The sequence below is a fragment of the Akkermansia sp. AE01SA01 genome (genome assembly GCF_036417395.1).
Taxonomy (GTDB): domain Bacteria; phylum Verrucomicrobiota; class Verrucomicrobiia; order Verrucomicrobiales; family Akkermansiaceae; genus Akkermansia.
Window position 1 is genome coordinate 2,937,441 of the sequence record NZ_CP143890.1, and the last position, 115,343, is coordinate 3,052,783.

General features: G+C 55.2%; 90 protein-coding genes (2 of these 90 cut by a window edge). 54 read left to right on the forward strand and 36 right to left on the reverse strand.

Going from position 1 to position 115,343, the window contains the following annotated elements; all coding sequences use genetic code 11:
• From V3C19_RS11955 to V3C19_RS11965, 3 genes are all read left to right on the forward strand, one after another.
• A protein-coding gene (locus V3C19_RS11955; RefSeq protein WP_295932254.1) for a prenyltransferase/squalene oxidase repeat-containing protein crosses the window boundary here: on the forward strand, positions 1-346 show its final stretch. It extends 911 nt beyond the left edge of the window; only the last 346 of its 1,257 coding nucleotides appear in the window; the start codon falls outside the window, past its left edge; the stop codon is at positions 344-346.
• Positions 339-1,484 (forward strand): glycoside hydrolase family 43 protein, encoded by a 1,146-nt coding sequence (locus V3C19_RS11960; RefSeq protein WP_130084267.1) that lies wholly within the window; start codon positions 339-341, stop codon positions 1,482-1,484. Before V3C19_RS11955 ends, V3C19_RS11960 begins: the two co-directional genes overlap by 8 nt.
• A gap of 81 nt (positions 1,485-1,565) precedes the next feature.
• A complete protein-coding gene (locus V3C19_RS11965) occupies positions 1,566-2,630 on the forward strand; it encodes a glycoside hydrolase family 43 protein (RefSeq protein WP_162851890.1) in 1,065 nt (354 codons plus the stop codon).
• Positions 2,631-2,829: 199 nt separating this feature from the next.
• On the opposite strand, the gene V3C19_RS11970 is transcribed toward V3C19_RS11965, so the two are convergent.
• Positions 2,830-3,249, reverse strand: a complete 420-nt coding sequence (locus V3C19_RS11970; protein ID WP_215434308.1) for a hypothetical protein — start codon at positions 3,247-3,249, stop codon at positions 2,830-2,832.
• Positions 3,250-3,493: 244 nt separating this feature from the next.
• Entirely contained in the window at positions 3,494-5,044 is a 1,551-nt protein-coding gene (locus V3C19_RS11975) for an ankyrin repeat domain-containing protein (RefSeq protein WP_130084265.1), read from the reverse strand.
• 151 nt (positions 5,045-5,195) lie between these two features.
• Here V3C19_RS11975 and V3C19_RS11980 point away from each other — a divergent pair, with 151 nt between their 5' ends.
• The 7 genes from V3C19_RS11980 (at position 5,196) to V3C19_RS12010 (ending at position 13,475) form a co-directional block, all read left to right on the forward strand.
• Positions 5,196-6,098 (forward strand): LysR substrate-binding domain-containing protein, encoded by a 903-nt coding sequence (locus V3C19_RS11980; protein ID WP_130084264.1) that lies wholly within the window; start codon positions 5,196-5,198, stop codon positions 6,096-6,098.
• 120 nt (positions 6,099-6,218) lie between these two features.
• The gene (locus V3C19_RS11985) at positions 6,219-7,250 is read left to right on the forward strand and encodes a YeiH family protein (protein WP_130084263.1); all 1,032 of its coding nucleotides are present in this window, start codon (positions 6,219-6,221) and stop codon (positions 7,248-7,250) included.
• A gap of 120 nt (positions 7,251-7,370) precedes the next feature.
• Complete coding sequence (locus V3C19_RS11990; RefSeq protein WP_295931935.1) at positions 7,371-8,441, forward strand: alanine--glyoxylate aminotransferase family protein; 1,071 nt, start codon at positions 7,371-7,373, stop codon at positions 8,439-8,441.
• Positions 8,442-8,677: 236 nt separating this feature from the next.
• Positions 8,678-9,931: a DUF1015 family protein gene (locus V3C19_RS11995; RefSeq protein ID WP_295931938.1), complete on the forward strand. Its 1,254-nt coding sequence runs from the start codon at positions 8,678-8,680 to the stop codon at positions 9,929-9,931.
• Between the two features lie 21 nt (positions 9,932-9,952).
• Positions 9,953-11,524, forward strand: a complete 1,572-nt coding sequence (locus tag V3C19_RS12000; RefSeq protein ID WP_130084260.1) for a 3-phosphoglycerate dehydrogenase family protein — start codon at positions 9,953-9,955, stop codon at positions 11,522-11,524.
• Positions 11,525-11,674: 150 nt separating this feature from the next.
• Complete coding sequence (locus V3C19_RS12005; protein ID WP_295931940.1) at positions 11,675-12,730, forward strand: hypothetical protein; 1,056 nt, start codon at positions 11,675-11,677, stop codon at positions 12,728-12,730.
• 58 nt (positions 12,731-12,788) lie between these two features.
• Positions 12,789-13,475 (forward strand): 7-carboxy-7-deazaguanine synthase QueE, encoded by a 687-nt coding sequence (locus V3C19_RS12010; RefSeq protein ID WP_205074105.1) that lies wholly within the window; start codon positions 12,789-12,791, stop codon positions 13,473-13,475.
• Positions 13,476-13,534: 59 nt separating this feature from the next.
• Here the strand turns inward: V3C19_RS12010 and rho are convergent, their stop codons facing one another.
• From rho to V3C19_RS12025, 3 genes are all read right to left on the reverse strand, one after another.
• On the reverse strand, positions 13,535-15,529 hold the full coding sequence (rho, locus tag V3C19_RS12015) for a transcription termination factor Rho (protein ID WP_295931943.1): 1,995 nt from the start codon (positions 15,527-15,529) through the stop codon (positions 13,535-13,537).
• 48 nt (positions 15,530-15,577) lie between these two features.
• A complete protein-coding gene (locus V3C19_RS12020; RefSeq protein WP_130084258.1) occupies positions 15,578-16,333 on the reverse strand; it encodes a YebC/PmpR family DNA-binding transcriptional regulator in 756 nt (251 codons plus the stop codon).
• A 424-nt stretch (positions 16,334-16,757) separates the two neighbouring features.
• A complete protein-coding gene (locus V3C19_RS12025; RefSeq protein WP_295931946.1) occupies positions 16,758-18,047 on the reverse strand; it encodes a hypothetical protein in 1,290 nt (429 codons plus the stop codon).
• A 309-nt stretch (positions 18,048-18,356) separates the two neighbouring features.
• Here V3C19_RS12025 and V3C19_RS12030 point away from each other — a divergent pair, with 309 nt between their 5' ends.
• Entirely contained in the window at positions 18,357-19,781 is a 1,425-nt protein-coding gene (locus tag V3C19_RS12030) for a cation diffusion facilitator family transporter (protein ID WP_295931949.1), read from the forward strand.
• A gap of 39 nt (positions 19,782-19,820) precedes the next feature.
• Positions 19,821-20,555 (forward strand): class I SAM-dependent methyltransferase, encoded by a 735-nt coding sequence (locus tag V3C19_RS12035; protein WP_295931950.1) that lies wholly within the window; start codon positions 19,821-19,823, stop codon positions 20,553-20,555.
• A gap of 6 nt (positions 20,556-20,561) precedes the next feature.
• Here the strand turns inward: V3C19_RS12035 and V3C19_RS12040 are convergent, their stop codons facing one another.
• Positions 20,562-22,313, reverse strand: a complete 1,752-nt coding sequence (locus V3C19_RS12040) for a cation:proton antiporter (protein WP_295931953.1) — start codon at positions 22,311-22,313, stop codon at positions 20,562-20,564.
• A 425-nt stretch (positions 22,314-22,738) separates the two neighbouring features.
• On the opposite strand from V3C19_RS12040, the gene V3C19_RS12045 reads away from it, so the two are divergent.
• Complete coding sequence (locus V3C19_RS12045) at positions 22,739-23,347, forward strand: hypothetical protein (RefSeq protein ID WP_295931955.1); 609 nt, start codon at positions 22,739-22,741, stop codon at positions 23,345-23,347.
• 3 nt (positions 23,348-23,350) lie between these two features.
• Here the strand turns inward: V3C19_RS12045 and queA are convergent, their stop codons facing one another.
• Positions 23,351-24,328 carry a tRNA preQ1(34) S-adenosylmethionine ribosyltransferase-isomerase QueA gene (gene queA, locus V3C19_RS12050; protein WP_343203836.1) on the reverse strand — a complete coding sequence of 326 codons (978 nt, stop codon included), beginning with the start codon at positions 24,326-24,328 and terminating at the stop codon, positions 23,351-23,353.
• A gap of 130 nt (positions 24,329-24,458) precedes the next feature.
• Here queA and floA point away from each other — a divergent pair, with 130 nt between their 5' ends.
• The 3 genes from floA to V3C19_RS12065 all read left to right on the forward strand — a co-directional run bounded on the left by floA (position 24,459) and on the right by V3C19_RS12065 (position 27,103).
• Positions 24,459-25,484, forward strand: coding sequence for a flotillin-like protein FloA (gene floA, locus V3C19_RS12055; RefSeq protein ID WP_130084252.1), 1,026 nt, complete (start codon positions 24,459-24,461; stop codon positions 25,482-25,484).
• Between the two features lie 55 nt (positions 25,485-25,539).
• Positions 25,540-26,193: a hypothetical protein gene (locus V3C19_RS12060; protein ID WP_295931968.1), complete on the forward strand. Its 654-nt coding sequence runs from the start codon at positions 25,540-25,542 to the stop codon at positions 26,191-26,193.
• Positions 26,194-26,317: 124 nt separating this feature from the next.
• Positions 26,318-27,103 carry a thiazole synthase gene (locus V3C19_RS12065; RefSeq protein WP_154301982.1) on the forward strand — a complete coding sequence of 262 codons (786 nt, stop codon included), beginning with the start codon at positions 26,318-26,320 and terminating at the stop codon, positions 27,101-27,103.
• 724 nt (positions 27,104-27,827) lie between these two features.
• Here V3C19_RS12065 and V3C19_RS12070 read toward each other — a convergent pair.
• From V3C19_RS12070 to V3C19_RS12080, 3 genes are all read right to left on the reverse strand, one after another.
• Positions 27,828-28,871: a formylglycine-generating enzyme family protein gene (locus tag V3C19_RS12070; protein ID WP_295931969.1), complete on the reverse strand. Its 1,044-nt coding sequence runs from the start codon at positions 28,869-28,871 to the stop codon at positions 27,828-27,830.
• Positions 28,864-35,094 carry an RHS repeat-associated core domain-containing protein gene (locus V3C19_RS12075; protein WP_330937109.1) on the reverse strand — a complete coding sequence of 2,077 codons (6,231 nt, stop codon included), beginning with the start codon at positions 35,092-35,094 and terminating at the stop codon, positions 28,864-28,866. The genes V3C19_RS12070 and V3C19_RS12075 overlap by 8 nt, the downstream gene beginning before the upstream one ends.
• A gap of 694 nt (positions 35,095-35,788) precedes the next feature.
• Positions 35,789-37,084 carry an APC family permease gene (locus V3C19_RS12080; RefSeq protein WP_295931403.1) on the reverse strand — a complete coding sequence of 432 codons (1,296 nt, stop codon included), beginning with the start codon at positions 37,082-37,084 and terminating at the stop codon, positions 35,789-35,791.
• A 151-nt stretch (positions 37,085-37,235) separates the two neighbouring features.
• Here V3C19_RS12080 and V3C19_RS12085 point away from each other — a divergent pair, with 151 nt between their 5' ends.
• The 7 genes from V3C19_RS12085 (at position 37,236) to V3C19_RS12115 (ending at position 45,833) form a co-directional block, all read left to right on the forward strand.
• On the forward strand, positions 37,236-37,916 hold the full coding sequence (locus V3C19_RS12085) for an HAD family hydrolase (protein ID WP_295931400.1): 681 nt from the start codon (positions 37,236-37,238) through the stop codon (positions 37,914-37,916).
• Between the two features lie 60 nt (positions 37,917-37,976).
• A complete protein-coding gene (locus V3C19_RS12090; protein ID WP_130084244.1) occupies positions 37,977-39,089 on the forward strand; it encodes an AI-2E family transporter in 1,113 nt (370 codons plus the stop codon).
• Positions 39,090-39,093: 4 nt separating this feature from the next.
• Positions 39,094-40,383 carry a diaminopimelate decarboxylase gene (gene lysA, locus V3C19_RS12095; protein WP_130084243.1) on the forward strand — a complete coding sequence of 430 codons (1,290 nt, stop codon included), beginning with the start codon at positions 39,094-39,096 and terminating at the stop codon, positions 40,381-40,383.
• Between the two features lie 218 nt (positions 40,384-40,601).
• Complete coding sequence (locus V3C19_RS12100) at positions 40,602-42,254, forward strand: beta-N-acetylhexosaminidase (RefSeq protein ID WP_295931396.1); 1,653 nt, start codon at positions 40,602-40,604, stop codon at positions 42,252-42,254.
• Between the two features lie 96 nt (positions 42,255-42,350).
• Positions 42,351-43,382, forward strand: a complete 1,032-nt coding sequence (gene fbaA / locus V3C19_RS12105) for a class II fructose-bisphosphate aldolase (protein ID WP_295931394.1) — start codon at positions 42,351-42,353, stop codon at positions 43,380-43,382.
• Positions 43,383-43,575: 193 nt separating this feature from the next.
• The gene (locus V3C19_RS12110; protein WP_161981376.1) at positions 43,576-44,598 is read left to right on the forward strand and encodes a polysaccharide pyruvyl transferase family protein; all 1,023 of its coding nucleotides are present in this window, start codon (positions 43,576-43,578) and stop codon (positions 44,596-44,598) included.
• On the forward strand, positions 44,595-45,833 hold the full coding sequence (locus V3C19_RS12115; RefSeq protein WP_295931391.1) for a Coenzyme F420 hydrogenase/dehydrogenase, beta subunit C-terminal domain: 1,239 nt from the start codon (positions 44,595-44,597) through the stop codon (positions 45,831-45,833). Before V3C19_RS12110 ends, V3C19_RS12115 begins: the two co-directional genes overlap by 4 nt.
• Before the next feature lie 178 nt (positions 45,834-46,011).
• Here V3C19_RS12115 and typA read toward each other — a convergent pair whose 3' ends face one another.
• On the reverse strand, positions 46,012-47,847 hold the full coding sequence (typA, locus tag V3C19_RS12120; protein ID WP_295875081.1) for a translational GTPase TypA: 1,836 nt from the start codon (positions 47,845-47,847) through the stop codon (positions 46,012-46,014).
• A 201-nt stretch (positions 47,848-48,048) separates the two neighbouring features.
• Here typA and ilvE point away from each other — a divergent pair, with 201 nt between their 5' ends.
• Positions 48,049-48,915 carry a branched-chain-amino-acid transaminase gene (ilvE, locus tag V3C19_RS12125; protein WP_067572851.1) on the forward strand — a complete coding sequence of 289 codons (867 nt, stop codon included), beginning with the start codon at positions 48,049-48,051 and terminating at the stop codon, positions 48,913-48,915.
• Positions 48,916-49,059: 144 nt separating this feature from the next.
• Here the strand turns inward: ilvE and V3C19_RS12130 are convergent, their stop codons facing one another.
• Positions 49,060-49,983, reverse strand: a complete 924-nt coding sequence (locus V3C19_RS12130) for a glycoside hydrolase family 16 protein (RefSeq protein WP_130084237.1) — start codon at positions 49,981-49,983, stop codon at positions 49,060-49,062.
• 179 nt (positions 49,984-50,162) lie between these two features.
• Between V3C19_RS12130 and V3C19_RS12135 the strand changes: the two genes are divergently transcribed.
• Positions 50,163-50,678 (forward strand): methylated-DNA--[protein]-cysteine S-methyltransferase, encoded by a 516-nt coding sequence (locus V3C19_RS12135; RefSeq protein ID WP_275668324.1) that lies wholly within the window; start codon positions 50,163-50,165, stop codon positions 50,676-50,678.
• Between the two features lie 22 nt (positions 50,679-50,700).
• Here the strand turns inward: V3C19_RS12135 and V3C19_RS12140 are convergent, their stop codons facing one another.
• Complete coding sequence (locus tag V3C19_RS12140) at positions 50,701-51,312, reverse strand: FHA domain-containing protein (RefSeq protein WP_130084235.1); 612 nt, start codon at positions 51,310-51,312, stop codon at positions 50,701-50,703.
• A 130-nt stretch (positions 51,313-51,442) separates the two neighbouring features.
• Between V3C19_RS12140 and V3C19_RS12145 the strand changes: the two genes are divergently transcribed.
• From V3C19_RS12145 to V3C19_RS12180, 8 genes are all read left to right on the forward strand, one after another.
• On the forward strand, positions 51,443-51,946 hold the full coding sequence (locus V3C19_RS12145; RefSeq protein WP_130084234.1) for a DUF805 domain-containing protein: 504 nt from the start codon (positions 51,443-51,445) through the stop codon (positions 51,944-51,946).
• An 84-nt stretch (positions 51,947-52,030) separates the two neighbouring features.
• A complete protein-coding gene (obgE, locus tag V3C19_RS12150) occupies positions 52,031-53,083 on the forward strand; it encodes a GTPase ObgE (protein WP_130084233.1) in 1,053 nt (350 codons plus the stop codon).
• A gap of 37 nt (positions 53,084-53,120) precedes the next feature.
• Positions 53,121-54,278 (forward strand): aminoglycoside phosphotransferase family protein, encoded by a 1,158-nt coding sequence (locus V3C19_RS12155; RefSeq protein WP_130084232.1) that lies wholly within the window; start codon positions 53,121-53,123, stop codon positions 54,276-54,278.
• A gap of 133 nt (positions 54,279-54,411) precedes the next feature.
• On the forward strand, positions 54,412-55,437 hold the full coding sequence (locus tag V3C19_RS12160; protein ID WP_295875084.1) for a hypothetical protein: 1,026 nt from the start codon (positions 54,412-54,414) through the stop codon (positions 55,435-55,437).
• A 273-nt stretch (positions 55,438-55,710) separates the two neighbouring features.
• Complete coding sequence (locus V3C19_RS12165; RefSeq protein WP_330937110.1) at positions 55,711-62,076, forward strand: RHS repeat-associated core domain-containing protein; 6,366 nt, start codon at positions 55,711-55,713, stop codon at positions 62,074-62,076.
• Positions 62,077-62,099: 23 nt separating this feature from the next.
• Positions 62,100-62,573, forward strand: a complete 474-nt coding sequence (locus tag V3C19_RS12170) for a hypothetical protein (RefSeq protein WP_295933585.1) — start codon at positions 62,100-62,102, stop codon at positions 62,571-62,573.
• 303 nt (positions 62,574-62,876) lie between these two features.
• Entirely contained in the window at positions 62,877-64,322 is a 1,446-nt protein-coding gene (locus tag V3C19_RS12175; RefSeq protein ID WP_130084218.1) for an SEL1-like repeat protein, read from the forward strand.
• 564 nt (positions 64,323-64,886) lie between these two features.
• Positions 64,887-65,387, forward strand: coding sequence for a hypothetical protein (locus V3C19_RS12180; protein WP_295876356.1), 501 nt, complete (start codon positions 64,887-64,889; stop codon positions 65,385-65,387).
• Between the two features lie 501 nt (positions 65,388-65,888).
• On the opposite strand, the gene V3C19_RS12185 is transcribed toward V3C19_RS12180, so the two are convergent.
• Positions 65,889-66,452 (reverse strand): cob(I)yrinic acid a,c-diamide adenosyltransferase, encoded by a 564-nt coding sequence (locus tag V3C19_RS12185; RefSeq protein WP_161981375.1) that lies wholly within the window; start codon positions 66,450-66,452, stop codon positions 65,889-65,891.
• Positions 66,453-66,623: 171 nt separating this feature from the next.
• Between V3C19_RS12185 and V3C19_RS12190 the strand changes: the two genes are divergently transcribed.
• Positions 66,624-67,355: a hypothetical protein gene (locus V3C19_RS12190; RefSeq protein WP_154301971.1), complete on the forward strand. Its 732-nt coding sequence runs from the start codon at positions 66,624-66,626 to the stop codon at positions 67,353-67,355.
• A gap of 80 nt (positions 67,356-67,435) precedes the next feature.
• Positions 67,436-68,668: an MFS transporter gene (locus V3C19_RS12195; protein WP_295933581.1), complete on the forward strand. Its 1,233-nt coding sequence runs from the start codon at positions 67,436-67,438 to the stop codon at positions 68,666-68,668.
• 19 nt (positions 68,669-68,687) lie between these two features.
• Here V3C19_RS12195 and V3C19_RS12200 read toward each other — a convergent pair whose 3' ends face one another.
• A complete protein-coding gene (locus tag V3C19_RS12200) occupies positions 68,688-69,605 on the reverse strand; it encodes a LysR family transcriptional regulator (RefSeq protein ID WP_295933577.1) in 918 nt (305 codons plus the stop codon).
• Between the two features lie 138 nt (positions 69,606-69,743).
• Between V3C19_RS12200 and V3C19_RS12205 the strand changes: the two genes are divergently transcribed.
• Positions 69,744-70,862, forward strand: a complete 1,119-nt coding sequence (locus V3C19_RS12205; RefSeq protein WP_295933574.1) for an RtcB family protein — start codon at positions 69,744-69,746, stop codon at positions 70,860-70,862.
• 69 nt (positions 70,863-70,931) lie between these two features.
• Here V3C19_RS12205 and V3C19_RS12210 read toward each other — a convergent pair whose 3' ends face one another.
• Positions 70,932-73,190 (reverse strand): M60 family metallopeptidase, encoded by a 2,259-nt coding sequence (locus V3C19_RS12210; protein ID WP_295933571.1) that lies wholly within the window; start codon positions 73,188-73,190, stop codon positions 70,932-70,934.
• Between the two features lie 114 nt (positions 73,191-73,304).
• On the opposite strand from V3C19_RS12210, the gene V3C19_RS12215 reads away from it, so the two are divergent.
• Complete coding sequence (locus V3C19_RS12215) at positions 73,305-73,880, forward strand: hypothetical protein (RefSeq protein ID WP_295933570.1); 576 nt, start codon at positions 73,305-73,307, stop codon at positions 73,878-73,880.
• A gap of 61 nt (positions 73,881-73,941) precedes the next feature.
• Entirely contained in the window at positions 73,942-75,054 is a 1,113-nt protein-coding gene (msrB, locus tag V3C19_RS12220) for a peptide-methionine (R)-S-oxide reductase MsrB (RefSeq protein WP_130084209.1), read from the forward strand.
• A gap of 899 nt (positions 75,055-75,953) precedes the next feature.
• Here the strand turns inward: msrB and V3C19_RS12225 are convergent.
• From V3C19_RS12225 to V3C19_RS12235, 3 genes are all read right to left on the reverse strand, one after another.
• A complete protein-coding gene (locus V3C19_RS12225; RefSeq protein ID WP_202975671.1) occupies positions 75,954-76,514 on the reverse strand; it encodes a L,D-transpeptidase in 561 nt (186 codons plus the stop codon).
• Positions 76,515-76,560: 46 nt separating this feature from the next.
• Positions 76,561-77,091, reverse strand: coding sequence for a L,D-transpeptidase (locus tag V3C19_RS12230; RefSeq protein ID WP_202975670.1), 531 nt, complete (start codon positions 77,089-77,091; stop codon positions 76,561-76,563).
• Positions 77,092-77,233: 142 nt separating this feature from the next.
• On the reverse strand, positions 77,234-77,572 hold the full coding sequence (locus tag V3C19_RS12235) for a DUF2752 domain-containing protein (RefSeq protein ID WP_130084208.1): 339 nt from the start codon (positions 77,570-77,572) through the stop codon (positions 77,234-77,236).
• A 579-nt stretch (positions 77,573-78,151) separates the two neighbouring features.
• Here V3C19_RS12235 and acnA point away from each other — a divergent pair.
• From acnA to V3C19_RS12250, 3 genes are all read left to right on the forward strand, one after another.
• The gene (acnA, locus tag V3C19_RS12240; RefSeq protein WP_130084207.1) at positions 78,152-80,905 is read left to right on the forward strand and encodes an aconitate hydratase AcnA; all 2,754 of its coding nucleotides are present in this window, start codon (positions 78,152-78,154) and stop codon (positions 80,903-80,905) included.
• A gap of 190 nt (positions 80,906-81,095) precedes the next feature.
• On the forward strand, positions 81,096-81,761 hold the full coding sequence (locus V3C19_RS12245) for an N-acetylmuramoyl-L-alanine amidase (RefSeq protein ID WP_130084206.1): 666 nt from the start codon (positions 81,096-81,098) through the stop codon (positions 81,759-81,761).
• A gap of 94 nt (positions 81,762-81,855) precedes the next feature.
• Positions 81,856-82,719, forward strand: coding sequence for an aldo/keto reductase (locus V3C19_RS12250; RefSeq protein ID WP_130084205.1), 864 nt, complete (start codon positions 81,856-81,858; stop codon positions 82,717-82,719).
• Between the two features lie 21 nt (positions 82,720-82,740).
• Here V3C19_RS12250 and V3C19_RS12255 read toward each other — a convergent pair whose 3' ends face one another.
• Together V3C19_RS12255 and V3C19_RS12260 are read right to left on the reverse strand one after the other, a co-directional pair.
• The gene (locus tag V3C19_RS12255) at positions 82,741-83,895 is read right to left on the reverse strand and encodes a hypothetical protein (RefSeq protein WP_130084204.1); all 1,155 of its coding nucleotides are present in this window, start codon (positions 83,893-83,895) and stop codon (positions 82,741-82,743) included.
• Positions 83,896-84,174: 279 nt separating this feature from the next.
• Positions 84,175-86,739, reverse strand: a complete 2,565-nt coding sequence (locus V3C19_RS12260; protein WP_295933558.1) for a DNA topoisomerase — start codon at positions 86,737-86,739, stop codon at positions 84,175-84,177.
• Positions 86,740-86,982: 243 nt separating this feature from the next.
• On the opposite strand from V3C19_RS12260, the gene V3C19_RS12265 reads away from it, so the two are divergent.
• Positions 86,983-87,420: a hypothetical protein gene (locus V3C19_RS12265; RefSeq protein ID WP_130084203.1), complete on the forward strand. Its 438-nt coding sequence runs from the start codon at positions 86,983-86,985 to the stop codon at positions 87,418-87,420.
• Between the two features lie 64 nt (positions 87,421-87,484).
• On the opposite strand, the gene cobA is transcribed toward V3C19_RS12265, so the two are convergent.
• Positions 87,485-89,056 carry a uroporphyrinogen-III C-methyltransferase gene (cobA, locus tag V3C19_RS12270; RefSeq protein WP_238623831.1) on the reverse strand — a complete coding sequence of 524 codons (1,572 nt, stop codon included), beginning with the start codon at positions 89,054-89,056 and terminating at the stop codon, positions 87,485-87,487.
• A gap of 177 nt (positions 89,057-89,233) precedes the next feature.
• On the opposite strand from cobA, the gene V3C19_RS12275 reads away from it, so the two are divergent.
• From V3C19_RS12275 to V3C19_RS12305, 7 genes are all read left to right on the forward strand, one after another.
• Positions 89,234-89,692: a PepSY-like domain-containing protein gene (locus tag V3C19_RS12275; RefSeq protein WP_161981373.1), complete on the forward strand. Its 459-nt coding sequence runs from the start codon at positions 89,234-89,236 to the stop codon at positions 89,690-89,692.
• Between the two features lie 206 nt (positions 89,693-89,898).
• Positions 89,899-90,552 (forward strand): zinc metallopeptidase, encoded by a 654-nt coding sequence (locus V3C19_RS12280; RefSeq protein WP_345786453.1) that lies wholly within the window; start codon positions 89,899-89,901, stop codon positions 90,550-90,552.
• Positions 90,553-90,659: 107 nt separating this feature from the next.
• Positions 90,660-91,661, forward strand: coding sequence for a thiamine pyrophosphate-dependent dehydrogenase E1 component subunit alpha (locus V3C19_RS12285; RefSeq protein WP_238623830.1), 1,002 nt, complete (start codon positions 90,660-90,662; stop codon positions 91,659-91,661).
• A 21-nt stretch (positions 91,662-91,682) separates the two neighbouring features.
• On the forward strand, positions 91,683-92,657 hold the full coding sequence (locus tag V3C19_RS12290; protein WP_130084201.1) for a transketolase C-terminal domain-containing protein: 975 nt from the start codon (positions 91,683-91,685) through the stop codon (positions 92,655-92,657).
• A 19-nt stretch (positions 92,658-92,676) separates the two neighbouring features.
• On the forward strand, positions 92,677-93,951 hold the full coding sequence (locus V3C19_RS12295) for a 2-oxo acid dehydrogenase subunit E2 (protein ID WP_130084200.1): 1,275 nt from the start codon (positions 92,677-92,679) through the stop codon (positions 93,949-93,951).
• Between the two features lie 32 nt (positions 93,952-93,983).
• On the forward strand, positions 93,984-94,802 hold the full coding sequence (gene lpxI, locus V3C19_RS12300) for a UDP-2,3-diacylglucosamine diphosphatase LpxI (RefSeq protein WP_295933548.1): 819 nt from the start codon (positions 93,984-93,986) through the stop codon (positions 94,800-94,802).
• A 42-nt stretch (positions 94,803-94,844) separates the two neighbouring features.
• A complete protein-coding gene (locus V3C19_RS12305; RefSeq protein ID WP_295933546.1) occupies positions 94,845-96,365 on the forward strand; it encodes an oligosaccharide flippase family protein in 1,521 nt (506 codons plus the stop codon).
• Between the two features lie 18 nt (positions 96,366-96,383).
• Here V3C19_RS12305 and V3C19_RS12310 read toward each other — a convergent pair whose 3' ends face one another.
• Positions 96,384-97,502 carry a Coenzyme F420 hydrogenase/dehydrogenase, beta subunit C-terminal domain gene (locus V3C19_RS12310; RefSeq protein WP_330937192.1) on the reverse strand — a complete coding sequence of 373 codons (1,119 nt, stop codon included), beginning with the start codon at positions 97,500-97,502 and terminating at the stop codon, positions 96,384-96,386.
• Between the two features lie 527 nt (positions 97,503-98,029).
• Between V3C19_RS12310 and V3C19_RS12315 the strand changes: the two genes are divergently transcribed.
• Positions 98,030-99,238, forward strand: a complete 1,209-nt coding sequence (locus tag V3C19_RS12315) for a Coenzyme F420 hydrogenase/dehydrogenase, beta subunit C-terminal domain (protein ID WP_295933538.1) — start codon at positions 98,030-98,032, stop codon at positions 99,236-99,238.
• A gap of 183 nt (positions 99,239-99,421) precedes the next feature.
• Here V3C19_RS12315 and V3C19_RS12320 read toward each other — a convergent pair whose 3' ends face one another.
• The 5 genes from V3C19_RS12320 to V3C19_RS12340 form a co-directional block, all read right to left on the reverse strand.
• Positions 99,422-99,757, reverse strand: coding sequence for a hypothetical protein (locus V3C19_RS12320; RefSeq protein WP_295933535.1), 336 nt, complete (start codon positions 99,755-99,757; stop codon positions 99,422-99,424).
• A gap of 78 nt (positions 99,758-99,835) precedes the next feature.
• Positions 99,836-100,162, reverse strand: coding sequence for a hypothetical protein (locus V3C19_RS12325; protein ID WP_295933531.1), 327 nt, complete (start codon positions 100,160-100,162; stop codon positions 99,836-99,838).
• Between the two features lie 45 nt (positions 100,163-100,207).
• The gene (locus V3C19_RS12330) at positions 100,208-100,741 is read right to left on the reverse strand and encodes a WecB/TagA/CpsF family glycosyltransferase (protein ID WP_330937111.1); all 534 of its coding nucleotides are present in this window, start codon (positions 100,739-100,741) and stop codon (positions 100,208-100,210) included.
• On the reverse strand, positions 100,693-100,998 hold the full coding sequence (locus tag V3C19_RS12335) for a hypothetical protein (RefSeq protein WP_161984341.1): 306 nt from the start codon (positions 100,996-100,998) through the stop codon (positions 100,693-100,695). The genes V3C19_RS12330 and V3C19_RS12335 overlap by 49 nt, the downstream gene beginning before the upstream one ends.
• Positions 100,999-101,018: 20 nt before the next feature.
• Positions 101,019-101,792 (reverse strand): MBL fold metallo-hydrolase, encoded by a 774-nt coding sequence (locus V3C19_RS12340; protein ID WP_161981372.1) that lies wholly within the window; start codon positions 101,790-101,792, stop codon positions 101,019-101,021.
• Between the two features lie 64 nt (positions 101,793-101,856).
• Between V3C19_RS12340 and recN the strand changes: the two genes are divergently transcribed.
• Positions 101,857-103,515 carry a DNA repair protein RecN gene (gene recN, locus V3C19_RS12345; RefSeq protein ID WP_130084193.1) on the forward strand — a complete coding sequence of 553 codons (1,659 nt, stop codon included), beginning with the start codon at positions 101,857-101,859 and terminating at the stop codon, positions 103,513-103,515.
• A 61-nt stretch (positions 103,516-103,576) separates the two neighbouring features.
• Here the strand turns inward: recN and V3C19_RS12350 are convergent, their stop codons facing one another.
• On the reverse strand, positions 103,577-105,814 hold the full coding sequence (locus V3C19_RS12350; RefSeq protein ID WP_295934656.1) for a heavy metal translocating P-type ATPase: 2,238 nt from the start codon (positions 105,812-105,814) through the stop codon (positions 103,577-103,579).
• A 179-nt stretch (positions 105,815-105,993) separates the two neighbouring features.
• On the opposite strand from V3C19_RS12350, the gene V3C19_RS12355 reads away from it, so the two are divergent.
• On the forward strand, positions 105,994-106,956 hold the full coding sequence (locus tag V3C19_RS12355; RefSeq protein ID WP_130084191.1) for a glycoside hydrolase family 16 protein: 963 nt from the start codon (positions 105,994-105,996) through the stop codon (positions 106,954-106,956).
• A gap of 98 nt (positions 106,957-107,054) precedes the next feature.
• Here V3C19_RS12355 and V3C19_RS12360 read toward each other — a convergent pair whose 3' ends face one another.
• The 4 genes from V3C19_RS12360 to V3C19_RS12375 all read right to left on the reverse strand — a co-directional run bounded on the left by V3C19_RS12360 (position 107,055) and on the right by V3C19_RS12375 (position 110,303).
• The gene (locus V3C19_RS12360) at positions 107,055-107,708 is read right to left on the reverse strand and encodes a GDSL-type esterase/lipase family protein (protein ID WP_161981371.1); all 654 of its coding nucleotides are present in this window, start codon (positions 107,706-107,708) and stop codon (positions 107,055-107,057) included.
• 160 nt (positions 107,709-107,868) lie between these two features.
• Positions 107,869-108,435, reverse strand: a complete 567-nt coding sequence (efp, locus tag V3C19_RS12365; RefSeq protein ID WP_067569176.1) for an elongation factor P — start codon at positions 108,433-108,435, stop codon at positions 107,869-107,871.
• 123 nt (positions 108,436-108,558) lie between these two features.
• A complete protein-coding gene (locus tag V3C19_RS12370; RefSeq protein ID WP_067569173.1) occupies positions 108,559-109,017 on the reverse strand; it encodes a hypothetical protein in 459 nt (152 codons plus the stop codon).
• A 29-nt stretch (positions 109,018-109,046) separates the two neighbouring features.
• On the reverse strand, positions 109,047-110,303 hold the full coding sequence (locus V3C19_RS12375; protein WP_130084189.1) for an acetylornithine transaminase: 1,257 nt from the start codon (positions 110,301-110,303) through the stop codon (positions 109,047-109,049).
• 195 nt (positions 110,304-110,498) lie between these two features.
• Here V3C19_RS12375 and mscL point away from each other — a divergent pair, with 195 nt between their 5' ends.
• Together mscL and V3C19_RS12385 are read left to right on the forward strand one after the other, a co-directional pair.
• On the forward strand, positions 110,499-110,912 hold the full coding sequence (mscL, locus tag V3C19_RS12380; protein WP_130084188.1) for a large conductance mechanosensitive channel protein MscL: 414 nt from the start codon (positions 110,499-110,501) through the stop codon (positions 110,910-110,912).
• Between the two features lie 85 nt (positions 110,913-110,997).
• The gene (locus tag V3C19_RS12385) at positions 110,998-112,158 is read left to right on the forward strand and encodes an alkaline phosphatase (RefSeq protein WP_295876321.1); all 1,161 of its coding nucleotides are present in this window, start codon (positions 110,998-111,000) and stop codon (positions 112,156-112,158) included.
• 26 nt (positions 112,159-112,184) lie between these two features.
• On the opposite strand, the gene V3C19_RS12390 is transcribed toward V3C19_RS12385, so the two are convergent.
• The 3 genes from V3C19_RS12390 to V3C19_RS12400 all read right to left on the reverse strand — a co-directional run.
• Positions 112,185-113,387 carry an MFS transporter gene (locus tag V3C19_RS12390; RefSeq protein WP_295934659.1) on the reverse strand — a complete coding sequence of 401 codons (1,203 nt, stop codon included), beginning with the start codon at positions 113,385-113,387 and terminating at the stop codon, positions 112,185-112,187.
• 119 nt (positions 113,388-113,506) lie between these two features.
• Positions 113,507-114,103 (reverse strand): hypothetical protein, encoded by a 597-nt coding sequence (locus V3C19_RS12395; protein WP_130084185.1) that lies wholly within the window; start codon positions 114,101-114,103, stop codon positions 113,507-113,509.
• 139 nt (positions 114,104-114,242) lie between these two features.
• On the reverse strand, positions 114,243-115,343 hold the 3' portion of the coding sequence (locus V3C19_RS12400; RefSeq protein WP_295934662.1) for a hypothetical protein. It continues 480 nt past the right edge of the window; 1,101 of the gene's 1,581 nt are visible here — the last part of the coding sequence; its start codon lies beyond the right edge, outside the window; the stop codon is at positions 114,243-114,245.

Genomic DNA, 115,343 nt, shown 5'->3' on the forward strand with positions numbered 1-115,343 from the left:
GTGGAGCCGCAGGGGCTGGCTGACCATGGCCCTCCACAAGCCGGTTCCGCATGAAAGCTTCGCACAGAATTCCGGGTACTTTTTCTATTATGGATATTATTATTCAGGAATGTGTCTGGACATGCTGGCCCCCAATCAGGTAAAACGTCATGCGTCTCTGCTGGCCGGCGACATCCTTGCGCGCCAGGGAAGAGACGGTTCCTGGTGGGACTATCCATTGTACAATTATCACAAATTCTATGGTACCGGTTATGCCCTGTACGCCCTTTCCAGGGCATGGGACAAACTGTACGGCCATCCCGACCATTCACTGACCACTTCCGCATCCTCACACAGTCATGACTAATATCATCAGTCCCCTGCTTTCCATCCTCCTGTTTTGCGGCGCCGCCGTCCTTTCCCCGGCGGACGTCCCCGTCAGGCACACTTCCTTCAAGCCCGGAGAAATCTGGACGGACAACAACGGCGTCCACATCAACGCCCACGGCGGCGGCATCCTCTACGACAAGGGAACCTATTACTGGTACGGGGAACACAAGGTGGAGGGCGACGCGGGCAATTACGCCCAGGTGGGCGTGCACTGCTATTCCTCCAAGGACCTGTACAACTGGAAGGACGAGGGAATCGCCCTGAAGGTGGTGGAAGGGGACAATTCCCACCCCATCGCCAAGGGCTGCATCCTGGAACGCCCCAAAGTGGTTTACAACAAGAAGACCAAAAAGTACGTGATGTGGTTCCATCTGGAGCTCAAGGGGAAAGGCTACGGGGCCGCCTATGCGGGAGTGGCAACGGCCACCAAGCCGACCGGACCGTTCACGTTCCTGAGGGCCGGGCGCGTCAATCCGGGCAAATGGCCCCTGAACATGGACAAGAAGGACCAGACCATGGAAACCTTCAAGGGGGTGCCAGGCCTTACTTCCAGCGCCCTTCCGGAAGGCGTCCGCTCCGAGGACATGTTCAAGAAAGATTTTAAAAAAGGCCAGATGAGCCGGGACATGACCATTTTTGTGGACGACGACGGCAAGGCCTACCACATTTATTCCTCCGAGGAAAACAGCACCACGCACATTGCGGAGCTCACCCCGGACTACACCGGGCACACGGGTAAATTCGTACGCGTTTTTCCGGGCCGTTTCATGGAAGCCCCCGCCATCTTCAAGCACAAGGGCAAATACTACTTCATCGCTTCCGGATGCACGGGCTGGGCTCCCAACGCCGCCCGCAGCGCCGTGGCCGACCGGATTGCCGGACCGTGGAAGGAACTCAAAAACCCCTGCGTGGGCCCGAAGGCGGGCATCACCTTCGGCGGCCAAAGCACCTACGTTCTGCCCGTGCAGGGCAAGCCCGGCAAATTCATCTTCATGGCGGACATCTGGCGGCCCAAGAATGCCATCGACGGACGCTACCTGTGGCTGCCCATCCAGTTTGACGGCGATCAGATCAAGCTGGAATGGAAAGACGAATGGAAATTGGAAGACCTGTAAGAATACGAACACGCAACCTGTTTCAAGAATATGAAAAAAACATTTTCAACCGCCTTTTTCTCCCTCTGCCTGTTCTGCGGCATGACCGCCCTTTCTCCGGCGGACGTCCCCGTCAGGCACACTTCCTTCAAGCCCGGAGAAATCTGGACGGACAACAACGGCGTCCACATCAACGCCCACGGCGGCGGCATCCTCTACGACAAGGGAACCTATTACTGGTACGGGGAACACAAGGTTGAAGGGGACGCCGGGAACCGCGCCCAGGTGGGCGTGCACTGCTATTCCTCCAAGGACCTGTACAACTGGAAGGACGAGGGAATCGCCCTGAAGGTGGTGGAAGGGGACAATTCCCACCCCATCGCCAAGGGCTGCATCCTGGAACGTCCCAAAGTGGTTTACAACAAGAAGACCAAAAAGTACGTGATGTGGTTCCATCTGGAGCTCAAGGGGAAAGGCTATGGTTCCGCGTATGCGGGAGTGGCGACGGCCACCAAGCCGACCGGGCCGTTCACGTTCCTGAGGGCCGGGCGCGTCAATCCGGGCAAATGGCCCCTGAACCTGGACAAAAAGGACCAGACCACGGAGTTCACCAAGGAAATGCCCGACTACGTCCGCATCATCAGGCGTGACTATCCCGGCGGCCAGATGAGCCGGGACATGACCATTTTTGTGGACGACAACGGCAAGGCCTACCATATCTATTCCTCGGAAGGCAACATCACGCTCCACATAGCGGAACTCACGCCGGACTACACCGGGCATAACGGAAAATACGTCCGGGCTTTCGTCAACCGCTACATGGAGGCTCCCGCCATCTGCAAGCACAAGGGCAAATACTACATGATCGCTTCCGGCTGTTCCGGCTGGGCTCCCAACGCCGCCCGCAGCGCCGTGGCCGACCGGATTGCCGGACCGTGGAAGGAACTCAAAAACCCCTGCGTGGGCCCGAAGGCGGGCATCACCTTCGGCGGCCAAAGCACGTACATTCTGCCCGTGCAGGGCAAGCCCGGCAAATTCATCTTCATGGCGGACATCTGGCGGCCCAAGAATGCCATCGACGGACGCTACCTGTGGCTGCCCATGAAATGGGAAGGCGACCAGATCAAGCTGGAATGGAAGGATGAATGGACGCTGGAAGACCTGTGATTGAAGGTCCGCATCCGCGGATGCCGGCTCCTGCTCCCTGCTGAAGGCCGCCTGCCGGGAAACAGCACGGAGAGTTGTTTCCTCCCGCATTTCCGGACGCAGGGGGAAACTGCCGCAGACTCTTTTAAAGAATCCGGCCTGTTCGCTTTTTCAAGGAACAGGCCGGATTCTTATTTTTCAAGGGCAGTAAAAACTGCTATTAACGGGATTTTCTGCTCGCAATGATGTAATTCCTCATGCGCTGGTCAGCCGGAGTGGTGGGACGCACGCTGGTAACCCACTTGCCGTCCTTGTCCTTCTTCTTCACTTCCGTCCTGTCGCGGTAAAGCTTCGCGGAAAAATTGTCGGAATCCAGAATTACCGGACCAGGGCCCCTGGTGACGAGGGGAGCGGGCGGCACTTCCGCAACAACGGTCAGGGGTTCACGCAGGGATTCGTACCAGTACACCAATTCCTGCTGCCCCTGAGGATTGGCGGGATACGGAACGTATGCGCCGTTATTGGCGGAAACCTTCACATAAGCCGGTTCCGGAAACGTAGTCTGATAAGAAGAAGGGGAACAGGCCCCCAACAGCATAAGTCCGGCGGCGCCGGTAATGATCATGGAATGCAGTTTCATATAAGCATTGGAGTCCCCGCCGGGCATCACCGTTCAGACGATGAGCGGCAACAGAATGTCACCCATGACGGAACAGACGGCTGAAAATGAACAGGGACAAGCCTGAATCGCCGGCATTTCCTCATCAGCCCCACGCCGTTTTTCAGTCCGGGCTTCGTACGGAATTCACCGGGGAAATGTTCCGGAAACCATGGAAGCATGCCGTCAAGCCGGCTCCCGGCAGGCGCCTTGTCCGAAAAAGTCTCTATTTGCGGGCAGCCTCCTTCTCTTCTTTCCTTCTTTTCTCCGCTCCGGTCATTCCACCATTCTCCCGGATCAGGGATGCAGCTTCCCCATGACCATGTTCCAGGGCGATGTCCAGTGCGGTCCGCCCTCGCCAGTCTTCCGCATTGATCATTCCCCAGCATGTCCCCAAAATCCGGACCATCCCGGAGGAACCCGCCTCGGCGGCCTCCATGAGCGGCGTAACCGCGCCCTTGAGAAGAGCGTGCTGTTCATGCAGCCGGATACGGGATGTCAACAGCCGGAGCGCGTCCTCATCCTTCAGCCTGACGGCTAAAAAAACGGCCCGCCACGGAGATGCGGCATCATCCAAATCCGTGCGCAGTTTTTCCAGATTCTCCGCCAATTCCGCGTATTCCGCCGCCAAAGGCCCTCCGGCAGAGGCCTTGCGCTCCATCGCAAGACGCGCCTCCCCGAATCCGGCAAAGGAACGGGAAGGACATTCAAAACCTTCCGCCCTTCTTTCCGGCGCCAGTCCGGCCAGCGTCATCAAATCCCGGCATCGCTGCCGGTACAGCCATGTCCAGTGTGCCGTCATGTAAATGTCAATACCGGAACTCCAGAAATAGATTCCGGGTTGTATCTCGTATTCCACGGACATGATCACATAATACCTCCAGGCACGATTCGCCATTTTCAGTTTTTTCTCCCATCCGGTTTCCATACCGGGCCTGTAGCCGTCCTCTCTCAGCAGAGCCGTCCTGATGCCGTCCAGACGGGCTTTCCAGTAATTCCGGTACTCCATCATCATGGATTTGATGAAAGGATAGTCGGACGAACATACGGCCTGCTCCACCCTGTGCAGAACGGGATCATCCTCCTGCCATCCGGGGTGGACGGGAACGGCATCCACCAGGGGATAGGCATGCGTCGCGCACGCCGTATCGGCAATGGCCATGATCCTTTCCATTTTTTTTAAAGCTCGGCGCACCAGCACCTGCGCCTCTTCCATGTCCCCCAGCTTCTCCCGGAACGGAGTTTCCCCCAAGTCCGGATATTCCCGGCGCTTCCGTTCGGCCAGAATCCATGCCCTGTAAAATTCTTCATCCGCCTGAAGGAATTTCTCCCAGGCGGCCTGCGTCGCCGCCCAGGCAAGCATGACGAGTTCGTCCTGCAATTCCTGCATGGGCATTTCGTACGCTCTGCCATATTTGTACGGAATCAGTTCCGCCTTCACAAACCACCGTGAAGACAGCCATGCAGCCACGGGAGCATACAGGGCATCCAGCTTTGACTGCCAATAGGCATCCAGCCTGGCAGCGGCTTCCGCCAGGGCGCGGGCATCCTTCGCTTTCCTGGCGGCATCCACTGCCTGTTCCAGCCGAGCCGCCTCCCGTGCATCCGGTCCGGGAAACGCCCGCTTTCCATAGGCGGGCATGTATTCCGCAAACGCTTTCAACGTACCGGAAGGCAGCAGCCATTCCTCCATCTTTTTATTCCGCCCTTCCCCAGAAGCCCATCCGGATAAAAACAATGCGGCCGCCGCCATCGTCCATAATCTGACTCTCATCATGACCCGTTCTCTTCCTTCCTGTTAAGCCGGACGAGCCGTCATTATGTCATAACAAATTATTTATTTCCATCAGCTTCCTCAGGGAAAAACGAAGGAAGGAAAGAGGCTTGCCGGAATCAGGGCGGCATGGTTGAATGGCATCATTCCTCCCATGATCACGGATTTCCGGCTGAAGGTATTTGAAACGGTCGCGCGGCGCCTCAATTTTACCCGCGCGGCGGAGGAATTGTTCATCACCCAGCCTGCCGTCACCCGCCATGTGAAGGAACTGGAACGCCTGCTTGACGCGCGGCTGTTCAAACGGGAAGGCCGGGGCATTGTCCTGACGGGGGAAGGAAGCCGCCTGCTGATCCATTCCCGCAGGATTCTGAAGGAATACGAGGCATTGAACGAAGACATGGCGTCCGCCGGGAATGTGCCCGTGTCTGGAGAGCTGAACCTGGGCGCCAGCTCCACGATGGCCCAATACGTGCTCCCTCCCCTCCTGGCCCTGTTCAGCCGCCTTTACCCGGACATCCGCATACGGCTGAAAAGCGGCAATACGGAAGAAATAGAACAGGCCGTGCAGGATGAAACCGTACAGCTCGGCATTGTGGAAGGCACGGCAACCAGAAAGGACCTCCATTACCTCCCCTTTCTGGCTGATGAAATTATTCTGGCGGGAGGAACACAGGCCGCGCCGGCGCCCCGGGACGGCCTCACTGCCGCCCAGCTTTCCGGCATCCCTCTGATCATGCGGGAACCCGGATCCGGCACGCGGAGGATCGTGGAGGAAGCGCTGAAAGCCCAGGGGGTCTCCCCGTCCAAACTGCATGTCCTGATGACACTGGGCAATACGGAGAGCATCAAGCTTTACCTGGAACATTCTTCGGCGTGCTCCTTCCTTTCCTCCCTGGCCGTCAGGGAAGAGCTCAAGAAGGGAAACCTGAAAAGAATCCCCCTGCGCCACATGGAAATCCGCCGCTCCTTCCATTTCGCAACCGGGCATGGAGACCACAGCAGGATCAACGAGTTGTTCATCAGGTTCTGCAAGAGCTATTATAACAAAATCTAATCAACCATAAACGTTTTTGATTAGATTTAATCATGAAATAGAAGTATACATCCCGCTCAGCCGTCCGACTCGTGGCCATCGGAAGGCCGCAAACGTTCCGAACCATCATTCTCCAAAACCATGTCTCCCAAACGACTCGCCAATCCCCTGCACGGCATTCTGCTGATCGTTCTCTTCTCCTTTTCCGCCTGTTACATTGCGGATTTCGAATGGGTGAAGCACCTTTCCTTCAGCCCGCTGATCGTCGGCATCGTGCTGGGGATGATTTACGCCAACAGCCTGCGCAACCATCTGCCGAAAACGTGGGTCCCCGGCATTCAGTTCTGCACCAAGCAGGTTTTGAGAACGGGCATTGTGCTGTACGGATTCAAGCTGACGTTCCAGAGCGTGATCGACATCGGAGGCGCCGCCCTGCTTATTGACGCGGTCGTCGTGGCCTTCACCATTCTGCTGGGCGCGGGACTGGGCCGCCTGCTGAAGATGGACCGGGATACGGCCCTGCTGACCTCCATCGGCAGTTCCATTTGCGGAGCCGCCGCCGTGCTGGGGGCGGAACCTGTCGTGAAAAGCCAGCCGTACAAGGCGGCCGTGGCTGTCTCCACCGTCGTTATCTTCGGAACGCTTTCCATGTTCCTCTATCCGGCCCTGTTCCGGGCCGGAATGCTGGACCTGACGACGGAACAAATGGGCCTGTTTACGGGAGCCACCCTGCATGAGGTGGCGCACGTGGTCGGCGCCGGCAACGCCATGGGACAGGCCATTTCAGACCCGGCCATCATCGTCAAGATGATCCGCGTGATGATGCTGGCCCCGGTCCTGGTCATCCTGAGCATCATTCTTTCCCGCAGGGAAGCCGCCGCCGGACAGGCCGGGGAAAAACGGAAGATCACCATCCCATGGTTCGCTTTTCTTTTCCTGGCCGTCATCGGCTTCAATTCCCTGCATCTGCTCCCTTCCGGTGTCGTAAGCGCCATCAATTCCCTGGACACCTTCCTGCTGACCATGGCCATGACGGCCTTGGGCGCGGAATCCAGCTTTGAGAAATTCAAGAAAGCCGGAGCGCGGCCCTTCCTGCTGGCGGCGCTGCTGTATGCCTGGCTTTTCTTCGGAGGCTACTGGCTCGTGAAAGGAATAACGGCCTGGATGGCATGAGAAATGCCGTGCCATGGTGAAACCGCACTTCCCGCAACCCGCCTCCTCCGGCCGCAAAGAATTTTGAATAGCCAAACCGTCTGGAGACGCTATAGTACACGTACCCAGTTTCTAAAACCAATGGCAACCAAATTATTCATTCCCGGACCCACCGAAGTAGCACCTGAAGTACTCGCCGCCATGAGCGGCCCGATGATGGGTCACCGATCCAAGGCGGCCTCCGCCCTGCAGCGCCGCATTTCCAACAATTTGCGCCGCATTCTGCTGACGGAACAGGAAATCCTGCTTTCCACCTCCTCCGGCACGGGCCTGATGGAAGGCGCCGTGCGCTCCTGCACCGCCAAGCGCGCCGCCATTTTCTCCGTGGGCGCCTTTGGCGACAAGTGGTATAAGATCGCCACGGGCAACGGCGTCCCCGCCGACATTTTCAAGAGCGAGCTCGGCCAGCCCACCACCCCGGAAATGGTGGACGCCGCCCTGTCCACCGGCAAATACGACACGATCTGCATCACGCACAACGAAACTTCCACCGGCATTCAGAACCCTGTGGAAGAAATCTCGGAAGTACTTAAAAAGTACCCGGATGTCGTCTGGTGCATGGATGCCGTCAGCTCCGCCGCCGGTTCCCGGATTGAAACGGACAAGCTGGGCGTGGACGTGCTGGTGACTTCCACCCAGAAGGCACTGGCCCTGCCTCCCGGCATGGCCGTCTGTACGCTCTCCCCGAAGGCTTACGAACGCACCGCTTCCGTTCCCAACCGCGGCTGCTATTTTGACCTGCGTTCCATTTACGACACCATCCAGAAGAAGGATTACCAGTACACGAACACCCCGTGCGTTTCCATCATGTACGCCATGGACCTCCAGCTCCAGCGCATCATGCAGGAAGGCGTGGACAACCGCTTTGCACGCCATGAAGCCATGGCCGAGTTCGTGCGCTCCTGGGCGGACGAATATTTCAGCGTTTTCGCCAACCGCGACCACCTTTCCCGCACCCTGACGGTGATCAGCAACACACGCGACATTGATGTCGCCGCGCTGAACAACGCGCTGATCGAACGCGGCATGCAGCTTGGCAACGGTTACGGCGATTTGAAGAACAAGACGTTCCGCATCGCCCACATGGGTGAATTGACGATGGACGACATGCGCTCCATTACCTCCAACATTGTGGATATCCTCAAAATTTAGCACTCCCTTCCCGTTCCCTCTTTCCCGGACAGCCGGGAAAGAGGGAGTGGCAACCCGTTTCACAGGGAGAAGATTCTCCCGGATGGGCATCTTCCGGATTCTTCCATTTTTCCGATTCGGCAGGCTTTCCCGTCCGGCATACGCCGCCGTTCATTGCGGCATGTATTTTAGCGGGGCTTGTCTCCCCCATCCGCTCCCTGTATCATCGCCGCTACTCCTAACCGTTCATCTTTTCCATGTCCACTCTCCACCCTTTTCCCGCCCTGCGGCCTCCACGGGATATGGCCGCACGGGTGTCCTCCCTGCCCTACGACGTCATGAACCATCAGGAGGCCAAAGAGATGGCCGCCGGAAACGACGCCTCTTTCCTGCACATCTGCCGTTCCGACATTGATACGGGCGAGGAAGCCATTCATGCCCAGGAAACCTACGCCAGGGCGAAGGAAAACCTGGAGGCCTTCATCCGGAAAGGCTACCTCGTCCAGGACGGCGCACCGTCCTTTTACATTTACCGCCAGATCATGTGGGGCCGCGTGCAGACAGGCATCGTCGGCTGCGCCTCCGTGGACGAGTATGCGAACGGCACTATCAAGAAGCATGAACTGACCCGCAGGGAAAAGGAACTGGACCGCATCGAGCATTTCGATGCCTGTTCCGCGCAGACGGAACCGGTCTTTCTGGCGTACCGGAAGCATGATGGGATTTCCCGCATCATCCGGGAATGGATCAAATTTCATAAGCCGGAATACGATTTCACCACGGAGGACGGCGTAACCCACATTCTGTGGCCTGTTGCAGATCCCTCAACCGTTGAGGCCATCCGGAAAGGATTTGAGGAAGTGGAAGCTTTGTACATTGCGGACGGCCACCACCGCACGGCCTCCAGCGCCGCCGTCTCCGCCAGACGCCGGAAGGCGCACCCGGACTATACGGGGCAGGAAGAATTCAACTATCTGATGGCGGTTGTCTTCTGCGACGAGGACCTGTTCATCATGGATTACAACCGCGTCGTGCGCGACCTGAACGGCCTGAGCCGCGACGAGTTCATGCAAAAGCTTCAAACCGTTTTCGACGTGGTCCCCGCAGACACCGTTCCGGGAGAAAGCTACGCCCCGCGCGCCAAGCATGAATTCGGCATGTATCTGGACGGCCGCTGGCATTCCCTTACCGCCAAACCGGGCACTTTCGACGCGGACCATCCCATTGAAAGCCTGGACTGCGCCATCCTCCAAGCCCACCTGCTGGCTCCCATCCTGGGCATTGACGACCCGCGCACCAGCGACCGCATCGACTTCGTAGGCGGCATCCGTGGCCTGGGAGAACTGGAACGCCGCTGCGCCGAAGAGATGGCGCTGGCCTTCTCCCTGTATCCCGTCACCATGGACGACCTGTTCCGCGTGGCGGACGCCGGGGAAATCATGCCCCCCAAATCCACCTGGTTCGAGCCCAAGCTGCGCAGCGGGCTTTTCGTCCACACCATTGAACAATAACTCTCTTTTTTCCATATCAACATGAACAAGGTTCTCATTCCCACCAAACTCTCCGACGTAGCGGCCAACACACTTAAAACGGCTGGATATGAAGTCATCCAAGACGCGGACACGCCCCTGGACGTACAGGCAGCCAGCCACCCGGATACCGTGGCCCTGATCGTCCGCAGTGAAAAAGTCACTCCGGAAATCATGGACTCCCTTCCCTCTCTGAAACTGGTGATCCGCGCCGGAGCCGGCTACGACAACATCGACATCGTGTACGCCCGCAAGAAGAATGTGGACGTCATGAACACGCCGGGCGCCAACTCCAATGCCGTGGCGGAAGAAGTCATGGCCATGATCCTGGCGTATTACCGCCATCTTGTCCAGGCGGACACTACCACCCGCGCCGGCCTGTGGGAAAAGAAAAAGTACATGGGCAGCGAGTTGACCAAGAAGACCGTGGGGATTATCGGCCTGGGCAACATCGGCCGCAACCTCGTCAAACGCCTCCAGGGCTTTGAACCCACCCTGCTGGGGTATGACCACTTCCTGGCCCGCCAGCGCGCCCTGAACATCGGCGTCACGCCCACCAGCATTGAAGACATTTTCTCCCAGTGCGACATCATCACCCTGCACGTTCCGGGCGGTCCCTCCACCCACCACATGGTGAATGCAGAACTCATCAGCCGCATGAAGGACGGAGCCGTCCTGATCAACTGCTCCCGCTACGGGGTAGTGGATGAAGAAGCCCTGGCCGCCGCAAAAGCCGCCGGCAAAACCATCGGCTACCTGACGGACGTGCATCCCAAGGACGCCGCCGGAGAGAAACCCTCCGCCGCTGTGGCAGACCTGCTCCTGCCCCATCTGGGAGCCAATACCAGGGAAGCCAACACCAAGGCCGCCAAACGTGCCGCAGAACAGATGGTAGCTTATTTCTCCGACGGGGATACCTCCTGCGTGGTCAACGGGGAATCCCCCAACGGCCTCAATCCGGCCCATCTGCAACTGGCCTTCCTGCTGGCTGCCCTGGCCCGCAAAGCCGGCGGCAACAAGCCCATACGCCGTGTGGAATGCACCTTTTACGGCAATCTGCGCGTTTTCCGCAAATGGTTCACCGCCCCCATTCTGGAAGGGTTGCTGCCGCACGCGGAAAAAGGGCTCATGCCTCCCGCCGCGGAAGAGTCTTTGCGGGAGCACGGCATTGTCTTCAAGGCCCGCGAACCCAAGGACGACAAGCCCTATGAAGATTCTATCACGCTGGACGTGGTCATGGAGGACGAAGGGGAATATTTCAACACCAGTGTGCGCGGCGTCGTGACGGAGGGCATTCCCATGGTCTCCCGACTGAACAACTTCAACGGCCTGTATGCCGACCTGCGCGGAACGACCATTTTCCTGCACTACAAGGACCGCCCCGGCATCATTGCCATCATCGGTTCAGCCCTGTATTCCAACGGCATCAACATCGACAACATCGCCGCCCCGGCCGACCACTCCACCCAGGAAGCCCTGGCCGTCCTCAAAACCAACAAGCCCGTTTCCGACGAACTACTCAACAAAATTGCCAAAGAAATAGACGCCATAACCGCCTTTTCTCTGGACGTTTGATCCGCGCCATGCTTCCGGAGCTGTCTGGAACATCCCTGGCAAAAAGGCCGCTCTCCTTAATACTAAGGGAGTGCGGTCTTTCTTCATTTCTGCCTGATTGACAAGAGAGCCTTATTTTTGTAGTTTTACCCGAATCGTTGGAACATTCCCATGCGCTACGTACTTCTCTTGCTGACTATCCTGACTGCCGGTCTCTCCGTTTGGTATTACCAACATAAAATCACACCGGAAGGAGAGGCCCTAGCCGCCCGGAAACAGACCATGGAAGAAGCAGCCGTGACACTGCAGCAAACTGTCAACGAAAGCCGCACAAAATTGAACAACGCCCAGGACGCTACGCGGGATGCGGAGCTGGCGTTGGAAAAATTCCAAGCGCATTATCTGGATAAAAAAAGGCAGCAGTATCAGGAAAATGTCGATGCCTCCTACCGGAAAGCCATGGAGGACCATCAGGAGGAAGTGAACGATCACAACCAAAAAATGGAACACTTCCGGCAGCGCGCCGCCAAGCAGAGGGAAAGCATCAAATCAGCCCGGGAGGAACTGCTCCAGAAAAAAGAGCAAATGAGGGGCCTTCTTGCCAAACTGACGGACAAGCAGCGAAGCATCCAAAAGGAACTGGCGGATGCGGAACGCGAGGCGGCAAAATCGCGGGAAGATTCCAAAACCAAGAAAAAATCCGCCGTCCGTGCTCCTTCCCAGAAAGTCAATACGGAAGCCTTGCAGGCACAACTGGCCCGCATCCACCACGCAATCGCCGGCACGAATGAGAAAATTCGCCAGTTGGACGCCGATCTGACGACGCAGGAAGAAAAGGCCGTCAAGCAGGAACTCCGCCTGCAAAACGCCGAAAAAAAATTGACTGAACAGAAAGATACCGCTCTGGCAGACAACAGGGAGGAAAAAGTGCCGGACATGATGGACGTGACGGACGACGATCTGCTGGCAACCGCAGAATACAGGGAACAATCCAAAACCGTCCGGGAGGCATTCGCACGGGCCCAGAAGGAAGAAGCACAGGCTTCCAATGCCTATGACAGGGCACGGGCGGCCATGGGCAGGGCCTCCAAAGAGGAACTGGCCGATTTGAACAAGGAGCAAAAGAGCCATGCCTCCTTCCAGAAGATGTTCACGGGAGCCGCTTCCGTCGTCGGGTTCGTCCTGCTGCTGTTTACCGTGGGGGCCTTCCGCCGCGGTAACGGTTGACGCCCCCCGGAGGGAGGCGTTGACGGATGCAGGAGATATGGTAGTCTCATGCGGCTTGATGATGTTAAAACTGGCCCAGCTTCACGGAGAACCGGAGATCTTCCATTCCATTCAGGGGGAGGGAGCATCCCAGGGTGCGCCCTGTGTTTTCCTGCGCCTGGCTGGGTGCAATCTGGCCTGCTCTTGGTGTGATACGGCCTATTCATGGGACGGTACATCTCCCGTCGTGAGGCTTTCCCCTGAAGAGGCGGCGATAGCCGTCCTTCGTTACCCCTGCCGCCGCCTGGTCCTCACCGGGGGCGAGCCTCTTATTCAGCAAAAGGCTCTACCGGGACTGTTCCGACTGCTTCCGGAACACTTCGTGGAAATGGAAACCAACGGCACTATCCTGCCGGATGAAGAGTTGCTGCACCATATCGGCCAGTTCAACGTATCCCCCAAGCTTCCCCATTCCGGCAATGATGCCGCCCGAGCCTGGAAACCGAATATTCTGCGCCGTCTGGCGGAGACGGAAAAAGCCTGGTTCAAATTTGTGGCTTCCTGCGAAGAGGATGTGGCAGGCGTTTTGCGACTGGCACAACAGGCGGGAATCCCTGCGGAGCGCATCCTCATCATGCCTCTGGCCGCCAGCCGGGAAGAACTGGACATCATGCGCCCGCGGGTTGTGGCATGGTGCCTGCGCTACGGCCTGCGCTTTTCCGACCGTCTGCACATCGCCATTTGGGGCAGTAAAAAAGGCGTCTGACCGGATTTCAGTATTTTCCGAAATCGGCCGGACGCCGTAAAAAAGGGAAAGCCTTTTCCCTAGGCCTTCTGCTTCAGGTCCAGAAGCATCTGGGCATTGCTGGGGTACTTGTTCAGGAAGAACAGGAAGCGTTCCATGGCTTCCACGGGCTTGTGGCCTGCCAGCGCACGGCGAATCAGGTTCATCTTGAAGAGCCACGCATCCGGCATGATCAGTTCCTCACGGCGCGTCCCGGACTTCAGGATATCCACAGCCGGGAAAATGTAATGCTCCGCAATGCGGCGGTTCAGCACCAGCTCCATGTTGCCCGTTCCCTTGAACTCCTGGAAAATCAGGTCGTCCATGCGGCTGTTCGTTTCCACCAGCGCCGTGGCGATAATGGTCAGAGAACCGGCCTGCCGGGTGTTGCGGGCGGCGGCAAAGAGGCGACGGGGCATTTCCAGTGCACGGGCGTCAATGCCGCCGGACATGGTGCGGCCGCTCCCCTTGTCCGCATTGTTGTAGGCACGCGCAAGGCGGGTGATGGAGTCCATCAGCAGGAATACATGCTGCCCCGCTTCCACAAGGCGTTTGGCGCGTTCGATGCAAAGTTCCGCCATGCGGCAATGGTCGCGCACTCTTCCGTCATTGGAGGAAGCGTAGATTTCCGCGCCGGGCAACGAACGCTTGAATTCCGTGACTTCTTCCGGTCGTTCGTCCACCAGAAGCACCATCAGGTGGACGGAGTCCTTGTAATTTTCCAGAATGGCCTCAGCCATATGCTGGAGGAGCGTCGTCTTGCCCGCGCGAGGCGGAGAGACGATCAGCCCGCGCTGGCCGCGGCCTATGGGGGCAATCAGGTCGAGCGTACGCGTGGTATAGCGTTCCGGACGGGTTTCAAAGGAAAGGCGCTTGGTCGGGTTGACCGCCTTGAGTTCTTCAAAATGCGGATGCTTGCGGGCTTTCTCCGCAAGGTCTCCGTTGATGGAGGTGATTTCCGTCAGCAGAATGCCGCGGTCATGGCGGCAAGCCTGCCCGTGAACCCACACGGCGGGGCGCAGGCCGAATTTGCGGATCATGTCCTGCGGGACGTACACGGCCTCCGCAAAAGCGTCAAAATCATTGTCCGGCTTCCGCAGAAAGCCGAATCCCTTGTTCGTGATCTCCAGCAGGCCGTCCACCGGTTCCGGCGGCCCCAGTTCCCGCGGAGCATTGTTCTGGGGGGAGGGATTGTCCTGGAAATTGCCATTCCGGCGGTTTTTAAATCGGCCGTTGCCGTTTTTATTATTATAATTTCCGTTGCGGTTGTCGGGCCGGTTGGTCCTGTTTTTGTTAAAACGGTCGTTATTGCGCTGGTTGTTCCGGTCAAAACGCTGGCGCTGCTGGTCATTCCCCCGCTGTGGTTCCCGGGAAGATTCGTCTGACAGGTCTGCCGCCCCTTCCTGCACCACCCTGATGGCAGGGGGTGCGGCATCGGGATTTCCCTCCGCATCCTGCGCGCGGTTCTTTCTCACGAACCGCTGGCGGATCACCTTGGGCTTCTTTTCCTCAGCTTCTCCGGAAGAAGACTCTGCGGACGTGGCGGAATGCTGCGGCGCCAGGACGGGAGCGGAGGAATCCGGGGCGCCAGCCTCATGTTCCACCATGGGAACGGCCTTTTTAGAACGCCTGCGTACCGGCTTGACTGCGGTATCCGCAGCAGGAACAGGCGTTTCTGCCTGATCGGAAACTTCCTCCACGGGCTTCTTGCGGGGACGGCCCCGTCTGGGTTTGGCGGAAGCTTCCTCCGCCGGGACTTCTTCTACGGCCTTGGCAGTACGCTTGCGGACGGAGGTCTTCTTTTCCGGCTCCTTCGTTTCCCTTTCACCTTTGATTTCCGTTTCAGGCGCCTTTTTCCTGACAGTCCGCTTGCGCGGGGCGGGGGAAGATTCCTGTGCGGATTCGGAAGAGTGCGCGTTCACCAGGGATTCCGCCGGAGTTTCCGCAGAGGATTTGGTCCTGCGCACGGTGCGTTTTTTGACTGCCGGCTCCGGAGAACCCTGCTCCGGAGTCAAATCTGGGGAAGTATCAGACATGAAAAAGAAGGTTAAACTGCAAAAAGCGTTTCCTGAAAGACAACGGCGCTAGTCAAGCTGTTCGAGGATTTCCTCCGCCACGTCAAAATTGGAAAACACGTTGAGCGCATCATCGTAATCATCCAGCGCTTCATACAGCCGCATGGCGGCCCTGGCCGTATCCGCATCATTAATCATGGTTACATTCTGGGCCACGGAAATCAGCTTCATGGAGGTCACCGTGTGTCCAGCGGCGCGCAGGGCGGCGCATACGTTATTCAATTCCGTGGGATCGGTCACAAACACCCATTCATTGTCGGAATCTCCGGTTTCCACGTCGTCCGCACCGCATTCCAGCGCCAGGTCCATGGCGGAATCTTCCGTGAGGCCTTCCGCCATGATGCGGGCTTCCCCCTTGCGTTCAAACTGGTAGGCAACGGAGCCGGGAGTGCCGATGCTACCGCCGTTCTTGGTGAACAGGGTACGCAGTTCGGAAGCGGAACGGTTCGTATTGTCCGTAGCCACTTCAATCAGGAAGGCCGTTCCGGCCGGCCCGTAACCCTCATAAGTAATTTCCTGAATGGTGGCTCCTCCCAGTTCTCCGGTTCCCTTCTTGATGGCGCGTTCAATGTTTTCCTTGGGGGTGGACACGGCCTTGGCTCCGTCAATGGCGGCTCGCAAGCGAGGATTCAGGTCCGGATCTCCCCCGCCGCTCTTGGCGGCCAGCATGATTTCATGGGCAAAACGGGCGAACACCTTGCCCTTTTTGGCATCTTCCTTAGCCTTAACGTGCTTGATTTTAGACCATTTGTTATGTCCGGACATAGAAATTAACTGGGAATAATAATAAGTGAATGTAAAAGAGGCAAACTAACAAGTGGCGCAATCCTTCAACCCGGGCGAACATATTGCTTTCTGCATCATACCACGCGGGGGGGAATCAGGGCTCGATCATCCGTAAACATGCTACAGGGACCAGATACTCTGCCGGAAAATATGCCGAACTCCCAAAAAGGATGACGGCAACCACTTGGCAGTCACTCTCAACGCAAGCAAAATACAGCATTCCCCGGCGTTGGCAATACTTTTTTAGGTCACGGAAGCATGGAGGCATACTCCAGGGAATCGGATAAACAATTCCTCCCTCTGTCTGGAGGAATTATTCTGCGGAAAGATCGCCCGTCTTATTTAATTTGATGAGGAGCAAGCGTCTCCAGGAAAAGATGGAGGGACGTTTTATCTCTCTCCGCTAGTCCTCCTCACGCTCTATTATTTCTCCTTCATCCCGATTATCGGCCTCATACATAGTCACATCCTCATGAAGCATGGAATAACACTTATAGGAATCGGAAGTGATTCTGTCCAAAAGACCTTTCTTTTCTTTTTTCAAATGCTTCAATTCCCTGCCGTGCTCATCAAAATAGCTGATCTGCTGAATACCGTTTTCCGGATAGGAAAAACGGATCATCGCACATTGCAGCTGATGATCGGAACTTAATTCGCCGTGCTGGTCATAGTAACGAATTTCCTTTACGGCACGGCCCCCTCCCAAATCACTTCCAGGCTCATAATGGTCTGCACAGCGCCGTGCCCAGCCCTGCAGGCCGCGCGTCAGCCGTCCGAATTTGTCCGTATATTCCGCCTCGGCTACGTCGTAGGGGTTCAGATAAAATCTGGCTTGCAGCAGTTTTTCAGGCAGAAGCATCCGTAATACATCAATGTCATAGTCGAAGCCGAACCTGCCCTTCAAATAAAATGTTTTTCTCTCAAAAGCTGTCACTTCCGCCTCCCAGCCCTTGTGAACTTCCAGACAGGTCACACCGGCTCCGGGCGCGGGCGTTGCCTTGTACTGATGGTACCGTATTGTCCGCCCCCTCGGATAAATTGCCGGGCGCTCCACATCCACAGGTTCCTGATAAAAGATGCCGCTTCCCTCATCCCCCTTTCCAAAAAAGGATTCCCTGAAAACAAAAGCCCCGTGGAGAATCCATGCCGCCTGCTGAATGACATCTCCGCGGTGATAGCCGTCCTTGCAATGGCATTCTTTTCCCTCCGCATTATAAAAAGTGACACTGTTTCTTCCCCTGTTCTCTTCCACTACCCGCATATGGTATCCCTGATCGTCAAGTTCACAAATTTTGCCATCCATTGTAAAATACGTGTAAATGAAAAGTCCGTAATCCTGAATATCAGTCCAGCTCCGTTCATTCACCCTATCATATTCTTTTTTGGGATAAAAACCGGACAGGGCATCCAGGAACCCTCCCTGCCGCACCGTTGACGGGGAAGGAGCATCCACCCATTCTTCACAGGCTAGAATCAATGTTGACTGCAGAAATTTCCGCCCATTGAATTCTATCGGCTTCAACTCAACACTCCTGGAGTTGACGGGAGGATATTTTCGGTCGAAATATCCGGGATTCGGCGGTTCCCACAAGTCCATCACCGGCAATCCTCTCACATCAAACATGCGGACACCTCCTTCAAACAGGCTCATCCCCGGCAGAGCCATCATCAAAAAAGCCAATAAATATTTCATATCCATATGATTTTCTTCCTATAACCTGGAAGATAAAGATTCTCTGGGCAAAATTGACCACATGTGGAGCATGGGAAACGGCAAATGTCTTTTATTAAATGATTTGGCCTTCAACATCAAGGAAGCTTTCATCATCCGGCAAAAATTGTTCCCCGCATCTTCCGTCCGGCTTGACGATTTTTCGTCAGTATGCCGTCTGAAACCATAGCTGTCCCAAAAAGGCAGCCGCCCCGTTCAACAAAGAATGTGTTATCGTTGACTAAGAGAGAGGACCCGGCTTAGATTGGTTTTTCCGTTCTCTTCAGCCTTATGGATCAAGCAGCCCACCATGAAAAATCACGCGCGGCCTTCTCCTCCGTCCTGTGGTCTGCCTTCCTGACTGGAATCAAGATTTGGGCCGGCGTGGAAACGGGCAGCCTGGGCATTATCTCGGAAGCCCTGCACAGCGGACTGGACCTGATGGCGGCGGGAATGACCTTCTACGCCGTAAGGATAGCGGCCCGCCCGGCGGATGAAAGCCATCCCTACGGGCATGAAAAAGTAGAAAACCTTTCCGCCCTGGCGGAAACGGCCCTGCTCCTGGTCACCTGCGGATGGATTGTCTGGGAGGCCATGGATCGCCTGTTTTACAATGAAGCGGAAATCACTCTCACCTGGTGGGCCTTTGCCGTGGTGGCCGTCTCCCTGCTGGTGGACGTGAACCGCTCCGCCATGCTCCGCCGGGTAGCCAAAAAGCACAAGAGCCAGGCCCTGGAAGCAGACGCCCTGCATTTTACAACGGATATCTGGTCCTCCGCCGTGGTGCTGCTGGGTCTCTTCTGCGTATGGCTGGCCCATCTGGTTCCCGCGGAATCCGTCTGGCACGGTCTTCTGGAAAAGGCGGACGCCGTTGCCGCCCTGTTCGTTGCCGCCCTGGTTTGTTCCGTAGCCTTCGGCCTGGCCAAGCGCTCCATCCACGCCCTGATGGACGGGGGGTCCTCCGCCCTGACGCACCAGGTGCTGGCTGCCATGAAGAAGAACGCTCCGGATTACCCGGTCAAGCGCATCCGCCTGCGCGACGGCGGGGCGCGCATTTTCGTGGAACTGGATGTGGAGGCCCCGGCGGAATTGCACGTGGACGTGGCCCATGACGTGGCGGAGTCCATAGAAGGGATTGTGAAATACGAGCTGCCGGAAGCGGATGTCATCGTACATATCGAACCTGCCCATGAAGACTTTGCCGGCATGGAGCCGGATGCGGTCGTCCACCGCCTGGCCCTGCGCCATCACGTCCGCATTCACGGTTTTTATGAAGGAAGGGGCAAGCATGCTTCCTGTTATTTCATGGATGTGGAAGTTCCCGCGGACTGGCCGCTGGACCGCGGATACGAGGTTGTGGAAGCTTTCAGGAAAGATGTTATCCAGGAGCTCCAACCGGAAAAGGTTGTCTGCCGCATTGAACCGGATTGCCGTGAAATGAAGGCCAATTCCGTCCCGGAGCACACTCCCCCGGAGGAAGTACATTTAAAGGTGCGCCTCATCCTCCAGCAACACCGCGACATCCGCAACATTGTCAAGCTGGATCTGGACAAGGAGGACAGCTTCCCGACCCTTACCTGCCTTTGCACGGCCGACCCGGAGCTGACCGTCCGCCAGTCCCACCAGATAGCTTCGCAACTGGAAGACCAGATAGAAAACGCCCTGCATCATCTGGGCCGCGTCACCGTCATCCTGAAGCCGGAGACCCGGAGCTGAGCGGGGTGGCACTGGCTCCTTTCTCCCTTTCCCATCGCCATGAAGCAGAACCAATACGACAATGATTCCTTTTTCCGGAAATACAGCCAAATGGACCGTTCCGTCAAGGGACTGGCCGGAGCCGGAGAATGGAAAACGCTGGAACGGATGCTGCCGGATTTTCACGGGAAACGGGTTCTGGACCTGGGCTGCGGATTCGGCTGGCACTGCCGGTATGCGGCGGAACATGGAGCGGCTTCCGTCACGGGGGTGGATATTTCGGAAAAAATGCTCGCCAGGGCCGCGAGCATGGAAAATACGGATATCATCAACTACATCTGCATGCCCATGGAGGACATTGATTTTCCTCCCTCTTCCTTTGACATAGTCATCAGTTCACTGGCCTTTCACTACACGCGGGATTTCCCCCGCATCTGCCGGGAGGTTTCCCATTGCCTGGGCAGCGGCGGCGCATTCGTTTTTTCCGTGGAGCACCCCGTTTTTACCGCCCAGGGACGCCAGGACTGGCATTATGACGGCTCCGGCGGCATCATGCACTGGCCCGTGGACGGTTATTTTGCGGAAGGCCCCCGCAAGGCCGTCTTTCTGGGGGAGGAAGTAACCAAATACCACAGGACGCTCACCACTTACCTGGGCGCCCTGGCCGCAAACGGATTTGAGATCATTGCCGTGGAAGAGCCCCAGCCTTCCGGAGAGCTTCTGAATACTGTTCCCGGCATGCAGGACGAGTTGAGGCGCCCGATGATGCTCATCATTTCCGCCCGCAAAAAGTAGCGCGCCTCACGCGTTCAGTTCCTCATGGCAGAGATCGGAGGTGCATTCGTTATTCAGTTCGGCGCGGATGCGCAAACGTTCGGAAACGATCTTTTCATCGTCCGCTCCACCCTCGCGCAGGAAATATTCCGCCATGGAAAGGGCCACTTCCGATTCCGAGGAGAAAACCTGGGAAGCTCCGGCTTCTTTCAGAATGTCCACATCCCGCATGTATTTGGTGTGAATCATCACATCGAGGCGGGGATTGAGTTCAATGGCCATCTCCACGATGTCCTTGGCATCCGGAATGGAGGAGGAAAGAATCAAGCTCTCCGCGTATTCAATGCCCGCATGCTTCAGCACCTCCCGCTGGCGCGCGTCCCCGTACACGATTTTACCCCCCTGTTCCCGTATTCTGGTGACTGTATCTATGTTCATTTCCACGATGACGACTTCCACGCCATTGTCGTTTAAAATGCTTTTAAGCATGCGTCCCGTAGGGCCGAACCCCACCAGCACCACACGCCGGGCATCTTCCTCAGGCGGCGGAACAACGTTTGCCAGGGATGGCGCAGGAAGACCGATGCCGCGCTTTTCCAGCCATTTGACCACAGGAGTAATCTTACGATAGAGAATGGGATTTAATGAAATGGAAATGACGGCGGCGAGAATGATGGCCTGGTTGGCTTCCGGAGGCAGAATGCCGTACACCAGTCCTATTCCGGCAAGAATGAAGGAAAATTCCCCCACCTGCGCCAGCGCTACGGATACGTTCAAGGCCAAAGCCAGCGGCCTCCGCAGGCAGCGTACAACCACATAGGCGGCCAGGGGCTTGCCGATCATCACGACGGCCAGCGTTGCCAGGGCCAGCGGCCAGCAGTCGCCCACGGACATCGGATCAAACATCATCCCCACGGAGACGAAGAAAAGAACGGCGAAAGCGTCCCTCATCAGCATGGCCTCCGCCGCGGCACGCGCGCAGAAGTCCGACTGGCCGACGACCATGCCCGCCAAAAATGCGCCCAGCACCATGGACGCCCCGAAAAATTCGGCGGAACATACCGCCACCCCCAGCGCAATGACCAGCACGGCAAGCGTAAACAGGTCCCTCGCGCCCGTTCGCGCCACATAACGCAGGACCAGCGGAATAATCTTTTTACCGGCAAACAGGGTCAGCGCGACCAGGACGGACAGCTTGACGAACATCCATCCTAATTCGGAAAGAATGCTGTCCCAGCCCCCTGCTCCGCTTTGCCGGGCCTCCATGACAGCGGGAATCAGAACCAGCAGAAGAATAGTGAACAAATCCTCCACCACCAGCCAGCCGAGAGCCACATGCCCGCTGGGGGTGTGAAGATTCTGATGGTCCTCAAGAACCCGCGTCAGAACCACGGTACTGGCTACGGAAATAGCCATGCCGAACACAAGGCCGGAAATCGTGGACCAGCCGAAGCACCACCCCACAATCACCCCAAGCACCGTAGCCACGGAGATTTGCACCACCGCGCCAGGGACGGCCACCTTTTGTACGGCAATCAGGTCCTTCAAATGGAAATGGAGGCCAACCCCGAACATCAGCAGAATGACGCCCAGCTCCGCAAATTGCTCCACCGTGTGGCTGTCCGCTACAAAGCCCGGCGAATAAGGCCCTACGATAACGCCGGCCAGCAGGTACCCCACCAGCGGGGACAGGTGCAGCTTTCTGGCGATGAGACCGAAGAGAAGAGCGGCGGTCAAACCGCCGACGAATGTAAGAATGAGGCTGAAATCGTGATCCATAAATGGGGGAGTGACGGGTCTGAGGGATGGAATTGGTGAAGGTCCCGGCGGTTTTCAAGGCTATCCTGTTTGGAACGCCCCCACAAGAACGCAGTGCGCTTCACCCGGATACAGCCGCATTTTCACCGTGTCCGGGGAAAGATAGAAAAGAGATCATGGGAGTTACATGGATTTATGCCGTTTTATTGTATCAACGGTCCCGTTCTTTAACCGGCATCCACAACCGTGATTCAAAAAGGGCATGCCTCCATTTTGCCGAACATGGCTTTCTCCTGGCCGCCTTTCCTGAACAAAAACGCAATGGACGGAGTTCCTATCCGCCAGTGTATGCGTCTTTCATGTCGCTTTTATTTATCATTATTTATTATTTATTTGAATTAAATCATGAACATCATAGTCTCACCCATGATTATATTATCAAAGATATGCCACAACATTCCAATTTTAACAGACAATGGAACAGCCTGAAAAGCGAGATGAAACTGGAAGACCGGCCACTCCGGAGGCAATTGGAACATTTCATCGACCGGAAGCATGACCTTTTTGTTCTTGTGCAGTATGTAAAAGCTCTGACAGCCCTGGACCTCAGTTTTGATTTTCACCGCCGGTTCCACAAACGCAGCAGGGACGTGGCCGCCTCCATCCATTACTGGACTATTCTCTGCGTCACCGGCATTCACATGCGGATGGACAGGCTCCACAACCTTCCGGCCTGCGCGGAAACGTTCCGCTTCAAACTGCTTCCCAAAATCGACCTGCTCAGGAGCTGCTACATAGCCTATCTGACGGATCAACGGGAGAAAATCTGGAAGCCGGATTCGCGCATAAGCCGTTTCATCCGGTGCAAATGGAACGCCCCGGACCTGGAAGCCTCCTGCCTGGATAGAATTTGCAACAAAGCAGACGCCGGCAGATACGCCAACATTCTTGTCGTCATCCTCAGCGAAATTCTCCACGCTTTGGGAGAACTCCGGAACACGCTGGACCTCGGAACGGCTCTGCTGGAATTCAGCCGGGAGACAGAAAAGCCCTGAGCATTACAGGATCAGCATGCAGTCTCCGTAGGAAAAGAATCTGTACCGTTCCCGAATGGCCTCCATGTATGCCTTCATGACCAGCTCCTTTCCGGCAAAGGCGCTCACCAGCATCAGCAGGGTGCTTTGCGGCAGGTGGAAATTCGTGATCAGCGCATCCACTACCTTGTATTTATAAGGCGGATAAATGAAAATGTTCGTGGAGCCGGAACATTCACGGAGGGGCAATCCCTCCGCCGCGGCCACATGCTCCAGTACGCGCACGCTGGTAGTACCCACGGCAATAACTCTTTTGGCTTCATTGATCGCCCGGGCGGTGGCTTCCGGCAGGAAAAAATGCTCCGTGTGCATTTGATGGTCCTCAATATTGTTCGCCTTGACGGGACGGAACGTGCCCACGCCCACGTGAAGCGTCAAAAAATCATGCGGTACTGAGGCAAGCAGTTCCGGTGTAAAGTGCAGACCGGCCGTAGGGGCGGCAATGGCCCCCTCATGCCTGGCGTATACTGTCTGGTAACGTTCCTTGTCCGAAGGATCGCTCTCCCGGTTCATGTAATGGGGAAGCGCCAGCCGTCCGTACTTTTCCTCGTCCACTTCCCGGTCAAACCGGATCAGGCGGTACCCTTCCGCATCGATTCCCTCCACCGTTCCCACGGATTCTCCGATGGAAACGGCGCGTCCCACCTTCATTTTGCGCCCCGGACGCACCATGCACTTCCACAGAAGGGGATTGAGCACCTCGGCCCGGACAATCTCAATGGAACCGTCATTGGAAAAATACCTGGCAGGGACCACCCTGGTATCATTGAGGATGAAATGGTCTCCCGGCCTTACGTACTCCGGCAGGTCGCAGAAATGCCTGTGTTCCATCAAACCCGTATCCCGGTGGAGCACCAGCATCCGTGAGGCGGCGCGGTCCGGTAGAGGGCGGTCCGCAATCAATTCCTCCGGCAGGGGATAATCAAAATCAATGGTGCGCACGGCCAAGTGCATTGCCACGAATCCGCCGAAAGGTCAATACCTTTGAACATCGGGGAACACAATTATCTCTTTACCCTCATCCGGCAAGTATGGTATGGAGGGAAGCATGAACAATTTGCTGTTAGCGGACATGTCCAATGCAACTGTCTGGGGAACGTTCCTCATTGTCGTTCTCGTCATCTTCCTGGTGATCTTCTTCGCCATCATTGCCAAATTTTTCAAGACATGGCTGCGCGCGCGCCTGGCGAAAGCCCCCGTTTCCATGGGCAACATGCTCGGAATGTGGCTGCGGAAGGTGCCCTATCCCCTGGTGGTGGACACCCGCATCACTGCGGCCAAGGCCGGGCTGGACATCAGCACGGACGAGCTGGAAGCCCATTTCCTGGCCGGCGGCGACATCGTGGACTGCGTTCTGGCCCTGATTGCCGCGGAAAAAGCCGGCATTCCGCTGAGCTATGACCGCGCATGCGCCATTGACCTGGCGGTGAAAGGCACCTCCAAAACTGTGCTGGAAGCCGTGCGAACCTCCATCAATCCCAGGGTGATCGACTGCCCGAACCCGAGTTCCGGACAGACGCGCCTGACCGCAGTAGCCCGTGACGGCATCGCCGTAGCGGTACGGGCCCGCGTGACGGTGCGCACCAATCTGGACCTGTTCGTAGGGGGCGCCACGGAAGAAACGGTGGTGGCCCGCGTCGGGGAAGGCATCGTCTCCGCCGTAGGCTCCGCGCCATCCTACAAGGACGTTCTGGAAAAGCCGGAAGTCATTTCCCGCACCGTCAGCGACAAGGGGGTGGACGCCGCCACGGCATTTGAAGTTCTTTCCATTGACATTGCGGATGTGGACGTGGCCGGCAACGTGGGCGCGCGCCTTCAGGCAGAACAGGCTGAAGCGGACAAGCAAATTGCCCAGGCCAAGGCGGAAGTGCGCCGCGCTGCAGCCGTAGCCACGGAACAGGAAATGGCCGCCAGGACGCAGGAAATGCGCGCCAAGGTAGTGGAAGCAGAAGCCCAGATTCCCATGGCCATGGCGGAAGCCTTCCGCAACGGCAACCTGGGCGTGCTGGACTACGCACGCTACCAGAACGTGGTGGCGGATACCAAGATGCGCGACTCCATCGCCAAGCCGGAAGCAACTCCTTCCTCCATTAAATAAACTTTCCGGCGTCCGGTAACGGTAAAGCCCCATTCCGGACGTCCGCCCCTTCTTCATGAATCTACTGGCAAACATCCTTGCCGCACGCGGCGAAGACGGCAATCCGGAACTGTGGTTCTATCTGGTCCTAGCAATTGTCTTTATCGGCAAAAGTGTGATCAGCTACCTGAAAACGAAGAGAGAAGACAATGAGGAAGAGCCCGACCTGGAAACGGAAGACCAACACGAAAAACGCGTCAGGGAAGTCATTGCGGAAATGAGGCGGACCGTGCCCGAACGCCCGCAGCAGGCTCCCCGCCAGGAAGTGCCGCAGCCCCGTGTTCCCGCACGTGCGCCCCGACCCGCACCTTCCCCCGTAGAACTCCCGAATCCCTCCGTGAAGCGCAAGCAGCGTTCCCAACCGGACCCCGTCCCGGACTGGGGGCACGGACATGCGCAGGAAGCCGCCAGAAATACGATCGAACGCTACGTGAAGGCAGAGGAGGAAGCACATGAATCCATCCGCTCCCTCTCTGATGCGGAGCAGGCCGCTCTTCAGCGTTTGCAGCAACGGGAAAAGGAACGGCAACCTGAATCGATCCCTTCTTCCCCCCTTCCCGTTCCCCGTCCCCTGAAAGATTCCCTACGGCATTCCCAGTCCCTGAGAACGGCCATTCTCTATCAGGAAATCCTCGGGAAACCGAAAGCCCTGCAAGGTTTCCGGCAGTAGCTGAAGCCTGCGTTTTCTACGGAATACATCCCATCCCGGTAATCCGGCCCTGGCTGAAAGGCGGCCTGTCTTCCAGCATTCGCTCTTGCACGCAGAAGGTGGAGAAGGTAGTCTTCATGCCGCAATGACAGACACACCTTTGCGGATTGCCGATCGTGAATTTACCTCCCGCCTGATGATGGGAACGGGGAAATTTGCCTCCAATGAGAGCATGAAGGAGGCGCTGGAAGCTTCCGGCTCCCAAATCGTGACTGTAGCCCTGCGCCGGGCGGACCTGACGGGCAATCACGATCCCGCTGCCAACATCCTGGATTTCATCAATCCGGAAAAATACCTCATTCTCCCGAATACCAGCGGAGCGGCTACGGCGGAAGAGGCCGTGCGGCTGGCCCGTCTTGCCGTGGCAGCCGGACTCCCCAACTGGATCAAGCTGGAAATCCACCCGGATGCGCAGTATCTGATGCCCGACCCCATTGAAACGCTCAAGGCAACGGAAACCCTCGTCCGGGAAGGCTTTATCGTTCTTCCCTACATCAACGCAGACCCCGTACTTGCCAAACGCCTGCAGGAGGCGGGTGCCGCCGCCGTCATGCCCCTGGGTGCGCCCATAGGCACTAACAAGGGCGTACTTACCCGTGAATTAATCAACATTATCATTGAACAAGCCACCGCTCCCGTGGTGGTGGACGCCGGCCTGGGCGCCCCCAGCCATGCGGCGGAAGCCCTGGAAATGGGAGCGGACGCCGTCCTGGTGAATACGGCCATTGCCGCCGCAGGCAATCCCTCCCTGATGGCGGAAGCATTCTCTCAGGCATGCCGTGCAGGCAGATCCGCGTGGCTGGCCGGACTGCCCGCCGTCTCCGTCAAAGCGGCAGCCACCAGTCCCCTTACGTCTTTCCTGCGGTCATAAACTCTTCGAAGAGTTCTTTTCCAGATATCCCGGCGGCTACGGTGGATTCCCATTGGGTACCATCAGCATGCGCGTACTTATGAATTCCACCGAATCCCAAGTATATCCTTTCCAGTGAGAAAAGGATGCTTCAAATTCGGTTCAGTTATCTACAGATAATGTCGGTAAAAGTACCATGTAGGAGTGATTGTTGATTCATTGGCGTTAACTTTGTCCTCCCAATCTGGAAATTCCCCATGAAGTCCGGTCTTCTATCCTGCATGAGATAGCGCACGCCCTAGCCTGGATGAGCCACGGCGGCCGCTTCCACGTTCGGAAATGGAAAACCAGTTGCCGGGAAATAGGAGCCGTTCCACGCGCCGCCAGGCAGAAAGCCACCCGTACCACCATCTACCAATAGGCACGGCGCTTGCAAACTATGGGAGAAAGCGTCGGCAAATATCACCCTCTCCCCGAATCCTTCAAGCTCCTCAAGCATATGATCCGGGAAGACAAGCCCGAATTACAGAGACAACAGGAAACGATGCTTGATAAAAAAGATTGACCGGACTGATACATAGTTTCGATCGCCAATACTGTTGTACAGATAGCTGAAATTCTCTGCATGATGGATTTGATCTTTTATCGCTTCACAGTAACTATTGTAACAATCATCAATCCTGGCTTTTAAACTGGTACTGCATTTGGGGATAGTCCAACACCATGAGAGGAATATTTTTAATGATCATAGATCCGGTAAAGACTCCCAATATGTTCTTATATATACTTTCGTACAGAAATACATCAGTTCAAACGAGCCCTTAATATTTTTCCACCAATCTGGAACAGGGTGTAAATGTTTTAACCTTTCTTTCAGCAATTGATGCTGCTGGACCGGAACCAGGGCGACTCTCAATCCTGTATCGGATTCTCTTGAATCAGCGTAATACTTGCGACGAGGTATTTCTTCTTTGTTATCCAATATGGAGTAAAATAATCCTCCTCCCACGGATGTAATCGATAAGCCCATGCCGGTTGATAAATTGCCGGTATCCGTTTTCCAGTTGACTGGATTGCTGCCATACAGGCGATGAGGATGATAAAAATCTGCACATAATTCCCATACATTGCCCCGCATGTCATGGAAATCCCAGGCATTGGGCTCCTTTAATCCCACGGGATAGACTCTTGCCTTTGCATCATGAGGATTTGTCCATGCTATTTTCTCCAGATTGCCGGGAGAAACGATTTCCTTGCCGCAGGAACAGGCTAATTCCCATTGAGCCACCGTGGGTAAGGAAAAACAATATCCTTCCGGCAGAATTCCTTGTTGTTGTGCCATCTCAGTCAATCGATCACAAAAATCCAGGCATTCATAGTAGGATATCTGGCACATGGGGTACAGCGCACCCGTTGCAATGGTATCTTCCTCATTGAGTTCCGGAACCGGTGTCCATCCCATCACTTTTTTCCATTCCTCCTGTGTAACTTCGTATTTCCCCAACCAGTAGGGATAAGTTATTTCTGTAGGGGGGTCGGATCCTGCAATTTGGTAGCTCCCTTTTGGAATGAAAATCAGGGTGAGTTTGTGTTCCGAATCAGGAAGATCAATTTCCAATATATCTCTAGCATTAGTAGTTTCGATATGAGTTGATGTCGGGGAAACCCTATCCAAACATGTGATGTCATTGCCGGGATAAAGTAAAAAGATGAGCAAAGTCAGTAATGTTATAATAAAAAAACTGATTTTTTTATTATTTTTTATCCATTTTATGATCGTATTATTCATCCTCAAGGGGCAGAGTGAGTTGAGAGTTTTTCATGGCTGTCTGATGATCTTGTCCTATAAGGCGATACCCTACATATCTTCCCATCTGTCTGTTATGGAGGATACCATGCGCATCTAACCATCCACCATCAGTTTTAATAGGTTGAATAGGATATCCCGAAATCATTCTTCTCACATGAAGTTTGGTGAATGGTGTTCCATCGATTTGGGGAGGGACTGATACTTCTCCTGCCACCAAGCATGACGCCAAGGTAGTCTGTACTTCGTCTTCCTCAGAAAATATTTGAAGGAGATTTTTATTTTTAATCATTCCTATCCCATCTTCTGTGCTATAAACAGGAACATCCATATTTCCATAACTAGCTATCACTTGAGGCGTAGCAATTAAAACAACTGCGTCAATAAGAGGTGTGGAACAATTACAAATTCGAGCCAGAGTGGCGAGAGCAAACAGAATCACATTGCCTCCATGGCTATGTCCTACAAGGCGTATTTTTTCATTTGGATAATGCAATGAGATTTGACAGAGAAAAGATGCCAATTGAATTCCTCCCTCAATTCTTTGAGAACTTATATTCTCTCCGGTCCATTTAAAAGGAGCACATTTGGGTTTGTTCCGGGTTGTAAATTGCCAAACATCTCCTACAACCCAATTCAGGGCTTCAGCAAAGTCTCCTGCCGGTTGCCACCACCGTTCATCTTTGGCAAATGTCCCATGGATAATCATGGTAAGAAGTCCCAGATAATCACTGCCGATATTGACGGAATTTCCAAGGATGCCATATAAATTTTCCCCTCCGTTTTCAGCAATGGGATCACGGCTGATCCACCTGCCGTCCAGGGGATTGAGATGACGGTAATTATAATAGACAAGTCCCAGTTCATCATCCGCGTATTCACAGGAAAACCTGAACTTGTTCTCTTCTGCCATATTTCCCTCTGCCGTGATAAGTCCGCCGAAAGGAGCATACTCATAGCGGGCTCTTCTTGTCTGCTCTCCGTCGAAGATGGAAGTGACATTCTTAATGGCATCGTGCATGAAATAGAAATATTTCCCCACTGCCATTTCATTCTCCTTCCATTTGGTCATCATCAGGACACGCGTAGCCCGAGGATCCGTAGGATCCCACAGATAGCTTTGTACAAGTCCGGGTTCTGGCCGCATCAAATCCAGTTCAGCTACCTGCAAATAGTCCCGGTACAGGAACCAAGAGTGGCTGGAAGTGCTTCCATTGATGATCACTTTCTTTTCAAAGCGACGTCCCCGATAGTCAAAACCGCAGGCAACGACAGTCCGACCGTCTTCACTGGTGAAGGAGACGGGGCGGTTGTTGGCATCATAGGAAACTTCCCAAATGCCCGTTGAGGTCTTAATCGTGGTCTGGTTGCCGTCTGGGTCGAAGGAGGGTGTGAACAGTTCTGTCTCCCCAGTCACGTCCGTGTATTGGTTGAGTTGGTTGGCCTCGTAGGATACCTCTTCCTCCAGCTCCCGGGCGGACTTGCGGTTGCCGATATTGTCGTACTGATAACTAAAGCTCCCATCCTGACCGATCCGGTCTTCTACCAGTTCACTGCGGTTGTTGTAGGTGAAGTCCCTGGTGGTCGCCGGAGTGGCAGCCTCCCATGAATCCTTCCGTTGGACAGGACGCATCAAGTGGTCGTATTCATACTTGTGGGCGGCAACTGTTTGCCCATTCTGAGTCTTCTCATAACCGATGGAGGCCAGGAGGTTGAGCTTGGGATGGTAGGTGTTGCTGCGGACCATGCCGTTGGGATAGGACAATTGGTTGAGGAAGCCACTGGTTTCATCATATTCCCAAGTAAAGGGAGATGCCAAACCTTCCAGATTCATCCCGATCATGGCACCTTGATGGCCATAGTCAAGATGGGAGTGCTGAATGGTGCGTGATCCAAGCATCAGCCTGTATCCGGCGGGGCGTCCGAAGGCATCGTAGTCTTTCTGGATGCTGCTTTCCACCTGTCCAAAAGAAGTGTCCTGAATCATTTTGCCGTAAGCGTCATAGGAAAGTTCTCTGGTTCCTGAGGCATCGCAAACAGAGATCATCTGCCCGAGGTGGTTGTAGGCATAGAACCAGGGCTGGGTATCATCACTATGGGAAACGGAGACTAATTCTCCGGTGGCCGGAGCATACTGATAAGTTGTCACAATACCCCTGGCCCTGGTGAGTGTTTCCAGGCGGTTGAGCTTGTCATAGGTTTTAACGGTACAGGAGCCGTCGGCATAGGTCTTCTTGAGTTCAAGCCCCGTAGTCGCATCGTAGAGCCATGTAGTGGTGTCTCCGTCGGTGCGACCGGAAGGATCGACCGTGATGTCCCCTTCGTTCGCTCGGAAAGTAGTCAGAGCAATTATTCGATCAGCTTCGTCGTAGGAGAAACAGGCCGGCTGGATGGCGGTACCGTACTCGGCTGCCTTTCTTCCTCGAATGTCGTAGGAGTAACAAGTTGTTCCTCCCATCGCATCAGTGATACAAGCCACGGCGTCACAGCAGGTCTGGTAACTGGTTGTAGTGTTATTGCCGGCCGGATCGGTGACTTTAATCTTACGCCCGACAATATCCGTTTCCGTAATGGTGGTATTGTTTCTGCTATCGGTTTGTTTCAGGATCATCCCGGTAGAGGTGTAGGAACGCTCTTGGGAAAAATGAATGCCGACATGATCGTTTCGATTGATCGTGAAACCGTCGACTACGAAGGACTTCGCTATGATATCAGAGGTTGGGATGCGGCTGAATTGAGTTCGCTGGGCAGGAGCGGTGTATTCCGTCCATTGGATACTCTGTTGCCCGTAAATATCGGTAGAAAGGACCTTGCTTTCCAGCACGGGATCCAGACGTGAAACCATGTTTTCCGTAGTCTGGGTGAGAGGAAGGCCATCGGCATTGTATGTTGTGGAAGTTTGCTTCTGATAAATGCCGTCTTCCCTAATTTGGTAGCACATTGAACTTTCCGCAATTCTATTTTTTGTAGCGTCATCCGGATGGAGTTCATCCAGAAGGATGACCTGCTTCATGGTGCGTCCCAGTTCATCATAGGTGGTAATGGTGGGAGCCATGTCCTCTATCTGCGTGTGAATAAGCTGTCCCTTGACATTGTAGGAGTTTCTCGTGACGATGAATCCCCCGTGGGTATTGGGCTCTTCCTGCCGACTGATTTGTCCGAAACCGTTTTTAAGAGTTCGAGACAGCACAACTCCGTGAGACAAGGTAGTCGTAAGGATACCTTCCGGCGTCAGTTCCTGCCGGGTCTCCATCTCGCGCTGGCCAGTTCCTCCTTCCATGATGGTAGTGCCGTCGTAGTAGGTTTGCGTCACCAGAGTGGCTCCGGAAGGAGCCGTGACAGTGGTTGTGAGTCCGTCGTTGCTGTATTCCGTACGGGTCACCCGGCCGAGGGCATCTGTCTTGGAAACGATTCTTCCCAGATCGTCGTATTCTATACTCTCGGTCGTTGTCATGGAGCCTACATCACGGCGTGTGGCAGTCGTTCTGCCTGCTGTATCCTTCATGTAGGACGTGATTGTTTCGGGTGTGGTTTCCGTGGCTGAACGAATGGTTTCTACGAGCTGTTTGGCCGTGTTGTAACTGTAACTTGTCACCACACCGTCTTCGTCGGTCTCTCTCAAGGGACCGCAGCACATCCATTCTGTCGTGCTGAAGCGGCCGTTGCCCTTGGTCGTTTTGATTCGCTTGAGCTCGGCATCATATTCATAGTCCTCCGAGGAAATCAATGACCAGTCCCCTCCTGTGTGGACGTACTGCTCTTTTCGGGTGGTTGTCCCATTGGCGGCAATGTATTCCACCTTTCTGGTGCTCTGGCCGGGAATGACTCTCCCATTAGCCTGCGCAGTTTCCGTCACCTTGTGAACACCCCCATGGTCTGTGGTGGCTTCATAGGTACAGACGGTTTGCACTCCGTCAATACCCTGCCTCATTTTCTGTCTTCCCCGGGCATAGGGATATGAAGCAGCTTCTCCGTAGGTCTCTTCCACACGCGTATGAACTTGATCGCTTCCTAGGGCTGTTTCCGTCACCGTTATACAGTTGGCTTGTGGAGTGTCGTTATAGGCATAGACCCGTTCAGAAAGTACCGTTTCCATCCCGTCTTCGGCAATGATGATTTCCTTTTCCGTTGCCGGCCTGAAATCATTGAAGCTCAGGTCTGCATAAGTGGTGCGCATTCCTTTCTCCCCTCCTCCTGTCCACGGCGTAGCTTGCAAAACTACCCGGCCCTGGTCGTCATACTCGTAGCGCGTGTAGCCTCCGTCGGGCTGGATTTCCAAAGACACCCGGTACTGGTCGTTGTACGTGTAGAGCGTCGTCTGGGCCAAGGATGTATTATAGCCCTCCGTGCTGCTGATGGTCAGCCAGCCGCCGTCGGTATACTTCTTCACTGTACGCGTACTGCGGGATGGCCGGGAATCATTGATGCTCCTGACCGTTTCAATCCGCTCCCACTTGGAGCCGGGCAGAGCGTTGCGTTCAATCGTGCGCACGATGCGCTCATCCCCTTCTCCCTTGATGATGCTCACCTTGTTGCCTTCTTCGCGACGTTCGATGAAGTGCGGTTCCTGGCCGGCCCGCTGGTTAGTGATACGGGTTACTGTAGCACCGTTCTCAACGGAAGTTTCGTAGACGGCTGTTTTGTAGGGCTCTCCAGTGACGGTAAACTCTCCGTCATTAGAGACAGAGACATTTGCAGGAGCATACCACTCCAGGGTGAGGCTGTTGTTTCCGGGAATGCTGCGCATCAGCCCCTGGGCCCGGGAATAGACGCTGTTGAGCGACCCGTTCTGGTTGTAGGTGACTTGGACCTTTTTGGCATACTCCTCGGCGGTCATGATGTGTCCTGAAGAACTGGTAACCGAAACGACTTCTCCAGTGGATGCCGAGAATCGCAGGACCATACCGCTGGGAAGAACCATATCCATGAAGGCGGGAGTGCCTTGGAGGTTGACAGTGAGATCTTGGTTGAGAAGCCTCACCCGGTAGTCGCTCTTTCTGGAGCTGCCAATGGGAGAAGCATCACAGCTCCCCTCTTCTGCCTTAAAATAGATGTGACTTCCGGAGGGGCGTTTGACGGTGACGCGCCGTTCGTCTCCAGAGAAGTAAGCACTCCATGCCATGGGATGGTTGTAGCGCAGGGAAGGCCCGCTGTTGGAGTTGAGGCTGGAGAGGGTGGAAGATCGCGCCATCCTCATGAATCTGGCCGGAGAAGGAGGAGGGGGACCTCCTGCAGAAGGGGGATTGACACAGGCATCACCCTGGCAGTCCTGTTCGTCATCGGGATCGCCCGGAGTAGGTTGCTTTTGGACGCAGTTCTCATCGCCTTCCTCGTCACAGTCACAGGGACAAGGGCATGGTTCCTCTTCGGTGGGCGGTTCGCTGGAGGAAGAAGACAGGGAGCTGGAGCTGGAACTGGAGCTGGAACTGGAGCTGGAGCTGGAGCTGGAACTGGAACTGGAGCTGGAACTGGAACTGGAACTGGAACTGGAACTGGAACTGGAGCTGGAGCTGGAGCTGGAACTGGAACTGGAACTGGAACTGGAGCTGGAGCTGGAGCTGGAGCTGGAACTGGAACTGGAACTGGAACTGGAACTGGAACTGGAGCTGGAGCTGGAACTGGAACTGGAACTGGAACTGCTTGACTTGGGATCAAACCCAAAATCATCCCCTCCCCCTTCCGAAGAGCTGCTGGAGGTATTCTCTTCTTCCTCGTCCCGATAAAGATTGACCAGGGTGATGACTTCCTCCCCTTCCCTGTCCGGAGGAGTTACATTGGGGTCGAGGTAGGAATTGATATCGGGCGCCTCCGCCTTGTCGGAAAGAATGGCAATGCAGAACTCCTGTCCGGAGCCCAGGGCGGCATGGTGCTCATGGACGATTCGGCACCAGTAATACCCCTGTTCCAGCACGACGCTCTCCGGCTTCACGGAAAGGTCCTTTGCTTCCTTCGTGAACTCTACATTCTTGAATGGGATGGCCAGGGAGATGGAGGAATCGGCGTCCAGGGAGAGGAAATAGGTACCGCGTTTCATGATCTTGAGGTACCCGGTCCATTCGTGCCGGGTGTCGCCGGAAGCGGAACGTGGTGAGATGAGAACGGGGGCGGTGATGCCGTTGACGTAGAAGTCGGCCTGCGGGAGTCCGTTGGCGAACATGGGAACGAAGGGATAGCGGGGATCCAGGGTGTTGTCGGTATTGTTCATTGTCTTGTAAATCAGGTTGGTGAAGGATTTGTAAAATGTAAAAATCAGGATCAGAGTTAGTTGTTTTATTCAACCGTACAAGAGAGAAAAGGGAGAGAATGTTACAGGCAACTTACCTTGAACGGTTGTGGCAATAATTTGTGCCACAAGGGTTTCCACGCCTTATACGTTTAAGTGTGAACACCCCCCGTTTTTAAGAGAAGAAAGGATACAGAGGGAACGGGCTTTTTGGCCAGCAGTCAGGGCAGTTTTTGAGCAATGTGCCCAAGTGAAGAACTCATTAATTAAGATCGCAAAAGAACAGTCGCATTGATTAATCACCTTCCCAGAACCACGGTTCTTCTAGCTGACTGGAAATATGATACCGTCTGATTCAGGAAAATCCACTTCCCCAAGAAATCACTCCCTGTATCCCATCCATAAAATGCCGCAATCAATCTGTTCTTATGATAAGGCTCTTTACAAGCAACGCTTCAAATCAGAAAATATATTAAAATAAAAAAGATATGGCCTTAGCACTGCCATGCGCTACACGAATGTCCCACATCTTTTCTCGACCATTTAAGCTATCATTAATCAATGATCCCTCAGCTTAATAGTCAGATTTTTCCAGAGCAAAGGGAAAGTTTTTCTCGCAGGGAACGTTTTGAAAAGAATTACTTAAACCAAATCCTTTTCAGATCAGATTTCACCCTCAGGCGTCCTTGGGCCCAATCTTTTTCCGGATTACGATTTCCAGTATAAAGCAGCCGGCCACAAACAGCACGATCAGCGGAATGAGGTAAGGCTGGCTGAAAAACATCTGGTAGAAGAATGCCGCCAGAATGCCCAACATCAGGACAAATCCGGCAATGATCAGCAGGGCGTTTCCGTGCGTCTCTTTCCGCAGCCGCCAGTGGGCCACGAATACGGCCAGATAACTGATCAGGAAACAGGCCCCCGCAAGGTTGGCGATGGCGACAAGATTAAACGCGTTGGTCAGCACCAGAATACCCAGCAGCAGATAGAAGAAGCCCTGCGTTCCCCTCCCCCAGAAAGGCTGTTTGAACATGGCGTTCAACTGCCCGTTGCGGGCCAGTCCCCGGGAAATGTCCAGCATGCTGAACATTGTGGCGTTGATTGCAGATGCCGTCGCAATCAGGGCTGCCACGGATACGGCCACGAATCCCCATACGCCCAAAACAGGAAAGGCCGCCTGCGCCACGGCGGTTTCCGCATGCTTGTCCAGGGAGGACGCGGAGACATTGGTCAGAACCACGTATGACAGCACCAGATACAAAACCATCACAACGCCGATCGCCAGAAAGATGGCGCGGGGAAGCGTCCTGGCGGGATTTTGAAGATTGCCGGCCGTGTTGGCCATCATGCCGTATCCGGCAAAGGCAAAGAAGGTGAGGCCCACGCTTCCCAACAGTCCGTCCAGGCCCTTGACGGGAATGACGTCCGCCCCAACAGGCACGGAAGAACCGAAGCTGGCGAGCATCAGGATGGTCAGAATCAGCAGTTTGAAGGCTACCAGCACCACTTCCGACTTGCCGACGGCCTTGACGCCTCCCATGTTCAGCGCCCCGAGCAGCAAAATGGCAATACTGGAAAAAAGACCCGTAGTAAACACAGTGACGGATTCATCCGGCAGGAACAGGCGGGAAGCATACGCCCCGAAGGATTTGGCCACCAGGGCCACCGTGATGACCAGCGTGCCCAGATAAATCAGTGTGAGAGCCCCGGCCAGCGTTTTGTGGGAAAATCCCTTGTTGAAATAATCCATAATGCCGCCGGAACCGGGATAACGGGATCCGAGGCGGGCATAGGTATAACCGGAAAGCAGGGCGGCCACTCCGCCAATCAGGAAGGACCAGTACACGTTTTTGCCCGCCATGAGGGTCGCCTGACCCATCAGGGCGAATATGCCCGCTCCCACCATGGAGCCTATCCCCAATGCAATGACGTTCCACAGGGACAAATAAACTTTGGGAGCCGCTCCTTGCATAAAGGAATTAGAGGCTGCCAGCCGCCGGAACGTTGATCTTTGCACGCGGCATGACACGTCTCCCGCCCATCCGAGAGCCTCTGTCATCATGACTATTCCGGCACGGCTTTCCCCTTGAACCTGCGGGACGCGGCATGTAGGGTACGGCCAGATGATCAAGACTGCCATTTTCGATTTTGACGGCACCCTTGCAGACACGATCCCCCTGTGCCTGGAAGCTTTCCGCCGGGCAGTGAATGATCTGGACGGAAGAGTCCTGACAGATAAGGAAATAGAACGGAATTTCGGCCCGGACGATTTAGGCGTCATCCGGAAGCTGTTTCCCGGCAAACCGGAATTGCACGAACACGGGCGCAAATTGTTTATCCATTATTATCAGGAATTGCATGCGGAAATGGCTCCCGCTCCGTTTCCCGGCACGGTCGAATTGCTCCACAGTCTCCGCAACAGCGGCATTCGTTTGGCGATGGTTACGGGCAAACGCAGGGAAAGCGCGGATATTTCCCTCAAGTTTTTTCATCTGGACGGTTTTTTCCCCGTGCTGGAAACGGGTTCTCCGGAAGGCGGCGTAAAAACGGACCGCATCAACCGGGCTCTGGAACGCCTGGGAGCTTCCGCACGGGAAGCGGTTTACATTGGAGACTCCCCGTCGGACGTGGACGCTTGCCGTGCCGTTCCCGTCCGCATCATTGCCGCGGGATGGGCTCCCGGAGCCGACGTCAAGGGACTGGAAGAACGTTGCCCCGACTGGTTGCTGACGCGGTTTGAAGACCTGGAACCCTTTTTCCGAAAGCACGCCGCGGATGTAAATCATCAAAATGCAGCCCTTTGATATTGCAATCCCCGGCAAATTCGACCAACATTATCCGGCTCATTTCACCCTAATCCATTGATGACTCCTCAGAAAGAACCCGGAAAAGAAGGCTTGAAAATCCTGCTTATGCTGGCAAGCGCCATCATTATCACGGCCGGGCTTCAGGCAGGCAAGCAGGTGTTGCTCCCCATCGTCCTATCCGGGTTTCTGGCGATCGTCAGTTACCCGATCACCACATTTTTCAAAAACAAGCTCCGTTTTCCACACTGGCTGGCAGTTCTATTTACGGTCATCATGGACTTCGGCGTCCTGGTCGGCCTCGGTTATCTGGCCCAGTATCTGGGGCAGGATCTGGCCAAGACCATCAATGCCAAATATTATCCCCTGCTGTTTGAAAAAGTCCACGAATTCCGCGCCTTCCTGATTGAAAGGGACTGGAACAATCTGGCGGACCAGATGCTGCAGGAAATTCCCGACCTCCTCAACAGCCAGCGCATTGTAGCTCTTTCCACCGGGGTCATGGGGCAACTGGCCTCCATGCTCACCTTCACCACCCTGATCCTGATTCTGATGACCTTTTTCCTGGGGGAAGCCCCCAGATTCCGGGCAAACATCAACAAGCTGGGAAGCAACAGCGACACGGGCATCCGCAAATTCTCCAAAGCGCTTGAAGGTGTCCAGAAATACCTGGTTATCAAGACATTCATCAGCGCCCTCACCGGTCTGCTGGCTTTCCTGCTCTGCTATTACATGGGGGTGGACTTCCCCCTGCTCTGGGGCATCGTGGCTTTCGCGCTCAACTTCATTCCCACGTTCGGCTCCATCATCGCCGCCATTCCCCCCACGCTGCTGGCCCTGCTGCTCATCAGCCCCACGGCGGGCATCATTGTGGCGGGAGGGTACCTGCTCATCAATACGGCCCTGGGCAACTGCCTGGAGCCCATGCTGCTGGGACGCCAGTTCGGGATCGTCACCAGCATGGTCCTTCTCTCCGTCATCTTCTGGGGCTGGGTATGGGGGCCCATCGGCATGCTTCTGGCCGTTCCCATCACCATGTTGGTGAAGCTGGGCCTGGAAAGCTCCAAGGATCTGGCGTGGATCGCCCAGCTCGTTGACAATCCCCCCGTATCCAGATTCCCGCTCCCTCCTCGTCATTCCGGGAAAACAAACGAAAACATCAACAAGGAATAAACCCATGCATTCATTCGCTTACAAAAACGGCTTGCTGTACTGTGAAAACGTCAACCTTCAGGAACTGGCGGACAAGGAGGGGACTCCCCTGTACGTGTACAGCAAGCATACCATTCTGAGCCACTTCCACCGCCTGAGGGAATCCCTGGAGCCGTTGAATGCGGAAGTAGCGTACGCGGTGAAAGCGTGCTCCAACATCGCTATCCTGAACCTCATGGCCCGCAATGGAGCGGGATTCGACATCGTGTCCGGAGGGGAACTCTTCCGTGTTATCAAGGCCGGAGGAGACCCGTCCAAATGCACGTACGCCGGCGTAGGAAAGACGGAAAAGGAAATCCGCTATGCCCTGGAGCAGGGCATTTACTGCTTCAACGTGGAATCCGAGGCGGAAATGCGCGCGATCAACGATATTGCCGCCTCCATGAACCTCACGGCCCCGGTAGCCGTCCGCGTCAACCCCAACGTGGAGGCGGGCACGCACAAGTATATCACGACCGGCAAGTCGGAGAACAAATTCGGGGTGGATTTTGAACAGATCGAATCCCTGTATGAAACGGCCGCCCGAGAATTGCCGCATGTGCACCTGAAGGGGCTGCAAATGCACATCGGTTCCCAGCTCACCCAGGCAAAGCCCTTCATGGAGGCCGTCAGGAAAGTGGCGCCCCTGGCCGCACGACTCAAGGAAAAGCACGGCATTGAATTTTTCTCCATCGGAGGCGGTATCGGCATTGTTTACCAGAATTCCCTGGAATCAGGCGTTCAGGAATGGTGGAACGAGGATTGCGCCCAGCTTACGCTGAGTACATACGCCCAGGCCGTTGTTCCCGTCCTTGAACCTCTTGGTTTGCATATCATTGTGGAACCTGGGCGTCTGATCGTCGGCAACGCCGGAGCTCTCATCACGCGCTGTCTGTATGAAAAATCAGGCAAGGCGAAAACCTTCAAGATTGTGGACGCAGGAATGAACGACCTCATCCGCCCGGCCCTCTATCAGGGTTACCATGAAATTATTCCGGTCAGGGAACATCTCTCGGAATCCTGCATTACCGCAGACGTCGTGGGACCCATCTGCGAATCCGGGGACTTCCTGGCCCAGGACAGGAAAATGACGGACGTGCGGCAGGGAGAATTGCTGGCTGTTCTTTCCGCGGGAGCCTACGGGTTTTCCATGTCTTCCAATTACAACTCCCGCCCGATGGCGGAAGAGGTGCTGGTGGATGGAAGCCAATGGAACGTCATCCGCCGCCGCCAGACCTGGGAAGACCTCATTGCCGGGGAAATCATCCCCGAATAGTTCCGTTTACGGGAGTGGGAGGGAAACCGACCTTCTTTCAAGCTCGTTACCATGCAAATGGTATCGGGAGTTTTCCTGCCCGCTCCCATTCCCAACGGACATCCCGCTTCTCCGGAGCGGCCCTTCCACCTATTCGACAAAAGCGGCTTTCATGAAGTTTCCTTGCAATGCCCCGCCAAATGCATTATTCGCTATCCGATCCATTTAATTCATTCTCCATGCTTCTCAAAAAACTTGCTCTTGCCGCCTTCCTCCTGTCTGCGCCTGCGGCCCTTTCCCTTCCTTCCAGCCCCGTAGAGGGTAATCCCGCCATTATTCCCTTTCCAGCAACGCTGTCCATAGAAAAGGACAAACCGGGATTTTTAATCGACAACAGCCTGCCCATCCTCAAAACAGGTAATAAAGCGTGCCTGTCCTCCTTTCTGACCGGTTTTTCCAACAACATTCATCAAATCAAGGCGGTGCCCGTGCAGAATGCGAACAATGCCGTGCAGATACTCCTGAAAAAGAATTCATCCCTTTCTCCGGAGTGGTATTCCATTAAAGCCACCACACAGGGAATCACCATCTCATGCACTTCCCCGGCAGGAGCCTTTTATGCGGCGCAAACCCTCAAGCAATCCCTGACGAAAGATGCGGCGGGGAAATGGGCCATTCCCTGCATGACCATCACAGACAGCCCGCGCTTCACATGGCGCGGCATCATGATTGACAGCGGACGCAACCCCCGTTCCATTGAGGAGCTGAAAACCATCATTGACCTGCTCGCGCACTACAAGGTAAACACCATCCACTGGCACCTGACGGAAGACCAGGGCTGGCGGCTGGAAATTAAAAAGTATCCCAAGCTCACCTCCATCGGAGCCACCCGCCCGGAAAGCCCCATGCCCGGCAATCGCAACAAGGGAGACGGCAAACCCTTCACCTTCTTCTACACACAGAAAGAAGTGAAGGAACTGGTGGACTACGCCAAACGCAGGCACATCACCATCGTCCCGGAAATAGAAACGCCCGGCCACGCCGCGGCCGCCATCACGGCCTATCCCGAATTCGGCAATAAGGACATCCCCGGCTACAAGCCCCGGGTGGCGACGCGCTGGGGAATTCTCCCCTTCACGTTCAGCCCTACGGAACCCACCTTCAAATTTATTGACGGCATTCTGGAAGAGGTCTGCCAGCTCTTCCCGGATTCCCCCTACATCCACATAGGTGGAGACGAAGCGCCCAAACAACAGTGGAAAAACTCTCCCCAAGCCCAGGAAGTGATGAAGAAAAACGGCCTGAAAAACGAACAGGAACTCCAGAGCTACTTTATCCATCGCGTGGAAAAGCTGGTCAACGCGCGCGGCAAGCAAATAATCGGCTGGGATGAAATCCGGGAAGGCGGCCTTTCCAAAACGGCCACCCTGATGGTCTGGCACGATCCCGGCATTGCCAGGGAAGCTATCAGGCACGGAAACAAGGTGATTATGACCCCTTTTGAAAGTACGTATCTGATCCGGCAGGAGGGTCCGCATCCGGAAGGTCCCGAGTACGAAATGGCGACTTTCTCCACCATCCCCCTGCAAAAGGTGTATAATATGAACCCCATTCCGAAGGGGCTCACCCCTGAACAGGAAAAAAACATCCTGGGCGTGCAGGGAAGCTGCTGGAGCGAATACATGACCACGCTGGCCAAGTGGCAGTACATGGTGTTTCCGCGCATGTTCGCCATCGCGGAATTGGGCTGGACGCAGCCCGACCGTAAAGATTTTACGGATTTCAAGAGACGCCTGGACAGGCACAAGCCTTTCCTTGATGCCCTGAAGATTAACTACCGGACGGACTCCGGAGAGCCGGCTCAGCCGGATGCCAAAATGATCCGCGAGTAAACGGAACCCCAGAAAAATCACGGACGCCGCGCCGTACCGCGAGCGCCGGAGTTCAGTCTTGCCCTTCCTTGAAAAAGCGCCTATCATAACCCCGTTATGCCAATAGCCACACCAGAACAATACATCACCATGCTTGAAACGGCCAAGAAGGAAGGCTACGCCTACCCTGCCGTTAACGTAACCACGATTGAAGTAATCAACGGCGCTCTCCGCGCCTTCTCCGAAGCCAAGAGCGACGGCATCATCCAGGTTTCCATCGGCGGCGGCAAATTCGCTTCCGGCACCTCCGTCGGCAGCTCCGCCATCGGCGCCATTGTTCTGGCGGAAGCCACCCGCCGCCTGGCTGAAGAACACAAGGTGCTCGTGGGCCTGCACACGGACCACTGCCAGCCCGAACATGTAGATACCTTCCTGCGTCCCCTCCTGGCCGAATCCCGACGCCGCGTGGAACGGGGTGAAGCTCCCCTTTTCAATTCCCACATGCTGGATGCCTCCACCCTGCCCATGGCCGAAAACCTCAAGCTTTCCCAGGAACTGCTGAAGGAATGCGCCGAACTGGGCATCGTCCTTGAAATTGAAATCGGCGTCGTGGGCGGTGAAGAAGACGGCGTGGACAACTCCGGCCATCCCGCCGACAAGCTTTACACCTCCCCGGAAGACATGCTGATGACGTATGAAGCCCTGGCTCCCCTCGGCAAATTCATGCTGGCCGCCACCTTCGGCAACGTGCACGGCGTGTACAAGCCCGGCCATGTCAAGCTGAAGCCCAGCATCCTTCGCGACGGCCAGGAAGCCGTGATCGCCAAGCACGGCGAAGCGGCCCGCATGCCTCTCGTCTTCCACGGCGGTTCCGGTTCCGAGCTTTCCGACATCCGCGAAGCTGTTTCCTATGGCGTGGTGAAGATGAACATTGACACCGATACGCAGTACGCATTTACGCGCCCGATCGTCTCCCACATGTGCGAACACATCAACGGCGTGCTCAAGATTGACGGTGAAGTGGGCAACAAGAAGGACTACGATCCCCGTTCCTACCTCGCCAAGGGTGAAAAGGGAGTCGCCGCCCGCCTCCAGGAAGCCGCAGACAACCTCATGTCCGCCGGCAAGACCCTCTTCGGCAAGATCTAATAGTACCTGAAACGGTGCTTGTACAAAACCCGGTCTCCCGAAAGAGGCCGGGTTTTGTCTTTTGTCCTTCACATCGGAAGAAGCAAAAGTTAGTCTTTCAGACTAAGATACTTTAGCAAGCATGGCCATTTTCCCTCTACTGCAAAAGCTTTATTCCCATCTTCCCGGATTCTCTGAGAAGAAACGAAAAAACATGAACCGCAGGCTGGCATTCCATGAATGGACCAAGGGGTTCCGGCGCTTTTTCAGACGCCCGTTCGTTTTTCTTTTTGGTTCCCCGTTTCATTCCAATTTAGGAGATCAGGCGCAGACGGAATGCATCATTGCCTGGATCAGGAAAAATCTGCCCCGGCACGAAATATTCATTGCTTCCTACATGAATACTTCCCCGAGGCTTCTGAAGAAGATACGCAAGCATATCCGGAAAAATGACATCCTGCTGTGCCACAGCGGCTACCATATGACGGACCTGTACGATGAGCAGAGCCACTATCTCCGCATCGCCCAGCTTTTCCCCGACCATCCCCTGACTATTCTACCCCAAACTATTCATTATCAGGATAATTCCCATGCACAGGCCACAGCGGACGTTTTGAACGCCCATCCGGACTGCACCCTCCTTTGCCGGGATGAATATTCTTACGAAGTAGCCAGGGGATTATTCAATAAATGCCGCCTTTTTCTTTATCCGGACATCGTAACCTCCCTCATTGGCAATATCAAGCTGCCTGAATATCCGCGGAAGGGCGTCCTCTTCTGCATGAGAAATGACAAGGAAGCCTTTCACCAGCCGGAAGCCATTGAACAACTCCGCCGGAAACTGGAAGAGTTTATTACAACGGAGCAAACGGACACTACCGTGGATATCCCTCCCGACGAAGTCATTGCGGACAGAAAGAGAATACTCCATTCCACCTTTGATTATTTCTCCCGCTTCCAGGCTGTAGTCACGGACCGCTACCACGGGACCATTTTTTCCCTGATCGGCAATACTCCCGTCGTTGTCCTCAATTCCAGCGATCATAAACTCGCCTCCGGCGTCAAATGGTTCCCCGAATCTTTCAGCGGGCACGTCTATTTTGCCGAAACGCTGGACCAGGTACCCGGGTATGTGCAGCATATCGTTGACCAACCGCCCAAGGAGCCTCTTCCGCCTTATTTTTCCACGGAATATTACGACCACCTCCTTGAAAAGCTGCATTTCCCCCATACATGATCGACATTTGTCCCACCACTGACTGTACAGGATGTTCCGCATGCTTTTCCATCTGTCCCAGGCATGCTGTTACCCTGATCCCGGATCAGGAAGGATTTCTGCATCCTCAGATTGATCAAAACCTCTGCATTGATTGTGACCTGTGCCGAAAAGCCTGTCCGGCCCTGCAAACGCCGTCCCGTAAAGACAGGCTCCCGGAAGAACTGTTTTTTGCGGCCTATCACCGGGATGAAAACATACGCATGGCATCCTCCTCCGGAGGCGCCTTTTCCGCGCTGGCTTCATGGATGCTGAAACAGGGAGGATACGTTTGCGCCGCATCCTATGACGACGATTTCAAGGGAGTACACCATGTTATCATCCGCTCGGAGGAAGAGCTGCCCAGGCTGCGAACATCCAAATACACGCAAAGCAGAACCGGAACCTGCTTCCAGGACATCCTCCGGCTCCTGAAGCAGGGGGAAAAGGTCCTGTTTGCCGGAACGCCGTGCCAGACGGCGGGGCTGCATCTCTTCCTCAGAAAAGAATATGACAACCTGCTGACCGTGGACATCGTCTGCCACGGAGTTCCATCTCCCGTCATTTTTACGGACTACATCAGCTACCTTGAACACAGGTACAAGTCCCCGGTCAAAAATTACAATTTCCGTGACAAGAAATGGAGCTGGTACCATTTCAATACAAAAGCTGAATTCAAAAACCGCAAGGCCGTTTATCTGGGTACATGGGAGGAGGACACGTTCATGCGCGGGTTCCTGAGGGACTATTTCCTGAGGGAAAGCTGCTATACCTGCAAATACAGCAAGCACGAACGCTACGCCGACATTACCTTGAGCGATTTTTGGGGTTATGACGCCACCGACGGAGGCTTTCCCAACGACGACAAGGGGATTTCCATGTGCATGTGCAACACGGTATCAGGCAAAAATGCTTTCGAGTCGGCCAAATCTTCTCTCATCTGGTGTACGCGTCCACGGAAAATGAGCCTCACGAACGGAGGGTTCTCCCCCAGATCGGCCACTCTGGAAGAAAGACAGGCTTTCCTGGAGGAATACCGCCGCATCGGATTTGACCGGGCTGTGCCAAAATACATGTACCCAGAACCTGTACCTGATGACCTGAGAGTCCTGTATTTCTGGGGCAGGGGGAGCCGTGCCCTGAAACGCTCCAGGAAACTGCTGCGTCTTGTAAGAAAAATACAGCGCTTTTTCCGGAGCTCCAAAAAACAGGCATAGATCGGGAATCCAAGTTCCCTCTGCATCCTAAATATCGTTCCTTAAAAGAAACGGCAGAAATGTCGGTTTACTATGGATTTGCCATTCCGGCGTCCGGAGTCCCCCGCACGTTGGACTGGAAAACTTCCGGAGGCAACGAAAGGCAAACTCTGCACTTAATCCTGGCAACCGTCCGCTTCTAGTTCCCTGCCTTGCGGGATTCCCGGACGCGGTCGTTGGCGTTCAGGATGCGCTTGCGCAGGCGGATGAAATGAGGAGTAGCCTCTACCAGTTCATCCGCTTCAATGTATTCAATGGCGCGTTCCAGGGAGAAGTTGACGGGAGGTGAAAGCTGAATGCCGTCCCCCTTCGTGGCGGAACGGATGTTGTTTAAATGCTTTTCCTTGCACGGATTCACGGGCATGTCCATCTGGCGCGGGTTTTCACCCACGATCTGCCCTTCGTAAATGTCCTCCTGCGGCCCCACGAACAGGCGCCCGCGCTCTTCCAGGGCGGCCAGGGCGAAGGGAGTGGAAACTCCCGTTTCCATGGAAACAAGCGTGCCCGTGGTGCGCGTGGTGATTTCCCCGGCGTAGGGGCCGTAATCCCGGAACAGGTGGGAGAAAATGCCGTGGCCGGACGTCAGGTTCACCAGCTCGAATTCAAACCCGATGATGCCGCGGGTGGGGATGTACGCCTGGATGAAGGTATGGCCCGTGCCTTCCTTGCATACCATGTCTTCCATCTGTCCCTTGCGGGCGTTCAGGAGCTTCATGACGCCGTTGGAATATTCGTCCGGCACTTCCACGTAAATCGTCTCGTACGGCTCCGTCAGGCGGTCGTTCTCATCCCTTTTCATGATCACGGTGGGACGGGAAACGCACAGCTCGTAATTTTCACGGCGCATGGTTTCCACAAGCACGGCAATCTGCATGGCCCCGCGGGCGGAAACGGAGAACACGCCGGCCTTGTCCGTATCCTCCACCTGGATGGAAATATTCGTACGCATCTCCCGCATCAGGCGGTCGCGAATCACGCGGGAAGTAACGTTTTTGCCGTCACGGCCGCCAAAGGGACCGTTGTTGATGGAAAATTCCATGGAAATCGTAGGCGGGTCAATCGCCACGAACGGCAGGGCTTCCGTCTCCTGAGAACCGCCGAGGGTTTCACCAATGTTTACGTTTTCAAATCCCGCCACGCCCACGATGTTTCCCGCCACGCCCACGGCGGAATCTGTGGTGCCCAGGCCGGAATATTCAAACATGCGGGTGACCTTGCCGGAAACGCAGGCTCCCCCGCTCTGGTGGAGCCAGACGGTGTCTCCTTTCTTGACGGAACCGGAAGTGATGCGGCCGATGGCCACGCGGCCTACATAATCATCCCAGTCAATGTTGGAAACGAGCATCTTGAACTCCCCTTCCGGGTCTGCATCCTTTGGTGCGGGGATATGTTCCACAATTTTGAACAGGAGGGGGGTGCAGTCCACGGGAGGTTCCCCTTCCATGGAATTCATAAAATAGCCGTCGCGGGCGGAGCCGTACACGAAAGGGGCTTCAAACTGTTCATCCGTAGCGCCCAGTTCAAGGAACAGTTCCAGCACCTGGTCATGCACGGCGGCGGGATCGGCGTGCGGACGGTCGATCTTGTTGATCACCACGATAGGCATCAATCCTTCCTGGAGAGCCTTGCGGAGCACAAAGCGCGTCTGGGCCTGCGGTCCTTCAAAGGCATCCACCACCAGAAGAACGCCGTCCACCATCTTCATCACGCGTTCCACTTCACCGCCGAAGTCGGCGTGCCCAGGAGTATCAACGATGTTGATGGTGTATCCGTTCCAGAGAATGGAAGTGTTCTTTGCCTTGATCGTGATACCTTTTTCCCGTTCCAGATCCATGGAATCCATGGCGCGTTCCTGCACGGCCTGGTTGGCCCGGTAGGCGCCGCCCGCCTGCAGAAGTTGGTCAACCAGGGTCGTTTTTCCATGGTCGACGTGAGCGATGATGGCGAGATTGCGGAACTTGGAAGGATCTGACATTTCGCGCGAGAGCTAAAGGCACGGGAAAATAAATGTCAAGCCTGCTCCACGAATACCGTCATAATAATTCCGCGCGCGAGGCCTCCGTAAAGAACCGTGATTGACGGAACTTTTCCTTCACGCGTGAATTTATAGCTTTCCCCGGCGGGCAAATGCGGCTATCCTGTTCCGGCACAAACAATTTCCTAATTTTAAACGACAATGAAGATTTGGTTAGACGGCAAGCTAGTGGAACAGGAGGAAGCCAAGACCTCCGTGTTTGATCATGGCACACTTTACGGCGACGGTATTTTTGAGGGCATCCGCTTTTACAACAGGCGCGTCTTCCGGCTGGAAGACCACATGGACCGCCTGTTCAACTGCGCCCATTACCTGCTGCTGGACATGCCCTACAGCAAGGAGGAACTGTCCAAAGCCGTTTGCGAAACCGCGGCGGCCTCCGGCCTGGACGACGGCTATATCCGCCTGGTAGTCACGCGCGGCATCGGCAACCTGGGCCTCAATCCCTTCAACTGCAAGCGTTCCTGCGTTTATATCATCGCGGATAAAATAGCCCTGTACGATCCGGCAGTTTATGAAAACGGCCTGTCCCTGATCACCAGTTCCATCCGCCGCAATCGTCCGGACACCATTTGCCCGCAGGTGAAATCCCTCAATTACCTCAACAATATCCTGGCCAAGGTGGAAGCCGTGCGCCAGGGAGCGGCGGAAGCCCTGATGCTGAACGACCAGGGCAACGTGGCGGAATGCACGGGGGACAACATCTTCATCGTGAAGGACGGTACCGTTTATACGCCCCCGGTGACGGACGGTGCGCTGGACGGCATCACCCGCCGCGTCGTTCTGGAAATCTGCCGTGAACAGCAAATCCCGGCGGAAGAAAAAACCATGAACCGCTTCACGGTCACGTGCGCGGATGAATGCTTCCTGACAGGAACGGCCGCGGAATGCGTTCCCGTTACCAAACTGGACAGCTACGAGCTGGGTTCCGGCAAAATCGGGCCCGTGACCGCCCGCATTCTGGCACGCTTCCAGGAACTGACCCAGCACACGGGCACGGAATTTTAATTTCGTTTCCTTTTCAACCGTAAAGCCGCTCTTCTTTCCGGGAAGAGCGGCTTTTTCTTTCAGGAGGATTCCTTAAAAGTTAATCCTGAATGAGAGGGGAGGAACTATTCCAACCCCTTGCATCGGAATATGGAAAAAACAGACTTACTTCTTCTTCGGCAGACCGGTTTCCGGGTCAAACTGCTTGGCCTGCTCCATGTGTTCCTTGGTCTGGTAGAAACGAACATAGTCAATCAGGAACTCAACCGGATATCCCGTGCCATCCTCGGGCGCTTTTTCACACCATTGGCCGCCTACAGCGGAATTGAGGATCAGATAAAAGGGCGTGCGGAAGGGATTGCCCGCCCCATTCGCGTAATTCGTGGTATTCAGATCGATAGACTTTACCAGCTTGTCATCCACCATCAGCTTGATGCTGTCCTTGTCCCATTCCATGACGTAGATATGGAAATCGTCGGAAAGATTGTCGATCTTCACCGTGCCGCCGCGTGAAACGTCTTTCTTGGAGACACCGTCCGGGCTTAAATGGAAAGTGGAATAAACCACGTCCGGCTGTTGGGAAATATTTTCCATCATGTCAATTTCCCCGTTGGTGGGCCATCCCCACTTGTTCTTGCCCAACAGCCAGATGGCGGGCCAGATGCCCTTGGCCTTGTTGGGAAGTTTGGCGCGGACTTCCAGCCTGCCGAACAGGAAAGTCTTCGTTTTAAGCGTGCTGACGGAACCGGAAGTATAAGGCATGAATTTGGTGTTTTTAATCCATTCCGCATTGCTTTTCTTGTAATTGATGTTGGCAAACTTCTCAAAATGGGTCTCCAGCACCAGATTGCCGTCTTTCACGCGCAAATTCTTCGGGCGCGCGGTATATGTCTGCTGGGAGCCCTGGTTGCGTACTACGCCCAGTTCCGGCTGCCATTTCTTGAGGTTGATCTTGGTGCCGTTGAACTCGTCGCCCCACATGTACACCCAGCCGCCCGGCAGAGTTTTGGGAGGATTGACGTTTTCTCCCTTTCCGGACGCGCACAGACACGCCGCCAGCAATACGGCAAACAGGCCTTTCTTCATCATATCATCAATACTGTACTTGAAGAGTCCGCCTTTCAATCAAAATCCCGCATATATGTGTTTGCCATTGAAAATTCCGGAGCAACCCGTTCTCACGTCTGGTAAAAAATTAAAGAGAAATGGTCCCCTGCCTGTGTTATATTCCACCCATGAATACAAATTTTCCCGAGAAATGCTGGGCAATGCTTCATCAAACTCCCCTGGGGCCGGTCGGCATCATAGAAAACGGAACAGCCATCACGCATATCTTTTGGGGACACATGGATCAGCCGCAACAACTGCCATGGAAGAATACCCCCCTGCTGCAACAGGCGGCCAGCCAGCTTGACGAATACTTCCGGGGGATACGCCGCATTTTTGACCTGCCGCTCGCTCCTCAGGGCACTCCTTTTGAAGAAGCCGTCTGGCAGGCTCTTCTAACCATTCCCTACGGGGAGACAAGAAGCTATGCCGACATCGCCCGGCAAACGGGCAGGCCGTCTGCCTGCCGCCCCGTAGGCCGTGCCAACGGGCGCAATCCCATAAGCATTATTATTCCCTGCCACAGGGTCATCGGCGCCAACAAAAAACTGACCGGGTATGCAGGAGGATTGTCCATCAAACAATACCTGCTTGAACTGGAACAGGGAGCGACATCTCCCTTCCTGCTCTTGCCGGAAGAGCAACACATGCACCGGAACCTTTCCACCACCTGTTAAGGCGGCAAAACAGGAAAAAAGCCTATTCCTGCGGGGCTTCCTCCTGATTCTTCTGCGTTTCCTGATTTTCAAGAGACTTCAGGGCTTCCTTGGGCGACTCAATGCCCAGCCACTGCAAGGGAAGGAGTTCTCCGGTAACCTTGTAATGCTTGTAAGTCACCCCGGCGAACAGCGCCAGGAAAAACATCAGAACGGCATACAAGGCCATCCACATGTAATTTTTCCGTGCCGTGCGGGTAGCCTGGTCCGCAAGCTGCTGCAAATTCTGCATGGCGGGAGAAAAGGATTCTTCCTGTCTGTTCCCTCCGTCCGTTCCGGAGACCGGGAGGGAAACCGGTTCTTCAGAGAACTTCAAATGCACCTCTCCCAAAATAATATCGTCCCCTTCATACAGGGCGGCAGGCCCCATGGGAGTCAGGCCGTTGATTTTGACGCCGTTGGTGGAACCCAGGTCTTCGATGACATAACCGCCGTCCTTGTACTGGAGCAACGCATGTTCTCCTGATACGGAAGGAGAGGGAATGGCAATTTCACAATGTTCATCCCGACCGATACGAGCGAAATATTCGCCGTTTTTCGGGAGAACGATGGTTTTCTCGGAACCGTCAGGCAGCAGAATGGAAAGGCGGGGCATGATTTACAGCTGATGATGCCATGCCGGCACTTCTTTTCAATCCAAAAGACCGTTTGCACGCATTCCATTGGAAAAAGCCGCACCAATGCCCTCTATTGACACCTTTGACTGCAAGTGATTTAATAAATTCATGCCCCCTCTCTCTCCTTCTTTTGACGGCTATAACTTGGCCACAGCCGTCAAAAGCGTTTTCCGCAAATACGCGCGCTTTTCAGGCCGCGCCACCTTGTCCGAATTCTGGTACTGGACATTGGGACAAACGGTGATTTTCATTCTCTTGTGGATGCTCAGCCTGGCATTTATGCTGAACCTTTTTATTTTCAATGATCCCCAACAGATGCCTCCCTCCAGGGTTTTCAACCATGTTCTGGCAGGAGAAAGTCCGGTGCTGTTATGGGCGCTCTCCACGCTACTCCCTTCTCTGGCCGTGGGATGCAGACGCCTGCATGATACCAATAAAAGCGGCGCGCTTCTTCTGCTGAACCTCATTCCGCTGGCGGGCCCCATCCTTCTCATCATCTTTTTTTGCGAGGACAGCCAGCGGGGAACAAACCAATACGGCCCTTCGGAAAAATATCCGGAAGACAGCGATCGGGCCGGTTTTGTTCCCCCCGGACGTATTCCGGCTCCCTAGGTGGCACGAATCACATGCCGTGGAAACGGACGTACAGTCCTCCACTTGTCTTGCTTTCGGGCCAAAAATGCCTAAGATCAAGCCATGTTTGTTGACAACATCCGCATATTTGCCAAGGCAGGAAAGGGAGGAAACGGGCTGGTCAGCTTCCGCAGGGCCAAATTCGTGCCCAAGGGCGGCCCGGACGGCGGGGACGGCGGCGATGGCGGTAGCGTCATTCTGGAAGTGGACCCGCACACGAATGACCTGCGTTCCTTTTTTTACGATCCCAAGCTGATCGCTACGGACGGCGTAGGCGGCCAGGGAGCTAAAAAACACGGCAAAAACGGGAAATCCGTCATCGGGAAAGTTCCGCCCGGCACCATCATCTACCGTAGCAATGCCTCTTCCATGTCGGAAGCCACGTGGCTGGAGCGGGAAGGCGACGGCATTGAACTGGAAAAAATCGCGGACCTGACGGAAATAGGAACCCGGTTCACTCTGTGCCAGGGCGGCATCGGCGGCAAAGGCAACTGGCACTTCCGTTCCGCCACCAACCAGGCTCCCACGGAAGCGGAACTGGGCACGGAAGGGGAGGAAGGCGTCTTTTTCATGGAACTGCGCCGCATTGCGGACGCTGGGCTGGTGGGCTACCCCAATGCCGGCAAAAGCACGCTGCTGGGCGATATTTCCGCAGCCAAGCCGAAAGTCGCCAACTACCCGTTCACGACGCTTCAACCCATCATCGGCGTGGTAGAATTCAACAGTTTCCGCCGCTGCGTGGTAGCGGACATTCCCGGCATCATTGAAGGCGCGCACCGCAACCGTGGCCTGGGACACGAATTCCTGCGTCATATCACACGCTGTAAGGTACTCGTCTTCGTTCTGGACATGGCCGGAAGCGAAGGACGCGACCCCATCGAAGACCTGCAAAACCTCCGCACGGAAATCAAACTTTACAGCGAAGACCTTGCCAAACAGCCCTGGTTTGTCGTTGCCAATAAAATGGACCTGGAAGGTGCGGAAGACAATCTGGCTAACTTCAGACTGCGCTTCCCGAAGGTGGACGTAATCCCCCTTTCCGCCCTCAACGGAGACGGCGTCGCACAGCTCAAAAGCAAGCTTGATCAACTCGTAGGCTATAAATTCGTTCACTGATTCCCGTTCCGTCCAACATTGCCTCAAACACAACCCCATGAACGCTCCGCTCTCCACGCCAGCCGATCCCGACCAGCTACTGAGCCGCATTGCCGGAATTGGAGACCTTTTCGCCATTGAAGGGGAATTCGTCACCGGCAAGGAAATACCCAGCGGCCACATCAACACCACCTACAAGGCCACCTACCGCAAAAGCGACGGAACGGAAGACTCCTACATTCTGCAGCGCATCAACGACTACGTCTTCAAGGACCCCCGGGCCGTTATGCGCAACGTGGAAAAAGTTACCCGTCACATCAACTGGAAAGTACTGCGCCGCGTGAAAGACTCCGCCGGTCAGACCCTCAATCTTTACCCGGCGCGCGGCGGCCGCAACTACATAGACATCCCCGGAGACGGAATCTGGCGCTGTTACAACTACCTGGCCGGCACGCATACTTACGACGTAGTGGAAAACACGCGCCAAGCCTATCAGGCCGGTTTCGCCTTCGGATCTTTCCAGGACCTGATCAGCGACATGAATCCGGACGACATTGTGGAAACCATTCCCGGCTTTCATCACACCCGGAACCGCTACAACCGCCTCATGGAAGTTGCGAAACAAGATCCCCGGGGGCGGCTTTCCTCCTGCCGGGCAGAGCTGGAATTCATCAGGGCGCGGGAGCAGGACGTAGACCGTCTCCTGGACCTCCAGACAAAAGGAATACTGCCCACCCGCATTACCCACAACGACACCAAGATCAACAACGTCATGCTGGACGAAGACACGGACCACGCCGTCTGCGTCATTGATCTGGATACGGTTATGCCCGGCCTCGTCCTGTACGACTTCGGGGACATGGTGCGCACCGTCACTCCGCCAACGGAAGAAGATGAGGAAGACCTGAGCAAAGTCCGCATGCGCATGCCCATGTTCCAATCCATTGTGGAAGGTTATCTGCAGGCTGCCCATGGATTCCTGACCCAGGCGGAAATAGACCAGCTCGCCTTTTCCGGAAAGCTCATCACGCTGGAAATCGGGATCCGCTTCCTTACGGACTATCTGGAAGGGGACCAGTACTTCAAGGTTTCCCGGTCCGGACATAACCTGAGCCGCTGCCGGACACAGCTTAAGCTGGTGGAATGCATTGAACAGGAACTTCCAGCCATGGAGCAGTATGTCCAGAGGCTGGCCAGGGGCCTGACCAGGAAATAGGAAAGCCCTGGTGCTTTTTCTTCTTCATCTTCCTTCCTCCGGGACGGTAATACCGTCCCTTATTATTTATATTTTTTGAACACGGCGGCGATTTCCACAATCCAAGAAACATTCCACACAATCACTGCCATTTATGTTCAAAGTCCCGGAAATTCAATTAAACGCCTACGGCAAGCCCGCAAGAATCCTGTATCTGGCTCCCTATGCGCCCGATGCACCCGACTTCTCCCAAAAACTTTACACGGGCAACGGAGGTTATCCCCAGTACCACTACAACATTTATAAAGCCATCCAGGACATAGGCTATGATGTCGTCTCCTCCTCCAAGCCGTACTCCGTACAATTTGCCAAGGGAAATGTGGACTATGTCTTCTCCCTGATGAACAGGTTCCAGATGGCCAAGCCGGAAATCTTTATCTCCTCCTACTGCGAATTCATTCAGGTTCCCTACCTGGGCGCTCCTCCCAACATTCGCGCCATTGCAGAAGACAAACTGCTGACCAAGCTTGTCTTCCGCTCCCTGGGCCTCCACATGCCGGAGGGCATGGGACTTTCCAAAGACCGGAAAATTCCGCAGGAAGCCCCCTTCCCCGGTCCCTACTTTGTCAAAAAACGCTTCGGCGCCGCTTCCGGAGGAATCCGGGAAGACAGCATCTGCGGGACCTGGGAGGCTGTGGCTTCCTGCGCCAAACGCCTTATGCAAGAAGGGCATGAAGTTCTTGTGGAACAATACTGCGAAGGCATTGACGTCACCGTTCCCGTGCTGGGAGGAGAAGAACCCGTCGTTCTGGGATTCGTACAGCCGAAGTCGGACAAACCCGGCAACATCATCACGGAAGACCTCAAACTGCATGACCATCTTGGCTACCAGCTTGTATCCGTGCACGATCTGGAACAGGATATCATTGCAGACGTCCGGAAAGTCTGGGCGGCCCTGGGGCCCATGGACTACTTCCGCATTGACTACAGAATCGATTTTGAAAAGGGCGAACGCCGCATTCTGGAAATGAACGTCTGCTGCCACCTGGGCAAAAGCGGCTCCATCTGCCTGGCGGCCGCACAACACGGCTACACCCAGGCGGATATTCTTAAATACATCCTTGACTACAGCATGAGAAGGCAGAAGGACCTCCAGCAATACGGAACGTGGCTCATTTGAGCCTGATACGTGTCTTTCCATACACAAAACCGCTCCCCAATTTACGGACAGGAAAAGCTCCTGTTCGTAAATTTTATTATATAGTAAGGAATGTTCCTGCTTTGCTTCTGAAAAGAAAGTTCCTTCTAAAAAATATGGAAATTAGCTATTCTCTGCCTTGAGAAATAAAATCCAGATGAGCTTTTCGTCATAACATTTTAGGCGTCTTTCATTTGGGTGACAGAAAGTTCTACATTGTCCGCAAATCACTTAACAATACTGGTTTACAAGACAATGAACAATACCGACAACACTCCGGAACCCCGCTATCCCTTCGTTCCCATGTTCGCCAACGGCCTCCCGCAGGCCGACTTCTACGTCAACGGCATCACCGCCCCCGTTCTCATCTCACCACGTTCCGCTTCCGGCGACACACGCCATGAATGGACCGGGTACCTCAAGATCATGAAACGCGGTACCTATTTCCTCTCCCTGGACGCCGATTCCTCCATCTCCCTGGCCATCCCATTCAAGAATGTAGAGTTCACGAAGGAAGCAAAGGACCTTTCCGTGAAGCCGGAGAGCGTCGTGCTGGAACAGGGGTATTACTGGTGCCGAATCGTCCATGAGCACCATGCCGCCCTGGGCTCCGGACAGGAGTTCTGCATTGCCGTTCTTTCCGACAAGGCGGAGGCGCCCGATATTAATTCCTACCTCGACCCTAATGTAACTCCTCCGGACAGGGAAGGAGAGGAAGTCATCACCCTGGTCAATCTTTATCGGGACGAGGAAGAGGAGACCACCTCCAGCAGCTCTTCGGAAGGGGGAGGGTTTGATTTTGGGTTTGATCCCAAGTCAAGCAGCTCCAGTTCCAGCTCCAGCTCCAGTTCCAGCTCCAGCTCCAGTTCCAGTTCCAGCTCCAGCTCCAGTTCCAGTTCCAGTTCCAGCTCCAGCTCCAGTTCCAGCTCCAGTTCCAGTTCCAGTTCCAGTTCCAGTTCCAGCTCCAGTTCCAGTTCCAGTTCCAGTTCCAGTTCCAGCTCCAGCTCCAGTTCCAGCTCCAGCTCCAGCTCCAGTTCCAGCTCCAGTTCCAGCTCCAGCTCCAGCTCCAGCTCCAGTTCCAGTTCCAGTTCCAGTTCCAGTTCCAGCTCCAGCTCCAGCTCCAGCAGCAATTCCTCTTCCTCCTCCAGCGGACCGGAAGAAGAAGGCTGCCCATGCCCCTGTTCCTGCAAATGCGAGGAAGAAAGCGCTCAATCCGAGTGTGACAAGAATGGAGGACCCAACTCTGCCGGAGGCCACTCCTTCGGCGGCAACCCGGATGATGCCGACGACTGTGAAGGCATGCTGGAAGTCGGCGGGGAAAACTCCGGAGGCGGGGGTGAAGGAGGCGGCGCAGCTTCCTTCAGTTTCCGGGCCAATCCTCAATGCTCCATTGGACTGCGCTACAAGCATCCCCTCGAATGGACCTGCTCCTGGGACTCCGCTTCCCGCCAGGCAACTGTCAAGCGCCCAACCGGCAGCTCCATCTCTTTCCGCGCCGCCGCCGGAAGCGCCGACGCTCCCGTTTCCGGAGGCTCACGCAAACTCAACTACAGGGTCCGGCTGCTCAACCGGGACAAGTCTCCCTGCACTGACGGAAATCCCATTTATCTGGACATGGTCCAGAGCAATGGAAGTACCCTGCGCTTCTCGGCTTCCACCGGCAAGGTTGTCTCCCTGATTTCTTCTTCCGGGGTGGAAACCACGGCGGAAGCCTATGCTGCCAAACTCCAGGTCAACCGCCATCCCTCCACCGGCGCCATCCAAAGCATCTGGTCCCAGTCGCAGGGTCTTCTCCAGGCAGTGCCTGAAGGCAACAAACTCACCCTGGAGTGGTACTCCCCCTCCCAGGTGAACAAAACCGCCCGGAGCGTAACTGCTTCCGGGACTCCCTACAAGACGGTCAGCTATGAAAATACTGTCAAGGATGGAGAACCCGTGATGCTCATCACCGAGCAGAGGCAGGGCATGCCCGCCTTCCGCACGGAGCGGAAAGTGGAAGGCAACCATGTAACTATCACCCAGGGTGAAGGGGACGAGCGCATCGTACGGCGGATTGAGCGCAATTTCCTGCCCGGCGGCAAGTGGGAAATGATTGAGAGCTACCGCAAGATCAACGAGGAAACGCCCGTATCCTGCGTACGCACCGTCCAGAAGAGCACGGACGGAGGCTGGCTGACCATCAGCAGCACGGAGGGCTACGATACTCCTCTGGCCCAAACAACACTCTACACGTACAACGACCAGTTCCGCGTGTCATTGGAAATCAAGCCCGACGGAGGCTACACGCGCTATGAGTACGACGACCAGGGCCGGGTGGTTCTGGAAGCAACACCGTGGGCAGGAGGAGGAGAAAAAGGAACACGTACCACCTATGCCGACCTGCGTTTCAATGATTTCAGACCGGCAACGGAAAGGGAAATCATCATTGCCCAGGACGGAACGGAAACCGTTCTAAGCCAAAGGAGCTATACCTATGAAGACAGCCCCGAAGTCAACCGCACGACGGTGACAGAAACAGCTCTGGGCTCCGATGAGGTTCACACAAGCATCTCGGAGACTTATGGAGAAGCAGCACAATACCCTTATGCCCGGGGAAGACAGAAGATGAGCCAGGGCATAGACGGTGTTCAGACCATTTATACCTATGAAGCCACCACGGATCATGGTGCTCTCCACAAGGTGACCTCAACTGTCCAGGCAAACGGGAGCATTGTTCCCGGCCAAAGTACCAGAACCGTGCAATACGTCGCTGAAAACGGCACCACCACCAGACAGGAGCAATACGTCCACACAGGTGAAAATTGGTCTTTAATTACTTTGGAAGATTATGAATACGATGTTGAACTTCGCCGTACCAAGACGACGAAGGGCAATGGACGCATCCGCACGACGGAATGGATGTGCTGCGGTCCCCTGAAGGAGACCGACGAGGATGGAGTAGTGACCACCTATGGCTACAACTCGGCCAAGCAACTAGTTGAAACTATTCGTTCCGCCACGGAAACCACGCCTGAAACCATCACCAGCTACATTTATGATGCCGCAGGAAGGATTATTTCCACACGAAAGGATGTCGGTGCCCTGACGACGGTTGAAAGCACGGAGTACGACGATTTGGGAAGGGTTATTTCCACAACCGATATCCTCGGACGTGTGACCAGGACTCAATACAGTGATGATCAACTCACCACTACTGTCACCACTCCTTCAGGGTCTACCTTGATTACCAAAACCTATTATGACGACTTTATTCTTCTCCAGACAGGAACCGGTCAGCGAGAAATCGAAACTCAACTTGAGTTGACACAAGAGGGCATCCTCACCACAACCCTGTCCCGGGGAGTGGTTCTTTTACGCTCCCTGGAAAACGGCTTCGGCCAAACCATCCGGCAGCAACAGCCCAATACGAAGGGAGGATTCATTGTCACCAGCAACGCTTACAACGACAAGGGGCAGCTTGTCCGCTCTCAAGCAGAAGACATGGCTCCCACAGCAACCGACTACAGTGAATTGGGCAGCATCGTGAGGCAAACCGTCCTTCTGGACGAGCTTCATCCCGAAGATGCCACTAAAAACAGGATATCGGAAAGCTCCACATGCTACCAGATACGGGAAGATGGCATTTATCAGGTACAAACCTCTACAACCTACAATACCGAAGGACTGCCCGTGACACAGACTGCGGAAACCATGGTTTCTCAGCTGGACCCTGTACTGGAAAGCAAGGCTCTTTCCTTCGACGTGTACGGTCAGCAGAGTGTCCAATGGACGGAATACACCGCTCCTGCCCGGCGAACTCAATTCAGCCGCATTCCCACTTCGGATATCGTGGCTGAATCTCTTGTAGTGGATGGATTTACCATAAGCCAAACCAATTATGCAGGAATCCACTCTTCACGGAAACGCTCCTATACCTCCACAGGAATGATGCTGAAGCAAACCGATGCCAGGGGCAATGTTACTGCCATCGAAACCGACCTGGCCGGACGCCCTATCAGGACAACCGACGCACAAGGCAATATCACTTCCACTGCCTACTCCCCCTGCTGTGACGCCCCTGCCTGCATCACCAACGCCCTGGGAGGCACCATCTGTTATTGCTATGATATCCGCGGCCGGAAAACGGCCGAATACGGGACTGCCATACAGCCCTCCTGCTTTGCTTACGATGAAGCAGGACGCTTGACATCGTTAACCACCTTCAGGACGGATGAAGGCGATATTACCACCGATCCTTCCAGCCGCACCGACGGAGATACCACCACCTGGCTCTACGACACGGCCACGGGATTGGAACTCAAGAAAACCTATGCCAATGGTTCCTGTGTTTCCAAAACCTACGACAGGCTCAACCGCCTGGAAACACTCACCAAAGCCAGGGGCATTGTGACAACTTATCAGTACGCTCCGGCCACCGGGGAATTAGTCTCCGTCTCTCACAGCGACAACACCCAGCCATGGCTCTACTCCTACAACCACCTGGGACAGATGATCACCGTTTCCGACGCTTTAGGTACTCGAGAGTTCTCTTATGACGCCTATGGGAGAATGATCCAGGAGACTTCCTTTGGAACTGCGGAAAGCTGCATCCAGGAAGAGTATGACGCCTTTGGGCGTCCCTGCGGATACCGCCTGATGATCGGAACCCGCACCGTGCAATACTCCCATCTTGACTATGGCCATCAAGGTGCCATGATCGGGATGAATATGGAAGGCTTGGATACTCCCTTCACTTGGCAGTATGACCAGATCAGCGGCTTCCTCAATCAATTGTCCTATCCCAACGGCATGGTCCGCAGGAATACCTATCATCCCCAGCTCTATCTCCTGGCTTCCATCGGCTATGAGGTCCCCGGGAATGGCGGTAGGGTGGCTGGACATGTCTACCAGTACGACCACTTGATGCGTCCCGTTCAACGAAAGGATTCATGGGAGGCTGCCACTCCGGCGACCACCAGGGACTTCACCTACAACGGCAGAAGTGAATTGACAGGGGATCAGATACAGCAAAGAAACAACTTTGCCTATCAGTACGACAACATCGGCAACCGCAAGACTGCCCGTGAGCTGGAAAAAGAAATATCCTACGGAGCCAACGAGCTCAACCAGTACACAAACATAATTCAGGCGGATGTTTCCTTTGACCCTCTCTATGATGCGGACGGCAACCAGACAAGAATTAGAACCTCAACGGGCATCTGGAATGTTTGCTACGATGCCAATGACAGGCCTGTTTCCTTTACCAGCGAAGATGGCCGCGCTGTCGTGGCCTGCGGCTATGACTATCAAGGACGCCGCTTTGAGAAGAAGGTACTTGTCAACGGGACAGCTGCTAGTCGCACTTATTATTTGTACCGCGGCTACCTGCAGGTAGCCGAACTGGATTTGATGCATCCCCAGCCAGTGCTGGTAAAGGACTACGTATGGGACCCCACAGAGACGATAGCCACGCGCCTCCTGATGATGACATGCTGGAAAGCGGACGGAACGGAAACCGGCGGACATCTTTTCTTCATGCACGACGCCCTGAAGAACGTCACCTCCATTTTTGACGGTCAGCAGGCACGAAGGGCCCGCTACGAGTACGCTCCTTTCGGTGCCCTCATCACGGCACAGGGAGACATGGCTCAGGATAACAGGTTCAGGTTTTCCTGTGAGTATGCAGACGATGAACTGGGACTTGTCTACTACAATTACCGGCATCTTAATCCCATGGATGGCAGATGGATCAATAGGGACCCTATTGCGGAAGTTGGAGTCTGGAATTTGTATAAGTTCGTTAAGAATAATGGATTAAATAACATTGACATTTTGGGGCTTAATGAAATTATTATCAGTGGAGGTTGTAATACAAATACAGGAGGCATTAATCAATCATCCATTTATTTTGATCGTTTTCTTTCATATCTTGCCTTTTCTGCTGTACAAAAAGTATCTGGTTGGGGATTTCACGATCAAAACTGGTCAAATTTTATCATTGCCGCTGAAGAGCAAATCAAAAAACGCAAGGGATTACTCAAACCCGGCGAACAAATAGAGTGGTTGGTTGAATATGAAACTTATAGAATACGAGCAATGAATGACATGCACGGTGGTCAATATTATCTAGATCAAATTCAAAAAAAAGCTCAGGAATTAGGTGTTGTATTAAGATTCTATAAAACAAAATCAGATTTAGCCTCCCTTATCAATTCGGTTCAGGTATATGTATTAGATAATGCTACAGGAACTTTAACCACAGCCTTCATGGAAAGGACAGCGCAAGACAAAATCTCCCGCTTCGTCTATTATGGTCACGGAGAACCGGGAAGTTTAAATCCACGATATCCTTTTCCAACCCATGGGCTACCTGACAATAGTTTCTCCATAACTAACAATGATATTCAACAAGGGATTTTTAAAAAAGGAAGTTTTATAAAGGGTGCAGTCGTCATCAGTTGTGGTTGTAGAACAGCTACCCCACCAGGACCAGGTAAACCATCTTTTACCCAAGTATGGGAAGGCTTTTTTGGTACGGTTATGTACGGAGTCGATGGTAGAACCAGTTACGCAAAGCCAGAGAAACCAGTTCCATCAGAACAAGAAAAAGCACACTACGTGCCTTCAGCTCCCCCTCTTTAGCAGGTCTCGATAGAATAATTTACATGAATATAAAAAAATACATATTTTCCTATAAAACATTGTTTATTTCAATATTAATTGTTTTATCAATATTATTTTATTTAACTTTCATAAAAGGTATTATTTTTCTCTGGGAAAGACCTGCAGAATATACGGGAAGAACACTGGAATATCATCATAACCAACTTATTGACGCAGGTTTCATTTTCGTTGGATTTTATAGAAGTTTTGAAATTGATCATTATTTATATAAAAAAGAAGAGTCCCTCGGTACATGCAAATATATAGAATTAGAAAAACATGAAAACTTGGGAGAAAATAACTCTCATTTAGTGAATTTTTCAACAAAATATTTTAAAACTCCTTTAAAAAATAAAATTTCAGTTCGATTCAGTAGTGATCTGGCGGATGATTTTCCCATTGACAATAAGGAATTTGAAGAAAATTATACCAAGGAAATTCTTGAACAAGAATATTTTTTACTAGAAAAACACTAATTTTTTTGAATATTATCTTTTATCGTGAAGAAAAATATTCATTTAAAAAGAATTAAAGCAAGAAAAATAAATTTTATCTAGATAACTACGGGGTTATTTGTCTTTATTATTTGTTCACCTGACGTATTTACTTTCAAAATTCAATGAATACACATGGTTGAATATATATCTTTCTCTAATTAATATTAATCGTTACTATAACGGAATTCCATTTTTAATTCTCAATATTACCATAATTGAATTATTTTAATTAAAATATATATAAAAAACAATCACTATCAGTGATTTCACTTTGAACAATAAATGATTAAATACATATTTTATCTCATCTGTTTCTTCATATGCCCCGTAGGGACTGCAGCAGTTCATACTGAATTCGTACCACAAATTCGGCAAGAAAAGAATTCACTGGCTTTTCAGCTTGTCGTTGACGATTTCAGTAATTGGAAAACCGATTTCTTCAGCGTTTCCGAAAAAGAAAATGATGCTTGCCGCCTGATAAAAGACGAACATATTCCCGTTGTTGAAGTGGTCAAAAAACTCCAGTCCCTGGAAGAAACAGGAGACAACTGTGCGGCCCGAGCATTAGCGGGTATGTATTTACAAGGAGAAAAACTCCCATACGCCCGGCTTGATGCCCTTAAAATTCTGAAAAAGGCGGCAGGCCGGGGAGACAAGGTATCCAAACGGATAATCGGTCAAATGCTGCTTGATTTTCAGTACACGGATTTTTCCCCGGTAAATGCATTTTCCTTTTTAAAGGAAGCAAAAGAAGGGGGAGATCCGGAAGCGGCTGTTCTTTTCACGACCGCCTGCATTTTAGAGGACCTCGAAGAAGGGAAAGAATCTGCGGAAGAAATTCAAGAATTGAAAGAACTCTCGGAAAAAGGTTCTCCACTGGCCCAGATGTATCTTCTTCTCACCCGGAAGACACTCCTGAAGCAAGCAGGAAAAGATACAGGAAAGATTGATGAAGCCATAATCCAATTAGCTTTACCATCCCCTCGCCTGACTTACATTGCAGCCTTGAACCAGACAGGGGAGCGGCAAAAAGAATGTATGGAAAAGCTTGTCAAAGCCAATCATCCTCTTGGAATCATTCTAAAGGCAAAAACCTATATGGCAGACGGAGACTGGAGCATAGCTGCCTTCATGTTGTCCAAGCCGCCCATCAATAAAATGCCGGAAGCCCAACATCAATTGGGAGCGTATCTGTTTCTCAGCTTCATGAACCAATCCGATCCGGACCTCAAGGAACATTTGAGAGAGAAATTCATCTCTTCCTTACGGTCCGCGGCCGACCAGCATCACCGAAAAGCGGAGTACAAGCTTGCTTCCTTTTTAATGCTTGCAGGACCATCTCTCATCGAAAATTATTCTACCCAGGAAAAAATGCGAATGGTTGACGTTTTAAAACGGGAAGCGCTGAGTGGGGATGCTGTGGCCATGAATAATTATGGTTATCATTGTCTGACAGGTTTTTATTCAAGGAAGAACCTGAAGGAAGCTGAAAAATGGCTGTTGAAAGCAGTTCAGGAAAACTATGTTCCTGCTTTAACTAATCTGGCCCTGCTTCACGCCGGAGAATTCAATGATGGAACCGAGGGAGACGCTCCCATCAATTATAAAAAATCAATAGAATTTTTGGAAAAAGCAAAAGAAATGGGAGATACCGATGCACAACGGCACATTGATTATCTCAAGGAAATCTCTTCCAAACATCAAAAAACCAAATCAGAAAACCTGTAAAGCAGAATATTGAACTATGGAATCAAGGCCATAGTCTTGCAGTTTCTTAGCTCTTTTTTCTTTTCCTGATCTGCGCCCATTCCAACAGATTTATTTTCCGGCCGAGTGGCACGGCCGTTTTCCATGCCGTCATCCTTTGAATGTAATATCTCAGTAAAAAGCGCAAAGCATGCTTCTATACCTGGTCTCTACGATTTTCCCTTCTTTTATACCTTGTAGACAAGTCAATTGCAAAAAAGAATAGACTGTGTTGATAAAAAATAAAAAGATATGGAAACAAGCGGATTCTCCAGGAGAACATAGGGCCGTCAACCGCTTCTTAAAAAACCCTTCTGGCTGTAAATTTGAGGATCATTCATTTATGGGAAAATAGACGTAAGGAAAGATTATTACTGATCCTGTGCCTTTTCCTTCATGTCCAGCGCCTTAAAACACGTCAGATCCAGATATACAAAGGATTTTGACGACGGCCGCCGTGCAGTATATGATCCTGGAAAAAATCAAAAATACCGGGAGGATGTTGCAGTAACCCTCAAATGAAATCCTCCAAACGACAAATTAAATATGAAAACAATAAAAAATATTTTCAAATGGATTGCGGGCATTATTATTATAATGGGTGTCATGTGTATCGCCATGCCGTTTGCTTTCATGTATCCCTTTTTATACATAAAATATACTTTAAGCCCCGAGATGACTCCTGGGATGATGGATGAAATCATCAAGGAAAATCCTAAAGATATATACGATATAGAACAACGATTAGGTAAGAACAGAGTTCCTCCCAGGCAGGATGATTCCGCCTTTCAGTCCTATATAGGACGGCTGGAGCGAGACACAGCCAGATACATAACGGAGGGGAAATTAAATTCCCTGCACATCAATTGGTACCACGGAAATAAAGAGGCCGATGAAGTAAAATATATAGTTGAGTATGAGGCAAGGACAGCATGGGAACGCACCAAGGCCAATGCGGGAAATCTCTCAGATAAAACGACTTATTATTTCCTGCTCAACCGAAATCTCTACATACTTGGATGGATGAAAGAAAAATTAGAGAAATAGAAATATGTGGCGATAATTCATTTTTCATAAACTACTTACTCATGTATGACCCCATCATTTCATCCATAGATTTCACGCCTGATACTATCCTTCATCCATGTGTGTACAATCTCTGTTTCCGTTCCTGAGCCAGTGGAAGGGTATGCTACGGCTTCTACAATAGAATTGGTCCAATACTTCTTTTGTATAAGCAAAAAGATTTAAAAAAAATTGAGATTGCGGAAAACTCTTTCAGTTGGGGATATGTCGAACCCAGCAACTTCTTCAAACAACCTCAAACTATACATAAAGAAGATTAACTACACACTCTTTTCCATTGATCTGTCGCCTTAACCGATTAAAGAGGAAACGCGTTAATTAATGGTTCATGCCATCTGATTACCCCGTGTAAAAATGTATAATCCTCTCATTCCCTGGAATGAGAGGATTATTCCAATACAAGGCCGTTCCAAAACGGAACAGGGCTTCACAGTCTCCCGGAGGGGCGGCAGTGAAGAGGCATTATCCCTGATCCCCTGTCTTTTCTTTCGCGTCCAGAGCTTCAAAACGGGCCAGAACCCAGCAGAGGTCGGACAGGCGGTTCAGGAACAGGGCGGTGTTTATATTGCTTAAGGCGTTGTCCAGTCTCAATGCCACCACCCGGCGTTCCGCGCGGCGGCAGACGGAACGGGCCAGATCCAGATAGGCGGATCCCAGAGATCCTTCCTTGCCGGGGCGCGCCCAGCCTTTGAAACGGATGTCGCATTCCTTTTCCAGTATGTGGGCCTGTTCCTCCAGCCATGCTACGTCCTCCGCCGTAATACGGGCATAACCCTTGGCATCGTACTTCGGCAAATCCTCCTCCAGCGTGGCAAGTTCCCCCATGGCGCCCACCAGACGGGCCTGAACGCCGTCCAGCACAACCACCGTACGCGGATTTACTCCGGAATGCCGCACGACGCCTATCAGGGAATTCAATTCATCCACGGTTCCATATGCTTCTATGCGCGGCGCCGTTTTGGGGCTGCGCCTGCCGAACATCAGATCCGTTTCGCCATCGTCTCCACGCTTGGTTATCACGCTCATATCCCGTACCCTATCATGCCATTCCCAGCCTGCACGCAAAAAAGAAGGCATGATTCTGCAGGAAAAGCACTCATACAACGCTTCATAAATAACAAGTTGCCTTCCTGCTCACCTACCTTGACTTTCCGGGCGTGGAGATATTAAACTGAAACCATTAATCCTATTTTCGCCATGATTCAACTTCCCTCCTGCGTGCTTTCATTTCTCTTTATCCTGCCATTCTTTGAATGCATTCACGACAAGCCTTATTCATTAACCAGCGATGTGGTCGTGAACGCCTCCGAGCTGCCGGGCCCCATCCCGGTATGGAAGACTCTTCCTGCGGACTCCGGCAGGCTCCTGATCATCAACCTGGATCATCCGGAACTTCCTTGGAAGCACGTTTCCAGAAGCATTCAAGAAGTCTACGACTTTTCCCTCTGCATGGACATCCGCCTGCGCCGGGGAAATGCCTCCGCATCCGCTTTCCCGAACTACTTTGAACAAGACCTTCCTGTCGTCGTCAGCCCTAAACCCATGCAGGAAATAGAAAATTCAAACCATCTGGTCATGGAAATCCCCGTCTCTGACAACTCCGCCCCTGCCAGCAACTCCAGCCAAAAAACATTTTCCTACCCCTTCACGGAATCCATCCGGTCGCGCGACCCGGCCAGAGGAATCTACCAGCTCACCTGGTGGCGCATTCAAAAAGAAACGGATGCGGCCGCCCGGGAAAATGACCTCACGGCTTTTGCTGCGGCGGCGAATGCCGATATCCGGCAACGCAGGGCATTCATGTTCCATGTTGACGATGAAATCCCCTGCGGAGAGGTGTTCCGCTATCTCCATGCCATCAAAGAGCCGTCCTCCCTGGTCGGAGTAGGTTTCAACAGGCCCGAAGCTTCTTCAGGCAAAGAACCGTGATTTCTCTCCTTTTTCATCTCACCCTCCAGCATGACACGTCCATTATTTGAAACTTTTGGAGATGGCTGTACAACCCCTGCATGAACCGGACGAGAGATGAATTGGCGGCGGCAGCCATTCCATCGGTTAAAGTCCCTCTCTGGACCCGGGACTATATGCTGGCCTGCTGCGCCAACCTCATGATGGGACTGGCCTTCTTCGAGCTGGTTCCCGTTCTTCCGCTGTACCTGACGGGCCAACTTCAGGTTTCCTCCGGCTGGCTGGGCTGGATCATGTCCATTTACGTGCTGGCGGCCATCCTGTCCCGCCCCTGGTTCGCACACCGGGTTGATTCCGGAGACCGCAAAAAGATTTATGTTACGGTTTACATCCTGCTGGCCCTGTCCTTTTCCGGATACGCCGTTGCCGCCACGGCCCTGATGTTTTTTGCGACGCGCTTTATCCAGGGGCTGATCTGGGGCGGCATGACAACGTCCGGTCCGACGATGGCGGTGGATATCATTCCACCGTCCCGCCGCGGTGAAGGTTTGGGCTTTTTCGGGATGACGATGACGCTGGGCATGTGCCTGGGTCCCGTGATCGGCCTCCAGGTGTACCAGCAGTACGGCTTTTACGTGATTACGTGGAGCTCCCTGGTACTGTGCCTGGCCGGAGCGGGAATTGCCTCTCTTATCCGCGCTCCACGGCGTCCCGTTCAGGAACCCGTGCAGGAAACACCTAAAAAAGTGCTGGACCGGCTCGTGCTGCGTGTGGGCATTCCTCTGGCGGTCAACGTCATGATCGCTTCCTTTTCCTACGGGGTAGTGGCCGTTTACTCCGCCTTGTACGGCAAGATGTATGGCTTCAAGTACGCGGGCCTGTTTTACGCTTTGATGGGAATCGGCATGCTGGTCTCGCGGTTCATGGTGGGCAGGCAGATCGACCGCGGCCGCGTGGCGGAGCTTTCCGTCATTTCCCTGGGCATTCTGACGGCCAGTTTCGCCGCTCTGGCCCTCTTCCCGCTGGAATGGGTGTATTACACGGCTGCCATCCTGATCGGCTTCGGGTTCGGCATCTTCATTCCCACCTTCCAGACCATGAAGCTGAACATGGCGGACCGCGGCCACCGGGGAGCCGTCAATTCCACCTTCTTCACAGCGTTCGACATCGGCGTAGGAACGGGCATGTTCTGCGGAGGCAAGATTTACGCGTACCTGAACCTGAACTGGGCCTTCGGCATAGGCGCGTTGCTGAACCTGCTGGCCATTGTCTATTTCTACCGCATATCACTGGACCATTACCGGAAAAACAAGCTGGGCGTGGACTCCGACTGAAGCGCCCGGACACCCTCGGTCAGACCTGTCTCGAAACGGCAAAGGCCTCGATCACTTTTCCGGCGGAAGGCCGTACGCGCAGCAGCCGCGGATTCCAGGCCAGGGAAATGCTGCGGGCCAGGCCCTCCAGCGCGGGATGGGTGATCTTGAGAAAACCCTTTCCCAATTCCCCCTCCGCCATGCAGGGCAAAATTGCCATGAAGGCGCCGCTTTTCAACATGCGAGCCGCAAAGGGAAACGACTGTGTTTCACACTGCACCCGCAGGTCTATTCCATATTCCATGCAGCTCCGTTTCAGGGAGGCATAAAACCCTGAACCGCCGGCCAATGTTGCCAGAGGCAACGTTTCCATCAGACGGGGAAAATCCGCGGACGTCCCGCTTGCCCCCTTCCCTGCCAGCGCCTCAGGAACATACAGCGCATAGTCCATGGACCGGATCACCCGGCTTTCCAGTCCTTCCGCCGCCAGCGCGCTGGTGCGGACAATGCCGAAGTCCACATCCATATTCTGGAGCCTGAGAGGAACGTCGCTATTGCGCAGGTTTTGCAGGGCAAACAGCCAGGGCAATCCGCGCTTCTGCATCTCCGCCAGCACGGGCGCCGCAATCCACGCGTGAAGGCTGTCGCCGGCCCCGATCGTGAAGCGGTACGGCATGTTCCGGCTGCGGCTCTTAAAATCGTCCAGCAGGCACAGGCTCTCATGGGCGCGCCTTACCAGCTCCCACCCGGAGCGGGTGAGCACCAGCACCTTTCCGCGGCGGCGCGTCAATTCTACGCCGAAAAACTCCTCCAGCTCCTTGATCTGCCGGGAATACAGACTCTGCCGTGCACTGTCGCCGCGGGCAGCTGCGGCAATGCTGCCCGCCCGGGCAACTTCAATCAGGGTCTTCAATCGGTCCAGGGATAATCCGCGTTCGGAAAAAAGATGCTCAAACATGACTATATAGTCATACTACATGCATCTTCCTATAATGCAAGAGTCAGAAAATACGTTATGGTCACGAAGTCACAGGACACCGCCGCCCGCACTTCATGCACGCCATCGCGGCGCCCTTCAACCATAGAAATGAGACATATGATCACCATCAACGGAAAATACACGGAAGCCCGGGTGTTCACGGATGAACTGGAAGACCTGGCACGCACCCAGATCAAGGACGTTTGCCACCACCCCGCCTTTGAAGGAAGCCGGGTGCGCATCATGCCGGACGTCCACGCCGGGGCCGGATGCGTGATCGGATTCACCGCGGAACTGAAAACGGACAAGGTGATTCCCAACCTGATCGGCGTGGACATCGGCTGCGGCGTACTCACGGCGCGTCTGGATTCTCTGCCGGATTTTGCCGAGTTTGACGCCCGTCTGCGCGAACGCGTACCGTCCGGCATGCACGCCCGTTCTTCAGTCCACCAGGCCCTGCTGGACGATCCTGAACTGGATGAAGAGATCGCCCGCATCTGCGTGGACGTTCTGAGGACGGACAAGGACAGGCACCGCCGTTCCATAGGTTCCCTGGGCGGCGGCAACCACTTCATTGAAATAGCACAGGGAGACCGGGACACCTACCTGTGCATCCACTCCGGCTCCCGCAACTTCGGATTGAAAATAGCGGAATACTACCAGAAGCTGGCCACCGCCACATGCCCGAACGAATACCTGGTCCAGCGCAAGAAAGGGCTCTGCTACCTGGAGGGGGAAAACACGCTGAATTACATGCGGGACATGAAAGTAGCCCAGCGCTTTGCCGCACTGAACCGCCGCGTGATGCTGCACGAACTGATGGACAATGCAGAAGGACTGGAAAGCTTCGACACCGTCCACAACTACATCGCGGAAGACAACATCATCCGCAAGGGCGCTGTCCAGGCCTCCGCGGGCTGCAAGCTCATCGTGCCCCTGAACATGCGGGACGGCTCAGTCATCTGCATCGGCAAGGGGAATGAGGAATACAACAACTCGTCCCCGCACGGGGCAGGCCGTAAAATGTCCAGAAAGAAAGCCAAAAGCAGCATTTCCCTGGAAGAGTTCGAGGCCTCCATGCGGGGCATCTTCTCCACCTGCGTCTCCCGCGCCACGCTGGATGAAGCGCCCATGGCCTACAAGGACGGAGACAGCGTGCTGGACAACATCCATGAAACGGCGGAAATCGTGGAACGCATCCGCCCCGTGTACAACTTCAAGTCGCCTGAATGGTAGACGCCCCGCCGCCCGCCCCTCCCGGAAACGTCCTATTCCGGGAGGGGTCCGGGGACTTCCGAACGACGTTTAGGATTTACCGGCCTGGTAAATTAGCTTGTAGGGTTCCGAGACCTGGATCGGAATGGCATATACCCTGGAGGTATCATTCCATTCCACTGAAGAAACATCAAATTGCTGGCGATCGTAATACCCCACCACCTTGCCGTTGGTCGTCACGCAGAAAGCCGCGGCATTTTCCCCGTTCCTGACCACGATCATGCTGCCTTTCCTGGTGGCGGAAACGGAAGAACTGAGCCGGGCGTTTTCCTTGTACTTGGTCCAATAGCCATTGAGCTCGGAACCGTGCAGGTTCTTTCCCCACAAATTCACCGTCTTCCCGTGCTGGTGCAGGAAAGCGATGCGGAACTTCGGCTTGGGATACCTCTTGGCGGCAATGCGCGCCTTGGAGGCGCGCGCCATTTCCTCCGTCATCTTAAAACTGTACTCCCCATACTGGTTCCCTTTATAGTCGATGGGAACAAACCAGTTGAAGATCTCGAAATCCTCCGTGAAGTCCGTTTTGGAGACATTGCAAACGCGTTCATACCACGCCAAATGGGCTTCAGAAACCTCATACTGCTGTTTGGCAAGAGGCTTGCGCCGCAATGACTCGAACAGGACGGGATAAAATTCCGGATTGATCCCCAGCTTGTGGAAGTACAGGTAGAAGGAATATTGGGCAAAGCCCCATTTCGCCCATCCATTGATATCGTGAAAGGGCTTTCCCTTCACGACGTCCTCCAGCAGGTACTTGCAGGGATTCTCCATATCCGTGGCCCGTTCGTTGCCATTGATCCGGTTGGCCACCTGGTCCAGAATCAGTTGCGCGAAGAAATTGTTGGAGCTTTCCGACATACTGCGCCAATTGAACGGATGCTGGTAGCAGTGACCGATTTCATGGCCTATCCCCCAGAGGCGGTTTCCCTGAAGCACGCCGGGCGCTATCACTTCATTCTTCATCGTGTTGCCGTTATCACCGATGCTGTAGCCGCAATAATACCAGGTGGCGAACATGTGGACGCCGTTGCCCACGGAGACGCCAAGCTGACGGTTATTGTGCGGCTGGGGATATTTGTCAAAGCCCATGATCTTCCACATGGCCTTGACGCTTTCATCCCATGTCTGGACGGACTTCGTAATGGAATCCGGACTGTAGGCCCTGAGGTATTCCGTATGAAGAATCATCATGGAATAACGCCCCACGATGTCAAACATGCTGTGGGGAGCCTTGCCGATCATCCGTTTCCAGTCCTTGTCCGTGTGCCTGGTGACATCAAAATACCCGTTCACCGTTCCGCTGCCTACGGGAATATGGACGGTTATGGGTCGCTTGGGCTTGCTGATATCTGTATGGTACATCACATACAGCAGCCCTGAACGGGAAATTTTGATCTTGTTGATTCCTTTGTCAAGAGGATAGGCGGAGGATTCTATTCCCGCCGGGGAAACGGAAGCCAGGGCAATGTCTTCCCCATGCGTGGGCCCGACGAACACCAGAATTTCATCCCCTTCCTGCGCTACGATCCCGGTAGGATTGTCAAATTTATTCAATGCGTTGATGTTTCTTAATTTCGCAGCAAATTCGGGATGGCTGTAAGCCCTGTAGGAAGCGATGCGGAATTCCTTGTCCTCATATCGTCCGGATTTCAGCTTTCGCGCCACTATCTGGAGAAACTCCGGCAATGCCTTGAGATCCGCCAGCGTGCACTTGGGATTCAGGGAGGAACAGGACGTGTCTTTGAATACTTTCAGCACTTGCCGGTTGAGGCCGGATTCAGGTTTCTGGTAAAAACCTACTTCCCGCACAGTGAATGAAGGAGACGTCCCTTCCGGATAATCCACCTCCATCCTGATTTTCTGCACCTTCTGGAGCGGTGTCTTGAATTTGACGATCCTGGAACCGCCCAGATTGAACTTGCCGAGCTTCCGCCAGGAGGATCCCGTCATGACAGAAAGGGACACTTCGTTGAAATTGGCTCCGGAGAAAGACACGTAATGAAGGGTGGACGGTTCAGCAAGCTCAAACTCTCCCTCCACGTGCCTCGCACCGGGCGCATGCCAGTTGGCGGACTCCAGGGAACCGTCTATCGCCTGGTTCACGGAATGGCCGGAAGAATAGGGAGACTGGGGGGAGGAAGCCTTGTTCACCTTCAACGCAATGTCCGCGGGGACATCCAGGGCAGGATAATCTTCAGCCGGGGAAATCCCTGAAAAGAATACTGCCAGAACGGCAAGCAGAACCGTCAGCCGGCCTGCGGAAACAATGGATAGGAGTTGAACATTCATTGGACTGCCCCATTTTACACGTTTTTCATCTCTTTCTTTCACCAAAAAACAACAACAGCAAAAAGACCACATGTCCATTCTTCTTCTCCCATCTTCACCTCTCCCTATTTCCGGATGGACAATACGCATCCCTCCATGCCATGCTGTGAAGCCGTCCTCCACCGGAACGCAGACTGCATGCAGGTAAAAAACACATTCGGCAAATGGTGTGCCATTCTGGCTGTTCCCATATTCCTTCTGGGCACGGCGGTATTCTCCTTCCTGTGGAATATCCCGTTCGACAAGCTTTCCGCCCTCCGTCCCGGGGAATCTCCCCCCGCAATCCTTTTCCGGGACGGACCGTCCCCTTCCCCCTGTCCGGCGGATTCATCCCTCCTCCCCTGCATTCTGCCGGTAGTGAATCATTATGTGGGCGGCATCAACAACTGCGGCCATGTTGATTTCACTTCATATGCCCCCGCAGAAGCGGAAATACGGCTGGATCACCTGATCATCGGAATGAATGCCGACAAGGTAATTTTCAATTTCCGGACCAAATACGGCTTTTATCTCCAAACAAGCCGGAAACCCACCGCGCGTGACCGGGCCATTTACGAATGGTTGAAAAACCTGCCGCGCATCAGGAGCACCCCCGGGCGGAAATCTTCCGCTGACATTCGCGGCGAACACAACAGCGACAGCATTGTCTAACTTCATAGCCTTCCGCAAAATATCCGGACACATTCCGGAAGGCAAACGCAGCAATATGGTTATGAAACGTATCTACCACGGTCCGTGGCCCCTGGCTGGCTTGGCATTCGCCATCCTGGCGGCCGTGGCCATGCTTTCCCTGCTTTCCTGCGGAGAAAACGGCCATGCGGACAACAGCAAACATCATATGGACAACAAGAATTTGAAGACAATTTACCTGGCGGGCGGTTGCTTCTGGGGGGTGGAAAAATATCTTTCCCTGATTCCCGGAGTTAAAAAAACGGAAGCCGGCTACGCCAACGGCTCCACCGCCAATCCTACGTATGAGGAAGTATGCAATAAGGGAACAGGCCACGCGGAAACGGTTAAAGTGGTATACGATCCGGACGAAGTCAGCCTGCCCTTCCTGCTGGAACAATACTATGCCGTCATTGATCCCGTCTCCGTCAACCGACAGGGAAACGACTCAGGAGTACAGTACCGCACGGGCATTTACTACACGGATGAAAAAGACAAGCCTGTCATAGAAATGTCCTTGAAACGCCTCCAGCAGCACTTTAAGCAGCCCCTGGCCATTGAAATCCAGCCCCTCAAACAGTTCTCCAGGGCGGAAGAATACCATCAGGACTACCTGAACAAAAACCCCGGCGGCTACTGCCACATTCCGGCCTTCCGCTTCCGGGAAGCCAGCCAGGCCAAAGAGGCCAAACCCGTTTATCAAAAGAAATCGGATGAAGAACTGCGGAAGTCCCTGACTTCGGAACAATTTGCCGTCACCCGGAAAAACGCAACGGAACCCCCCTTCCGGAATGAATATTTCAACAATGACCGTCCCGGCATCTACGTGGACATAACTACAGGAGAGCCCTTGTTCCTTTCCACGGATAAATTTGATTCCGGCTGCGGATGGCCCAGCTTCAGCCGCCCTATCAAGGAAGGCTTGATTCAGGAAAAACAGGACTTTTCACACGGCATGAACCGCACGGAAGTTCGCAGCAGGACGGGGGATGCCCACCTGGGCCACGTGTTCCCGGACGGTCCCAAAGAACGCGGCGGCCTGCGCTACTGCATCAACAGCGCTTCATTGAAATTCATTCCGGAACAGGACATGGAAGCCCAGGGTTATGGAAGATACGTTCCCCTCCTGCAAAATAACTCCGGAAAAGATCAATAGAACGCGGGATAACAACCGCTGCATTCAGAACCATATTTCCGGCAGGGTTACGGAGAAGGTTCTATGGTTGCATGCCAGCCGGTACATTTGCCGCGCGTCGTGTCACCACTCCGAACAACAGTGCAGACAAAGTCGCCCACGGGACGGCTTCCACAAGCCGTATTTTTCTCCACAGAACAGCCAAAGCAGGCGGAATTGTTACAGAGTGAAAGCAGATGCCGTATTTCCATCACTCTAAATCTTAACAATCATTCTCATGCGCCAAAAACAACGGGTGCGTACATGATGGAAATCCATTCATGCCGCTGCCGGCCGAATTCGGGAACCGTTCAACCGGCAGTAAGGCATGGAGGAGGGTTTGGGTTGTTGGGAGCAATGCGACTTGCGGTACAAAACCGATTATCTTCATACGTTCCTATTTTGATAGCGGCAGCCGGGTCGATTTTGTGTAAAAAATCTTCTTTTATCTTTTTTTCATGCTCTCATATGTCATTCATTATATTAATGCAATAAATCTATTATGGAAATAATTAACAAATACCCTCCTGACTTCGGGGTTCCGCAATGAACAAATATCCCCTATTTCATAAGAAAACTTCAGCGAACGCAAGAAGGTTTCCAGACGGAAAACCTGCCCCTTCTTGCGGGAAGTCCCGGTCTTTTCCATCTTTCCCGGTTCCATTAGTATGCGCAGTTTTTCCGGACCTTTTTCTGAGAATAAGGAATACCGCAATAAATCATGGAGAGTGAGATTCCAGAAAAACGGCCAAATCAAGGCTTGTCAGTAAAACCAGCACCTCCGGCAGATCATTCAGTTCGTTCTCCTGTTCTAATGGGAGAACTCATTGCTTCCTCCTCATCAATAAAAAGCAGATGTCGTCTGCGGCCATTTTTTCCCGTTACGGCACAATCTTCACGGGAGTTCCGACCTTGACGGTTTTAAAAAGCGGCACACAGGAGGAACGCGTCATGCGGATGCAGCCGTGAGACTGGGGCGTCCGGAAGACGGGCCCCACATGCATCCCGATTCCGCCATCCGTCAGGCGCATGAAATAAGGCATGGAGGCATCATACAAGTTGGAAACATGGTGAACTTTCTTTTCCGTAATGTTAAAATGCCCAAGCGGCGTCTTGTGTGTAGAAGTCCCTACGCAAACGGGAAAATCCATGGCAACTTCATCGCCTACCATCAGCTGCCCCCTCTGGGCGCTCCGGCTTATCACCACACGTGTATTGCCGGATCTGGCCTTCTTCATGATATCCGGGTTCATCCATTCATCATGCACTTCCGTATAATCCACGCCGGCTACCACAACCCGCGTATTGGGATTGTAGGATGCCATGGGCATCGTCAGTGGAACTACTCTCAAATTCTCCTCCGGCGGTCCCGAACAGGAAACCATCGCCAGCATTCCTGCCAGGGCGCTTCCAATGATTACCGAGCTTTTCTTTGCATTCATAATATTCAACTCCCTTTTATGAGTTGGACATATCACAGACTTATTTTCAATGTTTCATGACGCATTCTGCCACAATCCTCACAGGCGTTCCAATGCGGATTTTATTAAATAGAGCTGCACAGGACTCCCGCGTCATGCGAATGCAACCGTGAGACTGAGGCGTCCGGAAAACGGGCCCCGCGTGCAGCCCGATTCCGTCCCTGGTGAGTCTCATAAAACACGGCATTGCCAAACCGTACAGGTCCGAATAATGGTCCTTGTCCTTCTCCAGTACGGTAAAAGTTCCTGCGGGGGTAGGATGATCCCGGTCCCCGGTGCAAACGGGAAAATCCATCACTACCTGTTCATTTGCGTACAGCCGTCCCCGCTGGCTTCCCAGATAAATAACTACATGGAGCACCCTGGCATCCACTGCTTTCAGCAAATGACGGTCAGACCATTGTTCCATGCTTTCCGGGTACCCTTTGCGGGCTACGAATTCCGTATGGGTTTCCAGATGCTCCCCCTCCATAGCAGCATGAACCGTGCCGGGGACCAACAGCAGAATCAGTAATGGCAAATAAGGCAGAAGTTTCATGGGAAGCCGCTTATGGCACTATCCCATTCCCCCGTAGAGAGGGCAAGTTCATTTTTCCGGCATGCAAGCTTCTTTTATCCTCTGCTCTCCATGACCGGACCGGAAAACCCCGTTCTGCATTACCTCCCTGTTGCCAACACCGCTACAGGCACGGGAGATTGCGCACAACCGTAAACACCACAAGCACCCCTGCTCCTGCCAGCAATGTCCGGTTAAACACGCGCCTGTTCCGGATAAAAAAAAGGGTTCCCAGCCACACCAGGGTCGGAACCAGCAGGATATTGTACTTCAAGGAATCCGCGCAGTGCCCGTGCAAAAGGGCATGGAGAGCCCGGGTGGAACCGCAGCCATAACAAAGCCACCCCGTGGTTTTGTAAAAAGGGCACTCCGGCAGCCAGCTGGAGCGGGAGGGATCTCCCGTAAACACGAGCACGCCGCACGCCAAGGCAAGGAGCGCCCCATACAAGGCAAACAATTTCATGCGTTGGGGAAGCCTGCGAAATGCCCTTATTCCGCAAGCCTTAAATTCATCTGCACTTCCTGCCGTCTTACCAGCGGCCACGGAGCATGAAAGCTCCCACCATCATGAGTACGCTGATGATAATGGCAATGACACTCATGGTCCTTCCACTGGTGTTCTTCGGGTATTTGCTCATACCGATAATACCAAGGACAAGACCTACGAGACTGCACAAGACAGAAAAGACAAGGGCGCAAATAGCAAGGGTGTTATTCGGCCTGACCGGCTGAGACATATGTTCCATATCCATTTCTTGAAAACATTGGTTAAGTACGGTTACGACATTAATCCTTTCCCCCATGTTCAACGCAATAACGTCTTGGTATGCCAGCAATTTGTCAGTCCTCCCCCCAGGCGGCTACCTTCCTCCGGCGGGAATCAGGCACGTTGCCGGTCTGGAAAAAAGGCATCTTCCCCTCCGTGAACAGGAAAATCCTTCTTTCGCCGCACAGAATCCTTGCCTTATTGTCTTTGACCTGTATAGTACCCGCGACTGCCAGCAGGGCAGCCGTCTGTTTATTGTTAACCGCTATTCAGCACATGACCCAGATCGCCAAAAGCACGTTCACCACGGGAGCCGGAACCCCGGGACAGTTTTATTCATTGCCCGCCCTGGCGGAAAGCGGCTACCCGCGCCTCAACCGCCTGCCCGTTTCCATCCGGATCGTGCTGGAATCCCTGCTCCGCAATTGCGACGGATTAAAAGTGACGGAAAAGGATGTGGACAATCTGGCCTCCTGGAACGCGAAAAATCCCGGTTCCTATGAAATCCCGTTCACCGTAGCCCGCATCGTTCTCCAGGACCTGACCGGCGTTCCCCTTCTGGTGGACCTGGCCGCCATGCGCTCCGCTGTGGCCGGACTTGGAAAAGACGCCTCCGTTATTGAACCGCTGGTGCCCGTGGACCTGGTCGTGGACCATTCCGTGCAGGTGGACTGGGCGGGCCGCACGGACGCTCTGGAAAAAAACCTGGACATTGAATTCCAGCGCAATGCGGAACGTTATGAATTTCTCAAATGGGGCCAGCAGGCTTTTCAGACCTTTTCCGTGGTTCCCCCCTCCGTGGGCATCGTCCACCAGGTGAACCTGGAATATCTGACGCCGGGCGTCATGGAAAAGGACGGCGTTTATTTCCCGGACACTCTCGTGGGTACGGACTCCCATACCACGATGATCAACGGCATCGGCGTGGTAGGCTGGGGCGTGGGCGGTATTGAGGCGGAAGCCGGCATGCTGGGCCAGCCCGTCACTTTTCTGGTGCCGGAAGTCGTGGGCGTTCACATGACTGGAAAGCTCCGGGAGGGAGTCACGGCCACAGACCTGGCCCTGCATGTTACCAAAATGCTGCGCCAGCACGGCGTGGTGGGCAAATTTGTGGAGTTCTTCGGAGAAGGCGCCGCGGCCCTGCCGCTGGCGGACCGCGCCACCGTGGCGAACATGGCCCCGGAATACGGCGCCACCATGGGCTTCTTCCCGATGGACGAACAATGCTCCGACTACCTGCGCCAGACCGGCAGAAGCGAGGAATCCATCGCCACATACGAAAACTATTTCAAGACACAGAACCTCTGGGGCATGCCCCGCAATGGAGAGCTGGACTACACGGACCAGCTGGAGCTGGATCTTTCCACGATCCAGCCCGCCGTTTCCGGCCCCAAACGTCCGCAGGACCACATCCGTCTGGACTCCATCAGGGACAGCTTCCGCAGCATGGTCAGCGCACCCATTACGGAAGGCGGTTACGGAAAAACGGAATCCCCCTCCGTAAAAGTGACCATGCACTCCCCCGCGGGCGTTCCCGTTCCGGTGGAAGGCTTCAGTCAGGAAGCCGAGCTGAAGGATGGCAGCATCCTCATTGCCGCCATCACCTCCTGCACCAATACCTCCAACCCCGGCCTGATGCTGGCCGCCGGGCTTTTGGCCCAAAAAGCCGTGAAACTGGGGCTTACGGTCCCCTCCCACGTAAAAACATCCATCGCTCCGGGTTCCCGCATCGCTTCCGACTACTTCGCCGCGAACGGACTCCAGGCCTCCCTGGACGCCCTCGGCTTTGAAACCGTCGGCTACGGCTGCACCACCTGCATCGGCAACTCCGGCCCCCTGAACCCGGAACTGGAACAGGCCGTGAAGGAAAACAACATCATCGGCGCCTCCGTGCTGTCCGGCAACCGCAACTTTGAGGCGCGCATCCATGCCTCCATCAAAACCAACTTCCTGATGTCGCCGCCTCTGGTCGTCGCTTTCGCGCTGGCGGGCCGCGTGGACATTGACTTCCAGAAGGAACCCCTGGGTACGGACAAAAACGGCAAGCCGGTATTCCTGAAGGACATCTGGCCCAGCTCCGCGGAAATTGCGGAAGCCGTCGCCAAATCCCGCAACCCGGAGGCCTACCGGGAGCTTTACACCATCACGCCGGACAAGAACCCGCGGTGGGCCGCCGTCCACGCCCCCTCCGGTTCCGTCTTCCAGTGGAATGAAAACTCCACCTACATCCAGAACCCGCCCTTCTTCTGCGGCTTCAACGGACAGACCCGCACGCTGGCGGACATTACAGACGCCCGGCCCCTGGGCATCTTTGGCGACTCCGTAACCACGGACCACATCTCCCCCGCCGGAGCCATCCGGGAAACGGGTCCCGCCGGTCTATACCTGCAATTCATGGGCGTCTCCCGGAACGACTTCAACTCCTTCGGCTCCCGCCGCGGCAACGACCGCGTCATGACCCGCGGCACCTTTGCCAACGTCCGCATCAAGAACCTGATGGTGGACGGAACGGAAGGCGGCTACACGCTGTACTTCGGGAACAGGGAAATCCCGGCCCCGGACAAGAACATCCCCGCCTCCGCGGGCTCCCCCGCCTTCATTTACGATGCCGCCATGGCCTATGCCCGCGACAACACCCCCCTGATCGTCATCGGCGGGGAAGACTACGGCATGGGCTCCTCCCGGGACTGGGCGGCCAAGGGAACGAACCTGCTGGGCGTGAAAGCCGTGGTAACCAAGAGCTTTGAACGCATCCACCGTTCCAATCTCATCGGCATGGGCGTACTGCCGCTCAACTTCGCCAACAAGGAGGATTACGACCGCATCGCTCCGTTGAAGGATGTCACTTTCTCCATTCTCGGCCTGAACAACGGCATTGCCCCGCGCCAGCAGGTCACCCTGCGCGTGCAGCCCGCAGACGCTCCGGCCTTTGACATTCCCGTAGTCGTCCGCATTGACACCCCCATTGAAAAGGAATACTACTTGGCCGGAGGCATCCTGCAATACGTGCTTACGCAAATCCTTAAATAACCATTCCATACCGGGAAATCCGGTACGGAATTCGTGCAGACAGTCCGTGCGCCTCTTCCCGGAAGCGCGGGCTGTGCACGCACGCATGGCCCTCCCCGTTTCAAGGCAGGCATGACACGGCAACTTAGTTTGAGTAAACTAATTCCAAATTCTGCTTGCAATCGCTCCGGCCTGTTTCTAGAACAGGCACATGGAATACAGATCTTTTTGGACGGGCCTTCTTGCCGTGTTTGCGGCCCTGACATTCGCCGGCTGTTCCCAGAACGACAAAATGAGGCCGCCTGCCATCTCCTTCAAACCGCAAAACGCCCCGGTCGTGCCGCGCTCCATGAACCAGATGAGCCGGGAAGTAGGTATCCGCGTATCTTACATGCCCAAAAGCACTTATGCCCGGAAGCGGGCTTCCTCCATGACCCCCCGCTTCATCACCATCCACAGCACGGCCAACCCCAAGGGGGACGCCAACGCCCATTCCCGCTATCTGAACAGCGGCAAATCCCGCAGTTTGAACTGGCACTTCACGGTCGACCAGTTCGGAGCCTACCAGCACATTCCCACGACGGAAACAGGCCATCACGCGGACCATTCCGGTCCGGGAGACAAATACTCCGTAGCCATTGAAATGTGCGAATGCACCACCCATAACCCCGCCATCATCTACAACAAGACGGCCAAGCTGACCGCCCTGCTCATGCAACGGTACGGAGTTCCCCTGCGCAACGTAGTCCCCCATAACTACTGGTCCGGAAAAAACTGCCCCGCCCCTCTGATGACCAACGGGCGTCCCGGTTATAAATGGAGCTGGTTCATCTCCCGCGTGGACTACTATTACCGCTGCCTCCAGGCCGGGAAGTAGCCTCTCCACCCGTTTGCGATGCGGCTCCTGCATGCCGCTTTCATGACAATAAGGCCTCTTTACGCGCCCCGGCAAAGGGTGCTTCATGGAAAGCATGAGCACCATCACTTCTCCCGGAGATACGCACCGTCTGAACAACGGGCTGCCGATGCCCGGCATCGGTTACGGAACGTACCTGTCCCCTGACGACGAGGCCGGGGTCCGCTGCATCCTGGACGCGCTGGAAGCGGGCTACCGCCTGATAGACACGGCCAGCCTGTACGGCAATGAAGACACGGTGGGCCGCGCCGTGCGTGAAAGCGCCCTGCCGCGGGAAGAAATATTCATCACCAGCAAAATCTGGAACACGGACCAGGGATACGACAGCACCCTGAGGGCATTTGACGCCTCCATGCAGCTTCTTCAAATGGACTACCTGGACTTGTACCTGATCCACTGGCCCGTGCCCGCCGGGCATGCGGACGACTACCGGCAGCTCAACCGGGAAACCTGGAAAGCCATGGAACAACTCTACCGGGACGGACGGATCAAGGCCATCGGCGTAAGCAACTTCCTCCCCCACCATCTGGAGGCCCTGATGGACCGGGCCGAGGTTATGCCCATGGTCAACCAGCTTGAAATCAATCCCCGGTACCACCAGACAGCCACGGCCGCCTTCTGCCGGGAAAACGGCATCCTCGTGGAATCATGGGGGCCTCTGGCCAGGGGAGGCGCGCTGGAGGAACCGATTCTGCGCCGCATCGCGGACAAGCACGGCAAATCCGTCGCCCAGATTTGCATCCGCTGGGTGCTGCAACGCGGCATCGTGCCTCTGCCCAAATCCGCGCACAAGAACAGAATCCGTGCCAATCTGGACGTTTTTGACTTTTCTCTGGACGGAGAGGACATGGCCCTCATTGAAACGCTGGACGCTCCCGGCAACTATTCCATCCATCCGGATTATTTTCCCGAGGAATAATCTTCCCGGAAAAACATCCTCTTATCCGTTCCTCTTCCTGGCGGACTCCACCAGACGCTGCCGTGCTTCCAATTTGGCCCGAAACGCCCTTTCCCGTTCCTTCTCCTTTTCAGCTATGACCTTCTTCTCTGACTCCCGGAGCTCCCCGTACCGCAACGGGTCCATTCCAGCCTCGTTCTCCGGCCCTTCATGGTGGTAAACGGGCAGCCCGTCCGCAGCCAGACCCACATGGTAATAATGCTCATCCTTTACCTTGGGGTCCCGGCTCTTCTTGTTCATGCGGGAAATCATCACGGCGTACCCCAGGCCCGGAGCGTTCATGAGCTTCTTTTCCGCATCAAACAGAACGGCCACCCGGGCATTGTCGTACTCCAGCTTCATGACGCCGCAGACCATTTTCCCCTCCGCATTCCATTGGAAAGACAGAATCTTCCGGGTCAGGAAATTGGGTTTGCATGTCTCGTAGCCGCCCTTGACGGAATTCTTTGCCATACTCAGGGAATAATCAGCATTGCTGAAAGTTTTTGATTCACGGGCGGCAATCTTCTCCCCCGCCGGCAGAAGAGAGGATACCGGACCGCGCATTTCCGTCCGCGCCTCAAGGAGGTGTTTTTCCGGCGCCAGCAACCCCTTTCCCGTATCGTAGCAGGCGTAAACTTCTCCATTCTCCAGAATCATATCGAAATTTTTCGGACCCCCTCCACTCGCAGGACGGACTTGCGGACGGTAATATTCCCGTATCAGGAAGGGATTCCCTCTGATGGAAGTAAGGGAAGTCGTGCAGGAAAAACCGTCCACCTTCCTCATTCCCGCTACGGTCTTGGTGGCGGCTTTCCGGGCGGCCCCGCTGAATCTCGGGGATATGTCCCTTTCCACCGGAATCCAGGTAACCTTTTCAAGCTCTTTCATGATATACGGCCAGAACGTTTCCGCCAGCTTGATATCCCGCCGGGCTGTTGTTCCCGTCAGGGAACGGACCAGCGCGGCATCCTCCTCATCCAGGCGGTTCAAGGGAATCTCCACACGCTTGCGGCCCACCTTGACCGCCACTTTGGTTCCTGTACAGGACTGAAAAGTTCCCTTCACCACGTCTCCTAACTTGGAGACCCATTCCCGTTCTCCCGGGAAAGGATAATCTTCCGCCAGGCTGCAGCATATGCCGCACCACGCCAACATAAGGATTAATGCATGTTTCATCACAGGGAAAACGGGTTGCAGTTCCAGACTAGCACAAGGAAGAAGGGGAAAAAGCTTTTTCCACCCATCCCTCCGCCGCAGGCCAAGCGGAACCCTTCACGCCCCCGGCAAAAAGATGGTTGGAATCGCTGCTGCCGGAAAATCCGCCGTTAGAAAGCAGCCGCATCCGGCAGAAGGATGCTTCTCCTCTCAGCATTGCCGATTATCCTTTGTGCGGCAGGGGAAATCCGCAATCCATGCCTCTACAGGGAAAATTCCCTATTTCGACTTCGGTTTGCTTTCCTTCGCCTTTCCCTCTTTGGCATTCTTCCCGGAGGCTCCCGTTTTCCTGGCAGGGAACTTCTTTTCCCGGGGCGGGAATTCAAAGCCGATCTTGCCCAACTTGGCATTGAACACAAGATAGGCGTCAAACGGACGCTTGGTGCGCTGGGAAATGAATCCCTTCATCAAATCCGATTTGCCCTCCGAAAGGATCTTCAACACCTGGTCCAGGGGAATTTCACGGCCCAGGATGGTGCGGGCCACGGAAACGGGAGTATGTTCCTTCCCTACTGTCAGGGTAGGCAGTTTCCATGCCTTGGCGGTTTCCATCACGTCGTGCTCTCCCATACCGGGAACGGTGACGCTGGCGGCCTTCACGGCTTCTTCATTAACCGTCGACTCGTCCTCCTCCCTGGCGGGGAAGTACAAGGCGGCGCGGCACTTGTCGTTAAGTTCCAAACCTGCCTCAAAGGGCTTGCCGAAGCGGGATGTAAATCCTTGCAGAATCCCCGTCTTGCCGTCCACAATCAGGGTCTTCAACTCTTCATCCGCCATTTCGCGGCCGGAAATCACCTTGCGGATGCTGAACTTGCAGGAACGGCAGGAAACTGCATCCAGCGTATTCTTCAGACCGTGGACATGGCAACACGGGCAATCCAGGTCGATTTCCGGCAGTTCCACCTGCTGCTGGGCTTCCTGGAAGTCATGGACGCGCTTCACAATCTCCCCGGTCAGCTTCTTGATGCCGTCCATGAAGGATTCCCGGCCCAGGGACGCCTGCTCCATCTGCTTGAGCTTGTATTCCCATTCTCCGGTCAGGCTGGGGGATGTCAGAGTTTTCAGACCGATGCGTTCCAGCAGGGCGATCAATTCAATGCCGCGCCGCGTTGCCAGCAGGTCCCTGCCGTCGCGGGCAATGTATTCCTGGGAAATCAGACCTTCAATGATAGAGGCGCGGGTGGCGGGCGTACCCAGGCCGCGTTCGCTCATGGCGGCAGCCAATTCTTCGTCATGCACCAGTTTTCCGGCACCTTCCATGGCGGCCAGCAAGGTGGCTTCATTATAGCGGGCCGGGGGCTTGGTCATGGCGTTGCGTATCTCGATTTCGCGCACGGCAGCCTGTTCGCCGTCCTGCACCGGCACCAGTTCCTCCTTGGAGGAGCTGCCGGCCTTGCGGCCGTACACGGCCTGCCAGCCGGGTTCCACGAGCACGCGCCCCGTGGTCAGGAAGGCGTCCGTGACGCCGTCCCGATGGTCGATAAGAGTGGTTCGTCTGGTATCTTCAAAAACAGCGGGAGGGAAGAAAACGGCCAGGAAACGCGCCATGACCATTTCAAAAAGCTTCTGCACGTCGCCGCTCAGTTTTTCGATCTTGCCCGTCGGAATAATGGCGAAGTGGTCGCTTACCTTCTTGGTGTCGAACACGCGTCTGTTGGGCTTCACCCGCTTGTTATCCAGAATGTCTCTGGCAAAGGGGGCGAACTCCGCATTCTCCTCAGCCACGGCGCCGACAATGCCGTACACCTTGCCCAGATAATCTTCCGGCAGGTAGCGGGAATCCGTACGGGGATAAGTCAGCACTTTGTGCTTTTCATAGCACTCCTGGGCCAGCTGGAGCGTCCTTTTGGCGGAAAAGCCGTAACGGTTGGCGGCCTCCCTCTGGAGGGAAGTCAAATCGTACAGCAGAGGGGCAATCGTCGTGACGGGCTTTTTTTCTTCCGTTACCGTACCGGACTTGCCCCGGCAGCGGTCGCGGATGACGGTGGCCAGCGCCGAATCCCAGATGCGCTCCGCACGGGAATGGGGATTGTCGTTCTTCTTCCAGTCACGGTCAATCCAGCGGCCGGAATAAACTCCGGATTGAACGCCGAAATCCGCCCACACCTCGGAATAGGGTTCCGGTTCAAACGCCTGGATCTCCAGTTCGCGCTGCGTCAGGATGGCGAGCGTCGGCGTTTGGACGCGTCCGGCGGGCGTTACGCTGAACCCTCCGCGGGATTGAAGAATGGTCAGGGCGCGGGTGCTGTTCAGGCCTATCAGCCAGTCGGACTCGGAACGGCAGACGGCGGCGTTGGTCAGCGGCTGCATGTCTGCCTCGCTGCGCATGCTGTGCCAGGCGTTCAAAATGGCCTCGTCCGTCATGGACTGCATCCAGAGGCGGCGCGCGGGCTTTGTCCACTTTCCGTACCGCACCAGGTTGTGAAAAATCAATTCCCCTTCGCGGCCGGCATCGCATGCGTTGACGATTTCCGTCACATCCTTGCTCTTGGCAAGCTGAAGAACCTTTTTCAAACGGTCTTCGGACTGCTTGATGGGCTCCAGTTCAAAGGACTTGGGAATGACGGGCAGATAATCGAACTTCCAGGGAAGCGACTTGCCGCCCTCCGTCATGGGCTTCTTCTGCTCCAGAAGATGGCCTACGGCGGAGGTGATGATGGCTTTGTCGTTCTGGTAAAAGGAACCGGACTTGTCACGGGTGAATTTTCCAAGCTCTTTGCCGAGAACTCTCGCCAAATCAGTGGCTACGCTCGGCTTTTCTGCTATAATTAAGGTTTTGGACATATGAAAGGCTCGGAAAGATGAAAATAGTGGAAAATACGTGCACGTCAAAAACCGCTCCTGGCGGCGCGTTGCATCTGGAGGTGAATTCCTACTCCCCTACCCCCCATCCTTGTCAATCACCAATTATGTATCTACGGAAAAAGTGCCCCTTTATGTCAGGATTAAGGGCATTTCCGCTATTTCTCACACGGTACAGCCTCGCTGTTCCCTTGCCAGCCGCGCAGCCGCATGCTATGAAACCGGATGATGAAAAGAAGCCTTTTTCCCGTTCTGTTTCCGGCCTGCATCGCCCTGCTGGCGGCCTGTTCCCCTACGCCGTCCGACCGCATCGCCAAAAACATGCCGGTTTACCAGCAACTGCCAAAGGAACAGCAAGTCAAAGTAGCACGGGGAGAACTGGAAAAAGGAATGAGTCCGGAGGCCGTCCTTCTGGCCTGGGGGGAACCGGAACAGAAAATGGCGGGGTGGAGCAACGGCAAAAATACGGAACGTTGGATTTACACGCGTAGCGGCACAGGCTGGTCCCTGGGGCTGGGCGGGGGCGGATTCCGCGGCAGGGACTCCGGCGTCGGTACCGGAGTCGGCGTAACCATGCCGCTGGGAGGCAGGCCTCCCATTTCATACAACGTCCTGTTTGAAAACGGAAAAGTCGTCAGTTGGGAAGCCGTCAAGGGCTTCTGACACATCGGCGTCCCAAGACGGAACCATGCGCCAGAAGGCACGCGGAGCCACGGCCTTCTCCCCGTTACTTGCCGCAGGCCTTGAGGATGGCTTCCACCAGGCCGTTGATATCATGCTCCCTGGCCTTGATGGCAGGGGGATGTCCCAGTTCCTTTAAAGTATCCGTAGTCACGGGGCCGATGCTGGCCGCCTTGCACCCGGCCGGCCAGGGCAGTCCGAGCTTGAAGAAATTCTCCGCCGTGGAGGAGCTGGTGAACGTCACGATGTCCGCCCCCGTCTCCCGGAAGACAGCCTGGGCTCCGGCCACATCATCCGTCTCCGGTTCCGTTTTATAAGCTACGCATTCGTCCACAATGGCTCCCATGGACATCAGGCCGTCGTAGATAACGCGGCGGGCGTCTTCCCCGCGTACCCACAGAAACGTGCTGTGTTCAATGGTGCCTATCTCCTCCCGGGCGTCCTTGAATGCCTTGACCAGCCCTTCCGCCACGTACTTCTTAGGCATGATATCCACAGCCAGCCCGTATTCCCGGAGCTTGGCTTCCGTCCCCGGCCCGATGGCGGCGATCCTGGCGCCCCCGATGCTCCGGATGTCCTTGTATACGGCAAAAAATGCCTGGAAGAAGCGTTCCACGCCGTTGGGACTGGAAAAAACAAGCCAGTCATAGGTATGGGCATGCACTACGGCTTCCGCAAATTCCCGCTTGTCCGTAGGGGGGGCGATTCGGATGGTGGGCATTTCCAGCACTTCCGCACCCAGGCGGCGCAGCCGGGAACTCAATTCCCCCGCCTGCGCCCGCGTGCGGGTCACCACGATGCGCTTTCCGAACAAGGGAAGGCGTTCAAACCAATCCAGATGGACGCGTTCCTCCACAACGTCCCCGATCACGACCACGGACGGAGCGCCCAGCCCGGCCTTCAACACTTTTCCGGGCAGTGTCTCCACCGTACCCGCCACGGTGCGCTGTCTCCCCGTCGTGGCCCATTGAATGGCGGCGGCAGGCGTAGAAGGGGTCTGTCCATAACCGATCAGGGCCTTGCATATTTCCTCCAGCTTCTGCATGCCCATCAGCATGACCTTCGTCCCCTGAGCCTCTGCGATTCCCTTCAAGTCCAAGGAAGACTCCTTCTTGTTCACGTCTTCATGGCCCGTAAACACGGTAAACTGCGTGCAATGCCTGCGGTGCGTCACCGGAATGCCCGCATAGGCGGGACCCGCAATGGCGGAAGTGATGCCCGGTACAACTTCAAAAGCAACGCCGGCAGCATTCAGGGCTTCCGCCTCCTCTCCCCCCCGGCCGAACACATACGGGTCTCCCCCTTTCAGCCGCACCACTTTTTTCCCATTGCGGGCCAGCTTGACCAGCAGGGCATTGATTTCCTCCTGCGGCAGCGCATGCCGGGAAGCTCTTTTGCCTACAAAAATCCTTTCACAGAAAACGGGCGCCCAATTCAGCATCTCTGCGGAACTCAGCGCGTCGTACACCAGCACTTCCGCCGTTTCCACCAGCTCCCGGCCGCGGACCGTAATCAGACCGGGGTCTCCCGGACCCGCTCCAAGCAAATAGACGATACCCTGTTGCATGTTGTCATTCAACCTCACGAACAGTCCCCTGGCGATAACAAACCCCGCCATACGCACACGTACGCTCGTAAAACGGAAACTGTTCCTGTGGATGGGGGAAAATTCCCGGAGACACCCCCTTCCAATCAAATCCGCCTCATTTTTCTGAGGGTAATGCGTGACGCAACTGTCACACGGAAGCCTGAAAAAAATCTTGTTTTTTTAATGAATACAATTATTGCATATGTTATGAACATTTCCGGAATTCTTTTACCAGTTCTCTGTGCCGCATTCATCGCATCCGGTTTTGCAGACATCCCGGCCTCCAATGTGCCCGCCCCCGTCAAAGCCCAAGTGCAGAACCAGTTTCCGAACGCCGGCGTCATCGAATGGGACTTTGACCATGACGAAGACGTCTATGAAGCGGAATTCCACATCAACGGCCTGGAATACGAGATGAAACTCTCCGCAGACGGCACCGTCTTCCTCATCAAGGCGGATGTTCCCCTCCAGAGCCTTCCTGCTCCGGTCACGGCGGCGGTCGCTAAGGACTTTCCGGGATACGCCCTGCGCAGCGCCAAACAAATCACCGTACGGGGAACCGTAAAATACCGCGTCGACTGCCGTTCGGAAAGCGCCGCCGTCCGAAAGCTGGAACTGTATTATACCCCGGACGGCAGGCTACTTTCCAAAAAAATTGACGACTGATCCTTCCCCAGGGGCATGAACCCTTGATGACAAACGGGCCGTACACTGACACGCCGCTCGCTGGAGTCAATGAAACCAGATGATATAAAGTCAAAACTGCAATGATTGAATTCTTCAACGTAAATATCCTTTCCTATTACGTGCAAAACGCGGAATCCGCTCCGCAGCATTCCTATACCATTTATTGGATCATCCTGCTGGGCTCCATGCTGCTCAGCTGGCTGGTCAGCGCGCGGATGAAAAGCCGTTTCAGCGAATACTCCCAGATTCCCATCCCGATGACGGGACGGGAAGTGGCTGAGCAAATGCTGAAAGACAACCACATCACGGACGTCAAGGTGACGTCCACCCCAGGCCATCTGACGGACCACTACAATCCGGCGGACAAGACCGTCAATTTGAGCGAATCCGTTTACAACTCCAACAGCATCGCGGCAGCGGCCGTGGCGGCCCATGAAGTGGGGCATGCCGTCCAGCACGCCCAGGCCTACCACTGGCTGGGACTGCGCTCCGCGCTGGTGCCCGTGGTGCAGCTATCCTCCAACCTGGTCGGAATCGTGCTGATGATCGGCATTGTCCTGCTGGCGATGGGCGGTTCCCCCTGGGTATTGGGGCTGGGCATCGGCCTGTTCGCCGTCACTACGATATTTGCTTTCATCACGCTACCGGTGGAATTTGACGCTTCCGCCAGAGCTCTGAAATGGCTGGACCGCTCACACCTGATGAACTATTTTGACCATGGCAAGGCCAAAAGCGCCCTCTTCTGGGCGGCCATGACCTATGTGGTGGGGGCTCTTTCCTCCCTGGCCATGCTGCTGTACTACGTGTTCATTTTCATGAACGCCAGGGGCAGAAACTGACCCCTGCGAACCTTCCGGACCGGCCCTCCGGCCGACCGGAAGGCCGGGAGGCCCGGCGTATGATGAAATGACATTGCATTTCCGCATGCAGCATATAAAATAAGGACGTGGCACATGGCGACACTACATTACCGGATTTGCAGGCAAGCGCCCTCAAGGCCTATCAAGCCATTCTTCTGGCGCGCGCCTTCGACACCAAAATTTCCAGCCTTTATAAAGCCGGAAAAATCACGGGCGGCGTTTATCTGGGCAGGGGCCATGAGGCCATTGCCGCCTGCGGCGGCGTTTTTCTTACCGCCGGCTACGACGTAATTGCGCCCTTCATCCGCGAACAGGCCGCCCGCGTCGCATGGGGGGAACCTATCATTGAGGCGGCACGCGCCTACCTGGGGTCCGCCCTGGGATACATGAAGGGGAGGGACGGCAACGTTCACCGCGGCCTTCCGGCTGAAGGCTACATGGCCCCCATCAGCCATCTGGGCAGCTCCGTGGCTTTTGTCAACGGCTGCCTTTTCGCCAAACGGCTGGACGGCAAGCTTCCGGGCCCCGTAGGCATGGTTTTCTGCGGGGACGGCACCACTTCCACGGGAGCCTTTCATGAAGCGGCCAACATGGCCAAGGTGGAACAGCTTCCCCTGGTGCTGGTCGTGACGAATAACCAATTCGCCTATTCCACGCCCAATGTCCGCGAATTCGGCACTGCCTCCCTGGCGGACAGGGGCCGCGGCTACGGATTCGCCGTTCATGAAGTGGACGGCACTGACTTCATGGCCCTTCTGGAAACGTTCCGGAAAGCCGTAGGCAGCGCGCGCATCGGAGATGGCCCCCAGTGGGTGCTGGCCAAAACCCTGCGCATGTGCGGCCACGGGGAACATGACGACGCCTCTTACATCCCTAAGGAACTGAAGGAGGAATATGAAAAAAAGGACCCCGTATCCGTCGCGGAGCGCCAGCTTCTGGAAGCCGGATGGCTTACTCCGGAAGAAGCGGCGGACCTGAAACGGCAGTATGCGGACGAAGTGCAGCTTGCCGTAGCCACGGCACAGCGGGAACCGGAGCCGGACCCCTTCCGGGAAGACTGGAACGCCACTGTCTGGAGACCTTATTAAGACCGCAAACGGAACATTCCCATGAGCGTAACATACATTGATGCCATTCACGACGCCCAGAAAGACCTGCTGACGGAAGACAAGGACGTCTTCCTGTACGGGCAGGACATAGGCGTTTTCGGCGGCGCATTCAAGGCCACCAAGGGCCTGAAGGATCTGTTCCCGGACCGCGTGATAGACGCCCCCATCAGTGAGGACGCCATGGCGGGCATGGTCACCGGCGCGGCCGTCATGGGCAAAAAGCCCATCATGGAAGTCCAGTTTGCGGACTTCAGCACGATTGCTTTCAACCAGATTGTCAACATGGCCGCCACCCACTACTACCGTACGGGCATTCCGGCCAATATTACAGTGCGTCTCCCCTGCGGCGGAACGCCCGGCACGGGCCCCTTCCACAGCCAGAGCATGGAAGCCCTGTTCGCCCATTATCCCGGTCTGCATGTCATGACGCCGGCCACGGTGGCGGACGCCTACTGGATGCTTCGCCAGGCCGTGGAAATCCCTGATCCGGTCATCTTCCTGGAACACAAATTCCTGTACCGCTGGTTAAAGGCGGAAGACAACTACAAGGAAGCACCCGTCGTCCCCTTCGGCATGGCGCGCATCGCCCGCACCGGAAAACACGCCACAGTAGTGGCGTACAGCGCCATGGTGCATGAAGCCGTCCGTGCGGCGGACCTTCTGGCGCGGGAAAGCGGTTATGAAGTGGAAGTGGTGGACATGCGCACCGTGCGTCCGCTGGACATGGACACCGTCATCGCCTCCGTGGCGCGCACGGGCCGCGTGCTGGTAGTCGGGGAAGACTTTCCGTGGGGCGGAGTCACGGCGGAAATAGTCTCCCGCATCGTGGCGGAAGGCTTCCACCTGCTTGACGCGCCTCCCCAGCGGCTCAACGCCAAAGACACGCCCATCCCCCAGCATCCCAACCTGTGGAAAGCTCACCGTCCCACTCTGGAATCCATCGCCGCGTCCATCCGCCATCTTTTATCCATTTGATTCAACCCAGTTTCCAACCATGCCTAAAGTACCCATTCTCATGCCCCAGCTCGGGGACTCCATTGCGGAGGCCACCGTGCTCCGCCTGCTGGCGGCTCCGGGGGACACCGTAGAAGCCGACCAGGAAATCTTTGAGGTAGAGACCAACAAGGCCACGATGGGCGTCACCACCATGTGCGGCGGCATCCTCAGCGACATGTTCATCAAGGAGGGGGACTCCGTCGTGGTCGGCGCCTGCATGGCGATGATTGAGGCCACGGACGAGGAAATAGAACGTTCCGGGGCCACCCCGGCGGGGGAAGACAACCAGCCCTCCCTGCCCGCCAGCCCGGAATCCGTCCCCCATTCCTCCCCTGCCGCCCCCGCCGCGACGGACAAGCCTGCCGGTGTCCACTTCGGCATAACGGGAGACTCCTATCAGGAACACGACGCAGACCTGAAGGTACAGCCCAGCGTGCGCGGATTGCCCGTTCCCGCCGGCATGAAAGGCGCCCACTACATGTCCCCCCGCATGAAAGCCCGCATGGATGAACTCGGCATGAGGGCGTCCGACATAGCCTTCATCTCCGGTTCCGGATCCGGCGGCCGCGTCACCATTGATGATCTGGAGGAATTCCTGGAATACGTCAGCCAGTGGCCGCGCCGCAAGGCATCCTCCATGCGCCTGGCCGTGGCGGACGCCATGCGCCGCAGCTGGACGCGTCCTCTGGCCTCCGCCGGGCGTCCCGTGTTCATGGATCCCCTGATCAAACACAGGCAGCACTCCCCGCACCGGCCCGGCATCACCCTTTACTTTGCGCGCGCCCTGGCTCTGGCCCTGGCGGAAAACCCGGAATGCGCGGGCTATCTGGTGGGGGAAAACATCCTTTCCCCTCGCACCATTGACATCGGCATCGCCGTTCAGGTGGCGGACGGCGTCATGGTTCCCGTACTGCGCCGTGTGAATGAACGGACAATGGAAGAACTGCTGGAGGACTACAACCGCCTGATCGCCCAGGCGCGCCGCAGAAGGCTCGCCCCGGAAGACAGCACGGGAGGCATCGCCACTGTCACCAACTTCGGCGGCTTCGGCCTCACCTTCGCCGCTCCCATGCCCATGCCCAGCGAATCCATCATTCTGGGCGTAGGCGCCGTGACCAAAACACCGGTATGGAGTGATGAAGTGGAAGCGTTCATTCCCATTTCCAAGGCCAACATCGTGGCTACGGGGGATCACCGCGTGGTGGACGGCGCCGACATCGGCCGCGTGCTCAAGCGGGTGGCGGAACTGCTCCAGCGCCCGGAATACCTGTAGCTCCTCCCATACCTTCCGCCTGCTCAAGCCGCATGACCACCAATCCGCCTATTTTAGGTCTGGTAGCCGGTGACGGGGCCTATCCGGAATACATCGTCCGGGGAGCGCGCCGCCACACGCCGCACTTGCGCATCGTGGCCGTGGGCTTCAAGGGAGAAACCAACCCTGCGGTCATTCCCCTGTGCGATGAGTACCAGGAATTCAGCGTAGGGCAAATCAGCAAGCCCTTCTCCTTCCTGAAAAAACACGGGGTAAAAGACGTCATCATGGCGGGGGGCATCAACCCCAAAAACATCCTTTCCCTCCGGCCGGACCTGCGCGCCCTTTCCGTCCTGATGCGCATGCCGGAGAAAAACGCGGACTCCCTGCTGGGGGCAGTCATCACGGAAGCGGAAAAGGAAGGCTTCAACATCCTGCCTGCCTCCACATACATGGAGGAACACATGCCGCAGCCGGGCCACATCGCCGGCCCTAGGCCTACCCCGGAACAATGGAAAGACGCCGTCTTCGGCATGCAGACAGCCAAGGAAATCAGCCGCCTGCACATCGGCCAGTCCGTCATCGTACACCAAGGTACCGTCGTAGCCGTAGAGGCCATTGAAGGCACTAACAACTGCATCCGCCGCGGCGGCCAGCTTGCCGGGGGCAAACCCGCCACGCTGGCAAAAGTGGCACGCCAGGGGCACGACATGCGCTTCGACATCCCCACCGTAGGCCCCGCCACCATGGAAACATGCGCGGAATGCGGCATCCGCCAAGTTGCGCTTGAAGCGGGAAAAACCATCCTGCTGGAACGCGAGCGTGTGACGGAACTCTGCAAAAAACATAAAATCAGCCTCCACGCCATTTAGAACCATCCGTTCGTTCCAGCGTCCGGCACCTCAACCTTCCTCATGAACCAGCTCAAGGCAGGAGTCGCTCTCAATTTCGCCAGTACGGCCCTGCGCCTGGGAACGGCGTTCTTCATGACCCCCTACGTTCTCTCCTGCCTGGGAGCCGTGGAATACGGAACGTACACCCTGGTATCCTCCGTCATCATGTGGATGATTCTGGCGGACTTCGGCATCTCCGCCACCGTCTCACGCTACGTAGCGGAATTCCGCGCCAAAAAGGACCAAAAGAAGGAAGCCGTCTTCCTTAGCAACGTCATGCTGCTCAACATCATTTCCGGGTTGGTCATTTTCGTGGCCGGAATAATCGTCTATTGGAACATCCCGGTCCTTTTTCCCTCACTTCATGGAGAAAACCTGGAAAATTTCAAGGTCATGTACCTGATCTCCTTTTCGTATACGGTTCTCTACTTCCCATTCAAGGTATTTGCCGGCATTCCCTCCGGCCATCAGAAATTCATTGTGCCCGGGCTTATCAACATCACTTCCGCCATGCTGGCGGTGGCCGCTTCCGTCCTCTTCCTGTGGTGGGGATATAAGGCCATCACCCTGGTCATCATCAACGTGGCTTCCGGATTTGCCATTCTGGCAGGCTCCATCTTCTACTCCATCAAGGGGCTGGGCACCCGCATCCAGTGGAAAATCTCCCCGGAAATCCTGAAAGTCATCCTCACATACTCCTGCTGGATCTTCGTCGGAAGCATTGCAGACCTCCTTTACTGGAAAACGGGGAACATCATCATAGCGCACACGTCGGGTCCCATGGACGTGACTCTCTTCTCCCTGGGGATCAACTTCTCCAATTACTTCATCATCGTTTCCACTGCCGTGGCAGGCGTTTTCTTCCCAAAAATTGTTTCCATGGTTGCCCTGAACCAGACCAACCAGGCACTGACGAGGCTTATGGCGCGCGTCGGACGCCTCCAGCTCCTCTTCATAGGCCTGCTGATGATGGGCTTCATCTTTTTCGGCCAGCAATTCCTGACCCTGTGGGTGGGCAGAACTCTGGGTTCCCGCACTTATATCTGCTGGATCATCGGGTTGCTTGTGGTCATTCCCCTGAGCCTTCCCCTGGTCCAAAACCTGGGAATTCAAATCGTGCAGGCCAAAAATATGCACAATTACCGGGCCGGAATACTGCTGGTCATTGCCGTTTGCAACGTCATCGTGGGATACATGCTGTCCAAATCCTTCGGCGCACCGGGACTGGCGGCGGGAACGGCCCTCTCCCTGATCTGCGGACAGTGCATTGCCATGAATTACTTCTACCACAAAAAAGTGGGAATCAACATCAAGGTCTTCTTCTCCCGCCTCCTGAAAGGCAGTCTGCTGCCTGCCCTCATTCTATCCACAACCGGGGCCCTGCTCGCCTGGCTGATTCCTATGTCGTCCCTGATGCCGTTCTTTACAGGCATCTTTCTCTTTACGGCATGCTACATCCTCTGCGCGTGGCTTTTTTATATGAATGACTCGGAAAAATCACTCATCCTGAATACGTTCAGACGTTTTCGGAAAAATACCTGATCCCTTCATCCCGGATTGTCAGGACTTTGCCTTCCATGTGCGTATGAAGGCCTTCCACTTTCTCCATACTTTCCTCAACAACCGCATGAGAAAAGAAGGATTCCAACGCCTGGAAATGCGGTTCATCCACCGCCGCGCCGGCCCTCTCTCCAGGCCCTCCGCCCATTTTCGATAATCCGCCGGCATGTTTGCAGAATGGGAATAGGAAGGATTCTGGGCAATTGCCTTTTGAAAATCCACTCTCTCCAAATAAAGACGGCCGCCTGCCGCACGCAAGGCTTCACGCCCCTTCTCCGAATGCTCCAGCACCAGAGACACCCCGTCATCCCTGTCCAGCTCCGGGGCAACCCATTGCACGCCCCAAAAATCCCCGAGCGTAATATCGGCCTGCCGGGGCGTCTTGTGAAACATACATGCATAACATCCCGGCCTCAGGCAAATATCCATTAAAAATCCCCCCATGAAAGGGTCTCGCGTAAACGGAGCGGCATAACGTCTTCCTTCCTCAAACTCCAGGAGCAGACTGTAATTTTTCCATCCGGTATTCTTGTTTCTGAAATCCACTTTCCGCACGCGTGAACCATAATTGGCCTCCTGCCATTTGACGTAAGCCTCAAACAAATGGTCGGACGGTACTCCGTGGCAAATAATATCGACGGTCAGCAGGAGCTCATGCCGGGCGCCCAAAAAACTCAGCAACCCTCCAATCTGGCAGGGAACACCGGAAAACAGGACCGGAATACCGGCCTTCAAATCCTGTCGGACACTTTGATAAACGGTCCCTATATCACTTTGGCGGTATTTCGCCCCCCGCAGCCGGAAAAGCTGCCCGGCATCATCCACACGAACATGGCGTACGCGGAGCTCCTCCTCCATGGACGCCCCGTACACGGCTCCCCCCTTCTCCAAAACGGACATGGCCAAGGCACTGAACACGCCGCCGGAAGAACTGGCAAGCCTGACTTCATCATCCAGATTCCAGCCTCCGTATGCGGCAGGCTCATGATCCGCCCCGGTGGAGGAACAGCCGCGCATTTCCCCATTAAACACCGGACACACCTTGATGCACTTCCTGCACCCGATGCATGAAGACTCATCAATATGAGGATACCGGAAACCGCCGCCGTTCTCTCTCATCACGATAGAATGCGCAGGGCATGAATTCAGACAGGCCGAACAACCGGAACATGAAGGTACGGACTGTATTAAAAAATTCTGGCTCAAGGCCTTTCTCATAAAAGGTTCTAATGCTGAACAAAACAGAAACTGGCGGATTTGGAATTCGACGGCACGGATTTGGAATTCGACCTGCTTTTTTATAGAGACAATCAAGTTCCCTTTTCGGACGGTCCGGCTCTTGAGTTCCAAATAATCGGAAAATTCGCTGTTTCGGAAAAAAGACGTAATATTATGATGGAGAGTCAAGAATGATGGTTGTTGACCCCGCGTAATAAAAAGATGAAGAAAAATTCTCTTCCGCTTGCGTTGTGTAAATTTTCCTTCTGCTGGAACCAGGCGGGGTCCATGTCCGGAAAGGCGGAGTTCCAACAAATGAGTAGAGAATGATGCCAAATGCCTTTTCCTCAGAATTGTAGCTTGACTCCGAATTCCAAATCCGGTATGTCCCCGCTCCAGCCCCTTAATCGCCCTCTCATCATGTTTTTATGAATTCTCCACTGGCTCCAGACACACTGAACAAACTGGTTCCCCTGTGCAGCGGCTGCGGTGCATGCATGAACTCCTGCCCGAAAAATGCCATTAAACTCGTTCCGGATGCGGAAGGCTTCGTTCGCCCCAGGGTTCATTCAATGGACTGCACGGGCTGCAAAACATGTATCCGCATCTGCCCCGTGCTTCATGCGGAATCCCACCCTTCTCCGCAACAAAACCCCCTGGCCGTGTATGCGGGATGGAACAAGGACGAATCCATACGGCTTGCCAGTTCTTCCGGCGGTATATTCAGCGCGCTGGCCATATCCATCCTGAAAAAAGGAGGAACCGTATATGGAGCGGCCATGGGAGAGAACCTCCGCGTCCGGCACATCCGTATCACCACGCCGGAGGAACTCTCCACCCTGCGCGGCTCCAAATATATCCAGAGCGACACCGGATGGATATACCGCACCGTCAAAAAAGACTTGAAAGAGGGCCTTCCAGTACTCTTCTCCGGAACACCGTGCCAAATTGCCGCGCTTCACCAATATTTGAAGTGCGCCTACCCTCTGCTACTCTGTGTAGATATCATTTGCCACGGCGTCCCCTCTCCAAAGCTCTTCCAGGAATATATCCGCCTCCGGGAATCCGGAGAGGAAAACCGCAAAGTAACCTCTGTCCAATTCCGGGATAAGCGGGTGGGATGGAAATCATTCAGCATGGTGTGCCGGTTCGGCGATGGAAAAGCCGCCTACGCGGAAACTCTCCACCAGGACTTGTTCATGCAGGGATTCCTGGGCAACTTCTGTTTGAGGCCCTCGTGCTACGCATGCCCCGCCCACAAGGAGCGCAGGCATGCAGACATCACGCTGGGAGACTTCTGGGGAGTGGACCTGAATATGCCGGAACTGGACGACGACAAGGGAACATCAATTATCTTCATTCATTCTGCCAAGGGGGAAGCTGCCTGGAAGCAGATTCAGCCGACAGTTTCTTGCAAAGCCGTTCCCTATGAACTGGCCGTACGGTACAATCACGCCTACCACCAATCCATTCCGCATCATCCTGCGGAAAAGCTGTTCCATGATAACATCGGCACCGTTCCTTTGGAAACCCTCATTGCACGGTGCCATAAAAAAGGACAGCCTTCCTTGCTGCGCCGGATCGCCAGAAAAGTAAAACGCTCGACTAAAAAAATATGGGACCGCAGAATGCGCTGACCGGACGGGAATTTTCCCCTTCCAAACACAAAAGCCGCATCACGGCAGAGATTTACCTGCCGTGATGCGGACATGTTCCGCTATCGGATCATTCCGGTCAGCCGTCATGCCGGAAAACGGTTGAAAGACGGCTTCCGTGCCTGAAATGCGCGGAAAGGAACATGTAAAACAATTCTACTGTCCTCAGGCATCTCTGGCCGCATCCTTGGCGGCTTCAGCCTTGTCGCCCATCCGGTCAGCCGCATGCTGCACAGCATCCTTGCTGTCCTGGTAGGTATCCTTCACGGCATCCTTGCTTTTTTCGTAAGTGTCTTTTACTGCTTCCTTGCCTTGTTCCATCTTTTTGGCGGCGGCATCCTTGGCGGCTTCGGCACCCTTCTTCATATGTTCCTTGGCTTCAGCCATATCCTTGTCCCCCTTGTCTCCATTGGAGGAAGAGCCTCCACAGGCACCCTGGGCGAAAGCGACAACGGGAACCGCTGCCAGTACTGCTATTGCTGTATAAATGAGTTTTTTCATGATGTTGATCTATTTAGATTCAATCTAATAGACTACGCTTTCATGAGAAATCGTCAAAGGACGTGCGTCATTGTGCGTTCACGCCTTTGCCCCGGCGGCGAGGGAAACGGCTGTAGAAACACATTCACGGCAAGAGACTTGGCCCTTCTTTTTCAACTCCTTGCACCGGGAATAACCCAATCTGTCCACAAAACGCGCCACGATGTCTGCGCGGCATTCCTCCGGACTGCATTGAAGCGCACCGTACAAGGCTCCGCACAAGCCGTCCGGGGCCCTTCCTCCGCTGCATGCAGACAGGGACTCCACCAAATCCATGCGCTCCAAGGCGGCGCACACGGTCTGGGCGCAATTGTAACGGTAAGGTTCCGCACGGAACATGGACAGGGCCTTTTCCTCAATATTCATGGCCGGAACCGTAAGCCATGGAGCGGGAAGGGTCAAGTTCCTCCCCTATCTTCCCGTCAGCACGTACCACAGGAACAGGCTGTTGTGCTTCACGTACCTTTTAAACAGCCGACACGGCTCCCTGCAAATGCGGTACAGCCATTCCAGACTGTTCTTCTGCATCCACACCGGCGCACGCTTCACCGTGCCCGCATGAAAGGCAAAAGCCGCTCCCACGCCTGCATACACGGCGGGAGGAAGCAGGTCCTTCTGTTCCGCCATCCACCGTTCCTGCTTGGGACATCCCAGTCCCACCCAGACCACATTGGCTCCGCTGCTGGCAATGGCCTCCCTCATATCCTGCAAATCCTTCTCACTCCAGTAGCGGAACGGCGGAGAATAAACTCCGGCCAAACAAAAACCGGGGAACTTTTCCGCCAGCCTGGCCGCCAGGGTTTCCAGTGTCCTTTCGTCGCCCCCCAGCAGAAAATGTCTCAGGCCGGGATATTCGGCATTCGCCTTCACCACGGCTTCCATCAAATCCGGCCCGCTCACGCGTTCGGCGGTCTCCCCCCCCCCCGCACTCTGTTGAGCTTCCATACCACCGGCATGCCATCCGGACAAATCACATCCATCCTCTCCAAAACCGCGCCATACTCCGGTTCATGTACGCCGCGAGTTATCACGTGCACATCTGCGGCGGCTACCAGAAAAGGGGCTTCCCCGGCCAAGGCACGTTCCACCAGAACGGAGCACATCTCTCCAACGGAGCTTACGGCCACGGAAAAGCCGAACACGTCTCTGGTGCCGATATCCGGCGACGCGTCATTCCTGTTCTTGTCGGGAAAAGAGGTCATGTCGGCAGGGAAGGAAGAAATCATGGCAGGGACAGCCGCAGGCCATCATAGGCCGCCCCCACGTTCTCCGGCAGCCTGCCGGACAAAATACGGTAATCCATGTTATGGGAAAGGTGCGTCAGAAAAGCCTGTCCGGGTTCGATGGCCCTGATGGCGGCCAAGGACTCGTCCAGGCACATGTGAGTGGGATGAAGGTCATAGCGCAAGCCGTCGATAATCAGAAGATCCGCCCCCGTCATGCGCTCCAGGGAGGCCTCCGGAATACTCTTGACATCAGGCATGTACACCAGCCGCCTGCCTCCGGACTCCAACACGTAGGCATAAGTCTCCACTCCGGCATGCATAACGGGAAGAGGCGTCACCAGAACGCCGCCCACGTGGAAGGGTTCCGTCGTCTCGTGGGGTTCCGGCCGCACGTAGCCGGTTCTGGCCTTTCCGGACTCAAACGCCCAGCCGTACATGGTCCTCAAAGTCTTCATGGTTTCCGGGGAGGCGTACATGGGCAATCCTCCCGCTCTGCGCCAGCAGAAGGCTCGCAAATCGTCAAACCCGCCTATGTGATCCACATGGGCATGCGTGTACAGCACGGCATCCAGATCGGTAATATTTTCCCTCAGGGCCTGCTGACGCAGATCGGGAGAGGAATCCAGCAGGATACGGATGCCGGACGCCTCCACGTAAATGGAAGAACGCAATCGCTTGTTTCTGGGGTCCGGGGAGGTGCAGACCGCACAGGAGCAACCTATCTGGGGAACCCCGGTAGACGTGCCCGTGCCCAAAAAGAGAATGTTCATCACGGATGTCATGGTTGCGTTTAGAGCTGATTATGCCATAATGCATTCAAAATCCAAAGCCCGAATGCTTACTTTGCTGAAAATCAGGAACCTGGCTCTCGTGGACCAGCTGCTGTGGGAACCCAGCTCCGGCTTCATCTGCATCACGGGGGAAACGGGAGCGGGCAAATCCGTCATCATCGGCGCCATTCGTCTGGCGCTGGGCGAACGTGCGGACAAAACGCTCATCCGTTCCGGAGAACAGCAATGCAGCGTGGAAGCCGTGTTTCATCTCCCGAACTCATCCCCTGTGCACGCCATCCTGAACGAACACGGGGTGCCCCCCTGTGAAGACGGCAACCTCATCATCAAGCGCATCATCTCCCCCACCGCCAACCGCCAGTTCCTGAACGACAGCCCCTGCACGCTGAACCTTCTGCGGGAGGCGGGCGCCTGCCTGGTGGACATGCACGGCCCCAATGACCATCGTTCCCTGACCTCCCATGACAGGCAGCTCTCCCTGCTGGACGCCTTCGGTGAACACGCCCGGCTGACGCAGGCCTACGCGGACTCCTGGAGACAATGGCAGGACGCGCGCAGGGCGTATGACGACCTGGAGCACGCAGAAGCCGCCGCCGACCGGGAAATAGAACTGCTGCGCCACCAGGTGGACGAGATAGACGCCGCCGGATTCACCCTGGAGGAAGTGCTCACTCTGGAGGAACGCTGGCAGCGCGCCCGCAACGGAACAAGGCTCCAGGAGCTGGTATCCAGAATGCTCTCCATGCTGGAGGAAACGGACGGTCCCGGACTCGGCTCCCAGTTGCGGGAACTCTCCCGTGCCTCCCACGACCTGGAACGCATGGACTCTTCCACCGCCGCATGGCTGGCTCCGCTGAAGGGAGTGACACTGGAACTCAAGGAAATTGAAAGCCGCCTGGCGGACTACTCCGCGGAACTGGACTGCGATCCCCAGGAGCTGTTCCGGCTTGAAGAACGCATCAACCTGCTGGAATCCCTGAAAATGAAATATGGGCATTCCTTTGAAGACATCGCCGCACGACGGGAGGAAGCCGTACGCAGGCTGGACCGCATCGAGCACCGGACGGAACGCCTGGAAGAACTGCGGGCCGCCATTGCCCAGCTGCGCAAGCAACTGGACGCCGCCGGACAGGCCCTGACGAAAGCACGCCAGGCCGCCGCGCCGCGTCTGGCGGAATCTATCGTCAAACATTCACGGGAACTGGGCTTCCGTCAGGCCGTATTTGAAATATCTCTGACTCCGCTCCAGGACCCCGGCTCACAGGGGATGGAAACGGTGGAATTCCTCTTCGGCCCCAACCCGGGAGAACCCTCCAAGCCCCTGCGGCTCATTGCATCCGGCGGGGAGCTGGCCCGCATCATGCTGGCGATCAAGAGCGCCCTGGCCCACAAGGACTCCACGCCGCTGCTGGTGTTTGATGAAATAGACGCCAACGTGGGCGGGGAAGTGGCCCGGTCCGTGGGCTTTAAAATGCAGCAACTGGGCGCCAGGCATCAGGTCATCTCCATCACGCACTTTCCGCAGGTGGCCGCCCTGGCCTCCCACCACTATCTGGTCCAGAAAGCCTCCGCGGGCAACCGCACCATCTCCTGCCTGCGGGAAGTGGACCAGGAAGAAAGAATAGATGAACTGGCCCGCATGCTGGGTGGCGGAGGCGATCACGCACGCACGCTGGCCCAGGCTCTTCTGCAAAACTCCTGACATTCTTTTTCAGCCCCTTCTCCATCAAGGCAAAGCCCCTGTTCTGCAACGTCTCACGGCCTTATTTCTCCAGATAGGGCTTAAATGTGCGCAGCCTCAGGGAATTGAACACCACGCACAGGGAACTCAGGCTCATGGCCGCCGCAGCTATCATCGGATTCAGCGTAATGCCGAAAGCAGGGTACAGGGCTCCGGCGGCCAGAGGAATGCCGATCGTATTGTAGAAAAATGCCCAGAACAAATTCTGCCTGATAATGTGGAGCGTGGCGCGCCCCAATTGCAGGGCCTCCGCCACGCCGCGCGGATGACTCTTCATCAGCACGATGTCGGAAGACTCCATCGCCAGGTCCGTCCCGGACTTCAGGGAAATGCCCACCTGGGCGCATGCCAGGGCGGGCGCGTCGTTCACGCCGTCTCCGACCATAGCCACCCTGGCCCCCGCCTTCTCCATCTTCATGATGTGGGAGGCCTTTTCATCCGGCAGCACGTCGGAAACCACTTCGTCAATATGCAGTTCTTCCGCCATATGCCGCGCCGTAGCGGCATTGTCCCCCGTCAGCATCACCACGCGCATCTGCATTCTCTTCAAATTGTCCACGGCGGAAAGGCTGTCCGGCTTCAGGGAATCCGCCACCATGACCGCCCCGGCGGGGCGTCCTTCGCGTCCCACGTAAAGGGGAGAAGCGCCCTGCCTCATGAACTCCCTGAACCGCCCCTGTTCCTCCTCCCATGAAATCCCTTTCTCCTGCATGAACGCCAGGTTGCCGATGACATACGGTACTCCGTCCACCGTCCCCGCAATCCCGCGGCCGGGCACGATGGACAGGTCCGACACAGGCCGCACGGGCAGCTCCAGCATTCTGGCGTGTTCATAAATGGCCTTTCCGACCGGATGCTCCGATCCCTGTTCCAGGGCGGCCGCCGCTTCCATCAGTTCACTCGCATTCATGCCGTGCTCCGGCAGAACAGCCACCACGCGCGGCTCCCCGACGGTCAGGGTTCCTGTTTTGTCAAACACCACGGTATCCACACGGCTCAAGGCCTCCAAAGCGCTGGCGGACTTGCACAGAATGCCCAGGCGCGCGCCCCTGCCTGTACCCACCATAATCGCGATGGGGGTGGCCAGACCGAGAACGCAGGGGCAGGAAATCACCAGCACGGCAATCGCCCTGGCAAGAGCAAAGGAAAAGCCCTCCCCGGCAGCCAGCCAGATGCCAAACGCCGCAAGAGCAATGGCAATCACCGCGGGCACGAAGAAATAACACACCCGGTCCGCCAGCCGCGCAATGGGAGCCTTGGACTGGCCGGCCTGCTCCACCAGGCGGATCATGCGGGCCAGCGTAGAATCCCCGCCCACCCGTTCGGCGCGGACCTTGAGATATCCGGCGCGGTTGAACGTACCGCTGATCACCCTGTCTCCGGCGCTCTTATCCACGGGTAAACTTTCGCCCGTCAGATCGGACTCGTCCAGAGCGGCCTGTCCTTCCGTAATCACGCCGTCCACCGGAACCCTCTGGCCGGTCTTCACCACAATCAGGTCATCCACTTGGAGTTCATTCAGGGGCACGGCCCGTTCCTCCCCTTCATGCCAGACCAGGGCTTCCTGGGGAATCAAATTCACCAGACCCTTCACGGCGGCATTCGTCTTCCGGTAGGAACGGCGCTCCAAATACTTTCCCAGGGAAATCAGGGTGACGATCATGGCGGAGGACTCAAAATACAGCTCCATGGTATCCACTCTGCCGCCTTGCAGCATCCTGCCGCACAGCAGGAACAGGCCATACAGGAAGGCGGACCCGGAACCGATGGCAATCAGGGAATCCATATTGGGAGACAGGAAGGCCAGCTGACGCACGCCATTGACCAGGTAATGCCTGTTCAGCCACAGAATCAGGGATGCCAGAATGCACTGCCCCCACAAATTCGCCCAGATCCCCCACTCTCCGGAAGGCGCCGGCCAGCTCCACATGGGCCCCATGGACAAATACATCAGGGGCAGCAGCAGCAAGACGGACCACACAAGCCGGGCGCCTCCGGCATCTTCTGCCTTTTCTTCTTCATCCTTGCCGGAAGGTGTTCCGTCCACCCAGTCCGCCAACTGGAATCCGGCTTTTTCCACCACCTCCGCCATGCGGCCCCTGGCGGGAGAACCATGCTCCCGGAAAACGACGGTCATGCGGCCTGTCAGCAAATTCAACTCCACACTCTCCACCCCCTGCAACTCTCCCACGGCCCGTTCTACTTTGGCGGCACAGCCGGCGCAATGCATGCCGGAAACCAGATAATTCTTTTCTTCCATGGTCGTTAAAAGTGATTGTTTCCTTATTCAGACAAACTGAAACTCCTTATTGTTAGCCAATCCTAACACATGCCATGAAATTCTCAACACTCTTCCGCGTAAATGAACTTTTATGGCAAAAGATGACAAACCGCCTTACCTATGACCGTAAAAGATAAAACAACCGTCATTCACATCATATGAAAACCGCCTTCTTTCTCCGGTCCCTGGCCTGCGCCGCAATTCTGGCCGTTCCCGCCCATGCCCAGCTCTACTCGCTTCACGGGGACGGCGTCAAAAAAGCCGACAGAGTCGTGGAAAAGGCGGATTATTCCGGCTATGAACTCGTCTGGAATGACGAATTTGACAAGGACGGCCGCCCCGATCCCGCCAAATGGAACTATGAAAAGGGATTCGTCCGCAACAAGGAAGCCCAGTGGTACCAGCCGGAAAACGCCTATTGCAAGGACGGCATGCTGATCATTGAAGGCAGGAAGGAGAAGCGCCCCAACCCCCGCTACAATCCGGAAGGAAAAGACTGGCGCACCACCCAGAAGAATGCGGAATATACATCAGCCTCATTGACGACACAGGGCAAATTCTCCTGGCAGTACGGACGTTTTGAGATCCGCGCCAGATTCAGCCCTCGGGAAGGCATGTGGCCTGCGTTCTGGACACTGGGGGTCAGGGAAGGATGGCCCAGGTGCGGGGAAATAGACATCATGGAATACTACCAGTCCACGTATCTGGCCAACCTCTGCTGGGGATCCGCCAAAAAACACGTTGGCAAATGGAGTTCTACCTACACGCCTCTGAAATGGTTGCGGGAAAAAGACCCTCAGTGGGATTCCCGCTTCCATGTCTTCCGCATGGACTGGGATGAAAAAGAAGTGCGCCTGTACGCAGACGACATCCTGCTGAACAAGACCTCCCTGGACAATACAATCAACGCCGTTTACAAGGAAATCGCCAATCCCTTTCGGCAACCTCATTTCATCATCCTGAACCTGGCCCTGGGCGCCACCGGAGGCGATCTGAACAAACTTCCCCTGCCCCAGAAATACGAAATAGACTACGTCCGCATTTACCAGAAAAAGGATTCCCCCCACAAGGGGACTATCCCGTACCAGCCGGAAAAGAAACCGGAAGCCCGGATAGAATGATGGCCGGGAAGAACACGGTCCCGGAATTTCTCCCTTCAGGAACGTTACCACACTGCCAGGAGGCGTGAAAATCTTTTAAAATACCCGGCAGGCAGTCTCTATTCCGCAGCTTTCCCCTTGAGAACCAGGAGAATGTGTTCTGCCATGAGGGCGTGCCCCTCCGCGTTGGGGTGTACGCCGTCCACCAGCAGGCCCTCCTTGTCCTTCATGACCTTGTTGAGGTCGATCACTCTGGAGTTGGTGCTTTTGGCCACTTGCCGGATAAGCGGAATGACTTCACTGGAAATGCGCTCCCTGCTGATGCCGCCTTCCCGGGCCTCCTGGGACGGAATGGGCAACAGGCAATACACCTTCAACCTGGGATTCTCTTTCCTGAACTCCGCGATCACCTCCTTGTAATTATCCGCAAAATCAGCCTTGTGTTTCCAATTCACTTCCTTGCTGTCATTGGTCCCCAGGCCGATCAGCAACATGCCGGGTTTGAATGCCAGAGCGTCACGGTAAGCCTTTTCCCGTGTGATGGGCCGGTCGCCCTTGAAAAGCAAGCAGCGGGCGGACACGCCAAAATTTCCGACTTCCGCCTTCTTGCCCAAAGCTTTAGCCACACGCGACACCCAGCAATCCTCCTTCCTGACCAGCATTCCGGCGGTAATGCTGTCCCCCAGGCACGCAATCCGGACCGGAGACGCGCCATACGCCGGAATCAGCGCGTACCACATGCAAATCCCTAATAAAATGATCAACTTTTTCATGGCCGGAAATCTGTGATGAAAATGGTGTAACGCAAGCAGGGACGGATGTAAAGGAATCGGGCCGCCCGGCTTCTGGTCTTTCCGGCGTTTTGCCGCAGACATAAAAAAACCCTTCCCGGTGGCAATCGACCGGAAAGGGCGTAGTAGGAAAAAAGAACGCTTAGTTCACGCGGCCCAGGTAGGAACCGTCTTCCGTCTTCACGGAAATCTTTTCGCCGGGCTTGATGAACAGGGGAACCTGCACAACCAAGCCGGTGGTCATGGTGGCGGACTTGTAAACGTTGTTGGCGCTGTCACCCTTGATCCCTTCCGGGGCTTCCGCCACTTCCATCGTGATGGAGGCGGGCAGTTCCACGGAAACGACCGTTTCATCAGTGAAAAGCAGAATGTAAATATTGCCTTCCATCAGGTAATCCTTCACGGGCTCCACGATGTCCGGAGACACGGTGATATCCTCATACGTATCGGGATTCATGAAATGGTAGCCCATGCCGTCAATATAGCTGAACTCATACTCCTCACGGGCAAGGTTCACGCCTTCCAGTGATTCATTGGAAGTCAGGCGAAGGTTGTACACTTTTTTGGTGGAAATGCTGCGGATGCTCATTTGCACATAGGAAGCCATGCGGGGGGGGCACTTGTGCTCCATGCTGACTACAACGCAAACGTCATTGTTATGATTAACCGCGTGTCCCTTGCGAAGATTGATTACGGGTACTTTTGCCATGCGGCCCGTAACATACCATGTTTTCCCTCTCCGTCAAGCTGAAAAAAACCCGTCAACCCCTTGATCCGCTTGGCTGAAACGCTCTTCCATCATGACGGAAAAACCGCCCCCGGCCATGCGTTTCTAACGGCTGAGATCCTGCTGGAAAAGCACTTTGATGCCGGAGGAATTCAAAACCGTGCGTCCGAAATTCATGTCATCCACATGCAAGGCTATCAGGGACACCCCGGCAACGCGCGGCAGGAGGGGATACACGAAATTGACGTTCATCTCCGCTGAATACAGAACATCCAAACACCTCTTGAGGTCCGCGGGACCGTGGCGCAGAGCCGCCACCAGGACGTCGGAATCCGTATAGCAGATGCCCTTCTCCAGAAAAATCTCGGAAGTCCGTTCCGGATCGCTCACCACCAGCCGGGCGATTGTCGCTTCATGGCAGTCATGCATGCTGAACCCCAGACAGAAAATACCGTGCATGTCCAGCAGGCCCAAAAGGGCGGACAAGGCCCCCACCCGGTTCTGGAGCATCACGGAAAACTGCTTGACCGTACTGCCGGGCGGTTGAATGGCTTCATCCTGCATGACTGCGAAAAAACGGGTTGGAACTCTCTTTACTTCACGTACGTCTTGAGCACGCGCCTGATGATGGCGAGCGCCTGCTGAACCTCTTCTTCACTGACGTTCAGAGGGGGCAGAAGGCGCACCGTTTCCGGTCCGGCGGGAACGGAAAGCAAACCTTCCTGCCGCAGGGACTCCACAACGACGGAGGCAATCGTCTTGCCTTCCGGCGCGTCCACCATTTCCGGATTCAGGCCGATGCCCAGCAGCAGCCCCAATCCGCGCACCCCCTGCACCACGGGCAGATTCCAGGACTCTATCTCCGCACGGATTTCCGTACCCAGCCGGTGGGCGCGTTCCGGCAGCCCTTCGGAAACGACTTCCCGGAGAACGGCCAGGCTGACCGTGGCGGCAAGAGGATTGCCGCCGTAAGTGGAACCGTGGGAGCCGGGGTCCATGATGGAGGAAAGCTCCGTGCCGCTCTCGTCAATGGCGCGGTCGGAAATCCAGAAGCCGCCGATCGGGAAGCCGCCGCCCAGGGCTTTTGCCCAGGAAACGCCGTCCGGCTCCACGTCCGGGGCCACAGCGCGCCATCCCATGATATTGCCGCAGCGTCCAAAGCCGCACTGGACTTCGTCAATCAGTAAAAGAAGGTCATGCTTCCTGCATAGCTCAGCCAGCCCGCGCAGGAACTCCGGCGTCACGGAATTGACGCCGCCCTCGCCCTGAACGGGTTCCAATAGGAACGCGACCGTTTCCGGGCTGATGGCTTCGCGCGCCGTCTCCAAATCATTGAAGGGCAGGTGCCGGAACCCCGGCAACATCGGATCAAAGCCGATCTTGATCTTGTCCTGCCCCGTGGCGGACATGCTGCCCAAGGTTCTGCCGTGGAAGGACTTGTTGAACGTAAGCACCTCAAAGCGCGGTTTGCCGTCCGGCTGGGGGCGCCGGTGGCCGTAGCGGCGCGCCACCTTGATCAGCCCGTCATTGGACTCCGCCCCGCTGTTGGAGAAAAACACCTTTCCCGGACGCTCCACGCACTTGGTCACGATGAACTCCGCCAGATCCGCCTGCTGGGGAATCTGGTACAGGTTGGAACAGTGCACCAGCGTGGCGGCCTGCTTCTGCAGGGCCTGTGTGACAGCGGGATGACAATGCCCCAGCACGCAGGTGGCGATGCCGGCGCAGAAATCCAGATAGCACTTGCCCGTGCTGTCCCACAGACGGGCGCCTTCTCCGCGAACGGCTGCCATGGGATAGCGGCCATAAGTGTGAAGTACGTACTGGTTGAATTTCTCTTCTGTATTCATGGAGGTGAGGTTGAATAATGCCTCTGTAGTTTGCGCTTCTGGCCCCGTCTGTAAATGATTTTTTTAGGACCCACGTCATGATTTGCACATTTTATCCGGAACGGAAGTCATATCTCTGTTCAGGGCAGGATTTGATTTTTCTTTTCTTTTATCTGTACCGTATCAAAATAAATCCATCAACAGCATCAGTCCACTATGGCACATTTTCTTAATCCCAAGGGATTCCTGGAGGAATTCAAGGCTTTCGCGCTGAAAGGCAATGTTATTGACCTGGCCGTGGCCGTCGTCATCGGCGGCGCGTTCAACAAAATCGTCTCCGTATTCGTTTCCAGCATCATCACGCCCATCATCGGCTACCTCACGTCCGGCGTGAACCTTGCGTTCCTGACCCTTAAGCTGGGAGACGTGGAACTCCGGTATGGAGAACTGCTCCAGGCTACCATTGACTTCCTGATCATCGCCTTCTCCATCTTCCTCGCCATCAAACTGATCGGCGCCATGCACCGCAAGCAGGCGGAAACGGCCGCCGCGCCCGCACCCAAGCCGGATGACGTCGTCCTGCTGGAACAAATCCGCGACATTCTCCAGAAACAGGCGGAAACCAAATAGGCATTCCGCCGCCCGTGCCGGCTCTTGACGGAACCGGCGCCTTTTTCCCCTTTACTTGTCCGCTCCATGGCGGGAAAGTGGAGGCATGACTCTCCTGTTGCGTGTCCTGGCTTGTGCCCTGCTGCTTGTTCCGTCCCAGCTTCCGGCGGCGGATGCGCAGAGCTTTATATCGGAAAAGCCCTACCCTGTGGCAAACATCCGGGAGCCGGAACAGCACCTGCCCGTCAACAACGTCATCCTGATGATCGGGGACGGCATGGGCATCCACCACCTTTCCGCGGCGTGGGCCGCCAACCGGGGACGCCTGTTCATTGAAAACTGCCCGGTGACGGGTATTGCGAAAACCTGGTGCCGGGACAAGCTGGTCACGGACTCGGCCGCGGCGGGAACCGCCATGGCGACGGGGACCAAGACACTTTACAAAAGGGTGGCCACATGTCCGGAGGGCAACAAGCTGGACTCCCTGATCGACAAGGCGAAAGACATGGAAAAATCAACGGGCGTGGTCGTCACCTGCGAACTGAATGACGCCACCCCGGCAGCCTTCTGCGCCAATAATGAAAAAAGATCCGACTCCTACGGCATCATCGGCGACTATCCACGCTCCCGTGCGGACTTCATCTTTGGCGGCGGAAGCAAATATTTTACCCAGAGGCCGGACGGGAGGGACATCTTCAAGGAAATGGGGGCCCTGGGCTATAAAATCGCCCGTTCCTGGGAGGAAGCCGCCGCCCTGCCGCCGGGAAAAACGCTCGCCGTCGTAGCTCCGGGGAACCTGCCCCCTCCCGGCAAAAGGGGCGCCGTACTCCGCCAGGCCACGCTGAAAGCCCTGGAAACCCTCTCCCGCAACCCCAGGGGATTCTTCCTGATGGTGGAAGGCTCCAACATCGACAAGGCGGCCCACCATGGCAAACTGGCGGAAATGATGGAGGAAATCTTCGACTTTGACCGGACGGCGGGAGCAGTGCTGGAATGGGCGGCGCGTCATCCCGGCACGCTGGTGGTCATCACGGCGGACCACAACACCGGCGCTTTCTCCCTTTCCGGGGGCAATCTGGAAAAAGGGGAAATCACGGCCCTGTTCTCTTCCGGCAACCATGACGGAGTGGCCGTTCCCGTTTACGCTTTCGGCTCCGGAAGCGGCGCCTTCACCGGCATCTATGAAAACACGGACATTTTCCGCAAAATCATGGCGGCCATGAAAGGGGAGGAAAACAAGGCTGTTCCCGTCAAAAAAGACTCTTGAGCAGTCTGCCTTCTTCCTGCTGCCCGCTATGCTTCGCCCTTCCGCGGCGGCGCATCCATGTGCCGCGCCACCAGGCCGGCTCCGGCCGTAGCCAGGCCGCCTATCAGGAATACGGCCTGCGGACCGCCCGTGCTCATCCAGATCAGGCCGCCCAAAACGCCGTAGGAAATGGAGGCCACATGGTTGATGGCCAGCCCCGTGTAAATACTGGGCGTAATATCCTCCGGCCTCTCGCAAATGCGGGCCACATACGTGCTGCGGGCCATGCCGAGCGCAAACAACAGGTTATCCAGAACGAAACAGGCGGTCACTACCGCCACGGCCCAGTGCGAAGGCAGCAGCCCGGGGGCAAACGCGTAAGCCAGGCACAGCAGGGACAGTGCAATGCTGTCGAAAATCGTGACATTCCTCTCCCCGAACCTCTTGATGCTCCACCCGATCAAAGGCTGCGTTCCCAGACCGGCCACCCCGGCAATCAGCAGGGTCTTCCCGATATGCTCCGGAGACTGCCCCAGCGTACTGACCATCAGCCAGAACCCGAATGTAAGATACAGCTGCTTGCGGATGCCGTGCAAAATCTCCAGCCCGTAATAAACGGTGTACCTGCGCTTGAAAACAAAACATTCCCGCCACCCGCGGCGCTTGGGAAACACGGGCGTCTTCACCCGGCTCAGAAGGACGGCAGCCAGCAGGCACACGCCGCCCATGATGAAAAAATCCACGGCAAAGGACTGGTTGAACTTCCACTTGATCCAGACGCACAAAGCCCCCAGCAGAGAAGCCGCCGTGCCGAGCGCCTTCATCTGCCCCAGCCTCAGGCTGCGGTTTTCGGGCCGCGCCGTATGAATCACGATGGTATCGATCATCCCCATCAGAACGTGCTGGCCCAGGCTCACCGTCAGAATCCACGCGGACAAAACCCACAGCCCGGTTCCGGGACCGCACAGGGCCAGCGCATACATGCCGCCGAACATCAGCAGGCAGGCCACTCCGGCCATGCGCACCTCATTGAACATGAAAAGCATGCCGACCACAAACAGGGAAAGGATGCCGGGCAGCTCCCGCGGCAGTTCGATAAACCCGCGCATCTCCACGTCCAGATGCTGGGCGTCCCGCAGGAAATTGCTGAACACCAGATCATACACGCCGCTCCCGAACTGCCCCAGGAACAGGGCCAGCAGCACAAACACCATCGTCTTTCTGATGCGGGGGGAAGCGGCATCACTCATAGCGGCAGGATACTCTCACAGGCCGAAAACAGGAGCAACCGCTATTTTTCAGGGATCAATGGTATCCATTCCCGGCTCCGCAAACATCATCCCGTTCCTTCGCCCGGAAATTCATATTACTATTCCCTTCCAGGCAACTCACCGGTCTTCACATCTTCCGGTCCGTGCGAACCTTCGCCCCTGCCAGTCTTTCCCTCCTCCGGCGGAAGAACGGTTTCCGGCTCCACCGCCTCCTCGCTGTCGCTGAGCGCGGAAGGAGCAGGCATTCTGACCACCCAAAATCCAGTCCCGTTCTCCCGGTCAATGCGTCCCAAATCAATTTCAAACACGCCCTCTTCCTCCATATCCCGGCAAAGAACCGACTCGTTCCATGCCTTGGAAAACCATCTTACACGTTCGGATGGCAGAGCTCTTACGCTATGCCCCGTCACCGGGACAAAAGGACGCGCCACCTTGAAAAATTCCCTGCTGTCCTTCATGGTAGGGAGAAAAAAGAAGTGGTCCACAGAGCCGCTCCCATCCAGAGAGAATACCTTCCCGGTAATATTGACGGGACGCACGACAATATCATCCTTCCCGGATACAGGGGAATCTTCCTCTACGGCCGCTGCCGCATGCGGTTCTTCATCTTCCCGCCCATAAACAGCGAGAGGCCACGCCGGGAAAAAGAAGCCGGCCGCCGTCAGGATACGCAGGACATGTCGCGATACATTCATCCAAGGATTTCCTGATTTAACCACAAACATGGCTCCTGACAAGTTCCAATCACACAGCCACACCTGCCGGCGCTGCTTTCCCGGTACATTCCAAATGTTTTTTCAGGAAAAACACGGAACACGTTGAAAAACTCTCTCATCATTCCGGCTCCTCGCTGTCGGGTTCCCGATCTTCTCCCCCCTTCCATGGCCCTCCCGTCTCCGGATCCACTCCCCTGGATTTCATATACTTATTAAATTTGTTTTCCAAACTGTCATCCGGCTCCCACTTTCTCGGCTCCCTCTTCTCCGGTCCCAGCGCGTGCATCTTCTTCAACTCACGGTCTATCCTCTGCGCTACCGGCAGCATGTCCCTCCGCAGGTCCTCCGCGATCACGCACGCCGCCGTCGTCCCCCTCACAAAGAAAATGGCGCCGTACCTCCCCTCGCGCGTCGCCCTCCCGAATTTGTCCAGCGTTCCCTTCAGGTACAGCGCGTAGTCCCCAACCAGGCTGTCGGACACGTTCGTCCGGCCCGCCACCACCACAGGATCCGGCTCCACAGGAGGATCTTCCTCCTTTTCCCCCATCGCCTTGCGCCGCGCCTTTTCTTCCAGTTGAGCCTGCCACAGACGCATGCGCGCCAATCCCTCCAGCGCATACGCGCGCGTCCCGCACTGCGCCACCGCCACATACACCGCGCTCCGGTCCTCATCGCTCAACAGGCACCGGCGCGCAATAGACGCCTCCGCCTTCCATTTCTCCAATACATAAAGTACCCCGCATTTTTCCAACCAGGCCTGGCAACAGTGGGTCAGCCGTTGCGGGTGCGGACCGGATTCCTCCGTCTGACGGTACCCGGAGGCATCCGGAAAGTGCAATTTTTCAGCCACCACCTTCCAGCTCTTCTCAAAGGACGGAATCACGCCTCTGTCGGGCGCCTGCGGCGGCGGAGGAGGATTCCCGTAACTGATCGTCCGACGATTATGGTCGTATTTCAGCTTTTTAGCCCTGGGCAGCAGGGACAGGATTTCCCGCTCCGCCTCCACCGCTTTTGATTTTCCCACTTGTATGTTGACGAATTCCCGCAAAATTGGCACCAGATCGTCCTGCCGGATCGTCGGAGATTCGTATTCCAGCGGCCAGTCGAAGCAGTAAGCGCCTCCCAGATCTTGTGTCACAACGGAGACATTTCCTTTCACGAAAGAGCGCAAGAGACGGGTCTTCTTCTGCTTGTCCACATAATAAATCCACATCTCATC

Coding starts and splice junctions, on each gene's coding strand:
- V3C19_RS11960 (WP_130084267.1), top strand. CDS start 339: ATGACTAATATCATCAGTCCCCTGCTTTCCATCCTCCTGTTTTGCGGC.
- V3C19_RS11965 (WP_162851890.1), top strand. CDS start 1,566: ATGACCGCCCTTTCTCCGGCGGACGTCCCCGTCAGGCACACTTCCTTC.
- V3C19_RS11970 (WP_215434308.1), bottom strand. CDS start 3,249: ATGAAACTGCATTCCATGATCATTACCGGCGCCGCCGGACTTATGCTG.
- V3C19_RS11975 (WP_130084265.1), bottom strand. CDS start 5,044: ATGATGAGAGTCAGATTATGGACGATGGCGGCGGCCGCATTGTTTTTA.
- V3C19_RS11980 (WP_130084264.1), top strand. CDS start 5,196: ATGATCACGGATTTCCGGCTGAAGGTATTTGAAACGGTCGCGCGGCGC.
- V3C19_RS11985 (WP_130084263.1), top strand. CDS start 6,219: ATGTCTCCCAAACGACTCGCCAATCCCCTGCACGGCATTCTGCTGATC.
- V3C19_RS11990 (WP_295931935.1), top strand. CDS start 7,371: ATGGCAACCAAATTATTCATTCCCGGACCCACCGAAGTAGCACCTGAA.
- V3C19_RS11995 (WP_295931938.1), top strand. CDS start 8,678: ATGTCCACTCTCCACCCTTTTCCCGCCCTGCGGCCTCCACGGGATATG.
- V3C19_RS12000 (WP_130084260.1), top strand. CDS start 9,953: ATGAACAAGGTTCTCATTCCCACCAAACTCTCCGACGTAGCGGCCAAC.
- V3C19_RS12005 (WP_295931940.1), top strand. CDS start 11,675: ATGCGCTACGTACTTCTCTTGCTGACTATCCTGACTGCCGGTCTCTCC.
- V3C19_RS12010 (WP_205074105.1), top strand. CDS start 12,789: ATGATGTTAAAACTGGCCCAGCTTCACGGAGAACCGGAGATCTTCCAT.
- rho (WP_295931943.1), bottom strand. CDS start 15,529: ATGTCTGATACTTCCCCAGATTTGACTCCGGAGCAGGGTTCTCCGGAG.
- V3C19_RS12020 (WP_130084258.1), bottom strand. CDS start 16,333: ATGTCCGGACATAACAAATGGTCTAAAATCAAGCACGTTAAGGCTAAG.
- V3C19_RS12025 (WP_295931946.1), bottom strand. CDS start 18,047: ATGAAATATTTATTGGCTTTTTTGATGATGGCTCTGCCGGGGATGAGC.
- V3C19_RS12030 (WP_295931949.1), top strand. CDS start 18,357: ATGGATCAAGCAGCCCACCATGAAAAATCACGCGCGGCCTTCTCCTCC.
- V3C19_RS12035 (WP_295931950.1), top strand. CDS start 19,821: ATGAAGCAGAACCAATACGACAATGATTCCTTTTTCCGGAAATACAGC.
- V3C19_RS12040 (WP_295931953.1), bottom strand. CDS start 22,313: ATGGATCACGATTTCAGCCTCATTCTTACATTCGTCGGCGGTTTGACC.
- V3C19_RS12045 (WP_295931955.1), top strand. CDS start 22,739: ATGCCACAACATTCCAATTTTAACAGACAATGGAACAGCCTGAAAAGC.
- floA (WP_130084252.1), top strand. CDS start 24,459: ATGTCCAATGCAACTGTCTGGGGAACGTTCCTCATTGTCGTTCTCGTC.
- V3C19_RS12060 (WP_295931968.1), top strand. CDS start 25,540: ATGAATCTACTGGCAAACATCCTTGCCGCACGCGGCGAAGACGGCAAT.
- V3C19_RS12065 (WP_154301982.1), top strand. CDS start 26,318: ATGACAGACACACCTTTGCGGATTGCCGATCGTGAATTTACCTCCCGC.
- V3C19_RS12070 (WP_295931969.1), bottom strand. CDS start 28,871: ATGAATAATACGATCATAAAATGGATAAAAAATAATAAAAAAATCAGT.
- V3C19_RS12075 (WP_330937109.1), bottom strand. CDS start 35,094: ATGAACAATACCGACAACACCCTGGATCCCCGCTATCCCTTCGTTCCC.
- V3C19_RS12080 (WP_295931403.1), bottom strand. CDS start 37,084: ATGCAAGGAGCGGCTCCCAAAGTTTATTTGTCCCTGTGGAACGTCATT.
- V3C19_RS12085 (WP_295931400.1), top strand. CDS start 37,236: ATGATCAAGACTGCCATTTTCGATTTTGACGGCACCCTTGCAGACACG.
- V3C19_RS12090 (WP_130084244.1), top strand. CDS start 37,977: ATGACTCCTCAGAAAGAACCCGGAAAAGAAGGCTTGAAAATCCTGCTT.
- lysA (WP_130084243.1), top strand. CDS start 39,094: ATGCATTCATTCGCTTACAAAAACGGCTTGCTGTACTGTGAAAACGTC.
- V3C19_RS12100 (WP_295931396.1), top strand. CDS start 40,602: ATGCTTCTCAAAAAACTTGCTCTTGCCGCCTTCCTCCTGTCTGCGCCT.
- fbaA (WP_295931394.1), top strand. CDS start 42,351: ATGCCAATAGCCACACCAGAACAATACATCACCATGCTTGAAACGGCC.
- V3C19_RS12110 (WP_161981376.1), top strand. CDS start 43,576: ATGAACCGCAGGCTGGCATTCCATGAATGGACCAAGGGGTTCCGGCGC.
- V3C19_RS12115 (WP_295931391.1), top strand. CDS start 44,595: ATGATCGACATTTGTCCCACCACTGACTGTACAGGATGTTCCGCATGC.
- typA (WP_295875081.1), bottom strand. CDS start 47,847: ATGTCAGATCCTTCCAAGTTCCGCAATCTCGCCATCATCGCTCACGTC.
- ilvE (WP_067572851.1), top strand. CDS start 48,049: ATGAAGATTTGGTTAGACGGCAAGCTAGTGGAACAGGAGGAAGCCAAG.
- V3C19_RS12130 (WP_130084237.1), bottom strand. CDS start 49,983: ATGATGAAGAAAGGCCTGTTTGCCGTATTGCTGGCGGCGTGTCTGTGC.
- V3C19_RS12135 (WP_275668324.1), top strand. CDS start 50,163: ATGCTTCATCAAACTCCCCTGGGGCCGGTCGGCATCATAGAAAACGGA.
- V3C19_RS12140 (WP_130084235.1), bottom strand. CDS start 51,312: ATGCCCCGCCTTTCCATTCTGCTGCCTGACGGTTCCGAGAAAACCATC.
- V3C19_RS12145 (WP_130084234.1), top strand. CDS start 51,443: ATGCCCCCTCTCTCTCCTTCTTTTGACGGCTATAACTTGGCCACAGCC.
- obgE (WP_130084233.1), top strand. CDS start 52,031: ATGTTTGTTGACAACATCCGCATATTTGCCAAGGCAGGAAAGGGAGGA.
- V3C19_RS12155 (WP_130084232.1), top strand. CDS start 53,121: ATGAACGCTCCGCTCTCCACGCCAGCCGATCCCGACCAGCTACTGAGC.
- V3C19_RS12160 (WP_295875084.1), top strand. CDS start 54,412: ATGTTCAAAGTCCCGGAAATTCAATTAAACGCCTACGGCAAGCCCGCA.
- V3C19_RS12165 (WP_330937110.1), top strand. CDS start 55,711: ATGAACAATACCGACAACACTCCGGAACCCCGCTATCCCTTCGTTCCC.
- V3C19_RS12170 (WP_295933585.1), top strand. CDS start 62,100: ATGAATATAAAAAAATACATATTTTCCTATAAAACATTGTTTATTTCA.
- V3C19_RS12175 (WP_130084218.1), top strand. CDS start 62,877: ATGATTAAATACATATTTTATCTCATCTGTTTCTTCATATGCCCCGTA.
- V3C19_RS12180 (WP_295876356.1), top strand. CDS start 64,887: ATGAAAACAATAAAAAATATTTTCAAATGGATTGCGGGCATTATTATT.
- V3C19_RS12185 (WP_161981375.1), bottom strand. CDS start 66,452: ATGAGCGTGATAACCAAGCGTGGAGACGATGGCGAAACGGATCTGATG.
- V3C19_RS12190 (WP_154301971.1), top strand. CDS start 66,624: ATGATTCAACTTCCCTCCTGCGTGCTTTCATTTCTCTTTATCCTGCCA.
- V3C19_RS12195 (WP_295933581.1), top strand. CDS start 67,436: ATGAACCGGACGAGAGATGAATTGGCGGCGGCAGCCATTCCATCGGTT.
- V3C19_RS12200 (WP_295933577.1), bottom strand. CDS start 69,605: ATGTTTGAGCATCTTTTTTCCGAACGCGGATTATCCCTGGACCGATTG.
- V3C19_RS12205 (WP_295933574.1), top strand. CDS start 69,744: ATGATCACCATCAACGGAAAATACACGGAAGCCCGGGTGTTCACGGAT.
- V3C19_RS12210 (WP_295933571.1), bottom strand. CDS start 73,190: ATGAATGTTCAACTCCTATCCATTGTTTCCGCAGGCCGGCTGACGGTT.
- V3C19_RS12215 (WP_295933570.1), top strand. CDS start 73,305: ATGGACAATACGCATCCCTCCATGCCATGCTGTGAAGCCGTCCTCCAC.
- msrB (WP_130084209.1), top strand. CDS start 73,942: ATGAAACGTATCTACCACGGTCCGTGGCCCCTGGCTGGCTTGGCATTC.
- V3C19_RS12225 (WP_202975671.1), bottom strand. CDS start 76,514: ATGAATGCAAAGAAAAGCTCGGTAATCATTGGAAGCGCCCTGGCAGGA.
- V3C19_RS12230 (WP_202975670.1), bottom strand. CDS start 77,091: ATGAAACTTCTGCCTTATTTGCCATTACTGATTCTGCTGTTGGTCCCC.
- V3C19_RS12235 (WP_130084208.1), bottom strand. CDS start 77,572: ATGAAATTGTTTGCCTTGTATGGGGCGCTCCTTGCCTTGGCGTGCGGC.
- acnA (WP_130084207.1), top strand. CDS start 78,152: ATGACCCAGATCGCCAAAAGCACGTTCACCACGGGAGCCGGAACCCCG.
- V3C19_RS12245 (WP_130084206.1), top strand. CDS start 81,096: ATGGAATACAGATCTTTTTGGACGGGCCTTCTTGCCGTGTTTGCGGCC.
- V3C19_RS12250 (WP_130084205.1), top strand. CDS start 81,856: ATGAGCACCATCACTTCTCCCGGAGATACGCACCGTCTGAACAACGGG.
- V3C19_RS12255 (WP_130084204.1), bottom strand. CDS start 83,895: ATGTTGGCGTGGTGCGGCATATGCTGCAGCCTGGCGGAAGATTATCCT.
- V3C19_RS12260 (WP_295933558.1), bottom strand. CDS start 86,739: ATGTCCAAAACCTTAATTATAGCAGAAAAGCCGAGCGTAGCCACTGAT.
- V3C19_RS12265 (WP_130084203.1), top strand. CDS start 86,983: ATGATGAAAAGAAGCCTTTTTCCCGTTCTGTTTCCGGCCTGCATCGCC.
- cobA (WP_238623831.1), bottom strand. CDS start 89,056: ATGGCGGGGTTTGTTATCGCCAGGGGACTGTTCGTGAGGTTGAATGAC.
- V3C19_RS12275 (WP_161981373.1), top strand. CDS start 89,234: ATGAACATTTCCGGAATTCTTTTACCAGTTCTCTGTGCCGCATTCATC.
- V3C19_RS12280 (WP_345786453.1), top strand. CDS start 89,899: ATGCTGCTCAGCTGGCTGGTCAGCGCGCGGATGAAAAGCCGTTTCAGC.
- V3C19_RS12290 (WP_130084201.1), top strand. CDS start 91,683: ATGAGCGTAACATACATTGATGCCATTCACGACGCCCAGAAAGACCTG.
- V3C19_RS12295 (WP_130084200.1), top strand. CDS start 92,677: ATGCCTAAAGTACCCATTCTCATGCCCCAGCTCGGGGACTCCATTGCG.
- lpxI (WP_295933548.1), top strand. CDS start 93,984: ATGACCACCAATCCGCCTATTTTAGGTCTGGTAGCCGGTGACGGGGCC.
- V3C19_RS12305 (WP_295933546.1), top strand. CDS start 94,845: ATGAACCAGCTCAAGGCAGGAGTCGCTCTCAATTTCGCCAGTACGGCC.
- V3C19_RS12310 (WP_330937192.1), bottom strand. CDS start 97,502: ATGAGAGAGAACGGCGGCGGTTTCCGGTATCCTCATATTGATGAGTCT.
- V3C19_RS12315 (WP_295933538.1), top strand. CDS start 98,030: ATGAATTCTCCACTGGCTCCAGACACACTGAACAAACTGGTTCCCCTG.
- V3C19_RS12320 (WP_295933535.1), bottom strand. CDS start 99,757: ATGAAAAAACTCATTTATACAGCAATAGCAGTACTGGCAGCGGTTCCC.
- V3C19_RS12325 (WP_295933531.1), bottom strand. CDS start 100,162: ATGAATATTGAGGAAAAGGCCCTGTCCATGTTCCGTGCGGAACCTTAC.
- V3C19_RS12330 (WP_330937111.1), bottom strand. CDS start 100,741: ATGGAAGCTCAACAGAGTGCGGGGGGGGGGGAGACCGCCGAACGCGTG.
- V3C19_RS12335 (WP_161984341.1), bottom strand. CDS start 100,998: ATGACCTCTTTTCCCGACAAGAACAGGAATGACGCGTCGCCGGATATC.
- V3C19_RS12340 (WP_161981372.1), bottom strand. CDS start 101,792: ATGAACATTCTCTTTTTGGGCACGGGCACGTCTACCGGGGTTCCCCAG.
- recN (WP_130084193.1), top strand. CDS start 101,857: ATGCTTACTTTGCTGAAAATCAGGAACCTGGCTCTCGTGGACCAGCTG.
- V3C19_RS12350 (WP_295934656.1), bottom strand. CDS start 105,814: ATGGAAGAAAAGAATTATCTGGTTTCCGGCATGCATTGCGCCGGCTGT.
- V3C19_RS12355 (WP_130084191.1), top strand. CDS start 105,994: ATGAAAACCGCCTTCTTTCTCCGGTCCCTGGCCTGCGCCGCAATTCTG.
- V3C19_RS12360 (WP_161981371.1), bottom strand. CDS start 107,708: ATGAAAAAGTTGATCATTTTATTAGGGATTTGCATGTGGTACGCGCTG.
- efp (WP_067569176.1), bottom strand. CDS start 108,435: ATGGCAAAAGTACCCGTAATCAATCTTCGCAAGGGACACGCGGTTAAT.
- V3C19_RS12370 (WP_067569173.1), bottom strand. CDS start 109,017: ATGCAGGATGAAGCCATTCAACCGCCCGGCAGTACGGTCAAGCAGTTT.
- V3C19_RS12375 (WP_130084189.1), bottom strand. CDS start 110,303: ATGAATACAGAAGAGAAATTCAACCAGTACGTACTTCACACTTATGGC.
- mscL (WP_130084188.1), top strand. CDS start 110,499: ATGGCACATTTTCTTAATCCCAAGGGATTCCTGGAGGAATTCAAGGCT.
- V3C19_RS12385 (WP_295876321.1), top strand. CDS start 110,998: ATGACTCTCCTGTTGCGTGTCCTGGCTTGTGCCCTGCTGCTTGTTCCG.
- V3C19_RS12390 (WP_295934659.1), bottom strand. CDS start 113,387: ATGAGTGATGCCGCTTCCCCCCGCATCAGAAAGACGATGGTGTTTGTG.
- V3C19_RS12395 (WP_130084185.1), bottom strand. CDS start 114,103: ATGAATGTATCGCGACATGTCCTGCGTATCCTGACGGCGGCCGGCTTC.